This window comes from Halorhabdus rudnickae (assembly GCF_900880625.1).
Lineage (GTDB): Archaea > Halobacteriota > Halobacteria > Halobacteriales > Haloarculaceae > Halorhabdus > Halorhabdus rudnickae.
Genome location: NZ_CAAHFB010000004.1, coordinates 54,810 through 170,152, shown reverse-complemented (window position 1 = coordinate 170,152; position 115,343 = coordinate 54,810). Strand labels below are relative to the sequence as shown.

Here is a 115,343-nt window from a genome sequence, read left to right as displayed (position 1 = left end):
TCACGATGAGATATACCGCGTGATCCCCGTCAGGCTCGACAGTCGTGGTCCGTCCACCCGTTTCGTGCTCTACATTGCCACCAATCAGTACGTGCAAAGGGTGTTCGTCGTCGCGTAACAACTCGATGAACGTGTCCTCACTGAGATCTGTATCCCCACCTGAACCACCGATCAACGAAGCCGATAACTCGTTTACTCTGTCGAACATTGCTGGTAACTCCCGGGGTGAAGGTTCACTCTACACACCCCATCCTATCGTAGGGTATTAACTCTACAGGCTCCTAACAGTCCAGATACACATCAAATAGTAAAAACACTGAGGCGTCAGATTGGCGTCGCGAGGCCAGGGCAGTGGAGAGCAACTCCCGGGCGCGGGATAAGATCAATTTGTTGAATTGTGTCCGTGTTCATAGGCTGATCGAGGGGACTCGGAGCGTGTCAACTTCACCCGCGGAACGTTTTTCGGACGGTACCACATAACGCGTAGTACCTATGGGAATCGGCGGGAGCGACATGTACCGACAGCAGATCCTCGATCACTACAAGAATCCACGCAACTACGGCGAGATCGAGGATGTGACGTTCTCCCACACCGGAGAGAACCCGATGTGTGGCGATACTATCGAGATGGACATCGTTCTGGACGACGACGAGGAGGTCATCGAGACCGTCGCGTTCCGTGGTGACGGCTGTGCCATCTCCCAGGCCTCGGCGTCGATGCTGTCGGAACGGCTCGAAGGCATGACGATCGAAGAACTGGAAGCACTGGACCGTGACGACGTTATCGATATGCTCGGCGTTGACATCTCACCGATGCGCGTGAAGTGTGCTGTCCTCGCGGAGAAGGTTGCCCAAGACGGCGCGGAGATTTACTTCGGCGAGAAGGATCTCGACGCGACGACAACCGAGGACGACGACGTCCACGAGGAGTAGCCGCCGGTCGTTTTCTCCGGTTCGTCCATCCCAATTATACGCTCAAAATTCGATCAGCGTTGGCTCCTCGTGGTCGGCGTGCTCGAGTGCAACCGCGTGAGCGGTATGCCTGGCGTGGATCTCGGCCCACCGTCGCGCCGCCCGTTCGTCCAGGCGCTGAACCGCCTCGGGACACTGACGGCAGTCGGCCTGCCACGTCGAGATCCCGTCTGGGAAGTGGCCGGTGTGTCGCTGGTGATCCAACGCGAACTGCTCGAACGCCTGGTTGCCCACGGCGACTTCTTCGAGTTCGTAGGCGAGGTCCCACTCGCGGCCACAGCGCTCGCAACTGACCGTCGGGAGGTCCTCGACGTTCTCGGAGTCTGGTGATCGGTGTGGCTCCTCGTCGCTGTCGTTGGACATACCGGGTTCTGGGTGTCGATCTACTTGAGGGCTGTCGTCGGCTCACTCCGCACTCGGACATGTCCGAAGTGAGTCGGTCACACACGGGCCTGAACCCACTGGTGGACGATACAACGGGATTGGTGACGGCACAGCGGTGGCAAAGCGAAGGCGACACCTATCGGGGTAAGCAATGGCTGAACGGTTCTCCAATCAAAGAGACGCGCCGTATCGAGAGGTCACGCCAGGAAGACGTGCCGGGGCTGGTCAGCCAGCACTTCACGGCCCCACTCGACAGTCTCCCGGAATGCATCCGATCGGAAGAAGGCCATAGCATCCTCGCGATCGTCCCAGTTCGAGGCGATGAACATGTCTGTCTCCTCGTCGTCGTTGACCAGCAGCGCCGTCCCTCGGTGACCGTCCATGTCCGCAAGCAACTCGCCGACCGTCCCGAAGGTCTCGACGAACTCCTCGCGATAGTCGGGCTTGACCCGATAGAACATCCCCATCGTGCCGAATCCGTCACCCTCGCCGGCGCGGCCGAGGACGCCCGGCAATGCCGTCAAAGCGTCGGCCGCCGACTCGGCGTCGTCTTCGTGCTCCCAGAGGCTGACGACCGCGGTCGCCTCGCTATCGCCGACTGCAGTCACTTCGCCGACCGCCGGTTCGTAAACGGACGTCCTGACGTGTCCCTCGGCATCCGCGAACCGATCTCGGAGGGCTGCGACAGGCTCGGCGAGTTCCTCGGCCGCGGCTTCGGAGTATACCACCAGGGCGGAGACGTCCTCGCCGTGTGGCTGGCCGGCGTAGACGCCCGCCTCGGCGAGTTCGTCACGGACGGACGGAGCTGTCTGCTCGTCCGTACTCGCCTCAGTCGTCGATCCTTCGTGGCTCGCGTCGGCCGAGCCACCGCCAGCCGATCCTTCCTCGCCGAGAACGCCACCGTAGCGCTCGCCGACGCCCGGCAAATCACCGAGGAAGCCGGCAGCAGTCTCGGCAGCGTCCTCGGCAGTCCAGACAGACGCGACCGCCGATCGGCCGCCAGAGGCGCGGACAACTGTCGTGACGTGGCGATCGTAGTGCTCGAAGTTCTCCCTGAGACCGGCCACATCCTCGGACAGTTCCTCGGCGTCGGCGTCCGAATAAAAGAGGAGCCCGAACTCGCCGCCCTCGTAGTCCCCACCTTCGCGGATCCCGAGCTGGAATAGCCGTTCGTCGAGGTTCTCGATCGTCGAGAAGGTCCCATCGCCCGGATCAGGACGGCCGCCAGCGCTATCTGGATGCCCGTCGGTCTCGGCTCCCTCGTCGGTCCCGCCGTGTCCCGTCTCCGCAGGCGGATGGCCCGCAGGGGTGTCATCGCTGTGCTCGGTCGTCTCCTCGTGTGGGTGTCCCGCCGCGTCCGCGCTATCTGCCTCACGTTCGGCCGCCGCCTCCGGCGTCGGCGCGCGATCTGTCCCGACACCGCTTTCGTCCCCACCTTCTACAGCGATCGGGTCGCCAGCGAGGTACGCCCCCAGGTCGTCGGGTGCCATCCGGCGGCCGACCCAGAAGGGGCCGAACTCGGCGTACTTCGAACTGGAGGGATCAAAACGCATCTCGTAGAGGAGTTCCTTCACGTCCGTCAGATCGTCGGCCCACAGCGTCACTCCCCACTCCCAGTCGTCGATCCCGATCGCACCAGTGATCATCTGGGTGACTTTCCCGGCGTACTCCCGGCCGATCTCGCCGTGGGCGTCCATGTGTTCGGCCCGTTCCTCGAAGGGGAGATCGTACCAGTTGTACTCCGGATCGCGGCGCTTGTCCATCGGGTAAAAACTGACGTGTTCGGCGTCGGGGATCTCCGGTTCGATGCGCGAACGCATGTACTTCGCCAGCCCGGAGTTCTCGTCGAGTTCGCCTTTCAGGAATTCGCGGGCGCGCTCGGAATATCCCGAGGCCTCCGTCACGGAGACGAACGACTCGGTCCGTTCGGTGAACCGAGCGAGTGCCGTTCGCTCGAAGCGCCGTTCGAGCGCGTCGAGATCGGCCGTCGTCGGCCGGAGGTGGACGACGAGCAGGTCCGCTTCGTGTCCAAGCATCGCGTATACGGCGGAGTCACCGTTTTCGGCGTCACCTACCGCCGTGGCCGCCTCCAGAAAATCACGCCCTTCCTCGACGGCGGCGTCCTTTCTCCGCCGGGGAGCCTCGCTCCAGGCGTCCCAGTCGATCGTCCGGAAGTCGTGCAGCGCATACCACCCTTCGGTCGTGAGCGGAGCTTCGCGTCTGACCATGATAGAAATCAGTTCGGTCCTCGCGGTAAGGAACCTTACCCTTCCCCCCATCGTCGTCCCCTTTTCGACGGCTGCCGACCCGGCAGTCGAAAAGGGGGTTTTTAACCCCTGCCGCGTCCAGGGACGACCGTGAGCGAGGACCTCGACGAGGCGGCGATACTCGCCCTTCTCGACGACGAATACGCCCGCGAGATCCTCACAGCCACGAGTGCCCAACCTATGTCAGCAGACCAGCTCACCGAACGGTGTGACGCGTCGGACTCGACGATCTACCGCCGCGTCGATCGCCTGAAAGAACACGATCTGCTCGCGGAACAGACACAGTTCGATCCGGACGGTCACCACTACAGCGTCTACGTCTCCCGGCTGGAGTCAGTGAACGTGACCTTCGAGGACGAGCAGTGCCGGGTCGAACTGCAACGACAGCCGCCGGCCGAAGAAGACCCGGCCGATCGCTTTACGAGGATGTGGCAGGACCTATGATCGGAAGCGCCGACCTTATCCAGACGGCAAATGTTTCGATTCCGCTAGCCTCGGCGGTACTTGGCCTGGTGATCGGCTATCAGGCTTACCGGGGTTTTCGCCGCCACGACAACGCTTCCATGCGGTACCTCTCGGTAGGGCTGATCCTCCTCACGGCAGTATCGTTCTCGCTTGCAGCCTTCGGGACGCTGTTGCTTCGCTGGGAGGTCATTCCGCTGGCGTTCGAAACGCCGATACGACTCGTGGCGCGGATATCCCAGTTCGTCGGGCTCGCGTTCATCACCTACTCGCTGTATCGCCGTCCCTGACGGGACACGGGCACTCGAAACTCGTTTTTGCCGTCGGTACTGTCGATGCCGCCACTCGTGACCGAACGCCCAACGATTACCCGCACTCGATTGACCGGGCGACCGACAACAACGTCTCCTCCCCGACCGATCCGCTCACGGTGTAGGGCCGTCCGTCGCAGTCCCACGTCACGTAGCTTCTCTCTCCGATATCGAGGAGCCGACCCTCCTGTCCCGAGATATCAACCGATTCACCAGTGCCGGACGTACTCGCCGTCCCTGGACTCGTCAGGACCGAGACGTTCGCCGTCCCGTTGGTGTACTCGAGGGTGACCGTCGTGTTACCCTCGAAGACCGATCGACGCCCCTCGGCAAACTCGAACCCAGTTGGCACCGCTGGGTCCGGGAGCGAGGTCTCGGCGGCAGCCGCGAGTGCGTCCCGCGAGTCGTAGGCCTCGGTCTCAGGTACTGATCGCGTAACGACCGTGGCGTTCTCGGGCGGATCGAACGCGAACGTTCCCTCGGGAACGTTCGCGTTGAAGGTCACGTTCCGGTAGGTGACCGTCGTGGTCGTCGACTCCTCGCCGATCGAGACCGTCGTGGTCGTCTTGATTGGATAGTACCACTCTGTATCGAACCACATCGTCGTGTTCCCGACGAGTTGTTCGTCGTCGATCGGCCGAATCTGTACGACGTAGGACTCCCGACCGGCGACCGATTCGGTGCCGGCGTAGGTAAGCCTCACGTTCCCGTAGATAGAAACGGAACTCGCATCAGTTGTTATCGGGTCACTGGCTCGCGGAACGACGGGAAGTTGCGAGATCGAGGCTTCGGTCGGTTCTCCCCGCTCGGCCTTTTGAAGTCGATCGAAAATCGTTTCGACAGTCTCGAAGGACCGACTGCGATTCGACAACGAAAGATTCGTCCGGAGGACGTCGACCCGGTCGGCCGAACGGTTGTACATCCATATCGCCGTGCCGTTCGATCCGATAGTCACGCCTTCCTGTCGACCAGTGACGACCGTCGCACGTGACTCACCCGTCCGGAGGTTCCGGATCGCCCGGGTACGCGATGGATCGACGGTCGTCCCGTTGTCGAACTCCGTGACGACCGTACTTTCGATGGTCTCCAAGGAGTCCAGTTGGTTACTGACTGTCTCGCCGTCCGGGATCGAATTGGCTCCCCCCACGAGCATCCCACAGCCAGCGAGGGCTCCGACGCACCCAACGACCGAGAGGGCAAACAGTATCCGCCGCGACGATTGGGGGACCTGCATGTAGATTATGGGTTGTCGCGCATGCTATCAAAAACGTTCCGCCGAGTTTCTGTCCACTGTCGCCGATCACACGCCTGCGTGTTAGCGACCCGAACGAACGCGACGGGAATCGACCGAGCCGACACGCTGGTGAACGATTGGAGCGACGGTCCTGTGGCAAGGGCTGTGACAAACTGGTTGTCGGTGGGTGGTTACGAACCGGCGGGTGACCGTTAGTGTGCATGGTCCGCAACGCTGTCGGATCGATACGAGCGGGCGTGACGGAATCCAGGGCGACCGAAATCCGTCGAACGTACAGTCGGAAGGGCCATCGCAGTCAGCAAGAACGCAAGGGTGGAGGGCCGAAGTCGTCGGGGAACCATGCAAAAGTCCCTACGCCACGGACACACTTATGAACCGACGCAGGCCTTCGGATCCGGCAGGGCAGAGAAAGATTTAAATTAGGTCAGGCAAGCAGCGCCGGACCGAACAGCATGAGCATGAGGCTGGCGAACATCACCAGACCCACCGAGACTGTCACCGCCCGCACGGCCCAGCGGCTGTTCAGCGGCGTCCTTGCGACGATCGCTTCCGTGCTCGTCCGGAGGATGTGACCACCGTCCAAGGGGAACAACGGGATCAGATTGAAGACGGCGAGATTGAGGTTGATCCAGGCGGTCCAAAACAGCAGGTTCGCCAGCACGAATACGCCGCCACCGAGAAAGCCCAACGACCCGCCGACCGCATAAAACGACGTGATCGGGCCGACGAACCCCGCAAAGTTGAACGGGACCAGTGGGCTGGCGATCGTGGCGAACGGGAGCGTGATGATCGAGAACAGCCGTTCAGCCATCGACAGCCCCAAGTCCTGTCCGCCCCCGCCCAAGAGGCTCAAATAGGCGTCGGCGGGGTAGGCACGGATACCGAAGTCGTTGACCGCCACGCCGCTAACGCCAGGCTGGACGCCCGAAACGCCGAGAAACCCGACGTCCGTGCGCGGATGCTCACCGAGCGTGACGTCGTACGTATGTCTGCGGCCGTCGAGGATCGCTTCGACCTGCACTTCTTGACCGGGAACTGTCCGGTCCAGTGCGGCCGAGAGGTCCCCGCCGGTTACGATGCGTTCGCCGTCGACGCGAGTGACGACGATCGAAGCGTCTGTGGGAGGCCCACCGGGCGCGTTGGCCAGCGGCCCGTCCGCCGCGACCCTACTCACGTAGGCCCCGATCGGCCCAGTCGTCTCAGTGCCGTTGGTCGTCGTGAGGGTTGCGACTGTCCGATTATGGAGTGCAGCGTGGAACGCTCCGGCCGTGTGGACGGCAGTCCCGTTGACGCGGGCAATCGTGTCGCCGCTGGTCACGCCGAGTGGCCCGTTCTCGATTGCCGTCGTGACGAACACCGAGCGCTCGATCCGCCTGGTCTCACCCTCGCGCAAGGATACGTCGACAGTCCGGCCCGTTGCCCCCTCCAGCGCGTCGGTGAGCGTCGACTGGTTCGTGACGGCGGTACCGTTCACCCCGGTGATGACCTCACCCTGTTCGATCCCCACCTCGTCGGCGGGTGACCCCGGAAGCGAACCACCGACGGCGACGCCGTTTGCCGCCGTGATCGAGCCTGCTACCGGTCCAAACAGAAGTAACAGCGCCAGCACAGTCAACGCGAAGTTGTTGGTCACGCCAGCGACGAACATCCGAGTCTTCGATCCGCGATCAGCCGCCCGCTGGCTCTGTTCGTCCGGTTCGACGAACGCACCGATCGGCAGGACAGTGAACAGCGCCAGCCCCATCGACTCGATCTCGATGTCCTCGACCCGACAGAGCAACCCGTGGCCCCCTTCGTGGACGATCATCGCAACCGCCAGCCCGAAGATGATCTCCGGGGCTGCGGCGAGCGGGAGAAAGTCGTTGAGTCCCGGGATCACCAGGGCGTTTTTGGGTTCCTGTATCGGGTTCGCCCCCGGCTGCTGGAGGCTCGCGATCCCCGAGAAGATGATTGTCAGGAACATCCCAACCATCACGAGCAGGGCAAATCCCACGCCCACGTTCGCCCAAGCGCGCCAGAAGCGACGGTGGCTGGCCAGTCGGTTCAGCAGGGCACGCCCGCGAGCGGTACGGATCGTCGTAATCGGACCCGAGACGCGCACGAACGACGGGAGATACCCCCGGCGGCGGAGCACCGTCGTCGCGACCATGTAGGCAAGAACGCCGGCAGCGACCAGCGTCAGCGTGTCGACCATCTATCTGATCGGACGGTCCGGTACGGGAAGAGAATTGCGTCCTTCGTCCGTGGCCGTCGCGGGACTGATCGCTTCGAAACGGCGCTCCGGCCCGACAACATCCCTCTCAGGCGAGGAGCATCGGACCGAACATCATCACCAGCAGGCTCGCGAACATGACCAGTCCCACCGAAACAGTCACGACCTTCACCGCCCAGCGGCTGTTCAGCGGCGTCCGGGCGACGACGGCCTCCGCGCTCGTCCGGAGAATGTGTCCCCCGTCCAGGGGAAAGAGGGGAATGAGATTGAACAGCCCGACGTTGAAGTTGATCCAGGCGGTCCAGAACAGCAGGTTCGCCAGCGCGAACACGCCGCCGCCGAGAAAGCCCAGCGGCCCACCGATCGTGTAGAACTCCGTGACGTAGCCGGTGAATCCGGCGAACCCGAAGGCGCTGGGATCCAAAAGCGTCAGGAACGGCAACGTCAGGAACCACAGGAGCTGTTCGCCCAGCCCGAAGTCGATGTCACTGCTCCCGTCGCCGCCCAAAACGGCGAGCATCCGTTCGGCCGGATAGCCACGGATGCCGAACCCGAAGTCCTCGACGGTAACACCCGAGTAGCCACGCTGCACCCCACTGACCCCGAGGAACGCGTCGTCCGGGCCCTGTCGGCCGAGCGTGACGTTGTAGGTCGCCCGTGTCCCATTGACGGACGCCTCGACGGTCACCCGGTCGCCCGGCGCCATCCCGTCCAGCGTCTCAACGAGCGCGTCGCTGTCGAGGATCCGACGGTTGCCGATCCGGGTGACGACCACCGGCTCGCCGACCGGTGCGCTCGCATTCGACAGCGGGGTGTCCGCCAGGATGCTACTCGCGTAGGCGCCGACCGGGGCCGTCGTTTCGGTGCCGTCTCCCGTCCGCAAGGTCACAACGCTGCGGTTCCGGAGCGCTTGCTCGAAGTCCTCTACTGTTTCGACGGCTGTCCCGTCGAGCGCGGTGATCGTGTCGTTGGCGGCGAGATCGAACGGCCCGTCAACCACCGCCGCCGTGACCGTCACCGACCGGTCGATGGGGACGATCTCACCATCCTGCAGCGTCACTGTCGACTCGTTGATCGACGTGATAACGTCGCCCTGTCCCAGTCCGGCTCGCTCGGCCGGCGATCCCGCGAGCACGCCGCCGACGGCGACGCCGTTTGCCGCCGTGATCGAGCCTGCTACCGGTCCAAACAGAAGTAACAGCGCCAGCACAGTCAACGCGAAGTTGTTGGTCACGCCAGCGACGAACATCCGAGTCTTCGATCCGCGATCGGCCGCCCGCTGGCTCTGTTCGTCCGGTTCGACGAACGCACCGATCGGCAGGACAGTGAACAGCGCCAGCCCCATCGACTCGATCTCGATGTCTTCGACCCGACAGAGCAACCCGTGGCCCCCCTCGTGAATTATCATCGCAACCGCCAGTCCGAAGACGATTTCCGGGGCCGCAGAGAGAGGCAAAAACTCGTTGACGCCCGGTAACACCAGCGCATCCGTCGGCGTCCGGATCGGGTTCGCCTCCGGACGACGGAACCCCGAGATCCCGGAGAAGATGATTGTCAGGAACATCCCGACCATCACGAGCAGGGAGAACCCCAACCCCACGTTCGCCCAGGCGCGCCAGAAGCGACGGTGGCGGGCCAACCGATTGAGCAGCGCCTTGCCGCGCTGAGTGTGGACGGTGGTGATCGGACCTGAGACGTGCAGCGAAGACGGCAGATACCCCCACCGCTGGGCAGCCATCGCGGCGACGGCATAGGCGAGGACCCCGATCAGGACGAGCGTTAGCGTGTCGACCATCTATCAGGCCGGATGGCTCATTCCCCTATGAAAATTCCGTTTGACACGTCGATCGCTGCCTTGGAAACGGCCGAAAATTACCGCTCGCGACGCAACCGGTCGACCACGAACTCCCGATCGAGTTTCGCGAGAAACGGCCCGAGCTTCGGCCCCTCCTCTAAGTCGAACAGGAGTCGATACCCGGCGGCGAAGAAGTCGCCGACATCCAGGTCGTAGGCCTCGGCCAGTTCGTAGATCCGCCCCTGGATCGCCTCGCCATCGGCGCCCTCGGCGACGAAGTCCGCGAGTTCGTCCAGAGCGGCCGCGGTGTCGTCGCCGAAGGCCACATCCGGAAGTTCCGCCCGCTTGAGATCGTAGTTGAACTCGTTGTCTGTGCGCCGCGCCCACGCGCGAGCACCCTCGACCCGACCGAGCGCTTCTTCGACAGCCCACTCCGGGGCGTCGTCCGGAATGTGGCCCTCGCGACGGGCGATCTCCTCGCGGAGGTCGGGGTCGTCGGTCATGCCGAGTACGGCCCCGAAGGTGTAGGGAATTCGGACGCGTTCCTCACGAGACTCCTCGACGACGATCGGATAAGCTGCGTCGGCACGCTGTCGATCGTCGTCGCTCGCGTCGGCCTCCTCGAAGTAGACCCGTTCGAAGCGGTCGAACTCGTCGACAAGCTGATCGAGGTGGGCCACATCGAAGTCCCGCTGCTTGCGCGGATCCTTCAGGAAGAAGTACCGGAGGACGGCCGGTTCGAGCATCGAAAGCACCTCCTCGGCCGTGATGACGTTACCCGACGACGAGGAGAGAGCCTCGCCGTTGAGCGTGAACCACTCGTAGACCATCGGAACCGGCGGCTCAACGTCGAATACCTCTTTGGCGATGGCGACGCCCGACGGCCAGGATCCCTCGGCGTGGTCCTTCCCGAACGGCTCGAAATCTACATCCAACGTGTTCCACTGGGCTGGCCACTCGAAGCGCCATGGGAGTTTGCCCTCTCGGAAGGTCACTTCGCCCTCGTGACCACAGCCCTCGATGGTCTCATCACCGACGGTCACGTCCCGGCACTCGTAGGCGACGGTGCCGGCCTCGGGATCCACGTCGACGATCCCGTCGGTCAAGATCCCGCAGGATTGACACTCAGCCTGAAAGGGAACGTACTCGTCGTCGACGCTGTCCTGATAGTCGGCCAGGACTGCACGTGCTTGATCGCGGTTCGTCAGGACGTGTTGTGTGACGTCTTCGAAGTCGCCCTCGGCGTACAGTTTCGTGTTCGAGACGACCTCGATCGGGATACCAAGCATTTCGGCACTCTCCGCCAGAAGCGTCGTAAAGTGCGCACCGTAGGAGTCACAGCAGCCGAAGGGATCGGGGATCGATGTGTATGGCTTGCCGAGGTTCCGGCCGAGTGCGCCCGCGTCGACTTCGCCGAGACCGACGACGTTCCACTCCAGATCGGCAAGTTGTCGGGGGACCTTCCGGAGACGGTCCTTGTCGTCTGCCGTGAATATCTGCCGGACCTCGTGACCACGGTCGCGCAACACTTCGGCGACGACGTACCCGCGGACAATCTCGTTGAGGTGGCCGATGTGTGGCACGCCCGAAGGCGAGACCCCACCCTTGATCACGATCGGTTCGTCGGGATCGCCTGCTTCGATGGCATCAGCAACGGCCTCTCCCCAGAACGCGCGATCGCTATCGTCGATCGTCGCGTAGGGATCGTCGTCACTCATAGTCAAACACCCGAGGTCGATACGTCCGAAAGCGTGCGTCTTCGTTGTGATACATAGTAAACACAGAACGGTTTCCCCGATCGTCAGTCGTCGTTCGGGACGATTTCGGTCCCCTCGTGATCGTCGTTCTCGACGGCGCGGACGACGCGCTCGGGATCGTTGCCGTCGAGGACGATCGCCCGGATGCCGGATCGCTCGATGAGTTTCGCAGCAAGCAAGTCGACAGGGGCGTTGCTGCCGGCGTTCATCTCGATACCGGCGATGACATCCACGAGGTTCGAGACACCCAGTTCCGCGAACTTCGAGGCGTCGGGGTCAGTGTCGGGGTCGGCGCTGAACACACCCGGGACGCTCGTCGCGTACACCAACAAATCTGCGTCGACGTACTCGGCGAAAGCCGCACTGACGGCATCGGTGGTCTGGCCGGCGACGACGCCGCCGAGCACGGGGACCTCGCCGCGCCGGAGCGCATTACGGCCTTCCTCGTAGGTTTCGACCGGTTCGGGTGCCGCCCGTTCGCCCAGCGCCGCGATCAGCAGGCGGGCGTTCAACCGCGTCGCGGCGATTCCCACGTGGTCGAGTTCCATCTCGTTTGCGCCCAAGTCCCGTGCGGCGCCGATATACTCACGAGCGACTGTCCCGCCGCCCGTGACGACGCCGACCGCATGTCCGGCGTCGAGAAGTGTTGCCAGGGCGTCGGCGTGATCGGCGACGCGATCAGCGTCGAGATCCGGAGCGAGCACGCTGCCACCGATAGAGACGACGACTCTCATTGCCCCGGCGTAACCCCGATTCGGTCTTAAGGGTTGTCAAGCGACACCGCGGGCGCCGTCGGACCCGCGTCAGACAATAACCAGCGTTTCACGACGATCGACACCCCGTGAACGACGTAGTACCGCCGAATTACGCCGGTATTTATTCTACAAAAAGATAAAGAAAAAAATTCCCAGATAGAGCTATAAAATGTCTTAGCAGCATTGGAAACGTTATAAAATGTCAGTCGAAACCCTCTCTAATCGCTAAAACGTCACGAAGTCGCCCGAAGCTTCTCCCCTATATATACCCATCCGGTCTATACGTCAGAGCGAGGTATCACAGATGAGCGCAAAAACCCAGCCCTCCGGGGAACGCGTCGAAGAGTCCACCACTAGCAAAGAAGAGCGGCTGCGATCGTTCCTCAAACAGAAGGCCCAGGATGGGGAGATGTACTTCAAGAGCAAGTTCATCGCCGAAGAGGTCGAACTCTCACCCAAGGAGATCGGTGCGCTCATGGTGAAACTTCGCGATTCGGCCAGCGAGCTGAACGTCGAGAAGTGGTCGTACACGAGCGCGACAACCTGGCGCGTCGAGCACGCCTAAGAGCCCTCCACTAATTCCCAGTATCCGCGTCGCCCGGTTGGTCCTCCCGCCGGGACCGCACCCGTGTCGCCCTGGATCACCAGGGCGTCGGTATTTTACGTCCCAATCCCCTGGGTCCCATCACGAATGGCCGGAGACGAGCCGTCGAGTCAGCCCCCAGGACCCGCGGCGTTGTCGTCGGTGTTTCACGTCTACCGCGTCGAACGCGACGGCGAGGCGATCCGGTACATCGGAGAACCGTTGATCGCCCCCGGAAACGTCGCCGACGAGATCGCCCCAGCGTTTGCCGAACGCGGCTACGACGTTTCACTGACGAAACGCCACGATCGCGATCAACGCGGCGCCCCGGGCCCGTACGCAGTCGTCGCCGAACCTCAATCGGCCGGTATCGACGGGATCCCGTGGGGAAACATCGCCATGTTCGTTCTCACCGTCGCGACGACCCTCTACGCGGGGACGTGGTGGTATTACATCGACCTCGCGGATGACCCGCTGAACCTACTCCGGGCGTGGCCCTTTACGGCCGCTGTTTTGGGCGTCCTCGCGACCCACGAACTGGGTCACTACGTCGCCAGTCGCTACTACGACGTCGATGCGAGCCTGCCGTACTTCATCCCGGTCCCGCCGCCGATCGGGACGATGGGAGCCATCATCCGCATGCGCGGGCGGATCCCCAGCCGAAAGGCACTGTTCGACATCGGCGTCGCCGGCCCGCTTGCAGGTCTCGCGGCGACGATCGTAGTCACGGTGATCGGCCTCCATCTGGATCCCATCGCCGTTCCTCAGGGGGCCGCCGAGGCGGCATCCGAAGGAAGCGGATACATCCGGTTCAACGATCCGCTGTTGCTCACCTTGCTCGCCGACCTCTCGGGGCAGCCGGCCGGCTATGGCGAGGGACTGGCCGTCAATCCGGTTGTCTTTGGCGGCTGGGTCGGGATGTTCGTGACCTTTCTGAACCTGATCCCCGTCGGGCAACTCGACGGGGGGCACATCCTGCGGGCAGCCCTGGGGCGGCGCCAGGAGACGGTCGCTGCAGCGGTCCCCGGCGTGCTGTTCTCGCTGTCAGCCGGGCTGTACTTCCTGACGGACTACACCCAGTCGGTCATCCTGTGGGCAATCTGGGGCGTGATCGCCCTCGTCATGGTCCGGGCCGGCTCGGCGACGCCCCTGCGGGAAGGGGCAATCGGGCCGTGGCGGTGGGGCGTCGCCGCAATCACGTTCGCGTTGGGGGCGCTGTGCTTCATGCCTGTCCCCGTCGAGATCATGATGGGGTGATCGGTTCCAGGGTATCGCAAGCATCGGACTGTCGAGTCGGGTTCCCCTCCGATGGATCTCGATGGATTTTTCTTCCCGTTCCCGATACCATCGCCTGAGTATCGTGTCGCATCTCTCAGAGACGGTTGCGTCGGTCTCCCGGTGGATACCCGAGGAGTTCTCCACCTTGAGTGTCATCAAACGGGAGGCCAAAGCCAGGCTGGTCCGACCGTTCACACGCAGAAAGTACGAGCCGATCTCCTTTCCCGACCGGGACTGGGACACGCTGGTAGTCCTCGACGCGTGCCGATACGACATCTTCGCGACGAACAACCCGTTCCCGGTCGCCGCAGAGCGTGTCCACTCAAACGCGAGCCACACGCGGGAGTTCCTCCGGCGGAACTTCGCCGGCAGACACCCCGATACCGTCTACGTGGCGGCGAGTCCACAGATCGCGAGCCACGGCGGCGAGTTCGCACATGTCGAACACGCCTGGCGGACCGAATGGGACGACGACAGTGGGACCGTGCCACCCGAAGCGGTCACCGAACGTGCTCTCGCCCTCGCCGAGCGCTATCCCCGAAAGCGGCTCGTCGTTCACTACATGCAACCACACTTCCCGTTCATTGGCCCGACAGGCGGGCAACTTGCCGCCCAGGGATCGTATCTGGACGGTCGTCGCAACCGGATTTACCCCTCGGTCTGGGAACGCTTAGACGCCGGAAACGCCGACGAGAGACTCGTCAGGGAGGCCTACGAGGAAAACCTCCAGGTCGCACTGCCCGCCGTCGAACGGCTGATCGACAGGCTGGACGGGAAGACGGTAGTTACGAGCGATCACGGCAACCTCTTCGGCAAGCGCGTCTCACCCCTGCCGATCAGGATCTACGGACACCCGCCTGGGATCGCCGACCGCGAACTGACGGCGGTCCCGTGGGTGGAACTGCCCTTCGACTCACGCCGTGAGATCACCAGCGCGGACACTCAGACTGCAGAAACCGACGGGGGACCGAAACGCGAACGCCTGGAAGCGCTCGGATACGTCTGATTTCTCCCGCTATTTATCATCAGCCGATCAGTCCGAACCGCCATGGGTGAATCCCCGATCGGCGAGTGCCTCGCCGTCGAGCGTGACCGCGTCCCCGTCGACGACCCGACCGATCGGGGACAGGGAGATCGGCACGGCCCGCCTGGCGGCCGCGAGGTCATCGGGGTCGATCGTACAGACGAGTTCGAAGTCCTCACCGAAGAATACGCCCATCTCGCGCCGGTCGTCCTCGTTCGATGCCACTGCTTCGACCGTCTCGTCGATCGGCAGCGGCGACTCCACAGCGATTCCGACATCACTGGCCTCGGCGAGCTGGTGGAGCGAGCGGGCGAGACCGTCACTCGAATCCATCATCGCCGTCGCGAAGGGAGCTAGCGTCCTGCCCGAGGCGACGCGGGGGTCGAACCGGAAGAGGTCGTTGGCGCGGTCAGTTTGTCCGTCAGCGAACAACGCAAGGGCAGCGGCACTACGGCCGAGCGTGCCAGTCACACAGACCACATCACCCGGATCGGTACCCGATCGGAAGACTGGATCGTCGGTCCGGCCGATCGCTGCCGTCACCGCCGAGAACTCCGGATTTTCGTCGAGATCGCCACCGACGTACTCGCCGCCGACCGCTTCACAGACCGCGATCGCGCCGTCGACGAATGCGAGCAATTGCTCGCTCTCGAAGGACGGGGCAGCGTAAACGGCGACCGCGGCGACCGGGTCGGCACCCATCGCGGCGATGTCCGACAGCGACGCACCGACCGCGCGCCAGCCGGCCGTATACCGCGTCGTCTCGTCCGGAAAGTCCGTCGACGCGTGGAGCATGTCGATGGTCACGACGAGATCCTCGACGACTGCAGCGTCGTCCCCGGCGGGACCGAGCCGATCGGCAAGCACGGACAGGGCTGTCCGTTCGTCCATAGGGCGGGCTTTGACTTCACGGTACTAACACCCGGCGGTCGGGATCGACGCGACGCCGTCGACGCCCCGAAACAGGCCATCGGAATCGACTGGCGGGTCGGGTTTCGGAGGGTTCAAACGGACGGCGACCGTCTCCGGCGCGTATGGATGCCGACTTCCGGACCACGGTCGCCGGGTTCGCGGGGGCCGGTATGGTCCTGGTGATCCTGTTCTGGCTCATCGGGATCGACGGAATCGTGGCGACGATCTCACGAGCGGAACCGTCTATTCTCCTCGGCGTCGTCGCGTTTTCGGCCTGCTGGATGGTCTGTTGGGGGCTGGTACTGCATACGGTGCTGGGAGCAATCGGCTCACCCGTGGGGGCATTGACAGCTGTTCTTGCCTTCAGCGCCTCAATGTTCACAAACGCGATCACGCCATTTGGACAAGCAGGGGGTGAACCGGTCGCCGCGATGCTCATCTCCGAGGCCGCCGACAGTGACTACGAGACCGGACTGGCCGCGATCGCCAGCGTCGACACGCTTCACTTCCTCCCGTCGATCGGACTTGCGACTGTCGGGCTGGGTACGCTCTTCGTCGAGTCGGTTTCGTTGACGCGGAACATCTACCTGGCCAGCGTCGCCGTGGCACTGCTTTCGGGCGCCTTTCTGGGCGGGGCGTTACTCGGCTGGTTCTACAGAGCGGAGATAGAGCGGTTCGTCGTGCGCGTGTTCACACCGACACTCCGCCGGCTTGCCGGAGCGCTTCCGCGACTCGAACCACCCGAGAAAAGTGCAGTCGAAGAAAGTATCGAGGGGTTTTTCGCGGCGATCGACCGGGTCGCAAGGAGTCGGCGGACAGTTCTGTTAGCGTCGCTGTATTCGCTGGCCGGGTGGTTATCGCTCTCAGGGGCGCTATGGCTCTCGCTCATGGCGATCGGGTACTCCGTACCCTTCGTGGCTGCACTAATCGTCGTTCCCGTCGGCAGTATCGCAGCCGTGACGCCCTTACCGGGCGGCTTAGGGGGAATCGAAGCCGCTTTCATCGGACTAGTGGTCTCGACGACGGGTGTCGCCGCGTCAGTAGCCGGTGCCGCGGTCGTGATCTACCGGATAGCGACCTACTGGTTACCACTGATCGTCGGCGGCAGTACAGCTGCTGTCCTGGGATCACGCCGTCGCCGGCCTGATTAACCTGGCCACTGGGACGTGTTGGGGACTTCCCCAAGACGATGCGCTTAAATGACGTCACGGGGAAGGAACCACCAATGGCAACACTCTACGACGTTCCGGCCGAGGACCTCATCGAGGCCGTGGCCGACAAACTCGCAAGCGAGGACGCGATAGAAGCACCCGAGTGGATCACGTTCGCCAAGACGGGCGTCGGGAAGGAACTGGCCCCCGAACAGGAGGATTTCTGGGAGACGCGGGCCGCGAGTCTCCTCCGGAAGGTCGCCGTCGACGGCCCGGTCGGCGTCGGCAGCCTCGCGACGGCCTACGGCGAGACCACGGACGGCTCGAACCGCTACCGTGTCAGTCCCGCAAAGCAGGCCGATGGGAGCCGCAACATCATCCGGACGGCCCTCCAGCAACTAGAGACGATCGGCTACGTCCAGACCGCCGAGGGCGAGGGCCGACGGATCACTCCGGACGGGCGAGCACTGCTCGACGAGGTCGCGACGGACGTCCTCGAGGACCTCGACGATCCGGAACTCGAACGCTACGCCTGATCGTCGCGTTCTCGTTCGTGCCCCACGATCACGACGGTTCGTAGCGAAATCGTTTTGCCCGGGACTCGAATAGTACCGAATAGCATGAGTGGAGAGCCATCTGACGAGGAAATGCAGCGCCTCCGCGAGGAGCGAATGGAGCAGTTGCGCGAGCAGGCCGAACAGCAAGAGGGAGAAGGCGGCGGACGCGAGGCCGCCCAGCAACGCGCCGAGGCCCAGAAGAAAGCCGTCCTCCGCAAGCACCTGACCGACGACGCCCGCAAGCGCCTGAATACCCTCAAGATGTCCAAACCCGAGGTGGCAGAGCAAGTCGAGAGCCAACTCGTCGCGATTGCCCAAAGCGGGCGCATCCAGGGCAAAATCGACGACGAGAAGATGGCCGAGCTCCTCCGTGAGTTGACGCCCGACTCCAAGAGCTTCGACATCAAACGCCGGTAGATGGAGCTCGCGCTGTGTTTCAGTGGGGGTAAAGACTCGGCGCTGGCGGCGTTGCTCGCCGACCCGTTCTTCGACGTGACGCTCGTGACGGCCACGTTCAGCGTGACTGATGCCGCCGAGCATGCCCGCGAAGTTGCGGCGTCGCTCGGATTCTCACACGAGACGATCGAACTCGACCGCGCGGTTGCCGACGATGCGGTCGAGCGGATGCTCGACGATGGCTATCCCCGCAACGGCATCCAGCAGGTCCACGAAGCCGCACTCGAAGCTCTCGCCAGCGAAGGGTTCGATGCCGTCGGCGACGGGACGCGCCGGGACGACCGCGCGCCGACGGTCTCACGACCCTTCGCGCAAAGTCTCGAAGACCGCCATGGCGTCGAATACGTTGTGCCACTCGCGGGCTACGGGCGGGCGACGATCGACAAGCTGGCCGCCGAGCGACTTCGGATCGAAACGGGGCCGAGCGAGCGACTGGCGAAAGGTGACTACGAGCACGAACTCCGCGCGGTGCTTCGGGACGAGCACGGCGATAGCGTGATCGACGAGATCTTTCCCGAACACGTCCAGTCGGTGGTGCGTGGGCGGCAGTAAAACCGGGACCGGTGTTAGTCAGATACCCTTCGTACAGACATAATCCGTGGAGTCCGTAGAACAAGCAAATGGAGATAAGGCTTAATAAATCCTAATACAAACGGATACGTACAATGCCGATTTCAAAGGACGAATTTCAGACGATTGACGAGGGTGGGCCGTCGCTCCCCGATCTTGGAGCTAATACCACGCAAGGGGCGGTATACCGTTTCCTTCTCGAACACGCCGATCAGGCGTTCCGTCAGCGCGAAATCGTCGAGAACGTCGACGTCCCAGCCGGAAGTGTCGGGCCGACGTTGAAACGACTCGAAGAACACGGTCTGGTCGAGCATCGCGACCGCTTTTGGGCGATCGCTGACGACGAACACGCAATCGCCTCCGCAGGTCTACTCGGCACTGCCACAGCTGACACTATCGACGGTGGATTCTCCGACCAAGACGTCGAGACGTGGATGGAAACCGCAGTCGATCCAATCGAAAAACGTGCTGACAACGAGGAGAACTGAGTTCAATGGTAGAGCGGAAAGACGTCGTGTGGGCACCGGATCCGTTCAAATCGGATACCGGGAACCCCCGGCCGTGGCTAGTTATCTCGGGCGAACGGCTTCCGTATCCTGACGAAGAAGCTATCACCGTCGCGTTCACGACGCAAACGCATCACTCGGGCAGCTTTGCTGTCCCGAGTGGAGCTTGGATTCGTGGCGAACCAGGGCAGCAAAGCTATGTTCTCCCATGGACGGTTGCTACACTGAAAGAGAATCTCCACATCGTTGGCGTACAGGGCTCCGTGACCGAGTCGTTCACCGACAGGGTCACGACAGCCACAGCTGCCTATGTGAGCGGTACGCAAGTGGAGAATGACTGACCGAAAGGGAATGTTTCTACACCTTACTTGTACCGACGGGGCCGGAAGGAAGGGTTCAAACGCCCGCTGGCCGAACGCGGGTGTATGTACGACGGTATCAAGGGGTTTCGGGACTTCTATCCCGCGGAGATGGCGGCCCACCGTGACGTCATCGACACGGTCGAGGACACCGCCGCCCGCTATGGCTTCCGTGAGATTGCGACCCCGGCACTCGAAGAGACGAAGATGTACGTCGAGAAGAGTGGCGAAGAGATCGTCGAGGACCTCTACAGCTTCGAGGATCAGGGCGGCCGGGACGTGGCGCTAACGCCCGAACTCACGCCGACCGTCGCCCGGATGGTCGTCGAGAAACAGCAGGCCCTCTCGAAACCGATCAAGTGGTACTCTACCCGACCCTTCTGGCGCTACGAGGAGCCCCAGCAGGGTCGGTTCCGGGAGTTCTACCAGACCAACGTCGACATCTTCGGCAGCGAGGAACCCGAGGCCGACGCCGAGATCCTCGCCTTCGCCGCCGACGCGCTGACGAATCTGGGGCTCGACGCCGACGATTTCGACTTCCGTGTCTCCCATCGGGACATTCTTGGGGGGCTTCTCGAAGCCTTCGACGCCGACGTGGATCAGCGAGCCGCGATCCGGGCCGTCGACAAGAGCGCAAAGATCGAACAGGCGGAGTACTACGACTTGCTGACCGAAGCGGGACTCTCGTACGACCAGGCCGAGCACTTCGACGCCCTGCTCGCGACCGACGATCTCGAGGAACTGACCGACTTCGCGGAGACCGATCGTGTCGCTTACGCCGTCGACAACCTGCAGGCAGTCCTAGCGGCCGCCGAGGACTTCGGCGTCCGGGAGTACACGACGATCTCACTCGAGACCGCACGCGGGTTGGATTACTATACGGGCGTCGTCTTCGAGTGTTTCGACTCCGTCGGCGATGTCTCGCGGGCGGTCTTCGGCGGCGGTCGGTACGACGACCTCATCGAGAGTTTCGGCGGCCAGCCCACGCCAGCGGTCGGCGTCGCGCCGGGCGTGATGAACTCGACGCTGCCCCTCCTGCTCCAGCGCGCAGGCGTCTGGCCCGAAGAAGAACTCTCGACGGACTACTACGTCCTCCAGGTCGGTGAGACACGACCAGTGGCGGCGCGGATCGCCCGCGAGTTGCGCGAGGCGGGCCACATCGTCGAGACCGACGTCTCCGGGCGCTCGTTCGGCGGGCAACTTGATTACGCCGACTCGATCAACGCCGAGACGGCGATTATCGTCGGCGAGCGCGACCTCGAAAACGATGAGATTACGATCAAAGACATGGCAAGCGGCGATCAGGTGCAGGTGCCCGTCGACTCGTTCCCCGGCGACCACGTTCGACCGACCTACGACGACTTTGACTGACTGGTTTCCGGTGTCTCCCAGTCCCCGTTCATGACGTCCTCGACCGCGTCGTACAGCGTTCGTTCCCGACGGTCGAGATGGACGTAGTTCATGTCGGTCCGGGCCGCGAACGCACGGTCGCTGTCGCGATCGCCGACGTAGACGTACTCGCCGTCCCCCAGGGTCTGGGAGACTGGCTCGAACAGTGCAGGATCGGGCTTGAGACGGTCGAGTGCCGCGCGCGAGTGGCCCCGACCGACCCCGACGGCGAACTCCTCGTCAAGCCCGGTTTCGTCCAGGAACGCCTCGACGACCTCCTGTGGAGAGTTGCTCACGCAGAACAGCGTCTCATCGAGTAGTCGGCCGATGGCGTCGATGTCCTCGTACGGCTGGAGTTCACCGGAGCGGATGGCTTCTACCTTCCCACCAGTGTAGTTGCGCGTCCGCGCCGCCCAGAGAGTATCCGGATCGACGCCGAACTCGTCGGCGACGGCTTCGAGATCCGCGAGCGCGTCGGGATAGAGCTTCCGTCGATTCGCTTCGCATCGCTCGATACCCAGTTCCGTCAGCGCGTCGTCGAGCCCTCGGTCGAGCCAGGACAGATCAGCTGCTGAGTCAAGGAGGACACCATCCAGGTCGAAGCCGACGTGCATCGTCCGATAGTCTGACCGTCACGGCGAAAAGCGTCACGTTCCGCATCTCGGATTCCACGGCGAACCGTTACTCGAGGGTCTGATTCACGTACGTGCTGATCGCGGCTTTGAACTGGTCGCGGGTAAATCGATCGCGGCGAAGTGACGGCCGGTCATCCGTCGTGATCGCTGTATCGATACGGTCGACAGCTGCCGCCAGCGAGTCGAACAGTCGGTCCGGCCGCCCATCGAGGATATCCCGCTGTCCGCCGCCATCGGGTGCAAAGGCGATCATCCCAGCCGAGACGTACTCGGCGACGGACATGCCGAAGTGTTCGTCCGGTTTGAGATTCAATCCGTATCGGTGGGTTCGAAGCAGCGTTTCGAGTCGGTCGCGGGAGACGTCACGTTCGAGATCGACGTACGATCGCTGATCGACGGCCGCCGCCACGCGGTCGGCATACTGCCGATAGGAGCGTGGCGTCGATCCAACGACGTGGAGGTGGACATCGTGTCCACGGTCACGGAGACGGTCGATGAGGGATATAGCATCCAGAACCCGTTTGTCAGGCGCGATCCGTCCGACAACGACGATCCCCTGCTGGCGGTCGTCCCAGTCGAGACCCTCCTCGATCGGATCGACCGGAGGAGCCACGACAGCAGGGCGGACGCCATAGAGTTCCGCGACCACCTCAGCGGTCCACGCCGAGTTCGCGAGTAGCGTCGCCCGCTGCAGATCCGGTCGGTCGGGAGCAGCGATGCGGCTCCATAGCGGGTTCAACCGGCCGGGATCGCCGTCTTCGAGATCATAGAGGTGAAACTGTGGATAGTGGACGTACTGGACGGACGGCCCCGGGAACGAAAACTCGTTTGCCGTACTCACCGCCAGATCGAACGCGTCGGCGTGCTGGCGGAAGTACCGGGCCACGAGCACGCTCCGGACGGCTAGTTGCGGCCCGATCCACGGAGCGAGGCGCCCGAGCGTCTTCGCAATCGACCCATTGGCTGGTGGCGTCCGTACGGCAATCCCATCGACGTCTGCGTCGAAGCGATCCGCCAGTACAGCGAGATCGGTCTCACTGAGCGTGAACAGCGTGACCTCGTGGTCGCTCGATAGTGCCTCACAGGTCGCCAGACACACCGCATCCGCACCGCCCTGGAAATCGAGCGTGTTGTGGACCACGGCGACCTGCGCCATGAACGGCGTTCGGGCCGGAACAAAATATACTGTCGGCTCCCCGCTATCAGCGGTAGCCGAGTGCATCGAGACGTGACTGATCGTCGTCCGCTCCGTAGACGCGGCTCACGGGGAGCGGTTCCGGTGGCACTAACTCCGGAGAGTAGGTCGTTCGCCCGTTGCCCCTCGTCTCGGCCCACGGGACAGTCAACACTGCCGCCAGCGGGAGGTGCATGGGGTGGCCGTACAGCCCCCACTCGCCGAACAGATTACCGTGATCCGCGGTGATCGCAACCCGGCCCGTCACATTGTCCACCAGCGTTCCGACGGCTTCGAGGACGTGTCTGAGAGTGGCCTCGTAGGCGTCCCAGACCCGGTCGGTCGTGATCTCGCCGCGCCGGAGGGCGACCCAGGGGTTCGTCGGGTTGCTATGGTCGCTGTTGCGAACCATGCCGTCGTCTTCGGCAAGCGGGTCCGGGACGAACGGATGGTGGGGCTGCATGTAGTGGACGACCAGCCTGTCTGGGTCGCGTTCCCGGGCCATCGAAATCGCGCGATCAGTAACGGCCCGGGCGGGGACGGTTCCCAGGTCCTCGTCCCAGGCGTATTTCCAGACCTCGTCGAGGGCGGCGAAGGACTCGGCGTCGACGTAGCGGTCGGTCCAGGTGTTGCCCGTCACCATCACCGTCCGGGACGTCTCCGGGTGGCCCGGAAACGTGTTTTCGAGCCACTCCGAGGAAGAACTCCCGACCGATCGCATCGACTCGACGGTCCCGATCAGGTCGGTGTCGGGGGCGACCGACCGGAGGGCATCGGCTCGACAGGCGTCGAGCACGACCAGAACATCCCAATCGCGTTCAAAAACGTTCGTCCCGGTATCGAGCCGTTTGCCGATCGCCTGCAGCGCCCGGAGATAGGCGGTACCGAGCCGGCTCATTCCCGGTTCTGTCACGGTCGCCGTTCGTGCCAGTCGGACAAAACGGCATCGCCCCCGGCTGTAGGTTCCCGAGAATCCCCGTCCCGGTGTCCACGTCATTCCAAAGCAGCCTCGTCCCTGGCGTCCACGTGGTTCCCGGTCCATTTCGTCCCCGGTGCCCACGCGATTCTCGGGCTGCTTCGTCCCCGGTGCCCACGCGATTCTCGGGCTGTTTCGTCTCCGGCGGGACGCATTTGTACGTCCCGCCCGGGGTAGGCCCATGGACTGTCTGTTCGTGGGAGCCGGCGCGATCGCCGCCGAGTACGCGTCCGGCCTGGAGACGGCCTCGCTCTCGCTGGCCGGCGTCTGTGATCTCGACGGCGAGCGCGCGGCGACCCTCGCCACGGAGTACGACTGTCCGGCGTTCACCGATCTGGAAACTGCCCTGGCGGCCGTCGACGCCCCGCTGGTGGTGAACCTGACGAGTCACGCCGCCCACGCCGAAGTAACCCGGCGTGCACTCGCGGCGGGTCGACACGTCTACACCCAGAAACCGCTCGCACTCGACGCTACTATCGGCGAGGAACTGCTGGCGATGGCTCAGGATCGTGATCTCGCCCTCGGCGTGGCCCCGGAGAACCCCCGGGGACCGTCACAGCTCCGGGCGGCGCACGTTCTGGCGAGCGATCGGCCGGGGTCGGTGCAACTGGGCTATGCCCACGCCCACGTTGGCCGCGTGACCGACTGGCACGACCGGCCGGACTCGTTTCTGGAAATCGGGCCGCTGTACGACGGTGGCGTCTATCCGCTGACGCTGCTCGTCTCGTGGTTCGGTCCCGTCGAGACGGTCCGGGTCGCCGACGCACTCGATATCTGGCCGGCCCGTGAATCGAAACGGCCCTCCACAGCCAGCCACATCGAGGCGACGCTCGCTTTCGAGTCGGGACCCACTGTCCGGCTGACGGCCAGTTTCTATGCGCCCCACCGAAGTCGGGAGTTCTACGGCCTCGAACTTCACGGCGACGACGGGTCGTTGTACCTGAATGGAACCGGCGCGATGGAGACCGACATCGATCACGTCCAGTTCGGTCGCGTCGGCCACGAGTACACCGCGGTACCACCACAGTCGCCAACCTCGTCCATCGAGTACGCCAATGCGGTCCAACGACTCGCCGAGAGCGTCACTGACGGGGCGCCCGTATGGGCGAGTGCTCGGCGGGGTGCTCACGTCGTCGCCATCTGCAACGCCATCGAGGACGCCGCCGCGAACGGTGGGCCGATTGACGTCCCGTCCTACGGCGCCAAGGCCGATCCGCTACCCGAAACAAACGTTCGGCCGGAAACTGTCGATACGAGTTCGACTGGCCGAGACGCCATTCGACTGCCGGCGGTCGGCTTTGGCTGTTCGCGGTACCGTGACGGCGAGTACGTCGACCGACAGGAATCTATCGCGACGGCGCTTGACGCGGGCTATCGCTTCCTCGACAGCGCCGAACTGTACGGCAACGAACACCGGATCGGCGAGTTGCTGGCCGCCCCGGGGGCGCCGGACCGGGAGGCGGTCTTCATCCTCGGGAAGGTTTGGCGGACGAATCACCGTCGCAAGCACATGATCGCCGCCGCCGAGGGAAGTCTCACAGAACTAGGCATCGACGCTTTCGATAGCTACGCTCTCCACTGGCCCGACGCCTGGGCACACCGTGGATCGCTCGACCGGCTAGCCGAATTACCGATCGAGGAGCAAGAAGGGGTCACGTTCCCCGAAACTGCCGACGGAGAGATCGAGACGGCCGACATATCGCTCGAAACGGCCTGGAAGAACCTCGAAGCGGTGTACGACCGAGGGCTGTCCCGGACCATCGGGGTCTCGAACGTGACCCGATCGCAGCTGGAGACGATCCTCGATACCGGGCGTGTTCGGCCGGCGATCGTCCAGGTCGAGCGTCATCCCTACCAGCCGCGAACTGATCTCGTCTCGTTCTGTCACGAGCGCGGAATCAGAGTGATTGCTCACTCGCCGCTGTCCGCGCCGGGCTTGCTGGACGAGCCCGTCTTAGCCGAGATCGGAGGGAAGCGCGATCTCTCGCCGGCCGAGGTCGTCATCGCCTGGAATGTCACCCATAACGTCGTACCGATCCCATCGAGTACGACGCCGGCACACATCGTTTCGGACCTGGCCGCGAGCGCGCAACGACTTTCTCCCGGCGAGATTGATCGTATCGATTCGCTCTGCGACCCTGGATTCGAGCGGTAGACGGCCCCGACAGCGTAGGGAGTCCGACGGGAGTAGTGACTGTCGAACGGCCCCCAGAAGATGTTGCTGAAGGACCCGATCGAGCCGACGATGCGGTAAGTCAATCCGCCGACACCACGATTATGTACACGGTCACCGAGGTGTGCGATATGGCAACAACCGAAACGACGGGGCCGACGATCCGAACGGAATCGCTGGGTGGACTCCACTGGGTCGGGATCCTTGCGGCCCTCGTTAGCGCCGCGATCCATCTCCTGCTCGGGGTTCGGCTGCTCTCCTCTGGGATAGGAATAAGCTTCGTCCTGGCGGGATTGGGGTTCCTCGGAGCGATCGTTCTCGTCCTAATCGACTATCGCCGTCGGACGGTCTACGCTGTCGGGGTCCCGTTCGTTCTCGTCCAGATCATCCTGTGGTTCATGCTCAATTTCATCAACGGTCCAAAGACGTTCCCGACAGACATCGGGACGATCGGGGCGGTCGACAAGATCGCACAGCTTGTCCTTCTTGGCGTCCTCGTCGCGCTGTTGCGTTCCTGACGCGAGTCACAGGTTTAGGTTCCTCAAGGCCCAACTGTCGAGACGATTCCGGAATGAATGCGTCGAACGGACACCAGGTGACGCGCGCACTCGTTGTGACAGGCCCTCAGCGGTGCTTTTGTGGGACAGGACGTGTGAATGACTGAGCGAAGCCCCGAACAACCGATGTCTGTCGGGATGGCAGTGGTACTCGCGCTTTCGGGTGCGCTCGCACTCGCCGTCGTCCTCCGGGGCCTGTATCCCCCTCGCGAGCTCGATACCTGGATCTTCGACCCCGCAGCGGTTGCCGGAGTCTGTCTGGGCGGCCAGCTGTGGTACGCCAGTCATCGTCTCGTCCCGTCTCGGATGTCCAGGGAACCGCTTGCCCGGCTGTTTGGCCTGGCGAACTCATTGACCCTACTCCGGGGCGCGCTGTACGCAGTCGTGGCTGGATTCATCGTCGTCCCGCCCACGACGCGTCTCGCGTGGGTACCGGCGATGGCCTACGGAGTTGGGGTCGTTCTCGACAAACTCGACGGAACCGTCGCCCGCACGCTCGGCCAGGAGACCTCGCTGGGAGAACGACTCGACATGGCCGTAGACACGTTCGGCTTCGTCGCCGCGCCGCTAGTCGCTGTCCTGTGGGGGCGACTCCCGGTCTGGTACCTCTCGCTTTCGGCAGCCAGGTACGTCTATCGCGGCGGCCTTGCCTGGCGACAGCATCAGGATCGGCCAGTGTTCGATCCGCCTGACAGCAACCTCGGAAAGTACCTGGCCGGGATGCAGATGGTGTTTCTCACCGTGGCGCTGACACCGGCCGTCCCGGCCCCTCTCGTCCGGACTGGGGCCCCATTCGTCCTCGCCCCATCGCTCGGAGTATTCGTCCGTGATTTCTTGATCGTCACCGGCCGTCTCGGCCGGAAGCGCTGAAGCACGTCCAGGCAGCCTCCTTCGAGACGGACTCAGTCCGTCAAACATTGTGGTTGCCGCGCTACTGGAAGGGTACCCAATCCTCCGATGCCGAGCATCTATCGTCGTTCTGACTGGCAGCGCCAGCAGTGGGTGGCCCACAGGAAGAGTTCACAGCAGTCCGAACAATGATTATCGAGCCGCCCGTATGTGATCCAGTGTCGAGAGCAACCCGGGTTGGGCTGGTACAGATCGACGACTACGGACTCAGGACGGACAAACCCGAGCTACGGCGCAAAACGATTACCAAATCTCTGCAGGCGTTGCCGTTCGCTGACTTCGCCACCGTCGTCGGTGGCGACGACGTCATCGGAGACTATCCCGACCTTGGCGCGACGGTGTTCGACAACGCTATCGAACACGTCCGTCCCGAGACCAGGATCGAACTGCAGGCCGGAATCGGTCGCGGCCTGATCGCTCCCGCCGCCGGTACCAAGGCAAAGGACAACCTCGAACAGTGTCGGGCGACCGGCACACGGATCCAAGGCGCCGACCAGCTCTCGGCGGACGACTAATGGAGGGGGATTCGCTCTACTTCACTGGCCCGGAGACGATCAACCTTCGCGAGCGGTCGGTCGAGTACTCGGCCGAGGAGGTACTCATCGAAACGCGCGTCACGGCGATTAGTCCCGGAACGGAACTACTCATCTATCACGGCGATGCGCCCAGCGACCTCCCGGCCGACGAGACGCTTGACGCGCTGGATGGTGATCTCTCCTACCCGCTACGCTACGGCTACGCGGCAGTCGGGGACGTGATCGACACCGGTTCGGCCGTCGACGAGGCGTGGCTCGGTCGAACCGTCTTCGCGTTCAATCCCCACGAGACGGTGTTCAGCGCTGCGCCGTCGGCCCTCGTCCCGGTTCCCGACGGGACTGATCTCGAGGAGATGGTCATGTACCCGACGGTCGAGACGGCGACGACACTCGTCCTCGACGGAGCACCGCGGATCGGCGAACGGATAGTGGTTTTGGGCGCGGGTGTTATCGGCCTGTGTACGATCGGGTTGCTGGCGTCGTTCCCGCTGTCGGAACTGGTCGTCGTCGATCCACTGGCGGGGCGTCGGGAACGTGCCAGACAACTGGGTGCCGATACGGCGGTGGCACCGAAGGAGTTCGCGGAGACTCGCTGGAACGACGCGGCCGGGCCAGAAGGGGCCGATCTGATCTACGAATTATCGGGTTCGCCATCGGCTCTGGACGACGCCCTGGCTGTCGCTGGCTACGATAGCCGGATCATCGTCGGTTCCTGGTACGGGACGAAATCACTGACGCCCGATCTCGGCGGGGACTTCCACCGCGATCGCGTCTCGATCGAGTCCAGTCAGGTCAGCACGATCGCACCTGAACTCCGGGGTCGCTGGTCGTTCGATCGGCGCACTGAGACCACACTCGAAAATCTGCGGTCACTTCCGATTGACTCGCTCGTCACGCACCGGATCCCGTTCGAAGACGCACCTTCCGCGTACCGCCTCCTCGACGAGCAGTCCGAGAACGCACTCCAGATCCTGCTCACGTACCCATGACGGTACATAGCCGCCGAGACGCCAGCACCACCGACACAGAGATAGAACCATGACAACTGATACGTACGAACTGACAGTGACCCGCGAGTTCATCGCACAGCACTTTCTCACCGTTCCCGATCCAGGTCCGGAAGGAGTTCCCCACAGCCACCACTTCACCGTCGAGATTCGATTCGCCGGTCCCGAACTCGGTGAGTACGGGTATCTCGTAGACATCGACGACGTCGAGGCGATCCTCGAGGACCTCGAAGAACGTTATCGCGATACCCTGCTTAACGATCTCGACGAGTTCGATGGGCTGAACCCGAGTATCGAACACTTTGCCCGCCTGTTCGGCGACCGCGTCGCGGACGCGCTGACGGATCCAAATCCCGAACACCTCCGGATCCGTATGTGGGAAGACGACGTCTCCTGGGCGAGTCACTCGCGTCGTCTCGACGGATGAATCACACCGAGACCCGTTATCTGGAGGCCAAGCGGTCGCTGGACGAACGGGCCCGCTCGCCTCGCGTTCGCGATCGGTTACTCTCGGCACTCTCCGCCGAGCCACGGATCCTCGATGTCGGTTGTGGCACGGGAACAACAGTGCCACGGCTGCTCGAATGGGGGATCGATACCGGCACGTATCGTGGTGTCGACGGCGACGCCGGCGTCATCGAGTTCGCCCGTGACGTGCGGCCAGCCGAACTCCGGCGAGCCGGCTACAATGTCACAACCCACGACCGTGGCGGTACTGTCGAAGACCTTTCGGTCACCTACGAGACCGGGGACGCGCTCGCGACACTCGAACGCGCCGAGGATGTCGATTTGATCGTCGCTCAGGCGTTCGCCGATCTCGTTCCGATTTCCGAGTTGCTGGCCGGGATCGAATCGGCACTGGCTCCGGGCGGGCTCGCGTACCTCCCGATTACCTTCGACGGAGCCACGATATTCCAGCCCGACCATCCGGGAGACGACGCCGTCGAAACAGCTTATCACGAAGCGATCGACGCCGAACCCGGCCGGGACGTCCACGCCGGTCGTCACCTGATAGACGCATGCCGACGCGCGGACGGCGAGTTGCTCGCGATGGCCGCTTCCGACTGGATCCTCCGCCCCAGTAAGGGGATCTATCCCGCCGACGAAGCGTACTTCTTGGAGTGTATTCTCGGGTTCGTCGAGACAGCCCTGAGGGATGGAACAGTCGCCCAGGGTGAGGACTGGGTCGCGGCCCGTCGGAAGCAACTAGCTGCCAGAGAGCTAACCTACGTCGCCCACCAGTACGATCTCCTGTATCGGGCACCGATCCGGTAAATAGATCCCGTGCGAAAGTCCAAAGGCCCACTCCGTCGAATGCAGTCCGTGACCGATCGCTCACGACGGGCCTTCCGGATCGCATACGACGGCCGTCCCTTCCATGGCTTCCAGCGCCAGCCCGACGTGGCGACCGTCTCGAATGCGATTCTCGACGCCCTCCGGGATCTGGACGCCCTCGAAACCGACGACGTCCCACCGGGCTACGCTGCCGCCGGACGAACCGACGCCGGCGTCTCTGCACTCGCACAGACCGTCGCGTTCGACTGTCCCCACTGGCTGACCGCCGCAGCGCTCAACAGCGAGTTACCGGCCGACATCCGAGCCTGGGCGAGTGACGACGTTCCCGCCGCCTTCCACGCGACTCACGATGCCACTGCACGCGAGTACACCTATCACCTCCATGCCCCCGACTCCTCGTTGACACGGGCGCGCGACGCCCTCGGAGTCCTCGGTGGCAAGCATGACTTTCACAACTTCACGCCGGACGACACCGGTACCGTCCGCGATCTGTCCGGGAACGTGATGCGAAACGGTGAGTTCCTGGTCGTGCAATTCCGCGCAGACGGATTCCCTCGCCAGTTCGTCCGGCGGGCTGTGACCGTTATAGAAGCTGTCGCAACGGGAGCGGCCGGGCTCGACCGGATCGACCGCCTACTCGGTGAGGAGCCGGTCGAGGGGCCGGCGGGAATTGCGCCGGCCCCCCCAGAACCACTGGTTTTGACTGCTGTTGACTACCCGGATCTCTCTTTCGAGGGCGAGCACGCAGCACTCGCGAGTGCGAGAGAAATCTTCGAAACGAAGGCGATCGACCACCGGGCGAACGCCCGGGTTGCGTCGACGATCGCCGACGGGATCGACCAGGGAAAATGACGGGGCCGCTTATTCCATCGCGTCGGCGGTGACCAGCGTGTCGCCCTCCAGGTAGTGCTCGATGTGGTGGGCGTCGTCCTCGACTTCGACGATGTGCTCACGGATGATCTCCGCGGAGGTGGGGTCACCGAGGCTGTCGAACAACTCGACGTGTTCCCGGAGCGTTTCGATAATGTCACCGTATATCTCGAGGTCGTGCTCAAGGGACGTCCGGATGTCATAGACGTCCTCGTCTTCCGGTTCGACGGGAGCTTCGGCCTCTAGCGTCGCACCGCTGGCGTGGGGAACCCCGCCGAGAGCCTGGACGCGCTCGGCAAGTTCGTCGGCGAAATCCTCGGCATTACCGGCCGCATCGCCGAGGAACAGGTGCAGATCGCGGAACTCCGCACCCTCGACGTTCCAGTGGTGTTTCTTCAGCTGATGATAGAGGACGTACGTCGCCGCCAGGTCCGTGTTCAGCGCGTCGACGATCTCTTGGGCGCGCTCTGGGTCCATTCGCAGCCCTTCCGAGCCCTCGACTTCGCCTTCCGTCTTGAGTACGCGTTCGTGGGAACTCATACATAGTAATGTATACCGGGAGAGCACTTAAAGCTTTTCGAGCAGGAAACAATATTTCTTCTTCGAACAAGATTAGCTTCAATGACTACCGAGTATATTTTCCCATACTATCAAGTAGTATTAAATTTCGAATACGAACTGGTGTTCGTGTATCTGATTGGATGTGTTCGATTGATTCAAGAAATAGGGCAATTCCTCTATAATACTCCCTCCATATCGAGGTATTGAATACTAATCTTTTTCAATCAAGAGAACTGAAAGCACAGGATACACACGGTGACACACTGTGCCCGACATGCAAACAGCGAACCTGGACACGGATCTCAGTCTGTTCAAATACGACAACTTGTCACAGCTACCCCCAGCCTATCGAGATCTCGATGCCAAGACACGGAAGCAGCGGATCGAGACGGCCCTCGAGGATCTCGGCGACGATGTCGTCATCCTGGGCCACAACTATCAGCGCCGGGAGATCGTCGAACACGCCGACTTCATCGGTGACTCCTATCAGTTGAGCAAGGAGGCCGCCGAGTCCGACGCCGAATACGTGATTTTCGGTGGCGTGACGTTCATGGCCGAGTCGGCAGACATCATCACGGACGACGACCAGCAGGTCATCCTTCCGAGCATGGAAGCCTCGTGTCCGATGGCCGGGATGGCCGAGGCGCTACAGGTCGATTCGGCGTGGGAGAAACTCACGGCCGCCACCGACGAGGACGTCATCCCGATCTGTTATATGAACTCCTACGCCGACCTCAAGGCCTTCTGTGCCGAGCACGGTGGGCTGGTCTGTACCTCCTCGAACGCCGTCGACGCCTTCGAGTGGGCCTTCGAGCGTGGGGAGAAAGTCCTCTTTCTGCCCGACAAGCACCTCGGAACGAACACGGCCCACGACCTCGGCATGGAGGACGACATCCTCGTGTGGGATCCCTGGGCTGACGACACGGATCCGGCGGCAATCGAAGCCCACGACGTGATCCTCTGGGAAGGGTACTGCCAGGTCCACGAACGCTTCCGGGCCGAGCACGTCGAAGACGTGCGCAAGGAACACTCCGACGCGAACGTGATCGTCCATCCGGAGTGTCGCCGCGAAGTCGTCGAGGCTGCAGACCATGTCGGTTCGACAGCCGACATCACCCAGGCAGTCGAGAACGCAGATCCGGGCGAGACCTGGGCAATCGGGACCGAGATCCACCTCGCGAACCACCTCGACCGCTGGCACCCCGACGTCGAAGTCGTCCCACTGTGCGGTGACGCCTGCATGGACTGCAACGCGATGCGCCAGATCGACCCCAACTACCTGTTGTGGGTGCTCGAAGAGTTGGTCGAAGGACGCGAGCAGAACGTCATCAGCGTCGATCCCGCAACGGCGGATCGCGCGGGAACTGCTCTCGATCGCATGCTGGAGCTGTAACCATGACCGGACAGGAATCCACCGAAGTCCTGATCGTCGGTGGCGGCATCGCGGGGTGTGCAGCCGCACTCACAGCAGCACGCCAGAACGCGGACGTCACCCTCGCGACGAAAGCTCGCCGGCCCGAAGACGCCTCGACGTGGTGGGCACAGGGTGGGATCGCGATCGCCCGTGGCGACCCGGAACAGTTCAAACAGGACGTCATCGAGGCGTCCGCGGGGACTGCCGACCCTGCTGCCGTCGAGACCCTCGTCGAAAACGCAGACGAGGCCGTCCGGGACGTTCTCGTCGAGACGCTCGACGTGCCATTCGACACGGCAGACGGGAACGACGAGGACTTCGACTTCGGCCGCGAGGCCGCTCACGACGAGGAACGGATCCTGCACGTCGACGCCTCGACCGGATCCTACGTCCTCGAACGCTTCCTCGCGTTCGTCGACGACCACCCAAACATTCGCGTGCTCGACGACACGGCTGCCCTCGATCTCATCACCCACGAGGGACAGGTTCGCGGCGCCTACCTCGCATCCGAGGGGGATGTCTGGCCGGTCTTCGCCGGGGCGACCGTACTGGCGACCGGCGGCGTCGGGGACCTCTATCCCGACTCGACGAACCCCAGTGGCTCGACCGGTGACGGCATCGCGATGGCGGCACTGGCCGGCGCGGACGTCACGAACATGGAGTTCGTCCAGTTTCACCCGACGGTGTACGTCGACGAGGAAGGGACGCTGCTGATCAGCGAAGCTGTCCGCGGTGAGGGGGCCGTTCTCCGGAACGCGTACGGCGAGCGATTCATGCCCGCCTACGACGAGGACGCCGACCTCGCGCCCCGGGATGTGGTCGCACGAGCGGTCAAAAATGAACGCGAGATAAGTGGCGAGGTCTTCCTCGACGTCTCGGAAATCGACTTCGACGGTCGGTTCCCAGACCTTGTCGAACAGTGCGAGCAGCGCGGGATCGACTGGGAGTCGGGCATCCCCGTCACGCCTGCCCAGCACTTCCTGTGTGGCGGGATTGACGTCGACGACCGCGGGCGAACCTCACTCGATGGACTCTATGCCGTCGGTGAATGTGCCCACACCGGCGTCCACGGGGCCAATCGCCTGGCGAGTACGAGCCTGCTGGAGGGGCTGGTCTGGGGACTTCGGGCCGGCGAGGACGCAGTCGGCCGTAGTCCCCAGCCGATGGACGTACCCAACTTAGACGACCGCGATCCGGCACTGCCCGACTCCTTCGCCCGCGAGAAATTTACTCGCCTCCGGCGGGTGATGGACGAGTACGTCGGCATCGAGCGCGAGCCGGACGAGCTGAATCGCGCACTCGGTGTCCTGCGACGGCTCAAAGGCGAAGTCGACGCCTACGTCCGGACGCGCACCTCTCGATCGCTGTACGAACTCCGGAACGCGAGCGTGGTTGCGCTGCTGATCGCCCGCGCCGCGGCCGACAACGACGAGAGCATCGGGACGCACAATCTCGTGACCGAGACCGACCCGGCAGCTGTCGAGTCGCCATGATCACCGACGGTGATGTCGAACGCTGGCTTCGGGAGGACGTCGGCCACCACGACGTGACCAATCATCTGCCAGGGACAACCGACGGGCGACTGATCGCGAAGGAAAGCGGGGTCGTGGCCGGGACCGATGCCGCCGCGGCCGTCTTCGAGTACCTCGACTGTACGGTCGAGTTTACCGTCGACGACGGAACGAGCGTCGAGTCAGGCGACGCCCTGCTTTCGGTCGCTGGACCAACGCGTGACGTCCTCCGGGGCGAGCGACCGGCTGTCAACGTCGCCGCACACGCCTCCGGAATCGCCACGAAAACCCGAGAAGCGGTCCAGGCTGCGCGGGAAAACAGCGACGACGTGGCTATTGCTGGCACCCGCAAGACGACACCCGGACTCCGGGGTGTCGAGAAGCGCGCCGTCGTGGCGGGCGGGGGAGACACCCACCGACTCGACCTCTCGCACATGGCGATGGTCAAGGACAACCACATCGCCGAGATGGGACTAGAAGGCGCCGTCGAACACATCGACGAACGGACCTCTTTCGCGACGCAGATCGAGGTCGAAGTCGAGAAACCGGAAGACGCGCCCCGGGCCGCCGACGCCGGGGCCGACATCGTCCTGCTGGATAATATGTCGCCCACGGAGTGCGTGCGTGCGGTCGATTTGCTGGCGGAGGCGGGTCACGACAGCGTGCGTACAGAAGCCAGCGGCGGGATCACCACCGAGACAGTCCCAGCCTATGCCCGGACTGGCGTCGATGTCATTTCGATCGGATCACTCACCCACTCAGCCGACGCACTGGACCTGTCGTTTCGGACAGGTACGGCGGATTAACCGCCGAGCAAGCCGAGTTCGTCGGCGATCAGGTCGGCGAGTTGATCGGCGACGTCAGGATCAACCTCCGCAACCGACTCACCGTCGTGCATCCGCTCGTTGTGCGCCTCGAGTTGGTCAGCCAGGTCCGATAGCGGGATTTCCGCAGTCGTCTCACACTCCACACAGACGATCGGGACATCGGGCTCGTCGGCAGTCATACTCACTGTTTCGACGCCGACGACTAAAACGCCCCCGAATCCGCGGTTTGTGGTTATCAGCCGAGAACACAGTAAAAATTGCTTGTATCTATGACGAGTTATACAAAAGAGTGGTGATCGAACATAGCGCGTTTAGCCCGTGATTGTGCGGATCTTCCCCGATGCAGGCCGACCGACGACGGCGCGGCTCTTACCGTTGTCTCAAGCCCCAACGGGACGGAGACCCACCTTGCAGATATCATGGCGACCGACGAGTCACACGTCGACCCAAGAGCATTCCTCAAACACCTCCAGGCCTTCCGGTACCGGGAGGTGACCATGGCCCTGGCGACGCTGTCGGTGATCGCCGGCTCGATCGTCTTCTTCCCCGGCGTCAACGAGATGACCAGCGGCTTGCAGTCAGACGTCTCGACGGAAATCATGGTCGTCTTCGTCGGTGTCGCGATTCTCGCCGGGGCGATCAAGGGCATGATCGGCTTTGGCTACGCACTGATCGCGACACCGATCTTCGCGTCGGTGATCGACCCGACACTGGCGGTGGTCGTCCTGGCGATCCCGCCGTGGATGCTCAACATGTTTCAGGTCGGCGAGACCGACACCGGACTAGCGTTCGTCCGCGAGGAATGGCTCTTGCTCGCGCTGGCAATCTCTGGCGCTATCGTCGGTGTAGCAGTCCTCGACGCCGTCGAAACCGGTCCGCTGGTGCCGTTTCTGATCGGCGTGATCGTCTTCGGCTACGTTCTCTTCCAGCTCGGGCAGGGGTTCGTGACGGTCGAGAAAGCCCACCACCCGATCGCGATGAGCATCGCCGGTGCTCTTGAGGGGTTCCTGCTCGCGGTGGCGAATCTCGGTCCACTCCTGCCCGCCTACTTCCACACCTTCGAGCGCGACACGGAGCGGTACATCGGCGGCCTCTCGATGGTCCTGGGTGCGATCTTTACCGTCCGAATCGTCCAGATGGCGCTGTTCACCGACCTGATGACCCCTTATCGGCTGTGGCTGGGTTCGGTCATCGCCGTCGTCACCCTCGTGGGGCTGTTCGTCGGGACGTACCTCCGGCGACTGGAGATTGACGAACAGCGATTCAACTGGTTCGTGATAGCGCTGCTGTTCGTGATCTCGTTGAACATCTTCCGGCAGACGATCCCAGCGTTGTTCTTGTGAGTGAAATAATAGAAGATGCCCCCATCGTGTATCCCAGGTGTGTCGATGAAATATCAATTTGTGTCGACACTCGCCAGGCATCCCGATCCTGTGCGAGTAGTTCTTGCTCGAAGCGTTCGTGATCGTCTGCCGTATCGTGGTGGACATCTGGCCTAGACATATACATTCAAAGGCAGGACACGACCTGCCCCCACACCCATTCTGGGGGCGCTACAAACAGCTTCCTCCAGCCTGTTTGGGAACGTCCGTTCTAACAGCTGCTTACACTCTCCACGCCCCACGCCATCGTCCGGGTGACACTCCGATCTCGCTTGGCCTGTGGCCTGGCACCTCGGTCGTGGTGGCCGCGAACTGAACGTTGGGCGGGCACCTCTACCACAGATCGGTTGATTTTCCTGCTGCCTGGTGGCTGAATTGGGCTGTCCGACGTTGCTCACCGCTGAGTGTCGGCACTTCCTGCATTGTCAGGTCATCGATCCCAAGCCCGGCGAGAACGCTCTCGACGGCACATCGGTTCGACCTGCCGGGTCGCCACCCGAAGTGTGGATTCGGGCCAAGTAATACGGTATCGAAGACGGTCGCGGACGGCGTCGTCCCTTCGACTTGTAGGAGATGGCCGATCAGCTGGGCAGTCTCTTCGCAGGAGAGCATCTGGACAACGATCCCATCAGCAGTCACTGTCCCCGTTGTGGGTTCGAGCAAACCACCGATCGCTCGGACGAGCGAAGACTTTCCCGAACCGTTCGGTCCGAGCAGTTTCTGAACGACGTGGGGAACGACGCGTCCGACGAACCCGATGATGCCGACGTACGCGACTGGCGAGAGAACTGCGGTGCCGACCACACCGAGAACTGTGAGTCCACTCGTCGAAACTTCATAATATCCGTCGGATCTCACTTTGCTAGGTCGTCGATCCAGGTCAGCGCAGCCATGGCCTCCGGGAAGCCGAGCGTTGGGATCGCAAGCAATGCCACGTGCCGGAGCGTTTCGGGGTCGATATCCTCTTCGAGTCCGCGTCGCGCATGTGAGTGGACGGCGCCTTCGGACTGGGCACCCACCGCCAGGGCGAGTTTTACGAGCCGCTTCGTCTTGCCGTCGACCTCGCCCGCTTGTGAACACGCCTTACCGAGATCGGCATAGGCGTCCCAGATATCGGGATAGTCGTCGGCTAGTCCGCCGGCTGCTGCCGGTAAGTCGTCTGGAGAGTCGATTTTGTCCGCCATGGTGGCATTTCAGACGAGAGGAGGTTAACTGTTGGGTGCTGACTGCTTGAAAGACGCTCACTTGACCCGGACGCGTTCAAATCGGGTTTGACTCGACAAACGCTCCTGGAAACGCAGAGAGAAGTATGGGTATCTTGTCCATTTTGGTGCCATGTCAGTGCTGAACGTCAACGCGATACGAAAGAGGAGGCGGCAACATTACAGCACGACAGCGGCGGTCGCGTCCGCGATTTCAACGTAGAACGGCTCGCGCGTCTCTGCACGGACCGTCTCAAAAAACGTCTCGAACCACTGCCGAGGATGGTCGTCGAGGAATCGTTCCCGAGTTTCCGACGAGGCGACCACCGACAGATGGCCGGCGAATTCGATTTCGGTCGCGACGTGATCGGGGAGATCAGACCACTCAGGATCGAGCCCGAGGCCGTACTCGTCGTACCACTCGACAACCGCTCGCGTAGACGGGCCGAGAACGTTGCCGGCGTCGTCGCCACCATCGCGGTAGCTACTCTCGTAGGGCGGACATGGCGGGCCCTCAGGCCCGACGAACAGCCGGGTATGTTCGGTCCGTAACGTCGACAGATCGGTTGTCGTCGACTCGGAGACGACGCCCGCGAGCTTCCCCGACTCGATAGCCGCAAGGAGCCGTTCGGTCGGTTGCCGCCAGCACTGTGCCAGCACTGCGTAGCCCTCGGCAACCTCTGTCTCCCCGGCGGGAGCGGCGTCACTCATCGTTGCCACCGTCCGCTCGGACTGCGCCACCGTCCGCGGCCGCGGCGTCACCAGTTGATTCGCGTCGAGGTCCGCTTTCGACTGCTGATCCCGGGAATACCGGGAAGTACCGCAGGCCGAGGGTGAGGATCAAGGCGCCGAGTGCGATAAGCCCGATCGAAACCAGCAACTCGATCACCGTCGGCGTGTAGGTCCCGACCGTCGCCCAGACGTTCGATCCAATCCCACTGTACCCGGTCCCGGTCGTGACACCGGGCGCGGCTGCGATATTGAGATCGTTGTAGCCGGTGAAGATGAGGTTGACGCCCTCGAAGAGAATACCGAAAATCGCGAACACGCTAGCGGTGAATACTGCCCAGGTACGTGTCCGCAGAGCCGGGACGACCAGCAATGCCAGCGGGATCACTCCGCCGACGACGGTCCACAACCAGAACGACACCGTATTGCCCACGAGAAAGCCACTGGTGATTGCCCAGAAGTCAAAGTTCGCGGCCCAGGCGTGTGGCAGCCGTTCAGCACCGACGAGATAGACGATGTGGACTGCGACAAACACGCCGAGCACTTTCCCGAGTTCCGGGACCAGTTCCTTGGAGAGTTCAAACCGAGTGAACTGGGTGGCGAGTATCGCGACTACGAGCACCAGCGCTAGCCCTGAAACCAGTGCCTTCATGATGAACATGGGTGCGACCAGCGGGCTGAACCAGCTGCCGCGGCCGATCTGTAGCGCGAAGATCCAGCCGGTGACTGAGTGGAGCGCGACAGCCAGCGGGATTGCGATCGACGCAGCCCAGAACGAGAGTTTTCGATCCCGTTTCCGGCCAGCCTCCGTATCACGGACTCCGAAGGCGAACCGCGAGCCGCGGGCGGCCAGGTCACGCCGGGTCAACAGCCAGAAGTACACCGCACAGAACAGACCGTACAGCACCACGATCGCGAAGTCCCACACCATCGGCGACCGGAAGTCCGGCGAGAGAAAGAATCCGACTACGCGGCTGGGTCGGCCCAGATCCGGGAGGATCAGTAGGCCCGCGACTACGATGCAGGCAAAGCTGATCAGCACGCCAAGCGCTGCGATGGAGTCGTACCGGTTGGAGTGAAAGAACTTCGGCACGCTGGAAATGATTAGCCCGCCGGCCGAGAGTCCGACAAAGAAGACGAACAGCATGATGTACAGCCCCCAAGAGAAGACGTTGTCCATCCCCGTGACGATCAGCCCCTGGCTGAGCTGGTAGGCCCAGGCCACCAACCCGGCGAGGACGAGCACGCTTAAGCCGGCGATCCAGGCCTTGCCACGCGTCCCGAACTTACCAGGAGACGCGACTGGGTCGCTCATCGCTCCGCACCTCCGTCCGTCGCCGGAACGCCAGGGTCGGCGTTGCGACGTTTAGGCGGATCGTCGAGTTCGGACTCCATTTCGTTACCGAGGTGATTGCGGCCGGGAGACATCTCCCCACGGATGTAATAGGTACTCGGGTCGGTTTCCAGATCATCGAGCAGTTGCGTGGTTTCGTACTGCTTGACATACCGTGAAACGGCACTGTCAGGATCGTCTAAGTCCCCGAAGATTCGTGCGCTGGACGGGCAAGCAATCGTACACGCCGGGTCGAGTCCCTCGTCAAGTCGGTGGCTACAGAACGTACACTTCTCGACGACACCGCGTTCGCGCTGCTCGACGTTGCCGGTCCCGTCGGGCGCGGTCGTTTCGGGTTCGTCGTAGTTGAACACCCGAGCGTTGTACGGGCAAGCAGCCATACAGTATCGACAGCCCATGCACTTCTCGTAGTCTATCTCGACGATCCCGTCCTCGCGCTCGTACGTGGCGTTAACTGGACAGACCTTCACGCACGGGGCGTTCGAACAATGCTGGCAGGCCGTCGGCTGGTACTGCATTGACAGCGTTCCGTCGCCCCCGTCCACGGGATACTTTCCTGTCGGCGTGTCTATATTTTCGCCACCAGCAGTGAGGATCCGGTTCCAGGCCTGTCCCATACTGACGTTGTTCTCATCCTTACACGCCACTGCGCAAGAGTGACAACCGATACACCGCTCTTGGTCGATTACCATTCCGTAGTTGGTCATGCTGTATCACCGCCGTGTTGGAAGTCTCCGATCCAATCTGTCTCAGCCGGATCGTCGTACTTGCTCGTATCAAGGTCGTCCGGGGCTGGTTCAATCTCGACGCGAGTATCGTAGAACGCAAAGTTCTCGATTGTCTCGCTGACGTCGGTGTGGGTCAAGTCGTTATGGTGGCCGGCGATGTAGTGCTCTTCCCACCACCCCTGGTCGGTATTGACGTGGCCGGGGCGATAAGCGTCGTTGTACTTGGCCTTGACGACCATCTCGCCGCGGTCGTTGTAAACCCGGACGTACTCGCCGTCCTCAATCCCGCGGTCTCTGGCGTCCTGTGGGTTGATATCGATCCGTGGCTCCGGGTTGATCTCCCGCATCAAGGGGTTCTCGGCCCACTGTGAGTGGATCCGCCATTTCGAGTGTCCCTGCATGAACAACAGCGGGTATTCGTCGGCCAGTTCGTGATCGTCGGCCGTTCGATCCTCCAGAGGAACCGGGAGTTCGAGGGAGACTCCCTTCTCACTGGGCGCGTCCTCGTCGTAGATCTCGAGGCGACCGGTGGGGGTATTGAACTCGTCTTTGAAGATGACCTCGTCGGTTTCGAGGTGGATAGTCCCCTTCTCGCGGATCTCCTCGAAGGTGAACCGGTCTTCCGCCTCCAGGATCTTCCGGAGTAATGCTGTCCGATCGCGTTCGAAGTGCTCGCCGTATCCCAACCGGTCGGCCAGTTCCGCGATCATCCAGTGGTCCGATTTGGACTCCCACAGCGGATCGTGGACCGGTTCGCGGTACATCGCGTGAGGATGTTCGCCGGCCCCTGTGACGTCCTCGCGCTCGGTCCAGTGCGAGGCCGGAAGAACGATATCTGCATGCTGGACAGTGGGTGTGTGATGGATGTCGGCCACTGCGACGAGGTCCAGGTTCGACAGCGAGTCGATCCACTGCTGACGGTCAGGGAGTTGGTTAGCGACGAAGTTCGAGGACTGGGTGTACATCATCTTCAGCGGCGGGTCAGCGTCGCCCTGCAATGCCGAGAGGATTCCCTTCTGCTGGAGCGTTCTCGTCCCTGGACTTCCATCGACGGTTCCGTAATCGCTCTTGTATCCGGAACCGGCGAACCGGCCGCCAGTGACACAACCGCTGCGTCCGTAATCACCGGTGAGTGCCAGGAGAATCGCGTACGCCTGACCGAAGACATGGCCGTAGACGTACCGATCGACACCGAGCCCCGTCATGACGCCGCCAGGCCCGCGCGTTGCGAGCCAGCGGACTGCTTGTCGGACGTTATCGGCATCGACGCCGATGGTTTCCTCGATGTCCTCCGGCGCGTAGGCGGCGACGGATTCCTCAAGTTCCGTCAGTGCCGTCCGAACTTCGTAGCCGTCGATATCGAAAGTCCCTCGCAGCGCGTACTCGCCGTACGTCTCCGGTTCGAGTGCCACCGCTTGGCCGGCGTCCGCGTCGTAGGCGACCGGCGTTTCGTCGTCGCCTTCGGGGAGGACGTCCCCGGTCTTCAGAAGATTGCCGTTGTCGGTTCTGACGAGCGCCGGCGCGAGCGTCCGTTCTCTGAGGAACTCGGTGTCCTCCAGGTCCTCATCAAGCACGGTATGGATCATGCCCATCACGAGGTGAATGTCCTTACCAGGCTTGACAGGCAACCAAAGGTCGGACTTGGCTGTCGTCTGGTTGTACACTGGGTCGATCCCGACGATTTTCGTCCCGCCCTCGATAGCATCCAGCAGGAAACGCGCGTCTGGATTGAGGCGGCTTCTGAACACGTTACCGCCCCAAATCAGGATCGTATCGGCGTTCTTGATGTCAGTCCGCATGTTGGTGGGGGTATTGAAGTACCCTGCACCGGTGATCCGTCGGAAGCCGAGGCCGACGTTGATGTCGATCGACCAGGACATCATCGTCCCGCCAAAGAGGTTCGCCAGCCGGCTGTACACCGTGCCGTTGATACCGCTGCCGCCGGACCCGAGTTCGAAGTAGACACTCTCGGGGCTGTATTCGTTCCGGATACGGTCCATCTCATCGGCAACGTAATCGAGCGCTTCGGCCCACTCGATTCGCTCGAACTCGGCGTCTGGTCCCCGCCCCTGTGGATTCGGATTCTCGGGCGACCAGTCGCTTCGCTTCATCGGGTACTTCAGCCGGTTGGGGTTGTACGTCCGGTGGAGGTGGGTCTGTCCCAGCGTACAGGCCCGTCGAAACTCTTCCCGGTCGGGGATCGCGGGTTCGACTTTCCGGATCTGTCCGTCCCGAACATGGATGTCGAGCGGGCAGTGCCCCCGACAGTTCGGCGAACAGTAGCCATGGACGACCGTGTTCTCCTGTAAGAATCGCTCGACGTCGTTGACACCCGAATCGTCGCTCAACGACTGGAGCACGTTCGATCCGCCGACACCGAGGACCCCCGCGGCCGCCCCGGCACTGAGCAGGACGTTCCGGCGCGTGACGCCATCTTGCTCACTCATCGAACCCCTCCGGTTTCGTCGGTCGGTCGTCGACGCCGAACTCCTCAAGGACGACGTCGTGATACTTCTCGTGGAAATCTGCCTCGGACATCTCTCCGATACTGACCCGGACTGCGTCCCGACCCATCTGTTTCCCCAACTCCGTACTGTGGGTGCTTTCCGCAAGGATCTCCTCGGCCGACTGTTCCCAATCCTCGTCGTCTAGCCGACGCGCCATCCCGTCGTGTGTGTCGGTAGTATCAGTCACTTCGAGCCACCGTGGCTCTATCTACACGCTCCCACCCCAACCCGTTAGCCGGACACAATTGTGCTCTTTATATACTAACGCCCTAGGCTCCGTCGCTGAACAGGTCCTGCATGACTTTTGCCTCCGCTGAGGACAGTCGTTTCGAGAGGGCCGACTTCGAGATACCAATCTCGTCGGCTAACTCCTCGAATTCGACTGTCCGCGGTCGATCGTAGTAGCCGGCGATGATCGCCCAGTCGATCGTCTCACGCTCGATGTCGGTCAGGTTCTCGAGGTCGACAAGTTCCGATCGACGTTCATCGGACCCCCCTTTGACCAGTTGCTTGAGGTGGACGCTCCCCGCGCTCTCTCTGAGGTCCATAACGACGTCCCGTAACGTCTCTCTGTCGGGGGGGTTCGTTCTAACGACTACCGACCGTCCGCTAATCGCCTGGAGAGAAGGATTACAGCCGTGGGATGCGACGATGCGACAGACGCACTCCCCGTGGGTCGTCGTCCGTCGGTAGTGGACTGTGGCGTCTTCGGTGCTGGCACACGTGGTGACGTGACAGGTATTATCGATCAAGTGATGATCGATGGGCGAAGTATCATCACCAGCGCCCGCCGCGGGACAGATACAGTCGGCCCCTTCGACGACCAGTACGGCAGTTAGTGGGCGTCGGGAATCGAATCCCGGTCTCTCGTCTTCGTCGACTGTATCGACCCCAGGACTCGATTGGTGATTCATACGTGTTAGTTCGTGCCGAATCCTCCTGTATTTATTGGCGAGTCTTTCAGATTGGTAGCGGTAGGTGCCCGATTGTAGGGCATTTACCGGCAGGATTTGAGGGCCGAAGTGACATTCGTTTACAACCTTGAGACGCGATGAACCTCGCCTTCGATTGTACAAGCCGAGCCCATTCCCCAGTTAAACGAGGAAAAGAATCCGCGAATGAGTCGAAATCGGCTCGCCCCGACGATTCCGATGGAATTGGCATCGACAACTGCCTGTGCATTATTGTAAGAATATCTATATTTCCAACCGTCGGTCGAGACAATCACGGTATTACCCGTCTGAGAGTTATCAGGATAGGTCACATTCCTACCACGATACGTACCGTCGATTGATCGAGTTGCTGTATCTGCAATATGACGTGTGAGGGGATTTTGGAATACTTCTTTGTTATTACTATTCCAGTTCCCGGCCACCCCGAAATCATCCGTATGCTTGAACTTACGTTGTAATTGCCGTTCCAGGATATCCACACGGCAGATCCTATCAAGAGCGTCTTCAATGCTATCTAATGAGATACTTGTATTTCCTATGTCACTCACCTACGAGTCCCGAAGGTCATCATCCGCAAGCAACTCCCGGAACTGCGACCGTTTGACCGAGTCCATATCGGCGTACTTCCGTGTCGCTTCGACGAAGTCGTCCGTCTCGATTTCGTCACAGTCTAAGAGCTTCTGCAGGGAGGCATCGGCCACCTTATTGAGCAAGTGTACCCTGTCATCGCCCGTCTCTTCGACCAAGTCTCATGCCTGGCGACTGGCCGCGCCATCAAGGTCGTCGATCTTCCGGACGGCCCGGTCCAGCTGATCGAACGAATCGATATCCGAGATCAGCGCTTCTGCATTGTCAACCGAGTAATCGACATCCTCGCTTTCCTTAGCGAGGACCGTCCCCAATTCTGTGACATCGTCCTCACTGATCGTCAGCGATGCGCTGTCGATGTCGTCCAGCACTTCCTCGAAGGGCCGACACGGGCTATTGCAGACCGAACCGCGGCAGAGGAGCTGAATTCCCTCGTCGTCACTCCGTCTGATGATCCCCTTCGAAATCGACAGTTCGTCGCCGCTCATTCCATCGAACCGGCGCAACAGCGACCCGAGTTGCTTGGTATCGATCTCGCCCCGTTCCCAAGCGCGCAGGATCACCCGCTCGGTTTTGATCTGCTCGGAGAGTTCCAACAGCGCCGCGCGACTATCCACATCGAGTTGTTCGAGGGCTCGTTGCCCGGTCTTGCCGGTCGCCCGCACGACGCGTGTGGCTTTCGACGCGGATTTGTAGACGATCCCGTTGTCAGAGACCCACCGCAACGTGTCCGCATCCATCTCGCGCAACTGCTTGGTCGTCCGATGGCGGACGGGCTGAGACACCTCACTCAAGCGGTTGGCTATCTGGCCCGTGTCGATATCCACGTCGGGGGCTTTCTTCGTGACTCGACCCACGAGCGCCATCGTCTTCGTCGAGACGCTTGCCTTCAGCCCCGTTTTCGCGGCCTTCAGCGCCCGCATCGCACGTCCGATGCGCGTGCTCGACGAGGAAAGGCGACCGACGATGGCACTTGATCCCTTGTCTCCGATAACCATCGAGATGCCCGAGCCAGTCGCGTATCCCAGATACCAGCTATTCCGGAACGTCGCGTACTCGTGGTCGTCCTCGAGAAACGGGTTACGTGTTTGCTGTTTCTGTGTGACCTGCTCGGCCATCATGCTCGGGATCTTCCCCACCACTCCGGGATTGTCCGTCACGTATCCGGCCATTGCTGCCATCTGATTCGCGGAATCTACGGGATGGCGGACGAGAGTGACGAGGTCGACGACTCGAAGCGCGATCGGATTCGATTTCGACGATCTCCGAGGCGCTCATGTTACCGACGCAATCGCCCGGGCGAACTGTTCAGCCTGCTCGATGACTTAACGAGATCTGCGAAGAACGCCCGGCGTGTCTCGGAATTCAGCTTCCGATCGAGTCGTCGAAGGCTGCCTCTGATAATTCAAAGAATCGGAATTCTCGGTAGAACGCACAACTGGCTAGCTCGGAGACGGTATCGATTCGACAAAACGAACGAACCGCAGGGTAGCAAAGCCAGAGTTGTAACAATATCTCGTCCACTTCAGCTCGTGAAGCCGGACTCCCAGCATTAGGAGGATACTGGTACACATCCGGGTATGGAGTTCGTCACAACCGAGACGGTCTCCGGAGAAGAGATCGACGAACGGCGGTTCAACTGGTTCGTCATCGCGCTCCTGTTCGTGATCTCGCTGAACATCTTCCGGCAGACTATCCCGGCGCTGTTCCTCTGATTTTGTGGGGTCAGTCTGGCTCATTACGGCCCTGATCGGCTGGCTGACTGTATTTCTCCGGATCGTACCGGAACAGTAATGCGAATACCAGGATGGCGAAACTCGCCAAAAACGATAGCCATGCCCAATCGGGTGGCGCGTCTTCGAGAGAAAGAAAGATCGCGGCAAACAATAAGTAAAAACTTAGCGTCAGCGCCATTTTCCGGAAATCGGCCTTCCAGTTCCACATCTTATAAAAAGAGACTATCCACTGGCTGTTCTATCTCCAATGATGCTGTTTCTCCACCACAGCTATCACCGCCAAATTTCGATGTTACTTCCATAGTCAGTATATCTGGGAAGGCATCGCATGAATCATCGTCCTCGTCAGTCTGGGACTCATCATCCAACCAAGCTTCACCAATACTTTCTATATCTACTACTTTATTTTTGGCTTCCGGATCAACCGGATCGATACTGCTCGGGTACGTATACTTGTGAGCCACTGTTTCGTTGTAATCAGCGGTGATTTCCCTTCGAATGTATGGTGTGTCGTAAGACGCGGAGATACTTCCGCCGGCACCATCCGCGCCTGCAGAAACGCTCATCGACCAATCTAAACTTCCTTGCTTCGGCTCTGTTGGCCCCCAATCAGTGATCTCAAGATCACCGTAGTCGTTCTGAGACCAGTCTTGAACTACTCTGGTTTCCATATTCGGAGCATCGAATGCATCGTCTAATTTCTTCCCGGGCCACTGTTTGACTTGAGGGATACAAGCATAATTAGTTTCTCCGGTACGATTGTCATTTTCGACCTTATACATTTCAACATAAAGATCGGTCAATCCAAAGTCAAGCGTCGCTCCAGCAACTGTGGTGGAAGCCCGCTTATCTGTGCTGATCGTCCCAATACGAGTCCAAGATGGTTCTGGCATGATCACACACCCCCTTCGTGTTTTCGACGGAATTTATCGAGATCACGATGGGCCCATTTTACCCGGTCTTCTACACCGATGGATTTTGCTTTCTCAGGTATCTTCTTCTGCAACGCCTTCCGCTGCTGGGATGAAACACTCTTCTTATTTTGCTCTTTGTCTACGGGATCATTTATACATTTTATAACTTCAATCGGAGCCCCGTTTTCGACTGCGATTCCGTATCCAACCAATTTGCCGTCGGTCGGTACCGGATTACCCGATACGGCAATCTCCGATACGGAACTCGTATTTGATGAGAGTTTTTTCCGTATTGTCTCCCGTACGCGTTGGATTTGGTTTTCCTGAATCGGCTTGTCGGCTGTTCCCTTAACGATTTGTGGGTTCAGGGCCCCGGATTTTGCTTTTGCGCCCCCCATAAGGACACCGAAACCCGTGATTGCGGTACCACAGCTTTTCAACATTGTTCTTCTGTTGAACTGCATCATGTTTCGAGCCACAAAGAAGGATTATATTGCTGCTTAATAATAGTTCTGAATTACATTTCTATATTTGATTATAAAAATATATTTCTGCGCCGACTAACCATGAAGGTAAAGTATATATAAGCGACATTTACTCCGTCATCTTAGTTCTTCAATTCCAGAAATTTGAGATCTAGTTTTTTGTAGGGTGATCGAAAATATCTGATATGGAGTTCGTCACGACCGAAACAGTCCCAGGAGAAGAGATCGACGAAGCGCTCGGTATCGCCCGCGGAAACACGGTCAAGGCCCGCAACGTCGGGCGTGACATCACCCAAAGTATCCGCAATATCACTGGCGGGGAGTTGAAAGCCTACTCCGAGTTGTTGACCGACGCTCGCGACGAGGCCATGCAGCGGATGGCCGACGACGCCCGCTCGATGGGAGCCGACGCAGTCGTCAACGTTCGCCTAGAGAGTTCCGAGATCGCCAACGGCGGCTCGGAGGTCATCGCCTACGGGACCGCGGTTACGTTCGAGTGAGGGTCACAGCGCCAGCTACTTCGGATGGTCGAACGAACGGATCCGGGAAGCGTCGGTGTCGTCGCGGGCCGCGTCGTCGGCGTCCTGACGACGATACTGACCGTCGCCGTACTGGTGACCCACCAGGAGTCGTTTTACCAGGTGGTACGATGGGTAGTCGCCGGATTCGGGAGTGATGTCGACGTCCCAGTGTGGGTACTGTTCTGGGCGAACATCGGTGCGGTCGCAATAGCTCGCTACAGCGTCTGTTACGTCGCCGGGTCGCTGTTTGGCGTGCTTTACGACTGGCTCGACCGCCCTGGGGTCGAGTTCGTCGCGGCCATTGCGCTCGTGACCGGCATTATAGACGGATTCTATGGCGGTTTCAGTGCGGGCAGCCTCGCCGTCGGTGTGGCGTACGTCTTCTCGTGGCTAGTGTACGTGCCCGTGTTTGCGTGGCTGCTGGAAGATGACGACGCAGCCGAGAACGGGCCGATCCGACTGGAGTGAACGACGACGGGAACCGACGGCAGCTGCGAAATCAGTCCCGGAGGCGCCGGATGCGTTCCTCGGTCGGCGGGTGCGTCGAGAAGATTTTCGACAGCAAACTCCGTTCTTCACCCTGGATACAGAGGGCACTGGCCTGCTCGTCGATTCGGGAGCTGCTGTGATCGGCCGAGCTGATCTTCTCGAGGGCGCGCGCAAGCGGTTCACCACCCGTGATCTGGGCGGCATCACTGTCGGCGACGTACTCGCGGTACCGCGAGATAGCCATCACGAAGATCGAGACGATGAACTGGACGATGTTCCCGACGACCATCGCCATGATGAAGTCGCCGAAGTCGTTGTCACCTGCAAACAGCACGGAGAACTGGGCGACGATACCGACGATCGAGGCGATGCCCTGGCCGATCACCATCATCACCACGTCGCGATTGCGGATATGGGCCAGTTCGTGTGCGAGGACACCCTCCAATTCTTCGTGCTCGAGCATGTGGATGAGTTCCGCCGAAACGACCACGACGCCGGCTTTCTTTCGACCGACGGCGAAGGCGTTGGGCACGCCCATCTCGGCGACCATCACGCGGGGTTTGTCGATACCCATCCGGTCGCTCATCCGCTCGATCGAACGGTGGATATCCCGGAATCGAGGGTCGTCTTCCGGCATGTCCTGTGCACCGACACTCCGGAGGGCCGCCCACTTACCGATCTTGTATTGGACGCCGACGAAGAGAACGCTGCCCAGCAGGATCAACGCGAGCACCGTCGTGCCACCGCCGAAGGCGGCGTAGGCGAACAGTGCCACTACCGCGTAGAATCCGAACAGGATGGACCCGACGACGGCCATCCTGAACTTCAAGCCTGGATGTCTCATATCATCCATCGGTAGCCCGTGAACGCTCATAAACTTCCTGGCATCGACAGACTGGGTCCGGTTGTCGAGTGCGGCATCTACGTGCTGGTCGGCCTCGCGGCGCTGTAGACGGTCTATCTCGCGACCCGGATCGCCGGCGTCGATGTGCCAAAGCCGGACCTCGAAACGACCGAAGGCGGCCCACCGGAGCAAGTGCGGCCGCGACGGTGGCTTTCGTACAGGCGAGTGAAAAAACGAAGCAGATTTTCCGGGTCAGTTATTCGAGTAGGGACTCGCCGGTCATCTCCGCCGGTTCGTCGACGGCGAGCAGTTCCAGTAGCGTCGGTGCGATATCACATAGCGACCCACCCGAGCGAACCGTCCGGCCGCCGTCGTCACCGTCGCTGGTGAGATAGACGATCGGGACATCGTTGAGCGTGTGGGCAGTATGGGGATCCTCGACCGTGCCGAGGTCATCGGCGTTACCGTGGTCGGCAGTGATGAGGACGTCAGCACCGGCCGCCTGGACCGAATCGACGAGCCGACCGAGCTGTTCGTCGACGGCTTCGACGGCGGCGATCGCGGCATCGAAGTCACCAGTGTGACCGACCATGTCGGGGTTGGCGTAGTTCAGGACCATCAGGTCCGGGTCGTCGCTCTCGATGTACTGGATGGCGGTGTCAGTCACGCCCTCCGCGCTCATCTCTGGCTGTTCGTCGTAGGTGGGCACGTCCGGACTCTCGACGATCTCGCGGAGTTCACCGTCGAATTTGACCTCGCGGCCGCCGTTGAGGAAGTACGTCACGTGAGGGTACTTCTCGGACTCGGCGAGGCGCAACTGCGTCCCGCCCGCTTCGGAGACGACCTCGCCCAACGTGTTCGCCGGCCGGTTGGGCGGATAGGCTACCGGGAGGTCAAACGTCTCGTCGTATTGGGTCATCGTGACGTAGTGGGTCTCGGGCGGCGCGGTGTCGAACTCCCAGTCCGGATCGATCGAGTTGAGCATCCGAGTGAGCTGACGAGCCCGATCCGACCGGAAATTGAAGAAGATCACGGCGTCACCGTCTTCGAGGGCCGCGCCGCCCTCGACCAGCGTCGGTTCGATGAACTCGTCGGTGGTATCCCGGTCGTAGGATTCCTCTGTGGCCGTTACGGGATCGGGTGCCGAGAACTCGGCCTCGCGATCGACGATGGCGTCGTAGGCTTTCTTCGTTCGCTCCCAGTTCTGGTCGCGGTCCATGGCGTGATAGCGGCCCGTCACAGTCGCGACATCGCCAGTGCCGTTCTCGTCGATAACACCTTGCAGTTCCCGGAGGTAGTCCGCGCCGCCGGTCGGCGACGTGTCCCGGCCGTCCATGAAGGCGTGCGTGACCGCTTCGACGCCGTTGTCGGCAGCCATCTCGATGAGCGCGTGGAGGTGGGTCTGCCGGGAGTGGACCCCGCCGTCGCTAACTAGGCCCATGAAGTGGACCCGCCCGTCGTTGTCGTTGGCGTACTCCATCGCCGCCAGCAGGTTCTCGTTCTCGAAGAACGAGCCGTCCTCGATGTCGTCAGTGATCCGGGTGGTGTCCTGTTTGACGACGCGACCGGCACCGATGTTGAGATGGCCGACCTCGCTGTTGCCCATCTGACCCTCCGGGAGGCCGACACGGCGGCCCGAGACATCCAGTCGACTGTGTCCGCCAGCGTCCCAGTAAGCGTCGAAGTTCGGCGTATCCGCGGCCTTTACCGCATCGCGGGCGCCTTCGTCGTCGTTGAGACCCCAGCCGTCGAGGATGATAAGTCCTGCATCCATACCCGGACGTTCCAGTCCGAGGGTAATACCTTTTGATATTTAGCGGTAAATCCCGCCACATTCGGCCGCTCGTCTATCAGTTTCGCCATTATAGTTCAGGATATAAATTCGGACGAGAGACCTACCCGCGCGGTTCCCGCGGGTCGGCGGGGAAATCACGACACTCGGTCTGTCCGGAAGACCGGGAGGGGATCAGATCGGCTACCGCCATGACTGGTCACGTCGGAATTACCCGATCGGCGACCGCTCGCTCCGCGCCCCGGCTCCATCGACGAGTGGGCGCGCCTAGACGACCTACTCGGAGACATTGAACTGCCGACGACAGCCGATAAGGGGTCCGGTGAGCGATTCGTGCCGGGTCGCCACGCCGTCGCGTGGGTTGACCCCGTAGTTTTTGTTTCCGGCCGCAAAGAGAGAGAGAGGATGACGCTCGATCCGGTACACGTCGAGGGGATCGCGCGACTGGCTGGCCGACTCGAGGGACGCGTCGAGAACGCCGAGCATCGCGATCTCGCCGAGACCGTCTGGGCGGAGTTCCTCGATCCCCTGTATCGTGACGACGAAGTGGTCCTCGAACCGCTCGACGAGCAGTACCGGCGGGCGGCGCCGCTTCCCGAGATCGCCCTCGAAGAGCGACCCTTCGACACCCAACACGGCCTGGACTCGGGAACCATCAACCCCACGACGTTCAAGAACGGCCTCGTCCTGGACGTCGCGCAGGCGGCAATGGCGGCCGTCCCGTCAGACCTGGATCTCCACCGCAGTCGGACGGTCGTCGTCGGCGCACACACCAACGACTCGACTATCGACCTCGGCGACGACGAGTGGCGCCGGAACGACGACGGGTACACCCACGAACGCCTGTTCGAGGTGCCGCGGGTTGACCGCTACGCCCAGACAGTCGTCCACGCCCTGGCGCTGTATCTCGCCGAAAGCCACCACGCGCTCGAGCGTGCCGAAGACGTGGCCGACCTCCTGATCCTCGACGGGCCGATCTACCCGACCGGGTTGCTCAACTGGGCCGACCGACACCCCGAGCTGGCGAACTTGCTGGAGACCGACGAGCGCCCCCTCGACGTCGTCGAGAACTACGTCCGCCTGGTCGAACGGTTCGTCGACCGCGACGTGCCGATCGTCGGGTTTGTCAAGAACAGCGAGGCGAACGGATTGACACGGGCGTTGCGCGAGCGAACGGCTGCGCCCTGGGCGAACGACAACGCCCTCTTCGAACACGTCCTCTCCCGACGAGAGGGTGGAGAGATCCGAACCGACACGATCACGTACACCAACTGGTTCCGGTCGCGGGTCGGGACAGATCGCGTGCTCTCGGCGGCCGGCGATGCCCTCGGGATCGAACGATCGCTCGATCCAGAAGCCTACGAAGTAACGTTCTTCGCACTGTACGATCCCCGGACCGAGTTGGTCTACCGGGTCGAAGCGCCCTACGCCGTGACGAGCGATCCCGACCGGCGGGAGCACTTGACCAAACAGATCGTCGCCGACGTGGCCACAGAGCGCGGCCCTCCGGTCGCTGTCGCCAAGGCCGACGAACTCGCCCGGATCGGCGCCGCGGGCAAAGAACAACTGCGCGATCGTATCGGCCGGGAGTTCGACAGCGACCCGCAACGCTCCTATGACGATCACCGGTGGGGTACCGGCCGTGATTCGGTCGATACCTCGGGGAGGGAGTGAGACAACGGGGCCAGCGCGATCGGTCTCGGCGACGTCTCTCGCCTTCGGGAGTCGCCAGCCACGATCAGGTGGCTGAACCGCACGCGAACCGAGAGCCGATTGGTAGGCCTGTCGACCGATCGTGGAGAAATATTAATTATATTCCAGCATATACAATGAAGTATGGCGAAAGAATGGCGATGTACGTCATGTGGAAAAGTACAGATCAGGACCGTGATCGGCCACGTCCGATCGGGGCCGCCAGAGGAGTGTGGCGACTGTGGGAACGACGAGTTCGAGGAGACGACGCTCGGTGCCACTCACACCGTCCTCGATTCGGTCCTCTCGTAACCGGTCTCCCAGGGAGAGTCTCGGCCGAGAAAACCGCGTGACTGGACGTATAGCGCCGCACCATCATATAATATAGATTATGATATATTTATGAAGAAAGGTTCAATAGTCAGCAAATAATACCATTAAATATGGCGAAAGAGTGGCGGTGCACCCAATGCGGCAAAGTACAGACCCGTTCGCTCGTGAGCCACGTCAGAGAGGGGCCGCCCGAAGCGTGTGAAGCCTGCGGCAACGACGAGTTCGAGGTGACAGTGCTCGGGTCGGCACACTCGGCACTGGACTCGGTCATCCCCTGAGACAGCGACGAACCCAGCAAACGATCGCGAGCGCATTGACGATTGATCAGCGATGGCTGTGAAGGGAATTCTCGAAGGTCGTCTCAAAGATGTCGACCCCGTCGAGCCTTCGGCCCACAGCGATTGCTACTGCTCAATGTGATCGGAAACTCACGGGACACGAGAGCAGGACCGAGGTGTGACGAAGTGATCGGTAAGCTGTCAGTCACTCACCGAATAATATATCTACATAGATCATGGTAGTCCCACATAGCGGTCAGGGAAGCTCATTTTGATCCGGATAGTCCAATAGCGGACCGTACACCTATTATAAACCCCTTTAGTCAGATCACCCAGTGCTTCTATCGATGACGCGAGATTCGACGCGTCCAGACGGGGCATCACGGCGGAAATTCATCCTCTCGGCCGGCGCGCTCGGGGTCGGTGCGCTGGCGGGCTGTAGCGGTGGGAATAATACGACTGAGAGCCAGCCAGAAGCCGACGACGGCGAGAGTGGAGGCAAACAAAACACCTCGACACCGACGGAATCAGGTGACTCGATGGACACGAGCGTCCTGACGGGCGACGGCTCCTCGACGGTGTTCCCAATCACGAACACTGGTTCGAGTTACTGGAACTCAAACCCCGAACCCGGCGACGAGGACTACTGGCCCGCAGAGTGGGCGTCCGAGACCTACGACACGGACATGCGGCTCGCGGACTTCTTCGCCCAGGATTATGGCTACGAAGAGACTGGCGAGCGCTCGGTCCCGCCGTTCCGCGTCTCGATCGCGCTGTCGCACTCCGGGACCGGCATCGAAGGTGCCATGGAAGGGCGCGTCGACATCGGCGATGCGTCGGCGTCCGCAGAAGCCGAACTCGCTGGCTCGAACCCCGGCGAGGAGACGCTCAATAACTTCGTCAATCACGTCGTCGGCGTCGACGGCCAGCCCATCGTGGCCAGTCGAGAGATCGTGGACGCTGGCGTCTCCCAGATCACACTCGACGAACTCAAGGGCATCTACCGCCAGGAGATCACCAACTGGAGCGAACTGGGTGGCCCGGATCGTGAAATCCTCGCCCTGGGTCGCGCCGAGGGATCGGGCACCGACACCTCCTTCCGGAGCAACGTCTACGGTGACCCCGAGGCTCCAATCAGTCCCGACCAGCGCTTCGGCCAGAACCAACAGCTTCAGCAGGCAGTCTCTCAGGCGGACAACGCCATCGCCTACATCGCCCTGGCGTTCGTCGAACCCGACGGGGCGACGCCGCCGATCGGCCTCGAGATCGACGGGACCCTCTATGAGTACGGCAATAACCTGGGCGCCCAGGAGTACCCCCTATCGCGAGATCTGCACGCCTACACCTGGAAAGACACCTCCCGAAAGGAGGCGGCCTTCATCAACTTCCTCCTGAGTGACTTCGGACAAGAGGTCTTCGTGAAGGGTAACAACTACTTTGCGCTCCCCGATGACCGCCTCGAAAACCAACGTGAGATGGTCGCCGCTTCGAATTACGAGTAGGCTCCGCGGTCGAAGTTACAATTTCGGTAGCCCTGTATGTTTCAACAGCCATTCGCCACAGTTTCGACACGTATCGATCGTACTGTCGCTCGTGTGCGTGACTATCGGGCACGAACAGCCGACGGTGCGATCGCCATGCACGCTGTCGGCATCGTTTCGACCGTTCTTTCGTTTGCGCTGTTTTTCGGTGGCTCGGACCTGACGATCGTTCCGTTTCTGGTGTTTCTCGGCACAGTCGCGTTCGGCTGGCGCCGCTACCAGGCGGAACTCGCAAAGGGACTGACGCTGCTGACGACAGTCGCAACGGTCGCCATTCTCGTATTGATCATCGGGTTCCTGCTGATCGACGCGTTCCCCGCCTTTCGCCACATGGGACTGGACCTGTTGCTCAGAACCGAGGATCCGTTCTGGCAAGCACCAACTCCGGATGGGATCTACGCGTTGACGCCGATGATGGTCGGGACGGCACTGACGACACTCATCGCCATGGCGATCGCAGCTCCCTTCGGCATCGCGGGCGCGGTGTTCATCAGCGAGATCGCGCCGCCGCGAATCCGGGAGATCGTCAAGCCGGGGATCGAACTGATGGCCGGCATCCCGTCGATTACATACGGCTTCGTCGGCCTCACCATTGTCAACGCGTACTTTTACGATCAGTTTCGCACGCCGACGATCGGCGATTACTTCACGGCCGGCCTGATGATCGGCCTGATGGCGTTGCCGACGGTCGTCACCATCGCCGAAGACGCGCTCAACGCGGTGCCCGACTCGATGAAAGACGGCTCGATGGCGATGGGCTCGACAAAGTGGCAGACGACAAAAAGCGTCACCGTCCCGGCGGCCCTCTCTGGCGTCTCATCGGGCGTCCTGCTTGGTATCGGTCGCGCCATGGGCGAAACCATGGCCGCGACAGTCATGCTCAGCCACACCAAGGGCATTCCGGGACCGCCATTCGATGTCTTCTCCCGATGGGGCGAGACGCTAACGACCGTCATTGCCTCTGAGGGTGCCCACGCCAGAGGCATGCATCTCAGCGTCCTGTTCGCAGGTGGTGTCATCCTCTTTGGGATGGTGATGGCGCTGAGTGTCGCCTCCCAGTACGTCGAGTGGCGGATGCAACGGAAACTCGGAGGGAGACAATGAGCAACGTCGAGCGAACGACCCTCGTCGCCGGAGAGCGGACAATCAGCGGATCACTCGGCGCCAGCCTCATCGCGATCGCCTTCCTGGCGTTCGTCAGTTCCTGGGCAACGATCCTCCAGTGGCTTGAGGAAACGGGGACCTACCTCGGGGTCGCACTGTTCGACCTACTCGGAGGGTTCTTGCTCGTGATCGCCCTGGGACTCGCGATCGCCGGCCTCGCCTCGCGCTTTGGATACCTAACGTCGACGCCCTCGAGGAGTGCCGGCGTCCCGGTCGCCGTTGTGTTCGGCCTGATGTGGGCAGTCGTCGGGGGTCTCGCCGGTACGGCCTACGTCGGCGGTGCCGTCTGGATGATCGGCGCGCTCGTCGGAGCCATCCTCGGTGCCGGAACGGCACTGTTCCTGCGTGAAGACGTCGGCTCGACACTGCCTGCGGCCACGCTGGTCGGGCTGATGGGCTACGTCGTCTTGGCGGGAGAGATCACCGTCGGCTGGACCTGGGAGCCGACCTGGCTCTCCGCGGAGTTCCCGGGCAGCGAAATCGTTCCGGTCCTCGTCATCTTCGCCTCGCTGTTGGCCTTCTGGAGTGGCGCGAAAGCCAAGGAAGGGTTCGGCGCACAGGGTCGCCAGGCCGGGGTGTTCTACCTCATCGGGATGTCGATTCTCAGCATGCTCGGGGTCCTCGCGCTGTTGATTCTGTTCATCACCTGGAACGGCCTGGACGTCATGTTGACCGGTGCCAGTCTGCTCGGTGGTGAACTCGTCGTCCCCCTGCTCGGCGTGGGGCTGCCGTTTCCCGAGTTGCCGTTCGTGACGAACGTGACTGGCGGCCTCTTCGTCGAAATTCCGGGCGTGCTCCCAGCAGCCATGGGGACCCTGTGGCTGGTGTTCGGCGCCATGCTCTTTGCCGTGCCACTCGGTGTCGGCGCGGCGATCTTCCTCACGGAGTACGCCGAACAGGGCCGCATGACCCAGATCGTCGAGGTCGCGACCAACGGACTCTGGAGTACGCCGAGCATCGTCTTCGGGCTGTTCGGCATGACGTTCCTCGTCCCGCGGATCAGCGGTGGGAACTCGATCATCGTCGGCCAGCTCGTGTTGGGCTTCATGCTGCTTCCGCTCGTGTTGATCACCAGCCGTGAATCGATCCTGGCGGTCCCCGACGAGTATCGGGACGCGAGTGCGGCACTGGGTGTCACCCGGTGGGAGACGATCAAGAGCGTGGTCGTCCCGGCGTCGATGCCGGGCGTCATCACCGGCGTGATCATCGGTGTCGGCCGGATCGCCGGCGAGACGGCACCGCTGTTGCTCGTCTTCGGTGGGTCACCGTTCCCGGACTCGACGCCGAACGTGCTGGGTTCGTTCGAGTTCTCGCTGTCGCCCCCATTCGTCACGAACCAGGCGCTGCTCGAACCCGCGAGTGCCCTGCCCTACCAGCTGTATTCGTCGATCACGGCCGGAGTGTTCCCCAAGGAGATTTTCACTGACACCGAGTTCGGCTGGGGGACGGCCCTGGTCTTGTTGTTGATCGTCATCGGACTGTACGCAATCGGTATCGGGAGCCGGCTCTACTTCCGGAGGAAACTGAACTATGAGTGATGCACAACTCGACCGGACGGACGGACAGCGCGCCGCGAGTACGCCGACGACGACCGGCGAAACCAACGAACAGCTCGAAGAAGCCTGGACGAACTACGAGTCCGACCGGGAGACGAAACTCGCGGTCGAGGACTTGGACGTCTACTACGGCGACGAGCAGGCCCTCCGCGGGATCTCGATGGACATCCCCGAGCAGAGCGTCACGGCCCTGATCGGTCCCTCTGGGTGTGGCAAGTCGACGTTCCTGCGCTCGCTCAATCGCATGAACGACCGCATCTCCAGCGCCAGCATCGAAGGGTCGGTCGAACTCGACGGCCAGGAGATCTACCAGGAGGGAATCAACCTCGTCGAGTTGCGCAAGCGCGTCGGGATGGTGTTCCAGCACCCGAACCCCTTCCCGAAGTCGATTCGGGACAACATCGCCTACGGACCGCGCAAACACGGCGACATCACTCGCGGGACGCTCGCCCGGTTGCTCGGTCGCGACGAGAAGGAAGCCGAGGACGAACTCGTCGAACACTCGCTGAAGCAAGCGGCGTTGTGGGACGAGGTAAAGGACCGGCTGGACGACAACGCACTTGGGCTGTCCGGCGGCCAGCAACAGCGGCTGTGCATCGGGCGGTGTCTCGCCGTCGATCCGGAAGTCATCCTGATGGACGAGCCAGCGAGCGCGCTGGACCCGATCGCCACCTCGAAAATCGAAGACCTCATCGAAGAACTTGCCGAGTCCTACACCGTCGTCATCGTCACCCACAATATGCAGCAGGCGGCCCGAATCTCGGATCAGACGGCCGTCTTCCTCACCGGTGGCGAACTCGTCGAGTACGACGACACCGAGAAGATCTTCGAGAACCCCGAGAGCCAGCGCGTCGAGGATTACGTCACCGGTAAGTTCGGGTAATCTCATGGCGCGAGAGGCGTACCGCGAGGCGCTTGACGCGCTCCGGTCTGCGGTTCTGGAGATGGGGAGGCTCGTACTCGAACGTCTCGATAGCGCGTTGCATGCCATCGAAACTGACGACGACGATCTCGCCCAGGGGGTCATCGACGGCGACGAGGACGTCAACCAGCAGTACCTCGACATCGAGGCCCAGTGCATCGACCTCTTCGCGCTGGAACAGCCTGTCGCGGGCGATCTTCGATTCGTCGCGGCCACGTTCAAGATCATCACCGACCTCGAACGCGTCGGCGACCTGGCGGCAAACCTCGGGCGATACACGTTATCGAGTACCCGAACGGACGTCCCCGACATCGACGCCGCTGGGATCGGTCAAGAAGCAACCGGGGCGTTCGAAGCGGCGTTGGCGGCCTACGACGAGCGAGATCCCGACGCCTGCCGGGAAGTCGCCGAGCGGGACGACGAACTCGACGCGCTCTGTCAGCGAGCCAGCGAGCGGGTCGTCAGAGACCTCCTCGAACGCGAGCCCCGGCCTGACGCCTGGGCGCTGGAGGTACTCCTCGACGATGTAGCGAGTGCGCTGTTGACGATTCGTGACATCGAACGGATCGGAGATCACGCCGTCAATATCGCCGCTCGAACACTGTACGCCGTCGACGGCGATCCGGAGTTGATCTACTGATGGAAACACGCAAGGTCCAGAAAGTCGGTGGCTCGACGTTCACTGTCTCGGTACCCAAAGAGTGGGCCAAACGACAGGGTCTGGAGACGAGTGAGACGGTCCGGCTGTACACTCATCGCGACGGGTCGCTGATCGTCCGGGGCAGTCAGACTGACGGCGCGAGTCTGGGCGCAGTCTCAGTGCCCGTCACGGGGTCCAGCGTCGACGCCGTCGAGCGATCCATACAGGGGGCTTATGAGGCCGGCTTCGAGCGGCTCTCGCTGCTCGCCGAGGACACCTTTTCCGACGAGCAACGCCGGGCCGCCCGGACGACCGCCCGACGACTCGTCGGGACAGAAGTCCTCGATGGCGATGCGAACGAGATCGTCGTCCGGGCGATGCTCGACGCCTCGGCGGTCTCTATTCGCCAATCGCTCGACCAGACTGTCTCGATCGTCTCGACGATGCAAGACACGGTCCGTGAGAAGTTGACCGACGACGTCGAGACGGCCGGGCAGGTCGGCGACCGAATGACGGACGTCACCCGACTGGTGGCGCTGGTCCGTCGCCACTACAACCGGTCGCTGGTATCCTTCGAAGAACTCGACGCACTCGGCATCGATCGGGTCTCACTGTCCCAGTACGACCGTGCGGCGATGCGGATCGAAGAGATCGCGTCGGCGACAGTTCGCCTGGGCAAAGCCGCTGATAGCGCCTCCCTCGACGCGGCCGATAGACAGGCGATCGCCGATCGGTTGACCGCCCTCCGGACGGCCTTCGAGGGGGCGACGAGACTCGTCGTCGAAGCGGCCAAGAGATCCTCAGCCAGCGTCGACCCCTCGCCGTTCGAGGCCCGAGGCCACCTCACTGTTGAATCCATCCACGGCGATGGCCTCGATCCGTCGCTTGCCCGGCTGTTCGATCAGTTACGACAGATCGACCAGGCCGTGCGAGCAATCGAACGGATCGGACTCCAATCCGCTGTTCGTTCCGGCCAGCCAGGCCACCGGAAGGCCGAAAACGGCCAAAACGACGACTGATCGCTATATACGACTCTTATATACGCATTTTACAGTCGGTCTCGACCATCGAACAGAGCAAACGTATGGGGCGCGACGACACAGGACACAACCGGCTCGACGAGCGCCTCATCGAACGGTGCGAGGACGTTCCAGCCGAGCCCGGCCCAGGCGCGTACGTCGTGATCGACACGATGCACTTCTCGAATACGGTCATCGAGTTGCTCGCCAGGAGCGCGATGCACGTCCACGTCCCCGACGAACGCGGCGAGGAATTCGACTACCAGGCGTCCCGTCCCGAGATGCTCATCGGCGGTGGCCGCACCGCGAGCTACGAGCCCGAGGACGGCTACGACTTCTTCAATTCGCCGAGTTACGTCCAAAACATCGATGTCGAGGGCCGGCCGGTGAGCATGACCTCGACCAACGGCGGTCGGACTGTCACGACACTTCGAGAGCGCGGTGGCGACGACGTCGACGTGTACATCGGCGCGCCGCTGAACGCACGAGCGGTTGGCACCCATCTCCGGGGCCGTGACCGCCCGGTCCGTCTCGTAAGTGCGGGCTACAAAGGGGACGTCGCCGTCGAAGATCACGTCGGCGCGGCCCTCGTCAGCCGATACCTCGACGGTATTCCGCCAGCCGAGACGACGATCGAGTTGTTCTGAGACCTGCTGGAGACGACGAAAGGCCCCGATTACGTCGAGAAGAACGCGATCCATCGGCTGGACGTTCGGGAGTACACGATGAACGTCAACGGCCGGCAGATTATCCCCAGACTGTCCGACGATGTGTTCGTCCGGACACCCGATCGTCAGCAGTCACCCGCCACTGAGCGCGGCCTGGCGAACTGAGTCTCGAAATCGTACTGAATCTGGCGAGAAGCGAGACACGAGCAATTGTCGACGTCTGAAGACTCACCGCTCACTCTGTTGGGCAACAACCGTCCGAGAAACCCCGTCTATGTCTACAGCTTATAGCGAGAAGCACTTAAAGGAATCCGGGCAGGCGCGAGGCAATGCCGACCAGTTCGTTACGACGAGTCAGCGCAGTCGGCTGGCGGATCGATCGTGGTAGCGGCCGCGAGTACCGCCTCGTGGGCCTGCCCGTTGGAGGCGACGAGTCCGCGGGCGTCGTGGCGCCAGGGGTCACCTGCAAGATCAGTCACCGTCCCGCCGGCTTGATCGACCAGATACGCACCGGCGACGGTGTCCCAGGGGTTCGTCTCGACGTTTGTGATGACGCCTTCGATCGAACCGGCGGCCAGGAGTGCAAGAGCAACATGGACTGACTTCAGCCGGAGCAGATCACCGAAGCGGGTGACGATGGCCTCGGTCGCGCGGGCGTACTCGTCGCGGCGATCCGGCGGCCACCAGATCGTCGGGACGACGGTGAAGCGGTCGGTGTCTGCCGTCTCGTTGACGCCGACCGGCCGACCGTTTCGCGTGACGCCGCCCGGGCCCCCGACGTAGCTGTCGCCAAGTGCGGGGAGCGCCGTCGCCGCCGCGACGGGATCGCCGTCACGGACCGCGGCGACGCTGGTCGCCCACTGGCGCATCCCCCGGACGTAGTTGTTGGTTCCGTCGATCGGATCGGCGATCCAGGCGGGCCCCCGCTTGGGCACCGTCTCGATCGCGTCGGCTTCCTCGCCGACGAACGGCTCCTGGGGAAAGCGTTCACCGATGACTGTCGCGATCCGGGCCTGCGCTTCACGATCGGCCCGCGTCACGAAATCGGTCTTGCCCGTTTTAGTTTCGACATCGAGATCTCGTCGGAAGGCGGCCATGGCGACGCTTCCGCCTGCTCTGGCGGCCTCGCGGGCGACGGCGACCCGGTCAGACCGCGGGATTGAACTCCCGCGTCGGGTGCCGCTATCCGTCGTCGCGTCGTCGGGACCGCCCGAGCGCTCGCTCACAATCGCTCACCCCTGGGTTCGTCGTACTCAGTACGGTGGCGGAGACATCGACTCGTCCGGCCGGTATCGTCAACCGTGTGCGCGGCCGGCGACTCCCGATCACAGAGGGATCCGAACTCCGCGTCGAGGAGTCTGAGTGCCTCACCCGGGGACTGGCCGGCAGTCTCGGTCGCCCGATCGACCACCTCTCGGGCCGGCGGCGATAGCTCGACGTCCGCGAACAGTTCGGTCACGATGGCGTCGACCGAGCGGCCGCCAGTGTCGATTCGAAGCTGTCGTTTGAGACGTTCGGAAAGGCCCGCCTCAGCCCGGTTGCGCTCGCGGAGCACGTCACGGAACGTCTCGATGGCGTCGAACGCGTCAGCGGAGAGGTCGTCGTGTTCAGCGGGGGGAATCTTCGCCGGACAGCGTGTCGCAAAGGGACAACCCTCGGGTGGGTACCGGGGATTCGGCGGCGTCCCGCGGAGCGTGATCCGATCGAGGTCGTCGGGGGCCGGACTCGAGGACCCGGGGATCGCCGACAGGAGCGACCGAGTGTACGGATTGGCCGGTGCTTCGAAGACCTGCTGGGTCCGGCCGACCTCGAGGACGTTTCCGAGGTACATGACTGCGACCCGATCGGCGATATGACGGACCAGCGAGAGATCGTGGGCGATAAAGAGCGACGTCAGCCCGAGATCGGCCTGGAGCTCTTCGAGCAGGTTGATGACCCGTGCCTGGACGGAGACGTCGAGCGCCGAGACGGGTTCATCGAGGATCAGGAACTCGGGTTCGAGGGCGAGCGCACGGGCGATCGCGACGCGCTGGCGCTGGCCGCCCGAGAACTGGTGGGGATACCGGTAGAAGTGCTCCTCCTGGAGGCCGACCTGCTCGAGCAGCGTGAAGACTCGCTCCTCGCGCTCGGCGGCGGTCTGCCAGTCGTGGGCTTCGAGCGGTTCGGCGACGATCTCGCCGACTGTCAGGCGGTCGTTGAGGCTCTCCTGGGGGTCTTGGAAAACCACGCCAACGCGGCGCTGCCACGCCCGGAGGTCGGCTCCCGAGAGTTCGGTCACGTCGGTCCCGTCGACGGTGACGGAGCCGGCGGTCGCCGACTCCAACCCGACGAGCGTCCGACCGAGCGTCGTCTTTCCACACCCGCTCTCGCCTACCAGCCCGAGCGTCTCGCCACGCTGGATCGAAAGCGAGACACTGTCGACGGCCCGGACTGGTGGATCACCACCGAACAGCGATCCGTCCGTGTAGTGGGTCTCGAGGTTGCGAACGTCGAGGAAGGTGTCACGTTCGTCGTCCGTCGATGCGGCCATCGAGCCGTCATCGGGGACTGAGGCCGTCATTCGCCATCACCTCCACCGTGCTCGCCGTCGCCGTCGGCAAAAATACACGCCGCAGCGTGATCGACTGCGGTCGACACTTCGACGGTAGCAGGCGGGGCGTCCCTGCAGGCGTCGACGGCCATCGGGCAGCGCGGCGCGAATCGGCACGCGTCAGCGGGGCCGTTCGGTGTCGGCACCTCGCCCTCGATCGTCGGCAGGCGCTGGTCGGGCGGCGTTCGCCCCGGAATACTTTTGAGAAGTGCTTCGGTGTAGGGGTGTTCGGGATCGGCAAAGAGCCGGTCGGTCGGCGCGCGCTCGACGATCTCACCGGCGTAGATCACGTTCACCCTGTCGGCCGTCTCCTCGATGACGCCCATGTCGTGGGTGATAAAGAGGACCGCGAGGTCCTCCGTGGCCTGGAGATCGGCCAGCAGGCCGAGAATCTGGGCCTGGATGGTCACGTCCAGAGCAGTCGTGGGTTCGTCACAGACCAGCAGGTCAGGATCACACGCCAGCGCGATCGCGATGACTGCGCGCTGGGCCATCCCCCCGGAGAACTGATGGGGGTACTCCTCGAGCCGGCGGGGGGCGTCCGGAATCCCGACGGCTTCTAAGAGTTCGATCGCGCGCTCGGTCGCGGCGTCGCCAGTCAGCCCCTGATGAATGGAGAGGGCCTCCCAAAGTTGATTGCCGACGGTGTAGACCGGATTGAGCGCGTTCGAGGGGTCCTGGAAGACGATCGCGATGTCGCCGCGGTGATCGTCCCAGCCGGTCTCGACCAGATCGTCGTCCTTGAAGAAAATCTGTCCGCCCTCGATGGCACCCGGTTCGTCGACGAGTCCGAGAATCGAGCGTGCCGTGACAGATTTCCCCGATCCCGATTCGCCGACGAGACCGACCGTTTCGCCGGGGTGAACGTCGAAGGAAATCCCGTCGACGGCGTGGATCGTCTCCCGTTCGGTGTGAAAAACCGTCCGGAGATCGGAGACCGACAACAACGGCTCCCCGTTTCGGGATCCGGTTCGGGTGTCAGTCTCGGCCTGCTCGGGGGCGTCGGCGCGACTCATGCGCCACCACCCCGGCCGGCCGCCGCCCCGGTCGCGCTGTCGGACTGGGGATCGATCGCGTCCCGGACGCCGTCACCGAGCGCGTTGAATCCCGTGACGACGAGCGTGATGAGCAGCCCCGGAATCAGCGAGATGTGCCAAGAGCCGGTGGTGACGTAGTCCTGGCCGAGTTGGATCGCTCTGCCCCACTCGGGAGTCGGGGGCGCGACGCCGAGGCCGAGATACGAGAGCCCGGCGATGGCGATGATCGCCCCGCCCAGCGTCATCGAGCCATAGATCAGGACGTACCCGGTGACGTATGGCAGCATGTGCTTGCGCATGATGGTCCGGGGCCGTTGGCCGAAGCTCCGGGCGGCGTCGATCCAGGTACGCTCGGAGACCTGGAGGGCCGGACCCCGGATCGACCGCCACATGTACGTCCACCCAGTGAAGGCAAAGAGAAGCGCGAGCACGAACCCACCGCTGTAGACCTCGCCGATCCACGTATCAGCCAGGACAGTCGTGAGCATAATCAACAGCAGCAGTTGTGGCATCGCCATCACCCCGTCCGACACCAGGACGGTCCCGAGATCGACCCGACCCTTGTAGTAGGCGGCGATCAGGGCCAGCGAGACGGCAAGCAGGGCGCTTAGGCCGACCGAGAGCAGCCCGATCACCAGCGAGATACGCGACCCGACCGTGATGAAAGTGAACAGGTCACGGCCGTTTGGCATCGTGCCGAAGGGATGGAATCGCCCGTAGTCGTCGTAGGTCATCGGCATCACCCGCGAACTGTCGCCGATCGACTGGGAGTTGCGGTTGGCTTCGCCGACGATAGTCGACTCGACGGAACCGGTCTCGGCGTTCCAGTAGTCGATCTCGTAGGAGTAGGAGTTGCGCATGTTCTGCTCGACGGTCGTGGGGCCGAGTGTCGGTGCGAACACCGCCATCACGACGAACATGAAGACGACGAGCGCGCCGAACAGCCCCCACTTGTGTGACCGAAATCGGTCGATCACGTCGTCGCGGGGCGTCCAGTCGGCGACCCTGATCGTCCGACGGTAGTATCGGTAGCCGAACGCGGCCCAGGCGAGCCACGCGAACGCGTAGGCGTAGACGAGCGCCGTCCGGATCGCCCAGGAGATGCCCGGCGACAGCCCGAGGAACGTCCCGACCCAGCGCTCCCCGTTCCAGTGACCGGCGTTTGGGACGACATCCCGAGAGAGCAGGGTCGGGATCGCGGTCGTCCGTTGCTGGGCCGCGTCGAACAGCGCCGCCGCACTCGAGAGCACGGACTCCTCGGCGCTTGCCGTCGGGAGCGCCCCGACGAAGTCGGCGAGCAGGCCAGTCAGGAAGTTCGCGACCGCACCAACTTCCAGCGCCAAGAGGATGACACCAACGAGCAGCCACGCCGACAGCGTCGCGTCGATCTCAAGTGTCCCGAACAGTCGCCGGTCTTCGAACGGAGTGACGTCTGACACGTCAGCTCCCCTCCAGGCCGACGCGGGGGTCGATAATCGTATACAGTACGTCCTGAATGAGGTTGATGCCAACAGTCATGAGTATGAAGACGTACATCAGCGTGCCGACCAGCGGGAGGTCGCCTTGGATGGCCGCCTGGTAGAACAGGTAGCCGATGCCGTTGATCCCGAAGACGGTCTCGACGAGGACTGACCCGCCGATGAGCAGGAAGGCCTCGCTGGTGATGATCGGGATCAACGGAACCAGTGCGTTGCGAAAGATGTGCTTCCAGACGAGGACGCGATCGGAGACGCCTTTGGCCTTTGCGAAGTCGACGTATTCCTCGTTGCGGACTTCAAGCATCGCCGTCCGGCCGATCCGCATCTCGTTGCCCATCGAGGCCGACCCGAGTACCAGTGCCGCCGGCAGGACCTTCTTGGTCGCCGCCAGGAACCCGTCGACTGTCCCGAGCCGGGACATGTCTGGACTCCCCGAGATCGAATCGATCGGGACGAACAGCGACTCCCACTGGAAGTCGATCCCAAGAACCGTCGGCGAGATGCTCAGGACGGCGAGCAGCATGATCGCCAGCCAGAAGTTCGGCATCGCGCGCCAGACGATCCCGCCGAACGAAGCGAGATAATCCGACAGGGAGTTCGAGTGCAACCCGGCGTAGAACCCGAGTGGCACGCCGATCGCCACGGCGATCAGCACCGACCAGAGGCCGAGCCACAGTGTCCGGGGCAGGAAGTCGAGGATCAACGCGTTGACGTTCGATCCCTCGTAGAGCAGCCACGTCTGGCCCAGATCGAACGTGAGGAGGTTCGTCAGCCAGTCGACGTAGTGCTGGAGTGGCGGTTGGTTCAAGCCGAGTTGGGTCTGGGCCGCCTCGTAGGCGGCGGGGTTTCGCATCTGTCCTTCGCTGAGCAACCGGCTGGCCGGATCGATCGGCCCCATGAAGATGGCGAACCAGGTGACCGTCGTCCCGAGCCAGACGACCGGGACGGCCATCGCGAGGCGCTTGGTGAGATAACCCAGTCTACTCACTGCCGCTCACCTCGCCAGGGCCTCCCCAGAAAACGATCGCTCTCAATCGAGACGGATGTCGAATACATATATTTGGCAGTGGGGGTCTGGAGTGGTGAGTCCCTTTCAGCGCGACAGTTGGGTGTCGTCGAAGGCCTGGTTCTCCATGACGCCGTACATCTCGACGTCGACATCGTCGTGCCAGAACCGTTGACTCATGGGGTGCAAGAACGGGAGTTCCTGGACGGACGCCCAGTTCATCTCCTCGACGGTCTGGAAGGCCTCGTTGTGATCCGCGCGGGTCGTGCCATCGGCGGCGTAGTTCGAGTCCCAGGCCTCGCGTGCCGTCTCCCGGTATTCCTCGGTCACATAGCTTCCCTCGGCACCCCACCGCGTGAACTGGCCCGAGGGATTCTGGCCGTGAAGGAACCGCAGGAAGTTCTGCGGGCCGGGGTACTCCATGCCATCTCCGAGCCCGAACACTTCCATGTCGCCGGAGATCGCGCGACTGATGATCGACCCGAACTCTGCCTCCTCGATACTCATGTCGATGTACGCCGACCGGAGCTTCGACTGGAGAGTCGTGAACACCTGCTGGTAGCCGCTGTTGCCCGTGATCGTCGTCGCCGTGATCTCATAGCGGTTGTCCTCGCCGTAACCCGCTTCTTCCATTACCGCGCGGGCTTCCTCGAGTTGGGTCTCGCCGTAGCCGTAGGGGTAGCCGTCGGCGGCGAAGTCGGTGTTCGATTCGTAGCCGTTCTCGGCGTGGCGGTCGTAAGCGTCCTCGCCGGCCTGGCCGTTCTCGAAGGTGGGATAGGCGGCTGGCGGGACGATGTGATAGGCCGGCTTTCCCATCCCTTTATAGACGTTCTCGGCGATGTCATGCTGGTTCATCGCGTGCGCGAACGCGCGCCTGGCTGCGAGGGGAACCTCCAGGGTGTTGAAGACGATATATTCCGTCGTGAGTGCCGGAATCTCGCCGTAGTTGACCGTCGTCCCGTCGTCGAGCGTGTAGGAACCGAGCGATCGGTTCCCCTCTTCACTATCGATCGATACGCTTGAGGGATTGAACGACGCTGTGGGGACGCTCTCGAGGATGTCGGCGTTCCCGTTCTGGAATCGCTGGAGGCGCGTATTCCCACTCGAGACGACGGTGAATGTGATCGCGTCGAGGTCGGGTTCGCCGTCGTAATAGTCCTCGAACGCCGAGAGAGTGATCTGACTGCCCTTCTGCCAATTGTCGACCTGGAAGGGACCCGCTCCGGCGAAGGCAGGGCCCTCACCTTGCGTACTGAAGAACTCGTTGTAGGCGTACTCGCCGTTGTAGCCCTCGATGTCGCCGACGGACCCCTCCGGGATGATGGCGAACGCGCCGCCCGCAATCTGGAAGAGCGTGTACTCGAACGGTGAGGCCAGGGTCATCTCGACGGTGTAGTCGTCGACCGCCTCGACGGCGAGACTATCTGGGACGACGTCCGCGAGGGTCTCCTCGTCGGTCGGTTCCGAGAGCGTCGCGTCCTTCTCGTGGTCGATCGTCAGCGTCTCGCCGACGATGTCGTCCTTGTTCCGGGAGTTGGGCGACTCTGCGAGTCGCCGGTAGGAGTAGACGACGTCCTGTGCAGTGAACTCGCTGCCGTCGTGGAAGGTAACGTCTTCACGGAGATCGAACGTATAGGTGAGTCCGTCGTCGGAAACCTCGTAGCCCGTCGCCAGCGCAGGTTCGGGCGGGTACTGCCCGTCCGGGAAGTACATGAGTTGCTGATTGTACTGGTTGTAGCCCGCCCCGGACCCCTTTGCGTTGATCGGGTCGAGCGTCTGGACCGACCCGTCTGCCATCATCTGGAGTATCCCACCACTGGACCCGTCGGTGGTCTCGGCGGTCGATTCGTCCGTTCCGTCGTTCGATTCCTGTGTCTTCGCGGCTGAATTTTTCCCCGAATCGTTCTGGGCGGCAGTGTCCTGCTCCGTCGGTTCGCTGTTCCCGCTACACCCGGCGACGGCAGTCAGTGCGCCTGCACCAGCGGCAGTCAAAAACCCACGGCGGGTCGTGTCACGTGGCATCGACCGTGCGTATCCTCGCCACATATATGTGATTTGATAATAGCGATAAATCCGAGTAATAGTGCAATTTTTGGACTATAATACTATATAGAAGTCCATAACACCAACCTTTCCGGTAGATACTTACACATATATTCGGAAATTAGCATGATGTCAGCAACGACACCCGATGGGCAGGCCGTCTGGGAGCGGGTCCTCGAAGACGCCAAAGCACTGGCCGCGGAGTTGCGAGTGGACGGTTGGGACGTCCTCATCGTCCGAGCGGACCACGTCGCAGCAGTTTCCCCTCGTGAATCCACGGAACGACACGGATTGATATTCACCGCTCCGGACAGCGTCGCCGAGCAGCTTCCGGACCTCATCGACGGAGGGTCGTTCGATCGCTACGAGGTCCACCGTGAAGACGTCGCCGAGAACCGCTTCCTGGCGATACGGATACGAGACGACGAGACCGAGCGTGGAGTCGTGCTGGTCGGGGTACTCGACTGGTCGCGGATCGGCGACCTCGCAGACGCGGCACGCGAACGGGAGCAACTTCACTCACACGTCCGGCTGCTGGACGGGACCCACGTCGCAACGTTTCGTCACGAGGACCCGTCGCTGTTCTTCCCGGGGGAAGAATGAACGACGGCAACCCGGGAACGCTGTTGGCTCGTCTCGACCGTCCGACAGCAGCGGCACCCGTTCGGCTGGCAGCGATCGCCGATCCGCACGTCTCGACGCGGGCGGACGGAACGTCGAAACTGTTCGAACACACGCTCGATCACTTCGTCACTGCGATCGAAGACATCGAGCAGCGTGACGTCGACGCTGTCGTCTCGCCGGGGGACCTCACCAAGGACGGGGAAACCTGGAACGCCGATGCCGTCGAAGACGCCCTCGACGCGCTCGACGTGCCCATCTACGCCGTGCCCGGAAACCACGACGTCCCGAAGGAGGGCGACGACCACGACGCGATTCCCGTCGCGGCCTTCGCCGATCGGTTCGGTCCCGGCGGCTATCCGTTCCGCCATCAGGTGGGCGAGCTGGACGTACTCGGGCTGAACTCCGCCGGGACCGCCGATAGACTCGCTGAAACCCACGACGGTCACGTTGACGCCGACCAGCGCGAGTGGCTCGCGAGGAAACTCCAGCAGACCGACGACTCACTCGTCGTCGTCCATCACAACCTTCCATCAGTGACCGAGCAATTGCGCCGCCACCGCGATCGCGTCCTCGAGGACATGGCGATCCCGCCGACGATGCGGGAGCCCGAGGCGTTCGTCGATGTCCTGGCCGACGGTGACGCGGCGCTGGTACTCACCGGTCACCTCCACCTGCCACTCACCGGCGTGGATCGGGGCGTGCGCGAGATCGCGACGCCGACGACCTGCTCGTTCCCGCAGTCGTATCTCCTCCTTGATATCACACCCGAAGGGACCGAGATCCGGCTCGTTCCCGTCGCTGATGTTGTGGGACTCGAACTCGCCCACGACCGCCGGGCCAGGGACTCGACGACGGCCCGCGGACTTACGTCGATGGGCGCCGCACGACTGGCGTCGATGCCACTGGTAATCGACGACTAAACGGACGGAGACGGATCGTTACTGGAGACATCGACGCCGGTGATGTCGAATCGTCTCGAGACAGGCGCCGGCGTCCGAGAGAACGGGCGTCGTCGTGTCCATGTCCGTATAGAGGTACTCCATGAAACCGAAGCCGTCGGTTCCCTGAAATTCCCGCCCCGAATGCTCGTGTAGTAACTCCTGTCGGGCACGCGCACACTCCATACAGCGGGCCTCGAGGGTCTCGAGCCGGCGGTCGATCCGGGAAAGGGTTCGGGATCCGGTCGTCGCAGTGATTCCTTCGGCAGCGTCGTGGGCTGCCACCTCGATCGCAGTGAGTTCGGTCTCCCATCGCTGCAGGCTCTCCTGTTCGCGTTCGATGGTCCGGAGCAACCGTCCGCGTTCGTCACGTCCCCGCTTACACGCATCGAGAAACGTCTCGTAGACCGCCGGGGTCAGGACATCGCTGTCGGCGAGGTGGCCGGCGAGCGTCGTCCCGAACTCGGCCGCGAGGTTCTCCCGAATCGACTCGCCGTACTCGCGCTCGTAGTGCGGGACCGCCATGACTGTCTCGCGGTACGCGTCCCTGATACGCCGGAGATCTCGTGAGGATTTCTGTGCGGTCACGACTTCGGTCCCGGCGGCTCCCACCATCTGGAGCTGACTGATCCCGGCGGATCGATCTGGAAGCCACTGACTCTGCCCAACAGCGTCCGGAAGGCATCGCGTTCCGTCTCAAGTATCTCGCACTCGCGCTGGACGTGTGTGAGCGCCCGGTCGATCGTCGGTTGAGTTATGTCAGTCATCGGGATGGAAATCTCACGTGGAGGGCCGGTCGCGTCGGCTGTCACGTGTCCAGACAGATCGATCGGACAAATACGTTTCTATGAAATAAACATATCACTATACCATTGCATATGGATTCACCGGACCTGCAATCTGGGGACGAACGGATCGATCGGCGAAGCGCCCGCTTTGACTACTCGAGTTCTGAGAGATATCGCGTGTCGATCGGATCCTCGACGTCGCCCATGACAGATTCCAGTAAGTCCGTCACCGTGACCATACCCACGACCTCGCCGTCTTCGAGTACCAGGGCGAGTTCCTGGTTTTCGGCCTGAAACTGATCGATGGCGTCGCTGACGTCGACGTCCGGTGAGAGCGTCATCGGCGGGGCGGCGAGTTCGGCGAAGTCGACGTTCTCCGCGGCGAGTTCCTCACGGTGGCGCGTCAGGACCGGCACGTAGACGACCCCCTCGAAGTCCGTTAGTTCCTCGCCGATCAGGGGGTAGCGGGTGTGGGGGTGCTCTTCCATCCGGCGAAAGTTTTCCGTGGGTTCGACCGCCGTCGAGAGCGCAACGACCTCCTCTGCGTTGACCATCACTTCCCGTACGGGTCGCTCGCCGATCGCCAGGGCGTTCATGACTTCCTCACGGCGCTCCTCAGTGAGGCCACCTTCTTCGAGGGCCGACCCGATGCGATTGCGCAGGTCTGCCCGAGACTCGATGACGTCCTCCTCGGTTTCGAGCCACGCGCCGGTCATCTCGACGCCGAACAGCTTTAGCGTGAATTTGGCGATGCCATCGCCCAGCGCGATGATCGGCGAGATGAGCCAGTGGAACCAGTACAGCGGTCTCGCCCCGTACTTCGAGACCCACCGGGAGCGTTCGACACCGAGGTACGTCGGCGTCTGCTCGCCGTGAGTCAGATGCACGAGGTTGATGATGAGAAAGGCAATGATCCCACCGGATCCGATCGACGCCAGGACCGTGTTGTGGAAGATCGGCTCGAAGATGGCTGCCAGCGCCGGCTCGGCGACGATCCCGACAGCGATACTGGAGGCCGTAATCCCAACCTGACAGGTCGTCAAGTAAATCTCGAGGTCCTGGGTCATCTCCCAGGCGCGTCGAAGCCCGGCGTTCGTGCCGTCACCGACGAACTCCTCTTCAGTGTACTGGCGAGCACGAGTCAGGGCGAACTCGATCGCGACGAAAAAGCCGTTGGCCAGTATCAGGAAGACACCTGCCAGTAGGCGGACAGTGAGTTCGAGTGATTCCATCGGGCAGCCATTCTGTCAGGATGCATTTATATTTGGCGCTCGAAAACATTGTGGAGGGTACGACCGCAACGACAGAAACGGTCAGTTGCCCACGTGTTCGCGCTTCCAGACGCCCGCCGTACTCATGGCGAGTGCTGCGAAAACGACGAGTCCGGCGAGCAGGTAGGCCACCCGATGGACCGTCGACCCGGCGAGTAAGTGTCGGCCGAGATAGACCGTCGGGACGAGCGCGACGATGGCGATCACGGGAGCGGACTGATAGCGCTCCGGGAACGCCCGTCGGCCGACGACTACCAGAGCGATCACTGCGAGGACGAGCACGAGCAGGACCGCGTACTGCAGCGTCTGGATTACTGGCGTGTAACTGCTGATAAAGGGAGGTGTCAACAGGACCTGGACGGGGAAGAGTGCAAACGCAACGACGGCAGCCACTTTGAGATGACCCGTCCGGATCGCGTCTGCCCAGCTCGCAACCAGCGCGAACGCGAACGCGGCGAAGATCGTAAACGCCGTCCAGAAGTGGGCCGTCAGGACGGGAAACGTGAAGTTGACCACCGTCTGCTGGCCGAGGACGACCTGCAGGGGCGTCAACAGGGCGCCAACTGTCAGGGCGTTTCGGATTTTCGGGGAGACGCCCCGACGCCAGGCTTCGATGGCCGACCCGACGATGAACAGCCCGCCGACGCCGGCGACGACGCGGTGGATCCACTCGAAGAAACTCGGGAACGACTCAGGAAAGAGGTTCAATAGACCGCCATCACAGACCGGCCAGCGCGCCTGACAGGCCAGCCCCGCGCCGTAGGATTTCGTCGCGACCCCCAGGAGGATAGTCGCGAAGACGAACGCCGTTGTGACGGCGACGAGATAGCGAAACCGCCGATTCATACGCGCTGGTTGGGACGGGGCCCACTTAGCCTCCCGCATTCCGGCCGGTTGGTCGTTCCCATCGGCAGGCAATCCTTTTTGGTACTGGCTAACAGGATTCACTCATGGGACTCGAAGAGGACGCACTCGAGTATCACCGACGTGACCCACCCGGGAAACTCGAGATCGCCACGACCAAACCGACCAACACCCAGCGGGACCTCAGTCTGGCGTACTCGCCAGGAGTCGCCGGCCCGTGCCGGGAGATCGACGCCGACCCGACCGACGCCTTCGACTATACCTCGAAGGGGAACCTCGTCGCCGTCGTCTCGGACGGCAGCGCGACGCTGGGCCTGGGCGACATCGGACCGCTCGCCTCCAAGCCAGTGATGGAAGGCAAGGGTGTGCTGTTCAAACGCTTCGCCGACGTCGACGTCTTCGATCTGGAAGTCGACGCTGAGGACCCCGCGGAGATGATCAGCGTCGTCGAGGCACTGGAACCGACCTTCGGTGGTGTCAATCTCGAGGACATCGCCGCGCCGGCGTGTTTCACCGTCGAGGAAGCGCTCAAGGAGTCGCTGTCGATCCCGGTCTTCCACGACGACCAGCACGGAACGGCGATCATCTCTGGTGCGGCCCTCCTCAACGCGGCGGACATCGTCGCCAAAGATCTCGCCGACCTCGATGTAGTGTTTTCGGGGGCCGGGGCGAGCGCGATCGCGACGGCGCGGTTCTTCGAATCACTGGGGGTACCACAGGAGGGAATCACAATGGTCGACTCAGGCGGGATCGTGACCGAGGATCGAGCCGCGGCCGGCGACGTCAACGAATACAAGGCCGAGTTCGCGAGCGACCGGCCAGCGGGCGATCTGGCCGACGCGATGGCCGGCGCGGACGTCTTCGTCGGGCTGTCGGTCGGCGGGATCGTCGACCGGGGTATGGTCGCCTCGATGGCCGCGGATCCGATCGTCTTCCCGATGGCCAACCCGGACCCGGAGATCGACTACGCCGCGGCCACGGAGGCCGGCGAGGGGACGACGATCGTCGCGACCGGCCGATCGGACTATCCAAACCAGGTCAACAACGTCCTCGGATTCCCGTTCATCTTCCGCGGGGCGCTGGACGCTCGCGCCCGCACCATCAACGAAGAGATGAAAGTCGCTGCTGCCGAGGCGCTGGCCGCGCTGGCCCGCGAAGACGTCCCGGACGCGGTCGTCTCCGCGTACGGTGGCGAACCTATCCAGTTCGGTCCCGAGTACGTCATCCCCAAGCCACTGGACCCGCGGGTCCTCTTCGAGGTGGCCCCCGCGGTCGCCAGGGCCGCCATCGAATCGGGGGCCGCACGTCAGAGCCCGGACCTGGACACCTACGTCGAGTCCCTGGAAGCACGGCTGGGAAAGTCCCGCGAGATGATGCGAGTCGTCCTCAACAAGGCAAAGAGCGACCCTCAGCGTGTGGTCTTGGCGGAAGGAAACGACGACGCGATGGTTCGAGCGGCCTACCAACTGGTCGATCGGGGGATCGCCGAGCCGATTCTCGTCGGCGATAGAGAATGGATTCGGGCGAGTGCAGACCGACTCGGTCTCTCTTTCGAGCCGACGGTAGTTGATCTCGAAGATGAGGATGTCGAGCGATACGCCGACCGCCTGTACGAACTTCGCAAGCGCAAGGGCGTCACGCGCAAGGAGGCTCGTGAACTGCTCGCGGACGGCGATTACCTGGCCAGCGTCATGGTCGAGACCGGCGACGCCGACGCCATGCTGACCGGTGCGACCAACCACTATCCCTCGGCCCTGCGACCACCGCTTGAGGTCATCGGTACCGCGCCCGACACCGACTACGCCGCGGGCGTGTACATGCTCACCTTCCGGAATCGAGTGATATTCGTCGCGGACGCGACCGTCAACCCTGATCCTGACGCCGACGTCCTGACTGAAATCACCTGCCACACGGCTGAAATCGCCCGGCGATTCAACGTCGACCCGCGGGCCGCGTTGCTGTCCTACAGTGACTTCGGCAGCGTCGACGACGAGCACACCCACGCCCCGCGGGAGGCCGCCCGTCGACTGCGGGACGATCCGGCGGTCGACATCCCCGTCGACGGCGAGATGCAGGCCGATACGGCCTTGCTCCGGGACGCGCTAACGGGCACCTACGACTTTGCAGACCTCGATGACCCGGCGAACGTGCTGATCTTCCCGAGCCTGGAGGCGGGCAACATCGCCTACAAGCTCCTCCAGAACCTCGCCGGTGCCGGGGCGGTGGGACCGATGCTGGCCGGGATGGACAGGCCCGTGCACGTGATCCAGCGCGGCGACGACGTTGAGGACATCGTCAACCTGGCGGGCGTCGCCGTCGTCGACGCCCAGCAGGAAGGGTAGTAGCGCTTCGATCGCTGTTTTCGAGTTCGCCGACCGTCAAGAGAGCAAGAGTATAGGCCCAACACATGAAGTAGTGATGGTTTGACTATCGTCTTCGACCGGTGTGGGTCATATCTAATGGGAATGGTCACAACCGAACCTCTCCCGATCCGTCCCCGAGTGAGTTTAATATTTAGAAGTCAGTCAGGGAAGACGATGCTGAACAAAGACCCCCACAGCAGAGTAGTTCGATCGTCTAATCAGGAACAGATCCTATTGAGAAGAATTGATTAATTATTAGTCCTGAATATGAAACATGGAGCGTCGGTCTTTCATAACAGTGTTAATCTCTGGATTGGTTGTCCCAGTCTCGGGTTGTACCTACAACGAAGATAGTGAGAATGCAATACTGAAAGAAATTACGTTGATAAACAAGACGGGAGAAAATATAATCATTACCCTTCAGATCAATCATGATTCTGAGAGAGTATACAGTTCTAATATTCAGATATCCACTTCGGAAAGACCACCGGTTCTTTCTGGAGGATGGACAAAAGAAGCGGGTGAGTATAACATTATCGTGAGCAAGAGAAATTCCGACGCACAAGAGAAAATATCCATCAAAAGCGGGGGTTGTACCAGTCTAATCGCTGAGATCGAAGAAGAAGACATAAGCTTCTTTAGTCATAGCGAAGAAGAATCGTGTTAACTTTCACTATTTTCGTCTGGTTTTGTCTCGTCTAATTCCACACTTTGTTGCCGATAGAGTGGACCGTCGCCAGCGAACTCTGTCAGTACCGGATTATCATTCCACTCGGACTCAGGGGCAAATTGAATGTCTGTTGAGTCTGTGCCATTCATATTAATATTACCAATTTGGCTAATTGGCTATCTCGAAATGATCAGTCGTCGGCCGGCCGGTCAGCACGCGATGGCGGCGGAATGCGCTGGTCACCGTTCTGTGGCGGTTCGGGTCGGAGACACCGGTCGGACTCGTAGTTGACGTGTGCGTATTCGGCGGGCGAGTTCGCCAGCGGGTGTGCGGGGTTGACGCCACCGTCGATCCGGGCCGCTCGCAGGGACGCAAACCCACAGATACGTGCCCGGATCCCTCGCCAGTGATGCCGAGCGGTCGGTGGGACCGAAAACCGATGTGGCGGCTCGTTGTCGGGGTGTCGTGCGGCCAGTTTCGCCGCGTTGACGTTGCCGGCCAGTTCATCGTGGTCGACGAGGACACCCACCCGCGAGTCACGAGGTGCCCGCGCAGCGAGTACGTCCAACCCGAGGTGTAGCGCCCGATACTCCGCGACGTTGTTGTCGGGAACCACGTCGGGCACCGATAGACGAGCGACGCGCTCGCCATCCCGGGTCTCGATCACGACGCCGAGTCCGCCCTCGGAACCCCGGAAGGAACCGTCGGTCGCCAGGTAGAAATCGCGGTGGTGTGTCCGCGGTGGGTGGGCGATGTGCGGCGTCGGAGAATCATCGAACAAGTCGCGCAACGTCGGCCGGCCGTATGCGGCCATGTCTATCGGTCGCGGGCGAGGCCTTGTAAATCTTCCTTGGATGCCAATTGTTGCCAAATATAGACCGAGGCGGGACAGACGAGCTCTCAAGCGACGAAGAAGACCGATCTGACGGTCGAGTCGGGACGTACTTCCGTCCCGCTCTCCAAGCCCGCCAAGATGACATCGGACCTCTTCTCGCCGCTCAAAATGCGTGACGTGACCGCCCCCAATCGCGTGATGGTCTCACCGATGTGCCAGTACTCCGTCGAGGACCGCGACGGTGTACCGACCGACTGGCACCGCGTCCACCTCGGCAGTCGGGCCGTCGGTGGCGCGGGCGTCGTCATGAGCGAGGCGACGGCCGTCGAACCGCGGGGCCGCATCTCCCCGGAAGACACCGGGATCTGGTCGGGCGAGCACGTCGAAGCCTGGCAGCCGATCACGGAGTTCATCTCCGAGCAGGGCTCGATTCCCGCGATCCAGCTCGCCCACGCCGGCCGGAAGGCGTCCAAGAGCCGACCCTGGGAGGGAAGCGAGCCCGTCCAGCCGGACGCCGGCGGCTGGGAAACGATCGCCCCGAGCGGGACGCCCTGGCCATACGACGAACCGGCACCACCCCACCGCCGTATGGACCAAACGGACATCGAGGACGTCGTCGAGTCGTTCCGGTCGGGTGCCGAGAACGCGCTCGAAGCCGGTTTCGAGATCGCTGAGGTGCACGCGGCCCACGGGTATCTGCTCCACGAGTTCCTCTCGCCGGTCATCAACGACCGCACCGACGAGTACGGCGGGGACTTCGAGAACCGGACGCGACTGCTCCGGGAAGTCGTCGCGGCCGTCCGGGCAGTCTGGCCCGACGACAAGCCCGTGTTCGTCCGAATCTCCGCGACGGACTGGTTCGACGACCGGGAGTCCTGGACGCTGGAGCAATCAGTCCGGCTGGCCGGCGACCTCGCCGCGGCCGGCGTCGATCTGATCGACGTGAGTGCGGGTGGCATCGCGCCGGACTCCTCCCCTGCCGACGCCGGACCGGGCTATCAGGTACCGTATGCCGAGCGCATCCAAGAGTCGACGCCGGCGTCGTTGCGTGTCGGTGCGGTCGGTGCGATTACAACGCCCCAGCAAGCGAGTCAACTGATCGAAAACGGCCGGGCCGATCTGGCGATCGTTGGCCGCGAACACCTCCGGGATCCGTACTTCACGCTCCGTGCAGCGGCCGAACTCGACGCGCTGGATCGAGTCCGCGTCCCGGCCCAGTACGACCGCGCGTTCTGAGGTAGGCTTTTGCGAGTGGCGGCTGTACTTGCCGGTATGATCGAGCGGATCTTGTTCCCGACGGACGGTAGCGCGGGCGCGACAGCGACTTTAGAACACGCCCTGGATCTGGCTGCGGACCACGACGCGAGCGTCCACGTCCTGACCGTCGGGGACGCCGACGGGGAGTATCCGGGACGGGAGGTTCTCGATCTGGCTGCCGACCGTATCCGCGATCGGGGTCTCGATAGCGAGACAGTCCTCCGGGAGGGACGACCTTACCGGGAGATACTCGAGTACGCAGAGGAGGACAACGTCGACCTGATCGTAATGCCGACCCACGGCCGCACCGGGCTGGAACGACTCTTGCTGGGAAGTGTCACGGCCAAAGTCATGCGACTCGCCGACGTGCCAGTCCTCACCGCCTGTCCCGACGCCGAGTTGCGCTATCCATACCGCCGGGTGCTGGTGCCGACCGACGGGAGCCAGTCTGCGGCGGCGGCCCTCGAAGTCGGGGTGGCACTGGCCGAAACGGCAGACGCCCCGCTGTCGACACTGTCCGTCGTCGAGAAGCCCAGGCCGGACGGCAACATCCACCCGTCGGCCGAACGCGAGCGCCGCGAGGAAATGGCCGAACGGGCCGTCGAGTCAGCCGCGTCGACCGCTCGCAGACGCGTTCCCGAAGTCTCGACCGCCGTCGTCCACGGCCGTTCGATCCCGGAAACAATCCGTGAATACGCCACAGCGGAACGGGTAGACCTGATCGTGCTCGGGACCCACGGCCGGACCAGCCTCGATCGCTACCTCTTCGGTGGCGTCACGGAGAAACTGATCCGGACGGCCGACGTACCCGTCCTGACTGTCAGGGGACCGAAAGACCAGTGAGTACGGCCTTGCCAAGCGTACACGTAGATCGCTCGCGCTCGGCGGATCGTCACCGATCGGGTTGAGCCACACACGCCAACGCCGGCATTGACTCCAAGTCGCATGCTGGGGCCCTGTCCGGACGAACCAAAAGCCAGTCGGGAGAAATCCACCGGGTTTTGCGTCCCCCACGGGACGGCTCAGGACACAACGACGATCGACAACAGGATGGCAATCGTCGCCAGGATCGCCAAAATCAACAGTGTAGACGAGCCAGAAGGGAGCGGTTGTCCGGTCGGTTCATCGAGAGCTTACCTGGGTCGGACGGGCTAACATCCTTACTCCGAGTACTCTGCCACGGGGCAGTCTCCCCGTTTCACCATCAATCCGTCCACTAGTACGTGAGTATCCCTACTGGAAATTGGATCGTCTATTCTGGATTTCCGTCCCGCTGGATAGAATCAATAGTGATAATGCGGCCGATGGTTTTTTACACATGGCTACGAACACGTTAGATGTGGCACCGTTAGGTGCCCACTTTCCCCCACCCCCCACCCACCCCACTCTACTTTACTTTCGATTGCTCGCCAGTAGACATCTCTGGGTCTAAGCTTTGATCTACTGCTGTCGTATGAAGAAAAGTGCCAAGACAATGGTTGGCAAAGGTAGAAACTGAGGGGTGATGATTTTGAGTTGTCACATAAAGAAGATACCCTAGCGTAGTAGCAGCGGCAGAATCGGGGTCGGTTTCGTGACGTGTAATCAGACACCACGGTATCTACTAGAACGTAGCATTCGGTCACATTGGATTGACCAATCATATCCAAATACAATTTTATATTTTTATATATCTGCTGTTCAGCGCTCGCGGAAAGCAATCGGGGAGTAGGTGCGGCAAACCGATCGACAGCCAGTCAGTGGGAGCGTGCCGAACCAGATCGCGCTCAAAGAAACAGAGATTCGAATCAACGGCCAACAATACTGGCTGGAGGTTACATCGAATCCGGAAGCGACCGAATTACCGTAAAATTCGGCTAAATTCGACGACTACGACCACAGTAACACAGGTTTCTGGAGGAATACAACGGGAACGGCGACGTCGAATCCGTCGTGTCTTACGTCGATAGTGCCCGACATTGTCAACCTACTCTGCACCGATCAGGGGGCCGAATGCAGGTTGAGTACAGTGAAACTAGAGCGAACACAATTATGTTATTTATTATATAATACGCGAAAATAGTTGGGTTTCAAGATATTATAAATACGTCGCTGCAGAAACAGCTACAGACCAGTCCAGATCGGTCCACATAGCAGCGACGTATCTGAAAGTGCTACTTGAATAGAGCGGGATGAATGAACGCTTCGAAGAGCCTACCGGCCACGACACCCAATGTCGGGAGCTGTCTTGGATAGTGACTGCCTAATCTCACTCCGACAGTACTCCCCCGCAAGAACACGTCCCCGTTCATATTAGAACACAACAATAACGAAAATTATAATATCTGAAACCGTGATGAAATAGACCTTCGACATTCTGAAGTCCGAGATGAATATCTAACCATCAGAATCCAAACTATTAGATGGGGCTGCATCAAGCTTGATAGAGAGGGCCCGGTGGTCCTCAAGAGTAGCGTTGACCCCACCGGCAGTGACAACCTCGTCACCAGTATCGATATACAGACATGATTGATATGGAATATCAGTCGTGATCGGACTAATGAGACGCTGCCCAACTCGGACGACATCACCAGTAATTGTTTCGACCGTGTCCGAATTGTCGACGGGCCGTGCTTCGACTTCTGCGACGAGGCTAACCTCGTCGTTCATATAGAGTGTTGCATCGATAACGGCTTTTCGGACGTTTGAATATGTCGTGGGTAAGCCACGCGGAGAGGCAACGTGGAACTCCTCGCCCATTTGCCACTCGTATTCCATCAGCGTCGTGAAGGCAACACTCTCTAGATGTGGCTGAGAAGAGTACAACGCGCTGCGTTGGCCCTGAGAGTTGGTAATTTCGGGCGGCGCGACGAGGGCGGATTCACGGTCGACGGCAAGTAGAATAAGGCCAGGGTCGTCTCGGTATCGAATGACATCGGCTGCATCGGTGATCGGCGCGTCGAGGTCCGTTTGGTCTTCCTCGAAATCAGTCAGCAAGAGCATCGTTGCGACGTTTCGATCGACCGCATCGACAAGCTGTTCGTGGACCACCGGCAGGAATTGAAGTGGAATAGAGATACCGACTCGTCGTCGAGCAGACGATACCATATCACGAATCGTCCGAGTGACTGTCGACCGGGATTTGAGTACTTTCACGTCTGCCTGCTCGTGATAACTACGCCGATACCGACTTTCGAGTTGTTCATAAAGTTGATCTCCGAGATGCTGGACCTGCTGGTAGACTTTCTGCGGAGGCGCCGGCTCGACGGTTGCCGGTGTAAGGTACTCGTTGACGACGACAAAATTGTACTGTTGAAGGTTATCGATTGCATTATACGTATGTCTGCGGGAGATGTCCGACTGTTCGACGATCTCTTGAACTGTGATCGGACCCTCTTCGAGAATAGTAATAAAGGCCTCAGTTTCCTTGTCAGTAAATCCAAACGACTGTATCAGTTCTATCAACTTGTCAGCCATTGTCTGTCATTATATCTAAGAGAGTATAACGGATTCGGATCACCTACTACTCTGCCTCGTCTTTCAGTAGTCCACGCTACTCTTTCTGTTATATCATGAGTATATTCCGGCGAAGTATCCAGGTACCCCCGCACCAACAAAAGTCGATTATTCGTAGTCTTACCCAGCATACAATGGTTGGATGATCTATGTATTTCGTATTTTGGCAGTGTATCTATATATTCCAACCGTCGATTGGCCGTCCAAAAACGGAGATCTCCAGTCACGATTACCGTCGCAAGCACAGTCATAGATGCTATGACGTTTTCTCAGTATATAAGAGACGAGAAAACACCTCTGAGAGGAATTGGGTACGACAAGACGTGAATAGATATTTCGGGACTCGTATGCGAAGTTGTTTTGCTCGTCTATTGGCACAGAGAAAACAAACCTACAAGAGACGTGATAATTACAAAGATTCATTATCGACTCGCACGGACCACAGAAATAGGGATTTGTATGGACAGACATAGCGAAGGTAAGAGTACCATCGATCTCGCCCATCATTACGTCAGCGGGGACGGCGCAGATGCGTTGTCGGCTCTTTTAGATGGATTCGAAGAATCCCATCCCAAAACAGGAATTGATACGACGCAGTGCGACAATCTTCGGCTACAGGTCAAGACATTGATTCTGCAGGAGCGGCCGCCGGATGTATGGGTAGCCTGGCCCGGTGAGAACCTCAGAGAGTACGTGGCTGCGGGTGTTGTGCGAGACATCACCGAGATTTGGGAACACACCGATGCGGAGGAGTCTGTCCGGCCCGTGGCGACCCAGGCGGTGAATTTCGACGGGTCGTATCGTGCTGTCCCGGTCAGCATCCACCGGGTCAACGATCTGTATATCCATCGACAGCGAGCTGAAGACATGGGTATCGAACTCGAATCAATCACGACGCCAGAGGAGCTAGCAATGGAGCTACGGGCAGCCGCCGAGGAAAACCGCAGCTCCCCAGTGCTGTTCCCGATGGTGGATCCTTGGACAGTGTTACAGTTGTTCGAAGTCGTTTTGCTCGGTCAATACGATACGTCAGTATTCGAGGCCATCACTGCAGGAGATGTCGACCAGCACGAAGAGGCGATAACGACGTCCCTGGAGATTTTGCAAACGATTGCATCCGTAAGCGCGGATCAGTCGCTGCACTGGTCGATGGTCGATACGAACGAACGATTTCTCTCTGGAGAATCCCCCCTGTACCCGCAAGGCGACTGGGCTGGCGGCGCGTTCGTCGAGCGTTCTGGCTTCGCGTATCAAAGCGACTGGGATCGGATTCCATTCCCGGGAACGGAGCGTCAGTATATGGTTGCTATGGACGCATTCATTCCGTCTGCATCTGCGTCAGCGGCCGAAGATAAACTCCGTCAGTTCGCTGAATACGTACTCTCTAAACGCGGCCAAAGGCAGTTCAACAACCAGAAAGGGTCGGTCCCAGTCCGAAACGATTGTACCACGCAATCGTTTTCGGCATTTACACGCGATCAGATGCACGCACTGGACGAATCACACTCACAACCGAAATCTATCACACACGGCCTCAGCGTGACGCCGTCACAGCTCATTGATCTCAAGACGACAATGGCTGAATTCATCGACACCCACGACGTCGATCGAACTGCGGGAAATCTAGTCGATATCTTCCGACGACGATAGCCTGACATCCGTACCTGATGGGCTTTCGGAACCGACCGCTGGGGCCTCACGTCCGAGAAAGCGGAGACCAATTCGCTCAGTCGTCGTATCGCACCTGACTGACCGGGAGTGTCGAGACGGGATCGCTATACATGACAACGTGCTCACTCATTCGCGCCCGGATCTGAGAAAGGTTTCCACGAGCGATCGGCTCGAAAAACCGCTTGCTTCGTCGGATCGAGAGTACCTCATCACCGTGGTGAACGGAGTCAGTGGGATGACACCACTCCGTTTCGATTCGGTAGGACGGACCGAAACACTGCTGAAAGACATACCGTGCCCGAGGAAGGTGATAACACGAAGTGACAACGTGGACGGTATCGACATCGCCAAGCTCCTCGATGAGCAACCGTGAGAAGTACGCATTACCAATCGTGTCGTGTGCGTGCTCTTCTAAGAGGACATGTTGGGGATCAATTCCGTTCTGGACGGCATAGTCGCCCATGACGGCTGCCTCGGTCCGTGACACCTTTGGATTTGATTGACCACCACTACAAATGAGATACGCCGCATCGACACGGGACCGTGCCGTCATCGCCACGTCGACACGACCTTTTAATTCGGGATGTAGCTCTGGACCGTTGAGCCGCTGACCAAGAACAATGACAACGTCCATCGAAGTCATTCCCTCCGCTTGACCGGTCTAAGGGAGTTTGACAGGTCCCGTATGCAGGTCGGCTCTGTCGGATGAGACTGGTCCCACCCGACCGAATGAAAAGCAGGTCGGAGCCAGTGGATATGTTCATATCCAGTCCACTCGTAACGGTGGGTCGCCTGTTCAGGCCGTCGCTCCACAGTAGCGTATTCGAGTGGTAGTGTATCCAGCCGACACTGGTCACTCGCTGCGTGAGGTAGGTGATTTGGACTAGCACACAGTGGCCACTGCATGCAGCCGCTGCGAACCCATGACCAATGGCCGACTGTATTCATCTTACCCAGAAAATATGACTACTGCCGGATTCGGTTGGAGACACATGACTGGTGAGATCCACATTATGATCGGGACTCATCGATAGCTTGATCGAGTGTGTCGAGCCGGCTTCGAGTGGCGTCAAGTCCGGCTTTGCTGGCAGCCAGCCCGACGCTGCCAACGACCGGATGAGCGATTGGATCCACAAGAGTTGCGTCCGGAAGAAGCCGATCGATCTCGCGGGAAAACGCTTCAGTGACGGGACCAGCCCTTCCGAATCCCCCGAGACAGCCGACAGGAACGGGGGTCTCGATGTCGAGTCGAGCCTGTATCGTTTCGGCCGCCAACGCCAACTCCATGCCCGCAGTGTGGACGATGTCCTGAGCAACCTCGTCGCCCGCTTTTGCCGCGGCGATGACTTCTTTAGCGAACGAGGCGATGTCTTTTGGATGCTCGATATCCTGGTAGGCATACGAGAGGACGTCGTCGAACGACGCGAGATCGAAATGCTCACAGGCACCATCGACGAGTGAAGTCGTCTTCGCTCGATCATCCTGCGCGCGTGTAGCAGCTTGTAGTCCTCGCCTTGCAACGTCGAATCCGCTGCCTTCATCACCAATGAGCCATCCCCATCCGCCGACACGGTGAGAGTCCCCGTCTCGAGTTCTTCCATAGGCGACTGATCCTGTCCCTGAAATGACAGTGATCCCACGTCGATCAGGGAACAACGACTCGTGAGCTACGACGACATCGTTCTCGATAATATAGTCCTCGACAGCGTTGATATCGGACAGAAACTCGCTAATAATCGTCCGATCGCGTTGGCTGTCGAGTCCGCTCAGTCCGAACCCCCCGACGACGTGTTCGTCCGTGGAACCGTCTGGTAACGCACGCTCGATGGCTGTCTGTATGTTCTGCCTCGCAGTGTCGACGCCAACCGCAGTATATCGACCTGGACCACTCTGTCCAGTTCCCTGGAGTCTAAATGCTTCATCGACCGCCACACAGAGGGTTTTCGTTCCTCCGGAGTCAACGCCGATCAACAACATAGGTTCGAAGCGTCTCGCTGGGAATAGACCACGTCACTTACGGCCCAATGACGCGCCCCACGTGCCCGAGGGAGGCGAATGTTACGGGCAGTGTGGCAAATAACAGATGGAGACCATGCCCGAGATCTTGAGGACCTTCGAGAGGGCCGACTGTAGTCACCAGGGCTGGAGATTCCTGTAACCGTGAAACGAGAACAATCCAGACTCATTGATGCTCGGAATTTTTGTGTGTATGAACTACCGTCATTGTGTGTTGAATGCGATATATGGTCAGTGGACGTACTCAGGCGGCGATGAGTGAAGTGTCTTCGAGTTCTGTTTCGCTGTTCTTGATCGCTTCGCCGGTCTCGGGGTCGAATAGATGGATAGCGTCCTCGGAGAACTCCAAGCCGATCTCGGACTGGCTTGCTAAGTCGACGCCACCGTCGACGGTGACTGTGATCTGTCTCCCATTGACTTCGGTATAAACGTGTGAAAGGTCACCGAGTGGTTCCACGACATCGACAGTCGCTGTCATGACGTCTTTCTTTCCAGTACTCTCAGTCAACGTGATGTCTTCCGGACGGATCCCGAGAGTAACTGAATCGTATCCGTCCAGTAACGATGCAGTCTCGGGCGAGAGCGCATATTCGAAGTCGTCGTGAACCAACCGACCCGACTCACACTGGACATCGACGAAGTTCGTCGACGGAGAGCCGATAAATCCGGCGACAAATTTGTTGGCCGGGCGGTGATAGCACTCCAGAGGGGTGCCGATCTGCTGGAGTTCCCCGTCGTTGAGAATCGCGATGCGATCGCCCATCGTCATTGCTTCGGTCTGGTCGTGTGTAACGTAGATGGTCGTGACGCCGAGTTCGTTTTGCAGACTTTTGAGTTCAGTCCGCATTTTGGTCCGCAACTTGGCGTCAAGGTTCGAGAGTGGTTCGTCCATGAGGAACACCTCCGGATCACGGACGATCGCCCGGCCGAGAGCTACCCGTTGTTGTTGGCCACCAGATAGTTCGCTCGGTTCGTCATCCAGAAGTTCACTGATACCCATCATCTCTGCGACTTCCTCAACACGGGTTCCGATCGTATCTTTGGACAAGTCTGTCGTCATCTTCAGCCCGAAAGAGATGTTTTCCCGAGCCGTCATATGCGGGTACAGCGCGTAGTTTTGAAATACCATCGCGATATCTCGGTTCCGAGGCTCTTTGCCAGTCACGGAGTCGCCTTCGATCCGAATATCACCAGTTGTGGCCGTCTCAAGTCCGGCAATCATCCGGAGTGTCGTCGACTTCCCGCACCCTGACGGGCCGACGAGGACGAGGAATTCCCCGTCCTCTAGCGAGAGGTTGACATCCTCGACTGCAGTGATCGTACTATCACCGTCGGGGAACTCCTTGACGAGATGCTCCAACTCTAGCTGGGCCATACGTTACTCACCAAGTTTGCAACCATAGTATATAAGAGTTGGTGGTTACCGACGGAAAGTATCGACCAATGACACCCAAACACATCCGGATTCGATCAACGCTGCAATGCTCGCCCTCAGGTCTGCTCTGAGAGTGCGACAGGTGCCACACGTGTCGGATCGACATCCCCGGCAAGAGCCGCCGACACGGCATCCAGCGCCGCTGGCGAGTATCCATACGTGGTCAGGTACGTCCCGACGTCGGGAAAGGCCATGAGGTCGTAGGGGTTTCGGACAGCGAGAACGACCGGGTCAAGAGCGTCTTCGAGAAGTGACTGGACGTACGCAGCTTGCCAGTCGTTGTCCCGTGCGTCGTAGGTGACGACGAGCAACTGATCGATTTCGTCGATCGGTGCGTCAGTGGATGCTTCCTCACGAGAGACAGTCCGTGAGCGGACGTCAAATCCCGCCCTCGAGAGTGCATCGTAGACGAGGGTGGGTGAATATCTGCCGTCCTCGGCGTTCGATCCACGGTCTCCAGGAAAGCCAACCACGTCCACCGGCCGGGAGCGATCAAACGGGAGCAATCCACTATCGTCACGAACGCACGTAACGCCACACCGGGCGATCCGGTCAGCTACCTCGCTCGACACGGCTGCAGTGTCTTTCCATGACTGTTCGATGTCGTTCGGTGCCCCGACATCGCGTTGTGACTTGTACGAGAGAATACGTTCGAGCGATCGGTCGATTCGAGCCTCGGAGATCCGTCCGGCACGCACAGCCTCGATAACGGCCTCAATAGCCGCCCGTTGTCGCTGGGGCGTATGTGATACCATAACCAGATCACAGCCGGCTTCGACTGCCTGGATCGCTCCTTCGGCGACGCCGATATCACCGGCGATCGCGTCCATTTCGAGACAATCAGTGACGATCAGACCATCGAAACCCAGTTGCTCACGAAGGAGCCCCGTCTGGACCGTTTTCGAAACGGTTGCTGGCAGTTCAGCCGAGCCGGTGATCGCCGGAAATGCGACATGTGTCGTCATGATAGCGTCGATACCGCCTTCGATAGCCGCACGGAACGGGACGAATTCGATGCTGTCGAGTCGTTGCCGGTCGTGATCGACAACCGGGAGGCCGAGATGAGAATCCGTCGCCGTATCACCGTGGCCAGGAAAATGCTTCCCGCAGGCGAGAACATCTGCGGACTGCATCCCAAGAGCCATCGCTGTCCCGAGTTCGGATACCACATCTGGATCCTCAGCGAACGATCGGACGCCGATAACGGGGTTGTCCGGATTGTTGTTGACATCCAGGACCGGGGCTAAATTCATCGTGATACCGAGGCTGCGAAGTTCGGCTCCAACTGCCGCCCCAGCACGGGTAGCGAGATCGGCGTCACCGCATGCGCCCAGCATCATTTGGCTTGGAAGTTGTGAACCCCAGTCGAGTCGGGAAACGACCCCACCCTCCTGATCCGTTGCGATGAGCAGTGGTTGCTGCCCCTTCGCTTTCTCACTAGTTGCAATCGACTGTAACGTCGTCGAGAGTTCAGTAACCTGGTCAGGTGTGTCAATATTCCGGCTAAAATAGATTACGCCGCCGAGATTGTACTCTGTGATAAGATTTCGAATCGATTCTGTCGGTGTTGCTCCTTCAAAACCCGCGATGAATAACTGACCGACTTTCTGCTCGATAGACTGCTCGGACACGTTATGAGCGACCATGACGGCGAGTGACACCTGAAAGCTAATAAAACCTCATGTCGCACAGCAACGGTAATTCCGCCTCCGGCCGAGGTGTTACTGTTTGACGCTGCCGGAAGTGAGACCGGAGACGATCTGTCGCTGGAAAGCGACGAAGATGACCAGCAGTGGTACCGTTGCGAGAGAGGATGCGGCCATCATCTGACCCCAGAGCGTCTGGTCTTGCTGTTGGAACCGCTGGATTCCGATCGAGAACGGAGTGACGGGATCGTTTGCGAGGACAGAGGAGAACAGAACCTCATTGAACGCAAGCAGGAAGACGAACATCGCGGTCGCTGCCATGCCCGGGGCAGCAAGTGGCATGATGATTCTGAACAGCGCTTCAACGCGCGTACAGCCGTCGATGCGCGCAGCTTCCTCCAACGCTTCGGGGATCGTGTCGAAGTAGCCCCGAAGCATCCAGATGGTGAACGGGACCGTGAACGTTGTATAGAGGAATATCATCCCGTAATACGTGTCTTTCATCGGGATACTGGCTCCCTGCTCGATGAGGATAAACACCAGAAACATCGGAATGAGAATCAACACACCGGGGATCATCTGAGTTCCGAGGGCGAACATCTCGAATTTCCCCTTCCCGGGGAAGCTATACCGTGACAGCGAGTATGCCGCTAATCCGCCGATCAATAGCGAGAGTATCGTCGCAGCACCGGCCATGATCAGTCCGTTCATGTAGTACCGCATCAACGGGAACTGCTCGAACATGAGAAGATAGTTTTCCAGGCGGAACTGCTCCGGGAAAACACTGATACCGACCCGCATGATCTCGGTCCGGGACTTGAACGACGAGATGACCATCATGAAGATGGGGAACAACGCGAAAGTCAACAACAGAAGGATAACTGTCCGCGAGAGGGCAGTCATCAGAAGCTGTTTTCCGTGCGTCGAGAGTTGCATCTCCTCTGGGAGCAGTCCGTCTTCGTTTTCCTTACTTTGGATTGAATCGAGCACGTTAGATAGCACCTCCATCGTAGCTGCTGGCGACAACACGCTTATAGTAGATGTAAGCGATCGACATCGAGAACAAGAACAGCATCACACTGAGGGCTGCACCGATCCCATAGTTACTCTGTGAGAATCCGAAGTTATAGATGAGCAACATTAAAACGTTGCCCGAGTCGCTCGGCGACCCGCCGAGAATGACGTACGGCGTGGTAAAGTTGACGAACGTCCAGAGGACCAACAAGAGGAGGATGACCGCAGAGACGGGCTTGAGCTGTGGGAGCGTAACGTACCGGAACTTGCCCCACCAGCCAGCACCGTCGACTTCAGCGGCCTCATACAGTTGTTCCGGAATCGATTGCAAGCCCGCATAGAGCATGATGGCTGCATACGGGAAGTTGCGCCAGACGTTGGCGATGATGATAGCAAACAGCGAATTTGGACCGAGCAGCCAAAACAGCGAGTCCTCGATGAGGCCGACCTCCCGCAGCACCGCGTTGATAATTCCAGTGTCCGTCCGGAACATCATCTGCCAGGTGAGATACGTCGCAACGACCGGCGCAACGTACGGTACCAAAATCGCCGTCCTGGCAGCGAGTCGACCGCGAAAGTCAGTGTTGAGGGCCAGCGCTGCGATCAAGCCGAGAGTGTACACCCCGACAACAGTGCCGACTGTATAGAGGACAGTCACTTTCAACGAGTTCCAGAACTGCGCGCCGTAAATCGTGTCGGGCTGGAACACTTTGACGTAATGGGAAATCCCGATGAACGTCTCCGGACGGAACCACTCGGTATACACTAACGACGGGAACTCGAAGAAGCTCATCACGAGACCGAGTACGACCGGTATCCCGTGAACGAAAAGCATCAACAACAGCGCAGGGCCAATCAACTTGAGCGCGAAGCGTTTGTTGGCTGACAAGGAACTGAAGTACGGTACGTGAACCGACGGAAGCCATCCTCTGAGTTTTTGTATGATGGCCCGATGCACTGTTGGCACCATACGCATTCGGTTCCTATTCATAGTATTTATTTGTTTTTGTCTCCGGCGGACCGACACAGGGCGCTTGCGTCGACCGTAACCGAAATTGCGTATGTAGAACTCCCGAGAACGAGGCGGTATGGATACCCCAAAAACCACATGACGGCTCAAGTCGGTCACCGTGGCCCGATGGCCGAACGAACAAAGCTAATTCCCAAGTGCGCTGTTGGCCTGCGTTGCGGCTTGTTTCAGAGCCGTTTCGGTATCTCCCTTCGACCACGTACCCGTCGCGGCTTTCGTCAGAATGTCGGTCGTCGCGCTTTTGATTGCACCGGAGACGTCACCCCAACCAACGACCTGCGGTGCGGTCTTGGCATTCGTATTATTCAACACTTCGTTGTTGAACGTTTGATAGAGGTCTCCCTGGAACTCTTCTTTCTCGAATGATGATTTGATGGTCGGAAGGAACCCGGACCCTTTCGCCAGTTCGGCGTTTACCTTTGGCTTCATCAGGTACTTCAGGTACGTCGCAGCGGCGTCAGTCTTGTCCGTCCACGGATGAATGCCCATGAGATTGACACCGAAGAAAGTAGATGATTCACCGTTCGGTCCAGCAGGCGGCCTCCCGACGCCCAACTCCGTCTCGATACTGTTGGCAACCCGGAGTCCTTGCCATGTACTGGCAATACGTTTGCTCTTGAACGCGTTGTTTCTGGCAACACCGTTCCACTCAACCATGGATTTAGGAGAGACGTTGTGCTCGGTCGCGAGATCTTTGTAGAAGTTCATCGCTTCGACAGCCCTGTCGCTGTCGAATACCGCTTTCCCATCTTTGAGCATCTGCCCACCATTTTGCCAAACGAACATCATATAGTACTGAACGACGGCGAAATTGTTTGCACCAGGGATGCCAAAGAGATATCGAGTATTGTGTCCCTCTTTTTCCCACGCTTGGGCTTGTTTGTTGTATTTTTTCGCATGGGAGAGGAGTTCGTCCCAGGATTCTGGTGAGCCACTGATACCTGCTTCCTCAAGCAATGGCTGGTGGTAAACGTGTCCTCGAGGCCCCCAAAACCAAGGGAATCCAGCGGTAACACCGTCAAAGTTCCCAATTTCGGTCGGGGCATCGTAAATATCGTCGGTTGGCAGTTCGACACCAGCCTGACCGAGGTCCATCCACCCATCGGATTTGACCTGTTTGGGGAGCCACGTCGAAGCAATCTCTTCGACATCAGGTCCCGTCCGGGTCGAGATGCTGTTGTTTTGCTTCCGGCGTGCAACGTCCCATCCCATCGTCTCGAAATCAACCTCAATGCCGTGTTCTTTTTTCAGGATGGGGTTGTGCTTCTCGTAGAATGCTTCGAGGTGATCGTTGACGAAATGCCGGACTTGCAGAGTCGTCACGGCATTTGATTTCGTATCCGTCACCCCACCGCCATCAGTCTGTTGTTCGGTCGTACTGTTGCTCCCGCATCCAGCAAGCGCCACGACGCTTCCGAGACCGACGCTCTGGATAAACCGTCGACGGTTGCTGCTCCTGACTTTGTCCGCCATATGCGACCGTACATTCAAATTAATGATTTATATAATTGCCGGATCCGGTTGTGACACGATATCACTTACGCGAGGATGCTCGATAGACGACATCACCGTCGACAATAGTCAACACAGGAGAGTACTCGGAATCGAGGACCGTAATATCGGCAGCGTACCCAGGTTTCAGTCGGCCACGCCGGGACAGTCCCATCTGCGTGGCGGGATTCGTCGAGGCGGCACGAACGGCGATCTCAAAGGAGAGACCCACTTCGTCAACGAGATTGCGTACAGCCGTGTCCATAGTCAGTGTACTTCCAGCGAGACGGTTGGTCGATTTCAGCCTACTTTGTCCGTCTTCGACGACGATCGGTTTGCCACCAAGGGAGTACTCGCCGTCAGGTAGCCCTGTCTGTGGGATCGAATCAGTCACGAGGACCAGTGCATCCTCGTCTTTGGCACGAAATGCAAGTTCGATGGCGGCAGGGTGTACGTGCCGGAGATCAGCGATCAATTCGACACCGACCGCCGGTTCAGCAAGGGATGCTCCAAGAGGACCAGGATTGCGGTGATGGAGTTGCTTCATCCCGTTGTATAGATGAGTGACCAGCGAGATACCACGGTCGAAGGCCTGCACTGTCCGGTCGTACGTGCCACCGGTATGTCCCGCTGAAACGACGATTCCGTGCTCGCGCGCCCAGTCGATGACTGGAAACGCCCCGTCTAACTCCGGGGCAAGCGTGAGCCGGGAAATGCGGTTCCCCGAAGCGTCCTTCAACGCAGTGAGTTCCGAAATGCTGGGCTCGCGAAACACCTCCGGATCCTGGGCACCTTGTTGGTCACCCGGCGGAAAGTACGGACCTTCGAGATGCAATCCCTCGAGTTTGGCCCCGTCGAACCCACTCTCGGACGCGGACGCGAAGGCGTGGGCAGTCTCCAGAAGCGTCTCCTGAGAAGCGGACATTGTCGTCGGATAGACCGTTGTCACACCGTGTTGGGTGATCGCGTCTGTGAGGCCATGGAACGACTCGGGATCGTCCGTCGTCGTGTAGTGGCCGCCGTACCCGTGAGTGTGAAGGTCGACGAACCCGGGGACAGCAATGCCGTCGGAAACGACGACGTCGGCATCATTCGAAGAACACGCCTCAGAGACGTCTTTGATTTCGGAACCAACAATGTCAATAATTGCATTCTCGTATGCATACTCGGGTGTACAAGCCGTGCCTGCAAACAGTTTGAGTGAATTATCGACCATACTACTGGAGCGAGTCGAATGCAGATATTTCTACGTGCTTCGACAGCTGGGGTGGATTGTCCGGATCGTATCCGAGCGACATCGCACCGTTGTATGCGAGCCGCTGGGTGATCTTCAGCGGCTTGAGGACAGTCGACGATGTTGCAAGCGGGATTGAAGCCGTTGCTCGATATGACTCCTCGGCCGGATGAATGACGAGTGTTTCCGCACCTGCCTCATGTAAGTTCTCGATCATGTGCTGGTGGATTGTCGGCTCAACGTCACCCATTGCAAACAGCAAGGCCAAGTCACCATTCACGTTGGCTATCGGCCCGTGTCCGATCTCAAGAGTCGGTAACGGCGTCGCGTGTTGAAGCGTCGACTCTGCAAACTTCGTTGCTGCTTCGCCAGCCAACCCATAGTAGCTACCAGATCCGAGAGTATACAATCGGTCAGCTGTTTCGAGAAGGTCGACGGCTGCCGAGATGTCGACATCGAGAGCCTTCCGGGACTCTTTGGCCGCCGTAGAGAGGTCGTGGGAGGTCGAGCTGAGCCGGTCTGCAATCAGGTACATCGCGGTAACTGCACCGTCAACTGACTTCGTTGCCATAATAGCCTCTTCCGTACCCGCGGGAATCACGTACGAGACGTCGGTGATTCGGTCCAATGTCGAATCAGCACTGTTCGTAATGGCAGCCGTCTGAGCGCCGCGTGTGGCTGCAAGTTCGATAGCTTGTACAGTTTCGGTTGTCTCACCGGACTGGGATAGGCCAACGACCAATGTCTGATCGTCGACCGGGAAGTGTGCAGACGCGAATTCGGATGCAAACTCGACGCGCGCGTCGATGCCAACGTCGAACAAGAGGTATTGTCCGATAACTCCGGTCCAGTACGACGAACCGCAGCCGACGAAGTACACGCTATCAACCTGGTCGATGCGATCCGAGAGACCAGCGAGTGGTTCCCTATCCTCGACCATTTTTTCGATAACGGTACATCCCTCTCTGATCTCTGAATGTGACTGTGAACCCGGCATGAGAATCGGGTTGTCGTTAATAACATTAAAACCTACTGGTTAATCACGCGGCACGCTCGAACGCCAGTGCGTGAAAGCATTCATAAATCCTGGTCCAGCGACCAGGATGTGTGCAGTACATTGTAAATTGAATTGCACTCGACTATGGTGTCTGTAAGTGCCAGCATCGCCTGTATTCAGATCGCGCGTACAAATAAGTAAAGAATATCAAAAATATCGCCATAGAAAACACAAAAGATAATTGAAATGGGCATTTTAGTGGCCAGACATTGTGCATAATCGTTGCAGTTGATTATACACCCCGATGAAGAAATAGCATGAGCTACCAGGCAAGAAACCAGCCAGAAGGGAGGCGAGGCCCAAGATTCCGGTCGAAACCTGCCGGACGCGATCCGCAATCGGATTGTCACTTGGTCATATACCGTGGTTGCCAACAGATGACTGTGCACCACGATTACACTCCTTAACGATCCGAACAGATCGAACCTGGGCGGTATGTACGATCACCGTCGACACGCTTCGACGACTGATCGGAACGATACAAATAACAAGTGTACGTATGTTATTCCAAGTGGATTCCGAACCACACTCCGACGGGTTATCAATAGGTCCTCAAATTATATACACATTATACAAGAATTAACTTACACGCTCGGGCAACTACCGGCGGAGCCTTTTGCTGGGAAATGTACTCTTGCTGCCACCGATTGCAGTCGTACATACTCACTATAGGGGTCAGCGGACGCCGGTGGAGCTGAGGCGACCCGGACTTCGACCCTGCAACAAAACCACCAATTTTAAACACAATATATAAATCTGGTATTTTAGTTACCCCAATAGCTGAGAACTAGTCCACATATGCGTCGAGAAACCAATTTATAGCACGTTAACGGCATAATTTCGTCTCTCTTCGCAGTGGTCGTGGCAGTGATCCGGTAGTCGTGTCTCATATGGCGATTATAGCACTATGAGGACTTCTTATGCAACTTGCACACCATTTCTGGTTCGGCGCGACTCAAGTGATTTGAGAACAATGAGTTCGAAATTTGATCATGAAACGTATATTTTATGCAGTTCCGATTTTCCGCCGCTGCAACCTGTAACCGGAGCTTGAGTCGTTGTGGCACAGCCTGTGGATGACGGTCTCTGTCGAAGAGACACACAGCGGATGGGGTCTCGCGTTTCTCGTGGAATTCTTCCAGGAAATACTGGTCCACGCGGTCGAAGTCGTCGAATGCGGCGAAATGTGTGGTGATTCGTTCGTTTTCGAATTACTGGTTCCGCGAGTGCGGTCTGATGCGACGGATACCTACTGACTGGCTGTCGATCGGTTTTTTGCACCCACTCGTGGGCGACTTTGCGCGATTGCCCGGTACCAAAATACCAAAATCACGACGCTCTACTTAAAAATGATACTTCGGTCAACCACGGGCGAATGCCAAGCACCAGCAACTAGCGGGACATCCGCTCGCACGCCACAGAAGCTGACTCAAGCCAATCGCTATTGCCACTGGGCGAGTGATTTCGGATATAAAGCATCCGAAGGTGCGCCAACCTGACTCACACGCGTGAGTAAACGCCACCGGTTGTCATGGACCTAGCGGCTCGTGACAGCCCTACTTCGTGACGCTACCGGCGTATGCACCAAGAGTTGCATCAAGTCGAAGACTGAGAAATAGGACCACAAACGCTCTTACCGACCGTTGGGTTGGTTCACTCACCAAGGCAACGACGGCGATCGATGAGGTCCCCAGACAGCTCCTGACTCGAAAAGTGCGCCGTTATTTCTAACGTAACTGATGGTTCGAACGCACTCGCTTGATCATATTATATTCAAATTAAGGTAACATATGGATGCAGGTTTGGAATTATATGCTCGGCGGCTCAGCGGGAGTGAAGAAGCTGTATAGAGCAGAGATAGGTTCTACTATGCCACGATGACAGTCGCGACGGGGGAATGATGACGGTACTGTTTGATAAGATATGCAAGATGGTTTCTCTCGTGCTCCACTCATCAGCAGTCGTTTCGTGTAACTGGTGGTCGTCGCGAACGCCCTGTAATAACGTCTGAAAGGGAACAAACGGATCTCTACGGCTGGGAACGACATCTGTGGTCTGTCAAACTCTGTAAGCATAGCTAAGCACAACGCCGGAAAGCGATTTGTCTGCCAGGCAGGGACAGCGGAAACGACTCACTTCGCATAGCAGCCTTCAGTTGCCTCGTGGCGAGGTCGCGGTATTGGTGATTCACGATCGCGACTTCATCACAGAGTTGGTCGGTCTCGGTCCCAAGCAGTGTGCAGACTTTCTCGCGGTGCGGTCATGGCGCTCTCCGATCGAGCACACACTATCGGTCAGTCAGTCGCTCAAGCGTCGTTCCTTTCGTCGTCACTCCGAACGTCACCATCGATCGTTTCGCGTTCGATCTCGACCGCCGATGCGGACACGCCGACGCGACCGAACTGGGTTCGGAGGTGTTCCTGGGCCGCCTCGATTGCGCGCTCGCGCGTTTCGAATCCACGAGGCGTGGGTGACTCGAAGGCGACGTTGACGTCGCGGTCGTCGATCCGCTGGACAGTCCCACCACTCTCGACCTCGTAGAAGGCGTCACAGACCCAGACGTACGGCGCTTGGACATCCGCGGCACCCTCGTAACTCGGTGCCGTCTCACCGCGTTCGTACAGCGTCCCAGTCAGTTCCGTGCCACCTGCTCGAGCGCGGATGAGCAACATAGTGAGAGAGAAGCGGCCCATGAACAAAAGTGGGCCGTCCCTCGCGGTTTCAATCCCCGGTACGACCCCGTTGGGCCTCCCCGGAGCGGGTGCGTGTGGTCTCGCCAGAGAGATCGAGTTCCGCCAACACCGGCAGGTGATCGGAAGGATATCGGCCGTCGTCATAGCAGTCACAGCAGACTCCGTGCTGACCGACGGACACATCTCCGGTTACAAAGATATGGTCTATCTTGCGGTCGTGGACAAGGGCCTCGAAATCGGTCCGGGACGTCGACGGACCGTGGGCCGGGTCGGACGATCGCTTCGGTGCACTGTGTAGCGGCGAGTCGCGCTTTCGGGCCCCAACCAGGACGTCGAAGACAGGGTCGCCCGCGACGGCGTTGAAGTCACCGGTGAGGACGATCGGCTCCCCGTCCGCGAGCGCTTCGAGTCGATCCAGAACCAGCTGGGCGCTCTCCTGGCGGGCCCGCGCCCCCTCGTGAGAGAAGTGCGTGTTGGCCTGGAGATGCTGCGTACCGGTCGAGCGATCACGAAGCCGAACCCAGGTGACGATCCGCGGATGACGGGCGTCCCAGCCGAGACTTCCCGGCTCGTCGGGCGTCTCCGAGAGCCAGAACGTCCCCGACGCCACGCTATCGAAGCGGTCCCGACGGTACCCGATCGGCGTATACTCTCCTTCCCTGTCGCCGTCGACGCGACTCGAGCCGACCCACTCGAAGGATTCCAGCCGGTCGGCCAGAAACGCCAGCTGGTGATCGAGTGGCTCCTGTAACCCGACCACGTCGGGGCGGTGAAACCGGATCGTACTGGCGACGGCGTCCCGACGGTGCGCCCAGGCGTGTGCACCGTCCTCGGGAGTGTCGTAACGAACGTTGTACGTCATCGCGCGGAGCCACGCAGCCATTTGCCCGGGCCTTTGGCGGCCAGGGTAAGGACGTTTGTGTCTGGTCAGCTATCACGGGCCGATCCCGGCGGGTCGACGGGGAAACGGGTTTGTCCGTTCGCCCACAGAGGGCAGGTATGTCCGACCTCGGGGACTTCACTGAATTCGACGGCGACCGCGACCGCCCGACGGGCGAGTCGACGGATGGCAGCGACAGGCCGCCGACTGCGGCGGAGACCGACGACGATGACGACTTCGAGTCCGTGTCGGTCACGCCGGCTGGCGAGGAGGGGGGCATCGGCGTCCTCTCGGCGGCTCAGGGACTGACGATCAGCGAGGACGGCGAGGACACCCGGCTGCGCGCCTACGTCACTGTCGGCAACCGCGCGGACGTTCGCATCGGGACCTACCTGCTCGCGCCCTATCCCGACAGCGCGACCGACGAGCGACTGTTCTGTCGGATCACCGCCCTCGAGTACGCCCGGGAGTTCCGGGCCGACGACGCGACCGAAATCCACGCCCGCCGGGCGATGCGTTCGAGCGGCATCGACGAACAGGACTTCAAGTTCATCGCGACGCTGGAACCCGTCGCGATCTTATATGAAGACGAGGACAGCGAGGCGAAAAGCGCCTCGGACAGTCGAGCGGCGGAGCCCCAAGACAGCGACCTTCAGCGCCGGATGACCGACCGCGTCCCCAAACCGGAAACGGTCGTCAGTCACGCCGAGGAACGCTCCGCGATCAAGACCGGGCTGAAGATCCCCGCCGAGGGAGTCTTCCTCGGCCACCTCTCGGTCGGCGGCCAGAAGGTCGAGACGGCCGCTCAGCCGCCGACGATCGACTACCGGCTGACGGACGATTACGACGCCGGCGATCCGCTCGTCTTCCGGCATACGCTCGTCGCCGGCGGGACTGGCTCCGGGAAGACCCACTTCGCGAAGAACGTCCTCCGGCAGTTCCTCGCTGAGGAGCGATCCTACCCCGTCGAGACGGGCAGCGACCGGACGGTCCGGCCGGCGGTCGTCCAGTTCGATCCCCAGGACGAGTACGCCCAGATGCACGACGACGGGGAGTTGTCCGAGGATTTCCGGCGGCGCTGTGAACGCGAGGGCGTCGCCTGTGGCGGCCACGACGACACCGTGGCGTTCGTCCCCGAGGTCGGTGGGGCAACCTACTCCGCGGAACATCACCGCGCCGAACAGGTCGCCTTTACCATCCCGTTCTCGTTGGTCTATGACAACCCCTGGCTGATCGCTGGCAGCGGCCTCAACGATAACCAGTACGGGGCCTTAGTGAACGTCCTTCTGCCGATGTTCCGCGACCAATACGGGCGGGAAGGTACCTACGATCAGTTCACGTCGTTCCTCGACGATCCGGCCCTGAAGGAAGAACTCGACGAAACCGGCCGGGTCCATGAGGCGACCTACGACGCGGTCCGCCGGCGCGCCCGTGGGTTCGGCAATATCTTCGACCAGGATGCCCGCCCGATTACCGATCTGGTCCACGAGTTCGTCCGACCCGGGGGACTGACGGTCGTCCCGACCTACCACATCAACGACTCGCGGGCGACCGAGACGGTCGTGCTCGCACTGTCGTCGCTGCTCGTCGACGAGAAACTCTCGAACGACCCGAGCTTCGAGCGCATCGAGGAGACGCCACTGATCGTCGGGATGGACGAAGCCCACAACTTCCTGACCGACGCCGACAGCGTTCAGGCCCAGAAGGTCATCGGGAAGTTCACCGACGCCGCCAAACAGGGCCGCAAGGAACGGCTGGGCCTGTTCCTCATCACGCAGGATCCCCAGGATATCGCCGATCCCGTCTTCAAGCAGATCAATACCACCGTGGTCCTGAATTTGGGAGACGAGGACGCAATCTCCGCGGTGAACATCCCAAAGCACCTCGAAGAGAAGGTACCTTACATGGAGCAGGGACAGATGGTTGTCTACTCGCCCGATAACTCCGAACCCGTCGAATTGATCGGCCTGCCCCAGTGCGTAACGCGCCACGGCCGGGATTGAACGGATGGACCACTGGGAGGGGCGTGGGCCGGCCGGCACCGAACGTTGATGGGACCGGGCGACGAACACCCGGATATGGGCAAGCATATCCTGGTCCCGCTCGACGGCAGCGAACAGGCCCACGAGGCCTGTGACTTCGCGATGGCGGAGTTCCCCGAAGCCGATCTGACGCTACTGCACGTGATCAACCCCGCAGACGCGGGCTACAGCGTCCAAGCCTCGATTCCGACGTTCTCCGAAGAGTGGTACGAACGCCAGAAAGAAGAAGCCCAGAACCGCTTCGAGGAGATCGAGGCCGAAGCCCGCGAGCGTGGGATCGAGGTCGAAGGCGTCATCGAGGTGGGCAAACCCACGCACGTCATCGTCGAACATGCCCAGGAGCACGATGTCGACCAGATCGTCATGGGAAGCCATGGCCGCTCGGGTGTCTCGCGAATTTTGTTAGGCAGCGTTGCCGAAACGGTGGTCCGGCGCTCGCCCGTTCCGGTGACAGTCATCAGATGAGCAACGGCGTGGCTGCTGGGTCCCTGGGCAGCTCAAGCAGCTGCGTCGACGGCGTCTTTGACTGTCGACCGCACGTCCGCTAAGAGCGCTTTTGCGTCATCGCTTTCGGCGTAGACGCGGATGTACGGCTCGGTCCCACTGGGCCGGACGAGGAACCACGACGCGTCCGGGAGTTCGATCCGGACGCCGTATTCGAGAGAGACGTCTCCATCCGGGAACTGCTCGGGGAGAGCGGTCTCGAGACGATCCATGGCGTCGGCTTTCGCCGCCTCAGGACAGTCGACCGGCTTCTTCTCAAGCGGTCGTTCGGTGACGGGCGCAAGCAACGTGTCTAGCCCTTCGGCGGCGATCAGCCGGGCCAGGACGGCCGCGGTCGCGATGCCGTCGGTCCAGATCCCTAGTTCGGGGTGGATACACTTCCAGGGTTCACCGGCGAAGGCGACGGCCGTCTCCTGGCCTTCGGCCTCGGCCTCGGCGATCCCCTCGTGGAGCAGTCCCAGTGCGGTCCGCTCGACGCGACCGCCAGCCGCTCGGACCTGCTCGTCGACGCGGCCCGAGACGTTCGGCGTCGTCATCACGACCGGATCCGCGGCGTCGCTGTGCTCGACGAAGTACGACGAGAGCACGGCGAGAATCGTATCCTCGTGCACGATCGATCCTGCTTCGTCGACGACGACGATCCGGTCGCCGTCCCCGTCGTGAGCGATGCCGAGGTCGACTGCGTCCCGCTCGCGGACGTACTGGGTCAGGTCGGTGATGTTCTCTGGCGTTGGCTTGCTCGGCCGGCCGGGGAAGTGGCCGTCGACGTTGGCGTGAAGCGTGTGTACCGTGGCGCCGAGTCGGCGAAGAACGTCCGGAGTCCCGAGTGCGGCGACGCCGTTACCGGCGTCGACAGCAATCGTCATGCCATCGAGTTCCTCGCCGTGCTCGCTGGCGTACTCAACGACAGCATCGAGGTAGCCAGCCAGCGGTTCCTCGTGGGTCTGTCGCCCCCATTCGCTCCAGTCTGCCGGGGCGAGTTCGTCCGCGACACCCTGTTCGATACGCTCCTCGTCGGCGGTCGTGTACTCCTCGCCGTCGACGAAGAACTTGATCCCGTTGTCGGCCGAAGGGTTGTGACTCGCTGTGATCATCACGCCGTGCCGACCGCGGGATGCGAACGCCAGTGCCGGCGTCGGCAGCATGCCGGCTCGCACGACGTCCGCCCCGGCACTCTCCAAGCCCGCTTCGAGCGCGGCTGCGATGGCGACACCGGTCTGGCGACCGTCACGAGCGATCACGAACTGCTCGCCGAACTCGCCGGCCGCGCGTCCGACCGACAGCGCGAGTTCAGGGGTGACCTTCTCGGCGACTGGACCTCTGATTCCCGTCGTCCCGAATAGATCCATATTCATGAGTTGAGCTCCGTTCTCAAGTACTTACAGTTCCAGGCCTGGGTGCCAGTGGTCGACGCCGGCCTCGGCCTTTACTTCGTCCATACGCGCGAGGAGCTTCGTGGCCAGGGAGGCGACTTCCGAGGCGCGCTGGTCGCTCTCGGTCCGGAACTCGCCGGTCACGCGATTGGCGTAGACGGCACAGACCGCGCCCGCCCGCAGGCCGTAGACGTTGGCAATCGTCAAGATTGCACTCGCCTCCATCTCGATGTTCGTGACGTTGACCTCCCGGAGATCCTCGACGAGCCGATCCGAGCCGGGAGCCTCGAAGTCTTCGAAACCGGGGCGACCCTGACCGGGATAGAAACTGTCCGCGCTCAGGGTCGTGCCGAGGTGGTAGTTGTAGTCGAGGCGTTCGGCCGCGGCCGCGAGCGCGGAGACGACTTCGTGGTCGGCAGTCGCGGGATAGTCCTCTCGGACGTACTCCTTGCTGGTCCCTTCCTGGCGGACCGCGCCGGTCGTGATCACGAGGTCGCCGACGGAAACCTCCTCACGGATCGAGCCACACGAACCGACGCGGATGAACGTGTCCACGCCGACGCGGGCGAGTTCCTCGACCGCAATGGCCGCACCGGGACCACCGATCCCGGTCGAAGTCACGGAGATCGGGGCCTCATCGTAGGTTCCTGTGACGGTTCGGTACTCGCGGTGGTGGGCCTTCTCCTCGTGCTCGTCCCAGAACCGCACGATCTTCTCGATGCGCTCCGGGTTCCCAGGGAGCAAGACTGTCTCCGCCACGTCCTCGGGGGCCACGGCGAGGTGATACTGTTCGGTTTCGTTTGGATCTTCACTGTCTCCAGGCATCGTGGTACCTTTTTTATGCTGAAATCTTATATAACATTCGCCATCCTACTGCCCACCCCACCGGTCGCCACCGGAGGGAATCACGTCTTATACGGCAGCCTATAGCCGGTTGTGTTCGACAGGAGGACAGACCTGCTCTTGATGTCGAGCAGAAACCGAGAACCCGCAGAATCGAACGGCCATATTTAATTCAAATTATTCAAGTAGAAATTTATGACCGTGGCTCTCTATACCGGCTTTTTCCACGGATCAAGAGAGATAGAAGCGGTCGTGATCTTTTAAGTCATTGCCCCTACTTAAAAGGAAAGAAACAGCATAACTATTATCACTATTCGAGCCGGGATATCTAGCCTGATGTCACAAAACTACGATCGGCGGTCAGTAATCAAGGGGATTGCGGTCGGCGGGATCGGTGTCTCGCTGGCAGGCTGTTCAGGAAACGGTAGCGATACAACCGAACCATCGGGTAACGGCGACAACGGCGGCAGCAACGACGGCAGCACCGAAAACACCGATACGGGCGGGTCCTCGGGCGGGGACGCCCACCAGGTCGGAATGGTGTACTCGACTGGTGGCCTGGGTGACAATTCCTTCAACGACATGGCCCACCGGGGTATCCAGACGGCCACGGAAGAGTACAACCTCAAGTTCCAGAACGCTGAACCGGAGTCTCCGAGCGAGTTCAGCACGTTCCAGCGACAGTTTGCGACCTCGTCGAGTCCGGAATACGACCAGATCTTCGCGATCGGGTTTTCCCAGAAGAGCGCCCTCCAGGAAGTCGCACCGGACTTCCCGGACCTGAAGTTCACGTTCGTCGACGCGACGACCGACCTGGACAACGTCGCGAACTATGTGTTCAAGGAGCACGAAGGTTCGTTCCAGGCTGGCATTCTTGCCGGAATGTTGACGAGCCAAGAGTTCTCCGCCGGCCCGAGTCAAACGGACCCAGACTCGAACACGATCGGGTTCGTTGGCGGGAAAGAAACGAGGCTAATCAAGAAGTTCGAGGCTGGCTACCGATTCGGTGCAAAGCAAGTCAACGAGAACGTCAAGATCAACGTGGCGTACTCCGGTTCCTGGAGTGAACCGAGTACCGGTCAGTCGATCGCCAACTCGATGATCGACGACGGCGCAGACGTCCTCTACCACGCCGCAGGTGGGACCGGTGTCGGCGTCCTCCAGGCCGCCTACGAGCGCGGTGCCTTCGGGATCGGCGTCGACGCCCGCCAGTCCGAGACGCTCACGGAATACAACGGGGCGATCCTCGGAAGCATGGTCAAACAGGTCGACGAGGCAGTCATCACTTCGGTCGGCAACGCGATCAACGGAGAATTCCGCGGCGGCGAGACCACGACACTCGGACTCGCAGAAGAGGGTATCGCGCTGCTGTATGGCACGGAGATCGGCGACCAGATCCCACAGGAGATCAAAGACGAGATCGAGGCCCAGAGTCAGACTGTCATCGATGGCGACGTGACGGTTCCGTCTCATCCTGACGACCTCTGATCTGTCTCGACCGCGTCGGATAATAATATTTATTTGATACGATGGCACAAACGACACAACCACCGGAGGACGATACCGGAGGGAGTACAGACCCGGGTCCGGCGGTCAGGATGGAAAACATCACCAAGCGGTTCCCGGGCGTCGTCGCGAACGACCAAGTCACCCTCGAAGTAGAGCGTGGTTCGGTCCACACGTTGCTGGGCGAGAACGGGGCGGGCAAGTCCACGCTGATGAACGTCCTGTACGGGCTCTACCAGCAAGAAGAGGGGACAGTCTACCTGAACGGCGAGGAGATAAACTTCCAGACGCCACAGGACGCAATCGACGCCGGGATTGGGATGATCCACCAGCACTTCATGCTGGTCGATACGATGACCGTCGCCGAGAACGTCACGCTCGGCAACGAACCACGCAAGTGGGGCGGGTTCGCGTACGACGCAGCGAGCGCCCGCGAGGCAGTCCGGGAACTGAGTGAGACGTACAACTTCGACCTGGACCCGACCGACAGGGTCGAGGATATCAGCGTCGGAGAGAAACAGCGCGTCGAGATCCTCAAGACACTCTATCGCGGGGCCGACGTGTTGATCTTCGACGAGCCGACGGCCGTGCTCACCCCCCAGGAGGTCGACGAGCTGTTCCGGATCGTCGACGAACTGACGGCGGAGGGCAAGACGCTGATCTTCATCACACACAAACTCGGCGAGGCGATGGAGATCTCCGATGACATCACTGTCCTCCGGGACGGCGCGAACGTCGGGACGGTCGACCCCGAGACGGCGACCCGAGAGAGTCTCGCGGAGCTGATGGTCGGCCGGGAAGTAATGCTCGAAGTGGACAAAGACGAGCGGCAGGCCGGCAATCCCGCCCTGTCGATCTCCGATCTCGTCGTCGAGAACGACGACGGAGTGCGACAGGTCAACGAAGTCGACCTGACGGTCCACGAAGGTGAGGTTCTCGGCATCGCGGGCGTCGACGGCAACGGCCAGTCACAGCTCGTCGACTCGGTCGTTGGTCTCGAAGAGCCCAAGGAAGGCACGGTCGAGTTCAACGGCGAGGACGTGACAGACATTTCCAGGCGAAAACACATCGAGCGTGGAATGTCGTTCGTCCCCGAGGACCGCCAGGAACGCGGGCTCGTGATGGACTTCGATCTCGTCGAGAACTCGCTGCTGGGCAATCAGTACGATCCCGGCTTCACGAACGGCCCGCGAGTTGACTGGGGCGCGACCCGTGACCACGCCGATCGGATCATCGACCGCTACGACGTGCGAACGCCGAGCGCCGAGACAGCCTCGGAGTCACTTTCGGGCGGGAACCAACAGAAAGTCATCGTCGGCCGGGAGATCCTCCGGGATCCCGACGTGATCGTCGCGTCCCACCCGACCCGGGGGGTCGACGTCGGGAGCATCGAGTTCATCCACGACCAGTTGGTCGAGCTTCGCGACGAGGGCAAGGGCGTCCTGTTGGTCTCCTCGAAGCTCGACGAAGTCCAGCAGCTTTCGGACCGTCTCGCGGTCATCTACGAGGGCGAGATTATGGACATCGTGGATCCCGAGGAAGTTACCGATCGGGACGTCGGCCTGCTGATGGCCGGTGAGATGCCCGACGAATACGGGGGTGGCGACGAATGAGCAAGCGCCAGTATCCCGCTCCAGTACAGCGGTTCCTCCAGTTTTTCGTCGGGAATTCGGTCGTCGAACGGATTCTGATAAGCGCTGCTGCACTGATCACGGCCGTCATCGTCAGCAGCCTCATCGTCCTCGTGGCCGGGTATCTCTCCGGGGAAGCGTACAACCCCCTCGAGATCTTCGCCGTGCTGGTCAACGGGGCCTTCGGCTCGCCGTTCGACCTTGACTCGGCACGGCTGTTCACCGAGGGCTGGTCGCCAATCAACTTCTCGATGGGGACGACCCTGAAGGAGACGACGCTATTGATCTTCGCCGGGCTCGCCGTCGCCGTTGCCTTCCGCGGAGATCTGTTCAACATCGGCGTCCAGGGCCAGCTCGTCCTAGGTGGTCTGGCTGCCGCTCTGTCGCTGGTCTGGGTTGCGCCATTTGTCCCGGGCGGGCTCGTTGGGACGCTCCTGTTGATCCCGTTCGGCCTGCTGATCGGTGCGATCGTCGGCGGGCTCTACGGCGCGATACCGGGGGCTCTAAAGGCTTACGCGGACGCCAACGAGGTGATCACGACGATCATGCTCAACACCATCGCCACTGGGACGGCCTTTTTCCTCGTTTCGGCGTACTTCGCCGATCCGACGCTCCAGAGCGTCAAGACCCGGTCGATCCCGGATTTCGCCCGGCTCAACGGGATCGTCTTCCCCCAGGGCGGTCAGTTCTCGATCGTCGCACTTTTGCTCGCGCTGGTAGCGACGGCCGGGATCTACTACATCCTGCGGTACACGAGCTTCGGGTACGACCTGCGCGTCTCGGGGAAGCAGGCGGCCGCGGCACTGTACGGTGGTGCGAACGCCGAACGAATGGTCGTCTCGACGATGACGCTGTCGGGCGCGCTCGGCGGTATCGCGGGCGCGATGTGGTCGATGATGGTCATCGGCGCGTGGCGACAGGGCGTCCCCTCGATCGGGTTCGACGGCATCACCGTCTCGGTGCTCGCCGGGAACAACCCGATCGGCGTCATCCCCGCGGCACTGCTGTTCGGCGTCCTGAAGGGCGGGTCGAACGCGATCAACTTCCAGTTGGGCGTCCCGCCGGAGCTGGTTGCCGTTCTCCGTGGGATGATCATCCTGTTCATCGCAATGCCGGAGGCCTTCCGGATGCTGGGCAACCGGCTGGGGATCGAACCGAACCCTGCTGCGACGAGCGGAGGTGGCGCCAATGAGTAGCGCATCGGCCGATGGCAGTGCGCTCGCGAGCGTTCGCGGCTGGTTCGCAAGCGTGGGACGCATTCCGCGACTCGTCTTTGGAGTGTTCCTCGTCGCGGGGATCTTCGGTGCGGCGATCAATATCCTGATGCCGGGATCACGACCCGCGACTGTCGCCGGCATGTTCAACGTCAGCTTCGTCGAGTCGACGCTACGGATCGCCGTCCCGATCGTCTTCGCCGGGCTGGGCGGTATCTTCGCCGAGAAGAGCGGTGTCATCAACATCGGTCTGGAAGGCCTGTTGATTATCTCGGCGTTCACCGCCGTTGCGGTCACGCACCTCGTTTCGGGCGGGTCGGCCGCCGCCCAGTCGACAGTCTGGCTCGGACTGTTCGCCGGCGTGCTGGCGAGTACGTTCCTCGCGTTCGTGTTTGCCGTCCTCGTCATCGAGTTCCGGGCGGACCAGATCATCGCCGGCCTCGCCATCTGGCTGGTCGGACTCGGACTCGGACCGTTCCTCAGTATCGTCATCTGGGGATCGGTCAACAGCGCGAGCGTCGCGACGCTGAACACGGTGACGGTTCCGGGACTCTCTGCAATCCCGGTTCTCGGGCCGATCCTCTTCGACGCGAGCCCGATCGTCCTCCTGATGCTGATAACGATTGTCGTCTCGTGGTTCGTCCTCAATCGCACGAGCTTCGGTCGATGGATCGAGGCAAGCGGGGAGAACCCCTCCGCACTCGATACCGCTGGTGTCGACGTCCACCGCGTGCGGTACGTCGGTGTCGTCCTCTCGGGGGTCCTCTCCGGGCTTGGCGGTGCCGGGCTGGTCCTCGGTCGTGCCGGTCGCTTCATCGGGAGCGGCCAGACGATGATCGGCGGGGACGGCTTCATCGCGATCACGACCTACCTCTTCGGTAACTACAACCCGATTGGAACGGCAGCAGCAGGGATCCTCTTCGCTGGGCTGGATGCCCTACAGATCCGACTCCAGCAGATCCCGTTCATCCCGGCTCCGACCGAGCTAATCCGGCTGGTACCGTACGTCTCGGTCATCATCGTACTCGCGTTCGTCGGGTACACGCGCCTACCGGCCGAAGCCGGCGAACACTACGAGTCCGGTGAAGAGTAGGGCAATACCAGTCTTTTATAGTAGTTTATATTTGAATATCACTTCGTTTTGCGGGCGGATCGAGCCCAAAGTGTGGAAACTGTACCCGCGTCACCTACCGATGACAGCATATTATCGGTAATATAGCCCATAATCAAGGTGTTTTATTGTGTTGAATTCGAAGGTACTTTTAAATATCAATTCTATATATACCAGTGATGGTCTGTAGAAAGTCACTGCTGGCAGTGTTCTTCACCGTCATACTGGTGCTGTCGGTTTTTGCAGGAAGCGTTGGTGCAAGCACTGTCGCTATCGAATCAGGAACAGACACCCAAGCGATCGACCAATCACCTGTCAACGAGCTAGTTACTTGACAGTTGTCTGACGATTGTCCACAGTCCGAAGAATCAGCTAACCTCAACAGGAGTGGAGCGGGCGTCGAGGTCCTGATCGATGGGAGCCATCGCGGCTCGACGTTGACGACGTTCGCGAACGCGTTGTCCGAGCGCGGGTTCGCGGTCACGACCAAACAGGCCGGTAATGGCGAAGGGTTGACGACAACGGATCTCTCGAAGTTCGACGTCGTCGTCATCCCGGTTCCCCAACGCCCCTACACGGAAGCCGAACTGCAGAAGATCCACGAGTACGTCGAAAGCGGTGGATCGCTTTTCGCGGTTGGCCAATGGACGGATCCGCTCCGTGGGAAGGCCAAAGATATCAACGCCATCACGGACCGGTATGGGCTACACTTCAACGGCGAGACGAACTCGTCGCTACGGAACATCCAGGATCCGACCGACACGACGGTCGAAGATTACGACTGGCGGGTCTTGTTGCACAACACCGTCGATCACCCGATCACGAACGGCGTCGAAACCATCGAGTACGACGGCGTTGGCCTCAACGTCAGCGACGGCGGAATAGGGACGCAGTCGCCGTTGCTGTACGGCGACGAGGACACCTACGAATTCACGTATTCCACCAGCGAAAAGCGCTTCGAGCGCGGCAAAGAGATCGTCGGCGGGGCTGCCGCCTGGGACATCGGGCAGAACGGTCGGGTCGTCGCCTTCGGGAGCCAGAAGACGTTGACCTCCTACATCAAAGAGTCCTGGCGGGAGGAACACGTCCAGACCGACTCCCGTCGGTTCGTCATGCGGACGATGAAATGACTCGCCGCGTCCGGCCACCTCGAAAAGCCCGATCAGCCTGTCGCCGAGCGCGGTCTTGCGGTCAAGGGCGGCGAAACGTCGACGAACGAATCGATCGTCCTCCGAAACAAGGAGGTCGCGTTCACAATCGGCACCAAAACGAACGGACCATTCGGTGCGTTGCCGGGCGGGATCTACGACGCCGCCGCCTACGGAATGACCACCGACCGGATCGGAGTAGCCGAGTTTTCGGCCAACAACTTCGGTGCCTGGGCAGACTACGAGTCGTTCGATCTCACGAACGCGTCCGGACCTGACGGGGCGGCCGTCGTGACTGCGAGAGGGTACGTCAAGGAGAACCCCGACGTGTCGATCACGACCAAGTACGTGCTCGAAGCCGGTGCCAAGCACGTCTGGGTGAACACCACGATGGAGAACACCGGCGATACGCGGTACCCCGCAAACGAGAGCAAACAGCTCCTCAGTGGCCTCGCGCTGAGTTCCGAGGGGCTCTCGACGTGGCTGCCCGGGATCGGCGACAACAGTGAAGGCCGGTCCAGTCCCGGCAGTAATCCCGCACTCACCGAACCCTGGGCCGCGCTCTCCGGCGATCGCGTGACCTACGGCGTCTGGGGTGCCGCGGGATCGTTCGACGTCTACACCGCTTCGACGACGTGGGCCGACCCGTGGCTCCAGCACAGTATCGAGGCCGGTGAGACTGCACAGGTCGATTACGCGTTCTACGTCGGTGCCCACGGCGGAACGAGCCAACTGAGCGAGTATTACGCCGATCAACACGGCGAGGAGCTCGGAACCGTCTCCGGAACGATTGAAACGGCCGCAGGCGAAGATGTCCCGAAGGCGGAAGTCGTCGTGAACCACGACGGCGAAGCCTACACCTACACGGTCGGCACTCAAGACGGAGAGTACAGCCTCAAACTCCCCGCGGGCGAGTACGCGCTCCAGGCGGACGCCGAGGGCTTCGCCGCCTCGGACACCAAGACAGTGACCGTCACGGCCGGCGAGACGGAGAACGTCCGGTTCAGTTCGCTGGAGGGGCCGGCCCCGGTCAACGTCACTGCGATGCTGGAACACGACGGGACGACTGAGCGAACCGACGCGCGGATCACCGTCAAGTCCGAAAGCGGCACGACGCTTCAGACGGTGTACACGAAGCCGATCCCGGTCGGTCAGCAGTCGTTCCGACTCCCGCCGGGCAACTACATGCTAGTGTTCAACCACGGGACGAACTACGTCGCCGAGCCCGTCACCAAGAACATCACTGTCCAGCCCGGTAATCCGGTTAACGTCAGCGCGACGATCACCGAGGAACTCGATCCGAGCAAGCGAGACTGGATCGGCGTCGAACCCCACGCCCACTCGGGAGTGAGCTTCGACGGTCGGACGCCGACCGACATGTTCCTGGCCGTTCAGCTATCCTCGGGCGTCGACATGGCGTTTATCTCCGACCACAACGCCATTGGCGCTTGGGGATCGCTGAGCAGTCAGGCCAAGCAACGCGGGCTCAAGCTCATCCGGAGCGAGGAGATCACGACCGGCGATCTCGGTCACTTCAATCCCTATCCCTTGCACGGCGAGGAAGTAATCGACGCCGAGGGGACGCTGGTCGAGTTCATTCAGGAGTCCCGCGAACGTCACAACGCGACGGTCTTCCAGATCAACCACCCCGGCGATCGGTTCGTCGACCTCTCTGGGGCCCCCGGCCAGCACATGCAGTACCTCGAGATGATCGACGCGATCGAAGCCTACAACGGGATCTACGATCCCGAAGACAAAAACAGCGTCAAGGGCCTGTTCAACCTCTGGAACAAGGGGTACACGCATATCGCGGCGACCGGGGTCAGTGACGACCACAACTGGAAGGCGTTCCCGACGAAGTACGGTACCGCTCGTACGCATGCGTATGTCGAGGGCGACGTGACGCCCGAAAAATGGGCCCATGCCGTCAAAGACGGTCACACCTACGCAACGTACGGTCCGGCAGTGGAGTTCACCGTCGAGGAGGAGATCCCCGGTGAGACGGTCACGACGACCGCCGACTCCTCGGTCGAAGCGTCCGCGACCGTCCGCAACGTAGACGACCTCGCGTACGCACATGTGATCCGAAACGGGACGGTCATCGCGAACGTCTCTGTGGACGGAACCAAAGATTCCATCTCCGAGCAAGTGGCGATCGAGGGCGAAGGCGACGCCTGGATCGCCTTCCGCGTCGTCGACGAGGAGGGCGACCGGGCGTTGACCAGTCCGGTCTGGATCGACGTTGAGGCGGGCGAAGCGCCCACTCGAACGTCGACCGATACGGTCACTGAAACCGGCACGGAAACGCCGGCCGAGACGACGCCTACCAGCGGGCCCGGATTCACAGCCGCGATGGCGCTAGTGGCGCTACTCGGTGGGGCACTAATCGTATATCGTCGGCGAACCTGACACCATGAACGACGGCACCCATTCAGCAACGCGTCGAGGCGTCCTATCCGCGATCGGACTTGCGGTCGCGGGCACGATCACCGGCTGTAGCGGTTTCACTGGCCAGCGCGACCCGACGTCGTCGGATGGGGGCCAAACGACGGGTCGTTTCTCACCGACAGTGGCGACCACGGCGGATCGGTCAGGTGAGTCCACCACAGCGCGCTCGGCCACCGGGGAACACGAGTACGACGACGATCGGCCGTTGTCAGCGTTCCAGCAGAAGCTGGAGGACAGACTCGTTCCCGTCTCGTCGGTGGACGTCGTCGACAAGCGAGTACAGGTAACCTACATCGCACGGAGCGAACGCGGCCACGAGGTCGCCGCAGGCATCGAGGCGATCGTCGTCTCGTTCATCCAGGTTCACAGACACAGGTGGGACGTCGAGGCCGTCGACGCAACGATCATGGACGAACACGATACGGACACCGAGATGGGTCGGTGGCGACTCGAAGCGCGCTGGGTCGAAAACACACTCGACGGGGAGTGGTCCAGAACGAAGTTGCTAGACCGGACGCTGTCGACGTATCACGGCGAGCCACTCAAACAAGACGACGACCATCACGGTGGCGAAACGGACGAACACCACCACGACGAAATCACCGACCATCAACACGAGTGAGTGCTGGAGCGTCTCGACCGGCTGGTCGGACGTCATTCTCCCCGGAGTTTGCAGGTAACGGAAAACGAGTCTACCGATCCTGAAGGTTCCCCGGCTTCATCGCATCCGGAAGCAGTCCACCCAGCGTGTACTGTTTGATCCCGTCGTCGTCCTCAGTGAAGATCTCGAAAGAGTCGTCACAGAACTCGGCGAACGTCTGGCGACACATCCCGCAGGGCGTGACGCCGTCGTTTTCCGCCGAGACGACCGCGACCCGCTCGAAGTCGGTGTGGCCGTCACGGATCGCGCCCATCACAGCGAGTTCCTCGGCGTGGAAGCTATTGGAGTAGTTGACGATCTCGACGTTGAATCCCCGGTAGACCTCGCCACTCGCTGTCTCAAGGGCTGCACCGACTGGATACTCGGAGTAGGGAACGTACGCCTCTTTCCGGGCTTCGTGTGCCGCTTCGATGAGTGTTTCGGGCTCCATGCCAGGGGGTACGATCGGAACTTATTATAAACTACCGCTTTATAAGCCCAGGGCTATATAATGGTTTATCCGTCCCAGCGTGTGAAGTTCGACCATGGAAGACGACGTTTCCGGTGAGATGTCCAGCGAGGTGGACGTCCGATCGGTGCTGGACGCACTCCCGATCCCGGCGTACGTACTCGACGACGATCAGACGGTGATTCACTGGAGTGACGGTCTCGAGCCGTTGCTCGGATTGAGTCGCGAAGAGATGTTGGGTACCGACGAGTACTTCGGCCGCGACGACGACGGCAACCGAATCAAGACGCTGGCGAACAAGGTCGTCGACGATCCTCACGAGGCCGACCACAACGACCGGGTCACGCGCGTCTCCTCGCCGTACACGGAAACGCCAGTTTATGAGTCGAAGCTCTGGCTGGAGAACGACGCCGGACAGCGGCGATACGTCCGGTTCAACGCGATGCCGATCTTTGCGGACGGTGATCTCTCTGCTGTCGTGCAAATATGCCGGGACGAAACCGATCAACGGCGACGCCAGGAACACACAGAAGCGCTCGTCGAGGAAGTCATCGAAACCCTGTCGGCCGTGAGCGAAGGTTCGCTGGACGCGCGGGCGTCCTTCGAAGAGACAGAGCACGTCCCGGCACACCTACTCGACATCCTCGAGCAGGTCAACGAGACGGCGACACGACTCGAACGGGTCGTCGAACAGGTCGACACGCAGGCGACGGAGTTGACTGAGTCGGCGACCGAAACCGCCACCGAAGCGGGCCACATTACCGACCTCGTCGAGGATCAGGCCCGTGATCTCGGTCAGGCGGTGACCGAACTCGAGAACTTCAGCGCCCGGATGGAAGAAGTCGCGGCCAACTCAGACCAGATCGCGACCGCCGCCGAACGGAGCCTACAGACGGCCGAAGACGGGATCGAGTCCGGGAGACGCGCCCGAGAAAGCGCGACAGAGCTGGCCGAGACCGGCGACGAACTCGTCGAGACAGTCCAGGCACTCGAAGATCGCACAGGAGAGATCGAGACGATCGTCGAGGTGATCCAGGACGTCGCCGACCAGACGAACATGTTGGCGCTGAACGCCTCCATCGAGGCCGCCCGCGCTGGCGAGGCCGGCGAGGGATTCGAGGTCGTCGCCGAGGAGGTCAAAGGGCTGGCCGAGGAAACAGGCGAACACGCCGAACAGATCGCCACCCAGGTAGAGACCGTCGAAACCCAGACCGATCAAACGGCCGCCGCCATCGAACGCGCCACGACGGAGATCGAGGCGACCTCCGAGGAAGTCGAACGGGCGCGTGACGCTTTCGAAGACATCGAAACAGAGATCGAGGAGGTCACGACGGGGATCGCCGAGATCGCCGAAGCGAACGACGATCAGGCGGCCGCGATAGAGGAAGTGACGACGACCCTCGAAACCGTTCGCGATCGTGCCAAAGAGGCAAGCGAAGCCAGCCAGTCGATAAGCGAGCGCACCGACGCCCAGCGACAGTCGATCGAACGGCTTGCCGATCTCGTCGCCGAACTTGACGGCGAGTGACCCGACGCCGCGGCCATCACTG

Annotated in this window: 108 protein-coding genes and 1 pseudogene (1 of these 109 only partly in view); 54 read left to right on the top strand and 55 right to left on the bottom strand. The window is 61.1% G+C overall.

Annotated features, from left to right (window positions below; translation table 11 throughout):
* Window positions 1-208, bottom strand: the 5' end (the start) of a protein-coding gene (locus BN2694_RS13050) for a hypothetical protein (RefSeq protein WP_135666201.1). The gene continues 1,103 nt to the left of window position 1, outside the view; 208 of the gene's 1,311 nt are visible here — the first part of the coding sequence; it begins with the start codon at window positions 206-208; the stop codon falls past the left edge of the window.
* Window positions 209-492: 284 nt separating this feature from the next.
* Here BN2694_RS13050 and sufU point away from each other — a divergent pair, with 284 nt between their 5' ends.
* The gene (gene sufU / locus BN2694_RS13045; RefSeq protein ID WP_135666199.1) at window positions 493-933 is read left to right on the top strand and encodes a Fe-S cluster assembly sulfur transfer protein SufU; all 441 of its coding nucleotides are present in this window, start codon (window positions 493-495) and stop codon (window positions 931-933) included.
* A 42-nt stretch (window positions 934-975) separates the two neighbouring features.
* Here sufU and BN2694_RS13040 read toward each other — a convergent pair whose 3' ends face one another.
* Both BN2694_RS13040 and BN2694_RS13035 read right to left on the bottom strand, forming a co-directional pair.
* Window positions 976-1,335: a hypothetical protein gene (locus BN2694_RS13040; RefSeq protein WP_135666197.1), complete on the bottom strand. Its 360-nt coding sequence runs from the start codon at window positions 1,333-1,335 to the stop codon at window positions 976-978.
* A 218-nt stretch (window positions 1,336-1,553) separates the two neighbouring features.
* Window positions 1,554-3,584, bottom strand: a complete 2,031-nt coding sequence (locus BN2694_RS13035; protein WP_135666194.1) for a heme-binding protein — start codon at window positions 3,582-3,584, stop codon at window positions 1,554-1,556.
* Window positions 3,585-3,713: 129 nt separating this feature from the next.
* Here BN2694_RS13035 and BN2694_RS13030 point away from each other — a divergent pair, with 129 nt between their 5' ends.
* Window positions 3,714-4,067, top strand: coding sequence for a winged helix-turn-helix domain-containing protein (locus BN2694_RS13030; RefSeq protein ID WP_135666192.1), 354 nt, complete (start codon window positions 3,714-3,716; stop codon window positions 4,065-4,067).
* On the top strand, window positions 4,064-4,375 hold the full coding sequence (locus BN2694_RS13025) for a DUF7521 family protein (RefSeq protein ID WP_135666190.1): 312 nt from the start codon (window positions 4,064-4,066) through the stop codon (window positions 4,373-4,375). Before BN2694_RS13030 ends, BN2694_RS13025 begins: the two co-directional genes overlap by 4 nt.
* A 76-nt stretch (window positions 4,376-4,451) precedes the next feature.
* On the opposite strand, the gene BN2694_RS13020 is transcribed toward BN2694_RS13025, so the two are convergent.
* From BN2694_RS13020 to pyrH, 5 genes are all read right to left on the bottom strand, one after another.
* Window positions 4,452-5,630 carry a DUF4367 domain-containing protein gene (locus BN2694_RS13020; RefSeq protein ID WP_135666188.1) on the bottom strand — a complete coding sequence of 393 codons (1,179 nt, stop codon included), beginning with the start codon at window positions 5,628-5,630 and terminating at the stop codon, window positions 4,452-4,454.
* A 445-nt stretch (window positions 5,631-6,075) separates the two neighbouring features.
* Complete coding sequence (locus BN2694_RS13015) at window positions 6,076-7,845, bottom strand: site-2 protease family protein (RefSeq protein WP_135666186.1); 1,770 nt, start codon at window positions 7,843-7,845, stop codon at window positions 6,076-6,078.
* 106 nt (window positions 7,846-7,951) lie between these two features.
* Window positions 7,952-9,658 (bottom strand): site-2 protease family protein, encoded by a 1,707-nt coding sequence (locus BN2694_RS13010; RefSeq protein ID WP_135666184.1) that lies wholly within the window; start codon window positions 9,656-9,658, stop codon window positions 7,952-7,954.
* A gap of 77 nt (window positions 9,659-9,735) precedes the next feature.
* Entirely contained in the window at window positions 9,736-11,376 is a 1,641-nt protein-coding gene (gene lysS / locus BN2694_RS13005) for a lysine--tRNA ligase (protein ID WP_135666182.1), read from the bottom strand.
* An 83-nt stretch (window positions 11,377-11,459) separates the two neighbouring features.
* Entirely contained in the window at window positions 11,460-12,149 is a 690-nt protein-coding gene (gene pyrH / locus BN2694_RS13000) for a UMP kinase (RefSeq protein ID WP_135666180.1), read from the bottom strand.
* 325 nt (window positions 12,150-12,474) lie between these two features.
* On the opposite strand from pyrH, the gene BN2694_RS12995 reads away from it, so the two are divergent.
* The 3 genes from BN2694_RS12995 to BN2694_RS12985 all read left to right on the top strand — a co-directional run bounded on the left by BN2694_RS12995 (window position 12,475) and on the right by BN2694_RS12985 (window position 15,037).
* Window positions 12,475-12,735: a DUF7123 family protein gene (locus BN2694_RS12995; protein ID WP_135666178.1), complete on the top strand. Its 261-nt coding sequence runs from the start codon at window positions 12,475-12,477 to the stop codon at window positions 12,733-12,735.
* Between the two features lie 126 nt (window positions 12,736-12,861).
* Complete coding sequence (locus tag BN2694_RS12990; protein WP_135666176.1) at window positions 12,862-14,010, top strand: site-2 protease family protein; 1,149 nt, start codon at window positions 12,862-12,864, stop codon at window positions 14,008-14,010.
* Between the two features lie 166 nt (window positions 14,011-14,176).
* Complete coding sequence (locus tag BN2694_RS12985) at window positions 14,177-15,037, top strand: LTA synthase family protein (protein WP_244605455.1); 861 nt, start codon at window positions 14,177-14,179, stop codon at window positions 15,035-15,037.
* A gap of 27 nt (window positions 15,038-15,064) precedes the next feature.
* Here the strand turns inward: BN2694_RS12985 and thiL are convergent, their stop codons facing one another.
* Window positions 15,065-15,946 (bottom strand): thiamine-phosphate kinase, encoded by an 882-nt coding sequence (gene thiL, locus BN2694_RS12980; RefSeq protein ID WP_135666172.1) that lies wholly within the window; start codon window positions 15,944-15,946, stop codon window positions 15,065-15,067.
* A 143-nt stretch (window positions 15,947-16,089) separates the two neighbouring features.
* Between thiL and BN2694_RS12975 the strand changes: the two genes are divergently transcribed.
* The 6 genes from BN2694_RS12975 (at window position 16,090) to hisS (ending at window position 20,937) form a co-directional block, all read left to right on the top strand.
* Window positions 16,090-17,118 (top strand): lysylphosphatidylglycerol synthase transmembrane domain-containing protein, encoded by a 1,029-nt coding sequence (locus BN2694_RS12975; protein WP_135666170.1) that lies wholly within the window; start codon window positions 16,090-16,092, stop codon window positions 17,116-17,118.
* Window positions 17,119-17,192: 74 nt separating this feature from the next.
* On the top strand, window positions 17,193-17,654 hold the full coding sequence (locus tag BN2694_RS12970) for a 30S ribosomal protein S19e (protein WP_135666168.1): 462 nt from the start codon (window positions 17,193-17,195) through the stop codon (window positions 17,652-17,654).
* Window positions 17,655-17,738: 84 nt separating this feature from the next.
* Window positions 17,739-18,092: a DNA-binding protein gene (locus tag BN2694_RS12965; protein ID WP_135666166.1), complete on the top strand. Its 354-nt coding sequence runs from the start codon at window positions 17,739-17,741 to the stop codon at window positions 18,090-18,092.
* The gene (locus BN2694_RS12960; protein ID WP_135666164.1) at window positions 18,093-18,683 is read left to right on the top strand and encodes a DUF7411 family protein; all 591 of its coding nucleotides are present in this window, start codon (window positions 18,093-18,095) and stop codon (window positions 18,681-18,683) included.
* Between the two features lie 113 nt (window positions 18,684-18,796).
* Complete coding sequence (locus tag BN2694_RS17440) at window positions 18,797-19,189, top strand: winged helix-turn-helix domain-containing protein (protein WP_210408977.1); 393 nt, start codon at window positions 18,797-18,799, stop codon at window positions 19,187-19,189.
* Between the two features lie 443 nt (window positions 19,190-19,632).
* Window positions 19,633-20,937, top strand: a complete 1,305-nt coding sequence (gene hisS / locus BN2694_RS12945; RefSeq protein WP_135666160.1) for a histidine--tRNA ligase — start codon at window positions 19,633-19,635, stop codon at window positions 20,935-20,937.
* On the opposite strand, the gene BN2694_RS12940 is transcribed toward hisS, so the two are convergent.
* The 3 genes from BN2694_RS12940 to BN2694_RS12930 all read right to left on the bottom strand — a co-directional run bounded on the left by BN2694_RS12940 (window position 20,919) and on the right by BN2694_RS12930 (window position 23,662).
* Entirely contained in the window at window positions 20,919-21,569 is a 651-nt protein-coding gene (locus BN2694_RS12940) for an HAD family hydrolase (protein ID WP_135666158.1), read from the bottom strand. The two genes, hisS and BN2694_RS12940, sit on opposite strands and share 19 nt — an antisense overlap.
* 67 nt (window positions 21,570-21,636) lie before the next feature.
* A complete protein-coding gene (locus BN2694_RS12935; protein ID WP_135666156.1) occupies window positions 21,637-22,746 on the bottom strand; it encodes a glycosyltransferase family 4 protein in 1,110 nt (369 codons plus the stop codon).
* A 46-nt stretch (window positions 22,747-22,792) separates the two neighbouring features.
* Window positions 22,793-23,662, bottom strand: coding sequence for a hypothetical protein (locus BN2694_RS12930; RefSeq protein ID WP_135666442.1), 870 nt, complete (start codon window positions 23,660-23,662; stop codon window positions 22,793-22,795).
* 259 nt (window positions 23,663-23,921) lie between these two features.
* Here BN2694_RS12930 and BN2694_RS12925 point away from each other — a divergent pair, with 259 nt between their 5' ends.
* From BN2694_RS12925 to truA, 8 genes are all read left to right on the top strand, one after another.
* On the top strand, window positions 23,922-25,895 hold the full coding sequence (locus BN2694_RS12925; RefSeq protein ID WP_135666154.1) for an aldo/keto reductase: 1,974 nt from the start codon (window positions 23,922-23,924) through the stop codon (window positions 25,893-25,895).
* A gap of 149 nt (window positions 25,896-26,044) precedes the next feature.
* Window positions 26,045-26,431, top strand: a complete 387-nt coding sequence (locus BN2694_RS12920) for a DUF7475 family protein (RefSeq protein ID WP_135666152.1) — start codon at window positions 26,045-26,047, stop codon at window positions 26,429-26,431.
* 138 nt (window positions 26,432-26,569) lie between these two features.
* Window positions 26,570-27,340, top strand: a complete 771-nt coding sequence (locus tag BN2694_RS12915; RefSeq protein WP_135666150.1) for a CDP-alcohol phosphatidyltransferase family protein — start codon at window positions 26,570-26,572, stop codon at window positions 27,338-27,340.
* Window positions 27,341-27,537: 197 nt separating this feature from the next.
* Window positions 27,538-27,894, top strand: a complete 357-nt coding sequence (locus BN2694_RS12910) for a GTP cyclohydrolase IIa (protein ID WP_167880038.1) — start codon at window positions 27,538-27,540, stop codon at window positions 27,892-27,894.
* Entirely contained in the window at window positions 27,894-28,904 is a 1,011-nt protein-coding gene (locus BN2694_RS12905) for a zinc-dependent alcohol dehydrogenase (protein ID WP_135666148.1), read from the top strand. Before BN2694_RS12910 ends, BN2694_RS12905 begins: the two co-directional genes overlap by 1 nt.
* Before the next feature lie 49 nt (window positions 28,905-28,953).
* Window positions 28,954-29,349 (top strand): 6-pyruvoyl trahydropterin synthase family protein, encoded by a 396-nt coding sequence (locus BN2694_RS12900; protein ID WP_135666146.1) that lies wholly within the window; start codon window positions 28,954-28,956, stop codon window positions 29,347-29,349.
* Window positions 29,346-30,197: a class I SAM-dependent methyltransferase gene (locus tag BN2694_RS12895; protein ID WP_135666144.1), complete on the top strand. Its 852-nt coding sequence runs from the start codon at window positions 29,346-29,348 to the stop codon at window positions 30,195-30,197. The genes BN2694_RS12900 and BN2694_RS12895 overlap by 4 nt, the downstream gene beginning before the upstream one ends.
* Before the next feature lie 48 nt (window positions 30,198-30,245).
* Window positions 30,246-31,070, top strand: a complete 825-nt coding sequence (truA, locus tag BN2694_RS12890) for a tRNA pseudouridine(38-40) synthase TruA (RefSeq protein ID WP_244605453.1) — start codon at window positions 30,246-30,248, stop codon at window positions 31,068-31,070.
* Window positions 31,071-31,079: 9 nt separating this feature from the next.
* On the opposite strand, the gene dpsA is transcribed toward truA, so the two are convergent.
* Window positions 31,080-31,628, bottom strand: coding sequence for a DNA starvation/stationary phase protection protein DpsA (gene dpsA, locus BN2694_RS12885; RefSeq protein ID WP_135666140.1), 549 nt, complete (start codon window positions 31,626-31,628; stop codon window positions 31,080-31,082).
* A 295-nt stretch (window positions 31,629-31,923) separates the two neighbouring features.
* Here dpsA and nadA point away from each other — a divergent pair, with 295 nt between their 5' ends.
* The 3 genes from nadA to nadC are packed head-to-tail and all read left to right on the top strand — an operon-like array spanning window position 31,924 to window position 35,380.
* Entirely contained in the window at window positions 31,924-33,042 is a 1,119-nt protein-coding gene (nadA, locus tag BN2694_RS12880) for a quinolinate synthase NadA (protein WP_210408976.1), read from the top strand.
* A gap of 2 nt (window positions 33,043-33,044) precedes the next feature.
* Window positions 33,045-34,556: an L-aspartate oxidase gene (locus BN2694_RS12875; RefSeq protein WP_135666136.1), complete on the top strand. Its 1,512-nt coding sequence runs from the start codon at window positions 33,045-33,047 to the stop codon at window positions 34,554-34,556.
* On the top strand, window positions 34,553-35,380 hold the full coding sequence (gene nadC / locus BN2694_RS12870) for a carboxylating nicotinate-nucleotide diphosphorylase (protein WP_135666134.1): 828 nt from the start codon (window positions 34,553-34,555) through the stop codon (window positions 35,378-35,380). The genes BN2694_RS12875 and nadC overlap by 4 nt, the downstream gene beginning before the upstream one ends.
* On the opposite strand, the gene BN2694_RS12865 is transcribed toward nadC, so the two are convergent.
* Window positions 35,377-35,580: a hypothetical protein gene (locus BN2694_RS12865; RefSeq protein ID WP_135666132.1), complete on the bottom strand. Its 204-nt coding sequence runs from the start codon at window positions 35,578-35,580 to the stop codon at window positions 35,377-35,379. The genes nadC and BN2694_RS12865 overlap by 4 nt on opposite strands.
* A gap of 240 nt (window positions 35,581-35,820) precedes the next feature.
* Between BN2694_RS12865 and BN2694_RS12860 the strand changes: the two genes are divergently transcribed.
* Window positions 35,821-36,744: a sulfite exporter TauE/SafE family protein gene (locus BN2694_RS12860; protein ID WP_135666130.1), complete on the top strand. Its 924-nt coding sequence runs from the start codon at window positions 35,821-35,823 to the stop codon at window positions 36,742-36,744.
* Between the two features lie 372 nt (window positions 36,745-37,116).
* Here BN2694_RS12860 and BN2694_RS17195 read toward each other — a convergent pair whose 3' ends face one another.
* From BN2694_RS17195 to BN2694_RS12800, 11 genes are all read right to left on the bottom strand, one after another.
* Window positions 37,117-37,587, bottom strand: coding sequence for an ATP-binding cassette domain-containing protein (locus BN2694_RS17195; RefSeq protein ID WP_167880037.1), 471 nt, complete (start codon window positions 37,585-37,587; stop codon window positions 37,117-37,119).
* A 50-nt stretch (window positions 37,588-37,637) separates the two neighbouring features.
* A complete protein-coding gene (locus tag BN2694_RS12845; RefSeq protein ID WP_135666124.1) occupies window positions 37,638-37,967 on the bottom strand; it encodes a carboxymuconolactone decarboxylase family protein in 330 nt (109 codons plus the stop codon).
* 198 nt (window positions 37,968-38,165) lie between these two features.
* Window positions 38,166-38,696 (bottom strand): TorD/DmsD family molecular chaperone, encoded by a 531-nt coding sequence (locus BN2694_RS12840; RefSeq protein WP_135666122.1) that lies wholly within the window; start codon window positions 38,694-38,696, stop codon window positions 38,166-38,168.
* Complete coding sequence (gene nrfD, locus BN2694_RS12835) at window positions 38,689-40,029, bottom strand: NrfD/PsrC family molybdoenzyme membrane anchor subunit (RefSeq protein WP_135666120.1); 1,341 nt, start codon at window positions 40,027-40,029, stop codon at window positions 38,689-38,691. The genes BN2694_RS12840 and nrfD overlap by 8 nt, the downstream gene beginning before the upstream one ends.
* Window positions 40,026-40,775, bottom strand: coding sequence for a sulfate reduction electron transfer complex DsrMKJOP subunit DsrO (gene dsrO, locus BN2694_RS12830; protein WP_135666118.1), 750 nt, complete (start codon window positions 40,773-40,775; stop codon window positions 40,026-40,028). The genes nrfD and dsrO overlap by 4 nt, the downstream gene beginning before the upstream one ends.
* Complete coding sequence (locus BN2694_RS12825; RefSeq protein ID WP_135666116.1) at window positions 40,772-43,243, bottom strand: molybdopterin-containing oxidoreductase family protein; 2,472 nt, start codon at window positions 43,241-43,243, stop codon at window positions 40,772-40,774. The genes dsrO and BN2694_RS12825 overlap by 4 nt, the downstream gene beginning before the upstream one ends.
* A complete protein-coding gene (locus tag BN2694_RS12820) occupies window positions 43,236-43,460 on the bottom strand; it encodes a 4Fe-4S ferredoxin N-terminal domain-containing protein (protein ID WP_135666438.1) in 225 nt (74 codons plus the stop codon). Before BN2694_RS12820 ends, BN2694_RS12825 begins: the two co-directional genes overlap by 8 nt.
* A gap of 112 nt (window positions 43,461-43,572) precedes the next feature.
* The gene (locus BN2694_RS12815; protein ID WP_135666114.1) at window positions 43,573-44,217 is read right to left on the bottom strand and encodes a helix-turn-helix domain-containing protein; all 645 of its coding nucleotides are present in this window, start codon (window positions 44,215-44,217) and stop codon (window positions 43,573-43,575) included.
* Window positions 44,218-44,336: 119 nt separating this feature from the next.
* Window positions 44,337-44,804 carry a colicin D domain-containing protein gene (locus BN2694_RS12810; RefSeq protein WP_135666112.1) on the bottom strand — a complete coding sequence of 156 codons (468 nt, stop codon included), beginning with the start codon at window positions 44,802-44,804 and terminating at the stop codon, window positions 44,337-44,339.
* The gene (locus tag BN2694_RS12805) at window positions 44,805-45,002 is read right to left on the bottom strand and encodes a hypothetical protein (protein ID WP_135666110.1); all 198 of its coding nucleotides are present in this window, start codon (window positions 45,000-45,002) and stop codon (window positions 44,805-44,807) included.
* 3 nt (window positions 45,003-45,005) lie between these two features.
* Window positions 45,006-46,016 carry a hypothetical protein gene (locus tag BN2694_RS12800; protein WP_135666108.1) on the bottom strand — a complete coding sequence of 337 codons (1,011 nt, stop codon included), beginning with the start codon at window positions 46,014-46,016 and terminating at the stop codon, window positions 45,006-45,008.
* Window positions 46,017-46,460: 444 nt separating this feature from the next.
* Between BN2694_RS12800 and BN2694_RS12795 the strand changes: the two are divergent.
* Window positions 46,461-46,559 (top strand): annotated as a pseudogene (locus BN2694_RS12795) (sulfite exporter TauE/SafE family protein); the annotation flags it as partial.
* A gap of 230 nt (window positions 46,560-46,789) precedes the next feature.
* Here the strand turns inward: BN2694_RS12795 and BN2694_RS12790 are convergent.
* Window positions 46,790-47,473: a hypothetical protein gene (locus tag BN2694_RS12790; protein WP_135666106.1), complete on the bottom strand. Its 684-nt coding sequence runs from the start codon at window positions 47,471-47,473 to the stop codon at window positions 46,790-46,792.
* Window positions 47,474-47,475: 2 nt separating this feature from the next.
* Entirely contained in the window at window positions 47,476-47,961 is a 486-nt protein-coding gene (locus tag BN2694_RS12785) for a hypothetical protein (protein ID WP_135666104.1), read from the bottom strand.
* A 203-nt stretch (window positions 47,962-48,164) separates the two neighbouring features.
* On the opposite strand from BN2694_RS12785, the gene BN2694_RS12780 reads away from it, so the two are divergent.
* Both BN2694_RS12780 and BN2694_RS12775 read left to right on the top strand, forming a co-directional pair.
* The gene (locus BN2694_RS12780) at window positions 48,165-48,479 is read left to right on the top strand and encodes a YbjQ family protein (protein WP_135666102.1); all 315 of its coding nucleotides are present in this window, start codon (window positions 48,165-48,167) and stop codon (window positions 48,477-48,479) included.
* Window positions 48,480-48,503: 24 nt separating this feature from the next.
* Window positions 48,504-48,968: a hypothetical protein gene (locus BN2694_RS12775; protein WP_135666100.1), complete on the top strand. Its 465-nt coding sequence runs from the start codon at window positions 48,504-48,506 to the stop codon at window positions 48,966-48,968.
* A 31-nt stretch (window positions 48,969-48,999) separates the two neighbouring features.
* Here the strand turns inward: BN2694_RS12775 and BN2694_RS12770 are convergent, their stop codons facing one another.
* Together BN2694_RS12770 and gpmI are read right to left on the bottom strand one after the other, a co-directional pair.
* On the bottom strand, window positions 49,000-49,806 hold the full coding sequence (locus BN2694_RS12770; protein WP_394346588.1) for a M48 family metallopeptidase: 807 nt from the start codon (window positions 49,804-49,806) through the stop codon (window positions 49,000-49,002).
* A 283-nt stretch (window positions 49,807-50,089) separates the two neighbouring features.
* Window positions 50,090-51,607 carry a 2,3-bisphosphoglycerate-independent phosphoglycerate mutase gene (gpmI, locus tag BN2694_RS12765; RefSeq protein WP_135666098.1) on the bottom strand — a complete coding sequence of 506 codons (1,518 nt, stop codon included), beginning with the start codon at window positions 51,605-51,607 and terminating at the stop codon, window positions 50,090-50,092.
* A gap of 423 nt (window positions 51,608-52,030) precedes the next feature.
* On the opposite strand from gpmI, the gene BN2694_RS12760 reads away from it, so the two are divergent.
* The 10 genes from BN2694_RS12760 to BN2694_RS12725 all read left to right on the top strand — a co-directional run bounded on the left by BN2694_RS12760 (window position 52,031) and on the right by BN2694_RS12725 (window position 61,417).
* On the top strand, window positions 52,031-53,299 hold the full coding sequence (locus BN2694_RS12760) for a DNA double-strand break repair nuclease NurA (RefSeq protein WP_135666096.1): 1,269 nt from the start codon (window positions 52,031-52,033) through the stop codon (window positions 53,297-53,299).
* 162 nt (window positions 53,300-53,461) lie between these two features.
* Window positions 53,462-53,629: a hypothetical protein gene (locus tag BN2694_RS17190; RefSeq protein ID WP_167880035.1), complete on the top strand. Its 168-nt coding sequence runs from the start codon at window positions 53,462-53,464 to the stop codon at window positions 53,627-53,629.
* A 131-nt stretch (window positions 53,630-53,760) separates the two neighbouring features.
* Window positions 53,761-53,928 (top strand): hypothetical protein, encoded by a 168-nt coding sequence (locus tag BN2694_RS17185; protein ID WP_167880034.1) that lies wholly within the window; start codon window positions 53,761-53,763, stop codon window positions 53,926-53,928.
* Between the two features lie 347 nt (window positions 53,929-54,275).
* Window positions 54,276-55,430: a PstS family phosphate ABC transporter substrate-binding protein gene (locus tag BN2694_RS12755; RefSeq protein ID WP_135666094.1), complete on the top strand. Its 1,155-nt coding sequence runs from the start codon at window positions 54,276-54,278 to the stop codon at window positions 55,428-55,430.
* 36 nt (window positions 55,431-55,466) lie between these two features.
* Window positions 55,467-56,573, top strand: a complete 1,107-nt coding sequence (gene pstC, locus BN2694_RS12750) for a phosphate ABC transporter permease subunit PstC (RefSeq protein ID WP_135666092.1) — start codon at window positions 55,467-55,469, stop codon at window positions 56,571-56,573.
* Entirely contained in the window at window positions 56,570-58,171 is a 1,602-nt protein-coding gene (pstA, locus tag BN2694_RS12745) for a phosphate ABC transporter permease PstA (protein WP_135666090.1), read from the top strand. The genes pstC and pstA overlap by 4 nt, the downstream gene beginning before the upstream one ends.
* Complete coding sequence (gene pstB / locus BN2694_RS12740; protein WP_135666088.1) at window positions 58,164-59,072, top strand: phosphate ABC transporter ATP-binding protein PstB; 909 nt, start codon at window positions 58,164-58,166, stop codon at window positions 59,070-59,072. Before pstA ends, pstB begins: the two co-directional genes overlap by 8 nt.
* A gap of 4 nt (window positions 59,073-59,076) precedes the next feature.
* A complete protein-coding gene (gene phoU / locus BN2694_RS12735) occupies window positions 59,077-59,751 on the top strand; it encodes a phosphate signaling complex protein PhoU (RefSeq protein WP_135666086.1) in 675 nt (224 codons plus the stop codon).
* Window positions 59,751-60,770 (top strand): AbrB/MazE/SpoVT family DNA-binding domain-containing protein, encoded by a 1,020-nt coding sequence (locus tag BN2694_RS12730; protein WP_135666084.1) that lies wholly within the window; start codon window positions 59,751-59,753, stop codon window positions 60,768-60,770. The genes phoU and BN2694_RS12730 overlap by 1 nt, the downstream gene beginning before the upstream one ends.
* A 65-nt stretch (window positions 60,771-60,835) precedes the next feature.
* On the top strand, window positions 60,836-61,417 hold the full coding sequence (locus tag BN2694_RS12725; RefSeq protein ID WP_210408975.1) for a 2-phosphosulfolactate phosphatase: 582 nt from the start codon (window positions 60,836-60,838) through the stop codon (window positions 61,415-61,417).
* A gap of 365 nt (window positions 61,418-61,782) precedes the next feature.
* Here the strand turns inward: BN2694_RS12725 and BN2694_RS12720 are convergent, their stop codons facing one another.
* The 6 genes from BN2694_RS12720 to BN2694_RS12695 form a co-directional block, all read right to left on the bottom strand.
* Window positions 61,783-62,664, bottom strand: coding sequence for an inositol monophosphatase family protein (locus tag BN2694_RS12720; protein WP_135666082.1), 882 nt, complete (start codon window positions 62,662-62,664; stop codon window positions 61,783-61,785).
* Window positions 62,661-63,998: an ABC transporter ATP-binding protein gene (locus BN2694_RS12715; RefSeq protein WP_210408974.1), complete on the bottom strand. Its 1,338-nt coding sequence runs from the start codon at window positions 63,996-63,998 to the stop codon at window positions 62,661-62,663. The genes BN2694_RS12720 and BN2694_RS12715 overlap by 4 nt, the downstream gene beginning before the upstream one ends.
* The gene (locus BN2694_RS12710; RefSeq protein WP_135666080.1) at window positions 63,995-65,044 is read right to left on the bottom strand and encodes an ABC transporter ATP-binding protein; all 1,050 of its coding nucleotides are present in this window, start codon (window positions 65,042-65,044) and stop codon (window positions 63,995-63,997) included. The genes BN2694_RS12715 and BN2694_RS12710 overlap by 4 nt, the downstream gene beginning before the upstream one ends.
* On the bottom strand, window positions 65,041-66,504 hold the full coding sequence (locus BN2694_RS12705) for an ABC transporter permease (protein WP_135666078.1): 1,464 nt from the start codon (window positions 66,502-66,504) through the stop codon (window positions 65,041-65,043). The genes BN2694_RS12710 and BN2694_RS12705 overlap by 4 nt, the downstream gene beginning before the upstream one ends.
* A gap of 1 nt (window position 66,505) precedes the next feature.
* A complete protein-coding gene (locus tag BN2694_RS12700) occupies window positions 66,506-67,531 on the bottom strand; it encodes an ABC transporter permease (RefSeq protein ID WP_135666076.1) in 1,026 nt (341 codons plus the stop codon).
* Between the two features lie 105 nt (window positions 67,532-67,636).
* Complete coding sequence (locus BN2694_RS12695) at window positions 67,637-69,571, bottom strand: ABC transporter substrate-binding protein (RefSeq protein ID WP_135666074.1); 1,935 nt, start codon at window positions 69,569-69,571, stop codon at window positions 67,637-67,639.
* Window positions 69,572-69,721: 150 nt separating this feature from the next.
* Here BN2694_RS12695 and BN2694_RS12690 point away from each other — a divergent pair, with 150 nt between their 5' ends.
* The gene (locus tag BN2694_RS12690; RefSeq protein ID WP_135666072.1) at window positions 69,722-70,195 is read left to right on the top strand and encodes a DUF7529 family protein; all 474 of its coding nucleotides are present in this window, start codon (window positions 69,722-69,724) and stop codon (window positions 70,193-70,195) included.
* On the top strand, window positions 70,192-71,136 hold the full coding sequence (locus BN2694_RS12685) for a metallophosphoesterase family protein (protein ID WP_135666070.1): 945 nt from the start codon (window positions 70,192-70,194) through the stop codon (window positions 71,134-71,136). The genes BN2694_RS12690 and BN2694_RS12685 overlap by 4 nt, the downstream gene beginning before the upstream one ends.
* An 18-nt stretch (window positions 71,137-71,154) precedes the next feature.
* On the opposite strand, the gene BN2694_RS12680 is transcribed toward BN2694_RS12685, so the two are convergent.
* The 4 genes from BN2694_RS12680 to BN2694_RS12665 form a co-directional block, all read right to left on the bottom strand.
* Window positions 71,155-71,742, bottom strand: a complete 588-nt coding sequence (locus BN2694_RS12680) for a DUF7260 family protein (protein WP_135666068.1) — start codon at window positions 71,740-71,742, stop codon at window positions 71,155-71,157.
* The gene (locus BN2694_RS12675; RefSeq protein WP_135666066.1) at window positions 71,739-71,921 is read right to left on the bottom strand and encodes a hypothetical protein; all 183 of its coding nucleotides are present in this window, start codon (window positions 71,919-71,921) and stop codon (window positions 71,739-71,741) included. Before BN2694_RS12675 ends, BN2694_RS12680 begins: the two co-directional genes overlap by 4 nt.
* Window positions 71,922-72,094: 173 nt before the next feature.
* The gene (locus BN2694_RS12670) at window positions 72,095-73,174 is read right to left on the bottom strand and encodes a hemolysin family protein (RefSeq protein ID WP_135666064.1); all 1,080 of its coding nucleotides are present in this window, start codon (window positions 73,172-73,174) and stop codon (window positions 72,095-72,097) included.
* An 81-nt stretch (window positions 73,175-73,255) separates the two neighbouring features.
* Window positions 73,256-74,059, bottom strand: a complete 804-nt coding sequence (locus BN2694_RS12665) for a COX15/CtaA family protein (RefSeq protein WP_135666062.1) — start codon at window positions 74,057-74,059, stop codon at window positions 73,256-73,258.
* 104 nt (window positions 74,060-74,163) lie between these two features.
* Between BN2694_RS12665 and BN2694_RS12660 the strand changes: the two genes are divergently transcribed.
* Both BN2694_RS12660 and BN2694_RS12655 read left to right on the top strand, forming a co-directional pair.
* Entirely contained in the window at window positions 74,164-76,419 is a 2,256-nt protein-coding gene (locus tag BN2694_RS12660; protein WP_135666060.1) for an NADP-dependent malic enzyme, read from the top strand.
* Window positions 76,420-76,714: 295 nt separating this feature from the next.
* Window positions 76,715-77,107: a hypothetical protein gene (locus BN2694_RS12655; protein WP_135666058.1), complete on the top strand. Its 393-nt coding sequence runs from the start codon at window positions 76,715-76,717 to the stop codon at window positions 77,105-77,107.
* A gap of 193 nt (window positions 77,108-77,300) precedes the next feature.
* On the opposite strand, the gene BN2694_RS12650 is transcribed toward BN2694_RS12655, so the two are convergent.
* A complete protein-coding gene (locus tag BN2694_RS12650) occupies window positions 77,301-77,924 on the bottom strand; it encodes a ribonuclease H (RefSeq protein ID WP_135666056.1) in 624 nt (207 codons plus the stop codon).
* Between the two features lie 159 nt (window positions 77,925-78,083).
* On the opposite strand from BN2694_RS12650, the gene BN2694_RS12645 reads away from it, so the two are divergent.
* Complete coding sequence (locus BN2694_RS12645; protein ID WP_135666054.1) at window positions 78,084-79,181, top strand: NADH:flavin oxidoreductase/NADH oxidase; 1,098 nt, start codon at window positions 78,084-78,086, stop codon at window positions 79,179-79,181.
* 36 nt (window positions 79,182-79,217) lie between these two features.
* Complete coding sequence (locus tag BN2694_RS12640) at window positions 79,218-80,045, top strand: universal stress protein (RefSeq protein ID WP_135666052.1); 828 nt, start codon at window positions 79,218-79,220, stop codon at window positions 80,043-80,045.
* A 1,533-nt stretch (window positions 80,046-81,578) separates the two neighbouring features.
* On the opposite strand, the gene BN2694_RS12635 is transcribed toward BN2694_RS12640, so the two are convergent.
* Window positions 81,579-82,658, bottom strand: coding sequence for a TrmB family transcriptional regulator sugar-binding domain-containing protein (locus BN2694_RS12635; RefSeq protein ID WP_135666050.1), 1,080 nt, complete (start codon window positions 82,656-82,658; stop codon window positions 81,579-81,581).
* Window positions 82,659-83,156: 498 nt separating this feature from the next.
* Here BN2694_RS12635 and BN2694_RS12630 point away from each other — a divergent pair, with 498 nt between their 5' ends.
* Window positions 83,157-84,347, top strand: a complete 1,191-nt coding sequence (locus tag BN2694_RS12630; protein WP_167880033.1) for an ABC transporter substrate-binding protein — start codon at window positions 83,157-83,159, stop codon at window positions 84,345-84,347.
* A gap of 76 nt (window positions 84,348-84,423) precedes the next feature.
* Here the strand turns inward: BN2694_RS12630 and BN2694_RS12625 are convergent, their stop codons facing one another.
* The 11 genes from BN2694_RS12625 to BN2694_RS12575 all read right to left on the bottom strand — a co-directional run bounded on the left by BN2694_RS12625 (window position 84,424) and on the right by BN2694_RS12575 (window position 98,867).
* Window positions 84,424-85,002: a YdcF family protein gene (locus BN2694_RS12625; RefSeq protein WP_167880032.1), complete on the bottom strand. Its 579-nt coding sequence runs from the start codon at window positions 85,000-85,002 to the stop codon at window positions 84,424-84,426.
* Window positions 85,003-85,379: 377 nt separating this feature from the next.
* Window positions 85,380-86,345 (bottom strand): BadF/BadG/BcrA/BcrD ATPase family protein, encoded by a 966-nt coding sequence (locus BN2694_RS12620; protein WP_135666044.1) that lies wholly within the window; start codon window positions 86,343-86,345, stop codon window positions 85,380-85,382.
* A gap of 283 nt (window positions 86,346-86,628) precedes the next feature.
* On the bottom strand, window positions 86,629-87,759 hold the full coding sequence (locus BN2694_RS12615; RefSeq protein WP_135666042.1) for an ABC transporter ATP-binding protein: 1,131 nt from the start codon (window positions 87,757-87,759) through the stop codon (window positions 86,629-86,631).
* Between the two features lie 116 nt (window positions 87,760-87,875).
* Window positions 87,876-89,465, bottom strand: a complete 1,590-nt coding sequence (gene nagZ, locus BN2694_RS12610) for a beta-N-acetylhexosaminidase (protein WP_135666039.1) — start codon at window positions 89,463-89,465, stop codon at window positions 87,876-87,878.
* Between the two features lie 75 nt (window positions 89,466-89,540).
* A complete protein-coding gene (locus tag BN2694_RS12605; protein WP_394346587.1) occupies window positions 89,541-90,401 on the bottom strand; it encodes a carbohydrate ABC transporter permease in 861 nt (286 codons plus the stop codon).
* 55 nt (window positions 90,402-90,456) lie between these two features.
* A complete protein-coding gene (locus tag BN2694_RS12600) occupies window positions 90,457-91,317 on the bottom strand; it encodes a carbohydrate ABC transporter permease (RefSeq protein ID WP_135666432.1) in 861 nt (286 codons plus the stop codon).
* A gap of 318 nt (window positions 91,318-91,635) precedes the next feature.
* Window positions 91,636-92,982 (bottom strand): extracellular solute-binding protein, encoded by a 1,347-nt coding sequence (locus BN2694_RS12595; protein WP_135666035.1) that lies wholly within the window; start codon window positions 92,980-92,982, stop codon window positions 91,636-91,638.
* A 61-nt stretch (window positions 92,983-93,043) separates the two neighbouring features.
* A complete protein-coding gene (nagA, locus tag BN2694_RS12590) occupies window positions 93,044-94,216 on the bottom strand; it encodes an N-acetylglucosamine-6-phosphate deacetylase (protein ID WP_135666033.1) in 1,173 nt (390 codons plus the stop codon).
* Between the two features lies 1 nt (window position 94,217).
* Window positions 94,218-95,231 carry an SIS domain-containing protein gene (locus BN2694_RS12585; protein WP_135666031.1) on the bottom strand — a complete coding sequence of 338 codons (1,014 nt, stop codon included), beginning with the start codon at window positions 95,229-95,231 and terminating at the stop codon, window positions 94,218-94,220.
* Between the two features lie 2,366 nt (window positions 95,232-97,597).
* Complete coding sequence (locus tag BN2694_RS12580) at window positions 97,598-97,963, bottom strand: DUF7113 family protein (protein WP_135666029.1); 366 nt, start codon at window positions 97,961-97,963, stop codon at window positions 97,598-97,600.
* Between the two features lie 49 nt (window positions 97,964-98,012).
* Window positions 98,013-98,867 (bottom strand): endonuclease/exonuclease/phosphatase family protein, encoded by an 855-nt coding sequence (locus BN2694_RS12575; protein WP_135666027.1) that lies wholly within the window; start codon window positions 98,865-98,867, stop codon window positions 98,013-98,015.
* A 116-nt stretch (window positions 98,868-98,983) separates the two neighbouring features.
* Between BN2694_RS12575 and BN2694_RS12570 the strand changes: the two genes are divergently transcribed.
* Both BN2694_RS12570 and BN2694_RS12565 read left to right on the top strand, forming a co-directional pair.
* Complete coding sequence (locus BN2694_RS12570; protein ID WP_135666025.1) at window positions 98,984-100,867, top strand: ATP-binding protein; 1,884 nt, start codon at window positions 98,984-98,986, stop codon at window positions 100,865-100,867.
* 75 nt (window positions 100,868-100,942) lie between these two features.
* Window positions 100,943-101,371, top strand: coding sequence for a universal stress protein (locus tag BN2694_RS12565; RefSeq protein WP_135666023.1), 429 nt, complete (start codon window positions 100,943-100,945; stop codon window positions 101,369-101,371).
* Window positions 101,372-101,403: 32 nt separating this feature from the next.
* Here BN2694_RS12565 and BN2694_RS12560 read toward each other — a convergent pair whose 3' ends face one another.
* Together BN2694_RS12560 and BN2694_RS12555 are read right to left on the bottom strand one after the other, a co-directional pair.
* Window positions 101,404-102,759, bottom strand: coding sequence for a phosphomannomutase (locus tag BN2694_RS12560; RefSeq protein WP_135666430.1), 1,356 nt, complete (start codon window positions 102,757-102,759; stop codon window positions 101,404-101,406).
* A 30-nt stretch (window positions 102,760-102,789) separates the two neighbouring features.
* On the bottom strand, window positions 102,790-103,608 hold the full coding sequence (locus BN2694_RS12555; RefSeq protein WP_135666021.1) for a nucleoside phosphorylase: 819 nt from the start codon (window positions 103,606-103,608) through the stop codon (window positions 102,790-102,792).
* Between the two features lie 354 nt (window positions 103,609-103,962).
* Between BN2694_RS12555 and BN2694_RS12550 the strand changes: the two genes are divergently transcribed.
* The 7 genes from BN2694_RS12550 (at window position 103,963) to BN2694_RS12525 (ending at window position 113,306) form a co-directional block, all read left to right on the top strand.
* A complete protein-coding gene (locus BN2694_RS12550; RefSeq protein WP_135666019.1) occupies window positions 103,963-105,114 on the top strand; it encodes a BMP family lipoprotein in 1,152 nt (383 codons plus the stop codon).
* Window positions 105,115-105,155: 41 nt separating this feature from the next.
* Window positions 105,156-106,745: an ATP-binding cassette domain-containing protein gene (locus BN2694_RS12545; RefSeq protein WP_167880030.1), complete on the top strand. Its 1,590-nt coding sequence runs from the start codon at window positions 105,156-105,158 to the stop codon at window positions 106,743-106,745.
* Window positions 106,742-107,959 (top strand): ABC transporter permease, encoded by a 1,218-nt coding sequence (locus tag BN2694_RS12540; RefSeq protein ID WP_135666017.1) that lies wholly within the window; start codon window positions 106,742-106,744, stop codon window positions 107,957-107,959. The genes BN2694_RS12545 and BN2694_RS12540 overlap by 4 nt, the downstream gene beginning before the upstream one ends.
* Window positions 107,952-109,070: an ABC transporter permease gene (locus tag BN2694_RS12535; protein ID WP_135666015.1), complete on the top strand. Its 1,119-nt coding sequence runs from the start codon at window positions 107,952-107,954 to the stop codon at window positions 109,068-109,070. The genes BN2694_RS12540 and BN2694_RS12535 overlap by 8 nt, the downstream gene beginning before the upstream one ends.
* Window positions 109,071-109,426: 356 nt before the next feature.
* A complete protein-coding gene (locus tag BN2694_RS18040; RefSeq protein ID WP_342210812.1) occupies window positions 109,427-110,218 on the top strand; it encodes a Gldg family protein in 792 nt (263 codons plus the stop codon).
* A 159-nt stretch (window positions 110,219-110,377) separates the two neighbouring features.
* Window positions 110,378-112,645: a CehA/McbA family metallohydrolase gene (locus BN2694_RS12530; RefSeq protein WP_342210811.1), complete on the top strand. Its 2,268-nt coding sequence runs from the start codon at window positions 110,378-110,380 to the stop codon at window positions 112,643-112,645.
* A gap of 4 nt (window positions 112,646-112,649) precedes the next feature.
* Window positions 112,650-113,306, top strand: coding sequence for a hypothetical protein (locus tag BN2694_RS12525; RefSeq protein ID WP_135666013.1), 657 nt, complete (start codon window positions 112,650-112,652; stop codon window positions 113,304-113,306).
* 70 nt (window positions 113,307-113,376) lie between these two features.
* Here BN2694_RS12525 and cdd read toward each other — a convergent pair whose 3' ends face one another.
* Window positions 113,377-113,775 (bottom strand): cytidine deaminase, encoded by a 399-nt coding sequence (gene cdd, locus BN2694_RS12520; RefSeq protein WP_135666012.1) that lies wholly within the window; start codon window positions 113,773-113,775, stop codon window positions 113,377-113,379.
* A gap of 94 nt (window positions 113,776-113,869) precedes the next feature.
* Between cdd and BN2694_RS12515 the strand changes: the two genes are divergently transcribed.
* Window positions 113,870-115,321: a methyl-accepting chemotaxis protein gene (locus tag BN2694_RS12515; protein ID WP_135666010.1), complete on the top strand. Its 1,452-nt coding sequence runs from the start codon at window positions 113,870-113,872 to the stop codon at window positions 115,319-115,321.
* The last annotated feature ends 22 nt before the right edge of the window (window positions 115,322-115,343 follow it).

Coding starts and splice junctions, on each gene's coding strand:
- nadA (WP_210408976.1), top strand. CDS start 31,924: ATGCAAACAGCGAACCTGGACACGGATCTCAGTCTGTTCAAATACGAC.
- hisS (WP_135666160.1), top strand. CDS start 19,633: ATGTACGACGGTATCAAGGGGTTTCGGGACTTCTATCCCGCGGAGATG.
- BN2694_RS12770 (WP_394346588.1), bottom strand. CDS start 49,806: ATGGCCGTCGTCGGGTCCATCCTGTTCGGATTCTACGCGGTAGTGGCA.
- BN2694_RS12775 (WP_135666100.1), top strand. CDS start 48,504: ATGGTCGAACGAACGGATCCGGGAAGCGTCGGTGTCGTCGCGGGCCGC.
- BN2694_RS12560 (WP_135666430.1), bottom strand. CDS start 102,759: ATGGATCTATTCGGGACGACGGGAATCAGAGGTCCAGTCGCCGAGAAG.
- nagA (WP_135666033.1), bottom strand. CDS start 94,216: ATGGTCGATAATTCACTCAAACTGTTTGCAGGCACGGCTTGTACACCC.
- BN2694_RS12605 (WP_394346587.1), bottom strand. CDS start 90,401: ATGCAACTCTCGACGCACGGAAAACAGCTTCTGATGACTGCCCTCTCG.
- BN2694_RS12995 (WP_135666178.1), top strand. CDS start 12,475: ATGAGCGCAAAAACCCAGCCCTCCGGGGAACGCGTCGAAGAGTCCACC.
- BN2694_RS17190 (WP_167880035.1), top strand. CDS start 53,462: ATGGCGAAAGAATGGCGATGTACGTCATGTGGAAAAGTACAGATCAGG.
- BN2694_RS12695 (WP_135666074.1), bottom strand. CDS start 69,571: ATGCCACGTGACACGACCCGCCGTGGGTTTTTGACTGCCGCTGGTGCA.
- BN2694_RS12940 (WP_135666158.1), bottom strand. CDS start 21,569: ATGCACGTCGGCTTCGACCTGGATGGTGTCCTCCTTGACTCAGCAGCT.
- BN2694_RS12730 (WP_135666084.1), top strand. CDS start 59,751: ATGGAAACACGCAAGGTCCAGAAAGTCGGTGGCTCGACGTTCACTGTC.
- BN2694_RS12825 (WP_135666116.1), bottom strand. CDS start 43,243: ATGAGTGAGCAAGATGGCGTCACGCGCCGGAACGTCCTGCTCAGTGCC.
- nadC (WP_135666134.1), top strand. CDS start 34,553: ATGATCACCGACGGTGATGTCGAACGCTGGCTTCGGGAGGACGTCGGC.
- BN2694_RS12900 (WP_135666146.1), top strand. CDS start 28,954: ATGACAACTGATACGTACGAACTGACAGTGACCCGCGAGTTCATCGCA.
- BN2694_RS12840 (WP_135666122.1), bottom strand. CDS start 38,696: ATGAGTGACGCCGCTCCCGCCGGGGAGACAGAGGTTGCCGAGGGCTAC.
- BN2694_RS12780 (WP_135666102.1), top strand. CDS start 48,165: ATGGAGTTCGTCACGACCGAAACAGTCCCAGGAGAAGAGATCGACGAA.
- BN2694_RS12660 (WP_135666060.1), top strand. CDS start 74,164: ATGGGACTCGAAGAGGACGCACTCGAGTATCACCGACGTGACCCACCC.
- BN2694_RS13015 (WP_135666186.1), bottom strand. CDS start 7,845: ATGGTCGACACGCTGACGCTGGTCGCTGCCGGCGTTCTTGCCTACATG.
- BN2694_RS12655 (WP_135666058.1), top strand. CDS start 76,715: ATGGAGCGTCGGTCTTTCATAACAGTGTTAATCTCTGGATTGGTTGTC.
- BN2694_RS12595 (WP_135666035.1), bottom strand. CDS start 92,982: ATGGCGGACAAAGTCAGGAGCAGCAACCGTCGACGGTTTATCCAGAGC.
- BN2694_RS12635 (WP_135666050.1), bottom strand. CDS start 82,658: ATGGCTGACAAGTTGATAGAACTGATACAGTCGTTTGGATTTACTGAC.
- BN2694_RS12920 (WP_135666152.1), top strand. CDS start 26,045: ATGGCAACAACCGAAACGACGGGGCCGACGATCCGAACGGAATCGCTG.
- pyrH (WP_135666180.1), bottom strand. CDS start 12,149: ATGAGAGTCGTCGTCTCTATCGGTGGCAGCGTGCTCGCTCCGGATCTC.
- BN2694_RS12640 (WP_135666052.1), top strand. CDS start 79,218: ATGATCGAGCGGATCTTGTTCCCGACGGACGGTAGCGCGGGCGCGACA.
- BN2694_RS13035 (WP_135666194.1), bottom strand. CDS start 3,584: ATGGTCAGACGCGAAGCTCCGCTCACGACCGAAGGGTGGTATGCGCTG.
- BN2694_RS12550 (WP_135666019.1), top strand. CDS start 103,963: ATGTCACAAAACTACGATCGGCGGTCAGTAATCAAGGGGATTGCGGTC.
- BN2694_RS12665 (WP_135666062.1), bottom strand. CDS start 74,059: ATGAATCGGCGGTTTCGCTATCTCGTCGCCGTCACAACGGCGTTCGTC.
- BN2694_RS12790 (WP_135666106.1), bottom strand. CDS start 47,473: ATGCCAGAACCATCTTGGACTCGTATTGGGACGATCAGCACAGATAAG.
- pstC (WP_135666092.1), top strand. CDS start 55,467: ATGTTTCAACAGCCATTCGCCACAGTTTCGACACGTATCGATCGTACT.
- BN2694_RS12525 (WP_135666013.1), top strand. CDS start 112,650: ATGAACGACGGCACCCATTCAGCAACGCGTCGAGGCGTCCTATCCGCG.
- BN2694_RS12960 (WP_135666164.1), top strand. CDS start 18,093: ATGGAGCTCGCGCTGTGTTTCAGTGGGGGTAAAGACTCGGCGCTGGCG.
- BN2694_RS12800 (WP_135666108.1), bottom strand. CDS start 46,016: ATGGCCGGATACGTGACGGACAATCCCGGAGTGGTGGGGAAGATCCCG.
- BN2694_RS12670 (WP_135666064.1), bottom strand. CDS start 73,174: ATGGAATCACTCGAACTCACTGTCCGCCTACTGGCAGGTGTCTTCCTG.
- BN2694_RS12860 (WP_135666130.1), top strand. CDS start 35,821: ATGGCGACCGACGAGTCACACGTCGACCCAAGAGCATTCCTCAAACAC.
- BN2694_RS12970 (WP_135666168.1), top strand. CDS start 17,193: ATGGCAACACTCTACGACGTTCCGGCCGAGGACCTCATCGAGGCCGTG.
- BN2694_RS12785 (WP_135666104.1), bottom strand. CDS start 47,961: ATGATGCAGTTCAACAGAAGAACAATGTTGAAAAGCTGTGGTACCGCA.
- sufU (WP_135666199.1), top strand. CDS start 493: ATGGGAATCGGCGGGAGCGACATGTACCGACAGCAGATCCTCGATCAC.
- gpmI (WP_135666098.1), bottom strand. CDS start 51,607: ATGGATGCAGGACTTATCATCCTCGACGGCTGGGGTCTCAACGACGAC.
- BN2694_RS12875 (WP_135666136.1), top strand. CDS start 33,045: ATGACCGGACAGGAATCCACCGAAGTCCTGATCGTCGGTGGCGGCATC.
- BN2694_RS12555 (WP_135666021.1), bottom strand. CDS start 103,608: ATGCCTGGAGACAGTGAAGATCCAAACGAAACCGAACAGTATCACCTC.
- BN2694_RS12865 (WP_135666132.1), bottom strand. CDS start 35,580: ATGACTGCCGACGAGCCCGATGTCCCGATCGTCTGTGTGGAGTGTGAG.
- BN2694_RS12615 (WP_135666042.1), bottom strand. CDS start 87,759: ATGGCCCAGCTAGAGTTGGAGCATCTCGTCAAGGAGTTCCCCGACGGT.
- nrfD (WP_135666120.1), bottom strand. CDS start 40,029: ATGAGCGACCCAGTCGCGTCTCCTGGTAAGTTCGGGACGCGTGGCAAG.
- BN2694_RS12905 (WP_135666148.1), top strand. CDS start 27,894: ATGGAGGGGGATTCGCTCTACTTCACTGGCCCGGAGACGATCAACCTT.
- BN2694_RS12565 (WP_135666023.1), top strand. CDS start 100,943: ATGGGCAAGCATATCCTGGTCCCGCTCGACGGCAGCGAACAGGCCCAC.
- BN2694_RS12935 (WP_135666156.1), bottom strand. CDS start 22,746: ATGGCGCAGGTCGCCGTGGTCCACAACACGCTCGATTTCCAGGGCGGT.
- BN2694_RS12990 (WP_135666176.1), top strand. CDS start 12,862: ATGGCCGGAGACGAGCCGTCGAGTCAGCCCCCAGGACCCGCGGCGTTG.
- BN2694_RS13040 (WP_135666197.1), bottom strand. CDS start 1,335: ATGTCCAACGACAGCGACGAGGAGCCACACCGATCACCAGACTCCGAG.
- BN2694_RS12725 (WP_210408975.1), top strand. CDS start 60,836: ATGGGGCGCGACGACACAGGACACAACCGGCTCGACGAGCGCCTCATC.
- BN2694_RS12930 (WP_135666442.1), bottom strand. CDS start 23,662: ATGAGCCGGCTCGGTACCGCCTATCTCCGGGCGCTGCAGGCGATCGGC.
- BN2694_RS12515 (WP_135666010.1), top strand. CDS start 113,870: ATGGAAGACGACGTTTCCGGTGAGATGTCCAGCGAGGTGGACGTCCGA.
- BN2694_RS13025 (WP_135666190.1), top strand. CDS start 4,064: ATGATCGGAAGCGCCGACCTTATCCAGACGGCAAATGTTTCGATTCCG.
- BN2694_RS17185 (WP_167880034.1), top strand. CDS start 53,761: ATGGCGAAAGAGTGGCGGTGCACCCAATGCGGCAAAGTACAGACCCGT.
- BN2694_RS12715 (WP_210408974.1), bottom strand. CDS start 63,998: ATGACGGCCTCAGTCCCCGATGACGGCTCGATGGCCGCATCGACGGAC.
- BN2694_RS12845 (WP_135666124.1), bottom strand. CDS start 37,967: ATGGCGGACAAAATCGACTCTCCAGACGACTTACCGGCAGCAGCCGGC.
- BN2694_RS12815 (WP_135666114.1), bottom strand. CDS start 44,217: ATGAATCACCAATCGAGTCCTGGGGTCGATACAGTCGACGAAGACGAG.
- BN2694_RS12895 (WP_135666144.1), top strand. CDS start 29,346: ATGAATCACACCGAGACCCGTTATCTGGAGGCCAAGCGGTCGCTGGAC.
- lysS (WP_135666182.1), bottom strand. CDS start 11,376: ATGAGTGACGACGATCCCTACGCGACGATCGACGATAGCGATCGCGCG.
- BN2694_RS12975 (WP_135666170.1), top strand. CDS start 16,090: ATGGATGCCGACTTCCGGACCACGGTCGCCGGGTTCGCGGGGGCCGGT.
- BN2694_RS12820 (WP_135666438.1), bottom strand. CDS start 43,460: ATGGCGCGTCGGCTAGACGACGAGGATTGGGAACAGTCGGCCGAGGAG.
- BN2694_RS12585 (WP_135666031.1), bottom strand. CDS start 95,231: ATGCCGGGTTCACAGTCACATTCAGAGATCAGAGAGGGATGTACCGTT.
- BN2694_RS12620 (WP_135666044.1), bottom strand. CDS start 86,345: ATGTTGTTGATCGGCGTTGACTCCGGAGGAACGAAAACCCTCTGTGTG.
- BN2694_RS12915 (WP_135666150.1), top strand. CDS start 26,570: ATGACTGAGCGAAGCCCCGAACAACCGATGTCTGTCGGGATGGCAGTG.
- dpsA (WP_135666140.1), bottom strand. CDS start 31,628: ATGAGTTCCCACGAACGCGTACTCAAGACGGAAGGCGAAGTCGAGGGC.
- BN2694_RS12925 (WP_135666154.1), top strand. CDS start 23,922: ATGGACTGTCTGTTCGTGGGAGCCGGCGCGATCGCCGCCGAGTACGCG.
- BN2694_RS13020 (WP_135666188.1), bottom strand. CDS start 5,630: ATGCAGGTCCCCCAATCGTCGCGGCGGATACTGTTTGCCCTCTCGGTC.
- BN2694_RS12650 (WP_135666056.1), bottom strand. CDS start 77,924: ATGGCCGCATACGGCCGGCCGACGTTGCGCGACTTGTTCGATGATTCT.
- BN2694_RS12690 (WP_135666072.1), top strand. CDS start 69,722: ATGTCAGCAACGACACCCGATGGGCAGGCCGTCTGGGAGCGGGTCCTC.
- BN2694_RS12535 (WP_135666015.1), top strand. CDS start 107,952: ATGAGTAGCGCATCGGCCGATGGCAGTGCGCTCGCGAGCGTTCGCGGC.
- pstA (WP_135666090.1), top strand. CDS start 56,570: ATGAGCAACGTCGAGCGAACGACCCTCGTCGCCGGAGAGCGGACAATC.
- BN2694_RS17440 (WP_210408977.1), top strand. CDS start 18,797: ATGCCGATTTCAAAGGACGAATTTCAGACGATTGACGAGGGTGGGCCG.
- BN2694_RS12760 (WP_135666096.1), top strand. CDS start 52,031: ATGACGCTCGATCCGGTACACGTCGAGGGGATCGCGCGACTGGCTGGC.
- pstB (WP_135666088.1), top strand. CDS start 58,164: ATGAGTGATGCACAACTCGACCGGACGGACGGACAGCGCGCCGCGAGT.
- BN2694_RS12575 (WP_135666027.1), bottom strand. CDS start 98,867: ATGGCTGCGTGGCTCCGCGCGATGACGTACAACGTTCGTTACGACACT.
- dsrO (WP_135666118.1), bottom strand. CDS start 40,775: ATGACCAACTACGGAATGGTAATCGACCAAGAGCGGTGTATCGGTTGT.
- nagZ (WP_135666039.1), bottom strand. CDS start 89,465: ATGGTCGCTCATAACGTGTCCGAGCAGTCTATCGAGCAGAAAGTCGGT.
- BN2694_RS12645 (WP_135666054.1), top strand. CDS start 78,084: ATGACATCGGACCTCTTCTCGCCGCTCAAAATGCGTGACGTGACCGCC.
- BN2694_RS12625 (WP_167880032.1), bottom strand. CDS start 85,002: ATGGACGTTGTCATTGTTCTTGGTCAGCGGCTCAACGGTCCAGAGCTA.
- BN2694_RS12570 (WP_135666025.1), top strand. CDS start 98,984: ATGTCCGACCTCGGGGACTTCACTGAATTCGACGGCGACCGCGACCGC.
- BN2694_RS13010 (WP_135666184.1), bottom strand. CDS start 9,658: ATGGTCGACACGCTAACGCTCGTCCTGATCGGGGTCCTCGCCTATGCC.
- thiL (WP_135666172.1), bottom strand. CDS start 15,946: ATGGACGAACGGACAGCCCTGTCCGTGCTTGCCGATCGGCTCGGTCCC.
- BN2694_RS12675 (WP_135666066.1), bottom strand. CDS start 71,921: ATGACTGACATAACTCAACCGACGATCGACCGGGCGCTCACACACGTC.
- phoU (WP_135666086.1), top strand. CDS start 59,077: ATGGCGCGAGAGGCGTACCGCGAGGCGCTTGACGCGCTCCGGTCTGCG.
- BN2694_RS12710 (WP_135666080.1), bottom strand. CDS start 65,044: ATGAGTCGCGCCGACGCCCCCGAGCAGGCCGAGACTGACACCCGAACC.
- BN2694_RS12630 (WP_167880033.1), top strand. CDS start 83,157: ATGGACAGACATAGCGAAGGTAAGAGTACCATCGATCTCGCCCATCAT.
- BN2694_RS12545 (WP_167880030.1), top strand. CDS start 105,156: ATGGCACAAACGACACAACCACCGGAGGACGATACCGGAGGGAGTACA.
- BN2694_RS12580 (WP_135666029.1), bottom strand. CDS start 97,963: ATGTTGCTCATCCGCGCTCGAGCAGGTGGCACGGAACTGACTGGGACG.
- BN2694_RS12755 (WP_135666094.1), top strand. CDS start 54,276: ATGACGCGAGATTCGACGCGTCCAGACGGGGCATCACGGCGGAAATTC.
- BN2694_RS12540 (WP_135666017.1), top strand. CDS start 106,742: ATGAGCAAGCGCCAGTATCCCGCTCCAGTACAGCGGTTCCTCCAGTTT.
- cdd (WP_135666012.1), bottom strand. CDS start 113,775: ATGGAGCCCGAAACACTCATCGAAGCGGCACACGAAGCCCGGAAAGAG.
- BN2694_RS12685 (WP_135666070.1), top strand. CDS start 70,192: ATGAACGACGGCAACCCGGGAACGCTGTTGGCTCGTCTCGACCGTCCG.
- BN2694_RS12965 (WP_135666166.1), top strand. CDS start 17,739: ATGAGTGGAGAGCCATCTGACGAGGAAATGCAGCGCCTCCGCGAGGAG.